The following is a 115,343-nucleotide window of genomic DNA, read 5'->3' as shown; positions in this document are numbered from 1 at the left end:
AGAATCCAGAATAATTGGAAAATCAAGTGTGCAATAACTTCTTAATTTTATTAAAATTATTAAGTTTGGGTACCAATGTTTTTTTAATTCTGACTTCTAAATTCTTCCAAAATGAGTAGTTTCTTTACAAGTTTTTGTCGTTTTACAACGAAACAATGAAAAATATTAAGATAAAGCCTTTCGTTATAATAATTGCAGATATTGCGCTACTAAACCCTTAGTGTAAGTCAATATTGATTAGTTTACCTTACCGATGAAATAAAAAATACTTAACTTTATCGGTTAACACAGTTGCAGGAAAACAAGACAACCATGCTTGATGCCATTATTATTTTCTCATTTATCCTAGCAGCGTCCGGAATAGGGTTCTACAGCATCGAACTACTACCCAATGGCACGCTAGATCAGGTAACAAATGTTGAAGCTTTACGCTTAGTTGTTGCCGTCTTTGCCGCTATTATTGGTGGTGCGATCGGGCTGAGTTTCCAGACGACATATCGTCGCCTAGAATCACAAATCAAAGAAATGCCTTTGGAAGTAATCTTAACTCGTGCCATTGGCTTAGTGATTGGGCTATTGCTAGCTAACCTGATGCTAGCCCCATTATTTTTGCTACCTATACCGGCAGATTTTGGATTTATTAAGCCATTGGTGGCAGTTGTCGGCAGTATTATCCTCTCTGTCACTGGTATGAATTTGGCAGATACCCACGGACGAGGCTTATTGCGGTTCATTAATCCCAACACTGTAGAATCAATGGTAGCGGAAGGGACGCTAAAACCCGCCAATACCAAAGTTTTAGACACCAGTTGCATTATCGATGGTCGCATTGAAGCCCTGCTAGAAACAGGGTTTCTGGAAGGGCAAATTATCGTGCCGCAGTTTGTTTTGCAAGAACTGCAACAAGTAGCCGATGCTAGCAAAGACCAAAAGCGCGTGCGGGGAAGGCGAGGACTAGAAATTCTCAACCGCATTAAGGAAACTTACCCCGATCGTATCTTGATCAATGCTCTTGATTACGAAGATATTGCCACAGTGGATGCCAAGTTAGTGCGCTTCGCCCAAGAAATTAGCGGCACACTACTAACCAACGACTACAACTTATCTAAAGTTGCCAGTGTTCAGAAAGTACCTGTTTTGAATGTGAATGATTTAGTGAATGCCGTGCGTCCCAGTTATTTACCTGGTGACAACCTGGATTTGAAAATTCTCAAGGAAGGCAAAGAACCCAGTCAAGGTATTGGCTATTTAGATGACGGCACAATGGTAGTCGTTGAAGAAGGTAGTAGTTATGTGGGTGGTGAACTGCGAGTAGTTGTTACCAGTGCTTTGCAAACCACAGCCGGAAGAATGATTTTTGCCAAACCCCAAGCTTCAGCATTGGCGTGAGGAAAATGTCAGGTGCAATTAGAGTTAAATTATGCCATCGGTGCAGTCAACCTGCACCGATTTTGTATAGGGTGAAATATCAAGACGGTAACAAGTGGATTTTTGTCTGTTTTAAATGTTGGACTTATGTCAGTGAAAACAACCCATTTTATGTTTACGGTGGGACGTGGAAAGCTCAGAAAAAGCGATAAGTACTCAATTTATATCGCATTTACGTAGAATTCAAACTTATTTTAGTCTCAGTCTTTTTTGTACCTTTCTCCACCAGTCAAGCTCTCGTAAAATTAAGAAATGTAAATAATACTTGCTAGCCGAGCAACTATCTAAATTTTAAAGTGTAAGAATTAGAAAAATCTTGTCTCAAGTAGAGGTAAATATGACTTTTATAAAAATTGCTGGGATTTTTCAAACGAGAGAACAAATTAACAAATTTTTACAAAGCTTGCCTAGTGAATTTTATGCTCCTTATATGTTCACAGTAAATCAAGATTTATTATTGGGATTAAAAAATAAAATGCTTGTATTTGATATTTACGAAAATGAACAGGTAATTGTAGTTGAAGTGATCGGAAATCAACTACTTAAAATTCAAGCTTTGCTGAAAAAAGCGAAAGGCCGATACGTTACACCAGAAACCCTAAATTATATTTGCCGATAGCAAATCTATAATTAACCTAAGAAATTGGGATTATGACTAAAATTAATCGAACGCAAATTGGTAACGTTGTAATTAAAACTAGTGAAAAATTAACCCAATTTAATATAAATATTTTTACAAAATACGGTCACAAAAAAGCAAATGAGTTTTTATTAACTCAAAGTAGAGATTTTAGAGCATTATTTGCAATGCTATGGGATCAATACCGAACTAATCCACAGAAATATTATCATTCTGATTGCCTGGAAACTTTAGAAGAATCAAAATCTTTTAAAAATTTTTCATTGCTTTTTATCTACAAAAGCTAATGTCTATGTTCAAGATTCCCTTCAATGAATTTTATGTTATAATCATCAAAGAATGTTACCAAAATTATCAAATTAATAGGGAGATAGGAGCTAGACGATTAGTACTAGGTAGTATCTACTATTTAGTTGCTACATATCCTGAACATGCAGGTTTTTTAAAAAAGCTAATTGATTCATTAGATATTACAGAAAATATAAATTCAGGTAGATTTATCTATGTAGATGAGTATCTTGCTTTAACATATAACCAAGATATAAAAAATAACAATTTAGGTGAGTTGCTGTTTGCATCCAGAAACAAGTCAGGTTTTATAGCTATAATAAAACTGATATTTTTGTGCCTATAAATTCGTTGCGCCATGCTAAAAAAGCTTTAATTAACTATCAAGGTAAACCTCGAAAAGGTGAATTAATAGGAAATGATTCTGTACGTTTTGGCAAGTTTTTAGGATTAGAAATTAGAGATGGATACGCTTATATGTCTAGCTATCAAGAATTGGAAGTTTCTAGAGGCAAAGGATTTAATAAATAGCTTTATTTAAATCCTAATAACATATTTTTTATCTTAAGCATAGAACAACTAGTGTTCGTTAGGTTAAGGCTCATAAATCTCTAACGGCAAATTATCAGGGTCTTTAAAGAAAGTAAATTTCTTACCTGTAATTTCATCAACTCTGATATTTTCTACCTTTACGTCTTTCGATTTTAAATAAAAAACAGTTTGCTCAACATCATCAACTTCAAAAGCAAGATGTCTTAAACCACAAGCCTCTGGTTTACTAGCACGTTCTGGAGGATTTGGAAAAGAGAATAACTCTATTTGAGCATTTTCTCCAACTCGTAAATCTAATTTATAAGAATTTCTCTGGGCACGAAAAGTCTCTTGAATAATTGAAAAGCCTAAAACTTCTACATAAAAATCTTTTGAGCGATCGTAGTCAGAACAAATAATAGCTACATGATGAATATCAGTGATTTTCATGTGTACTTCTCAAGCTACCAATCATTTACCTTTAGCACTTTTACCAGAACTTTACTAGTACACTGTGGCAGAAGTTTGCCTAGCTTCGCTGACCTTGAAACTAAAATTAACCTTGACAAATGACAGCATCAGATGAATAGTAATACGTTTAAGGATTTTATTTTTCTGAATTCATCAAACATCTGTGTTGCAGTCTGACATATAGAAATGATAGCGATCGCGTTGGCAAAGCCTCTCGAAGAGAAGAAAGAAATGCTTAACTGAACTGTATTGACATATAATCTGGTTATTTCAAATGCTCTTGCATAATTCCTCAATCAACCTCTGTTACATTTAACAGGGTTGACTTTTTTTCTTTGTGTAGGCGCAATACAAGGTTTAGTCAATCAACATCAAAAACTTCGCACTCACCTTGAGTCTCAAACTTTTAAATACTGTAAATAATTTGGCAACTATCTTAGTTTTTCAGGAATGAATATATGGGTACTCATTTACCAAACAAAACCAGTTCTTCACACGGCGGAGTTCGTGGAGCAGGCTTTAATCCTCGTTCTCCACAATTTGAGGGACGCTTTGGGCGAATTTTCCGCAGCTTACCCCCAGCCACTTGGTCTGAAGAGGCTTTACGGAAGTTAGCTGGCGATGGTCAAGAAGAAAATCGAATGTCAGCAGAGCCAGAAAAAAATGCTCAGAATTTACCCATAGCTCCTCGTGAAGATGTTGACGAACAAGGTAAACCCCGTGAAAGTCGTCTTCACGATGATGAAGAAAACAGCGGTATTGATGCAGGCTATACCTACTTCGGTCAGTTTATTGACCACGACATTACCTTTGATCCTGCCAGCAGCTTACAGCAACGTAACGATGTCAATGCCTTAGTAGATTTTAGAACCCCAGCCCTAGATTTAGATTCTGTTTATGGCAGTGGCCCTGACGATCAACCGTATATGTATACGGCAAACGGTCGCAAATTTCAGTTGGGACGCGATCTATTAGAAGGTTTAAAAGGCAAGGCTATTACCAAAGATTTACCACGTCATAGCTGGACTGATGATAATGGTGAACATCATCGTGCACTCATTGGAGACAAGCGCAATGACGAAAATGTGATTGTTTCTCAATTACACGGAGTATTTTTGCAATTCCACAACCGACTTGCAGACGAGCATTCAAATTGGAATTTTGCCGAAATTCAGCGTCAGGTACGCTGGCATTATCAGTATGTAGTACTCCACGATTTTCTACCGAGAATTACCTCTTCTGATGTATACAAGGATATCCTTCCCCATTTAAATAATAATGACTCGATTTTCGAGCATCCTCCACGTTTACACTTCTATAAACCGCGTAATGATGCTTTTATGCCCATTGAGTTTGCCGTTGCGGCTTATCGTTTTGGACATTCAATGGTGCGCCCCATCTATCGTCTCAATACTAAGCTTACAGGCGGCAACAATCCTGATACTACTCATCCTAATGAGCTGGCACGAGGCATTGACGGACGGCAATTCATCTTTGCTGGTCTAAAAGAACGTGGACTTAATGGCTTCGACAAATTTCCACAGGAATGGGGAATTGACTGGAATTTATTTTTTGACTTAACAGGAGATAAAGACTCTCGTAAAAACAAGAATCGCACTCAGCCTGCTTACAAAATCGATCCTTCTTTGGTCAATCCGTTGGCGTTCCTGCCAGAGTTTTCTCAGATAAATAAGCAACCTCCACTAGATGACATCAGTAAACTTCAGCCTCAGCCTCAAGCAGGACAATTTAACAATCTAGCCTTCCGTAACCTTCTGCGTGGAATGTCTATGGGTCTGCCATCAGGGCAAGATGTCGCAAGGGCAATGGGGTATCAGCCTCTTAGCGATGAACAACTAAAAGTAGGGAAAGCCACTAATGTTGATGAGTTTGATAAACTGCCAATTCTGGATTCTATCCATACAGACTTTATTGGCAAGGCTCCGCTCTGGTACTACATATTAGCTGAAGCTGCCCATGATTGGCGAAAAAAAGGTGGGAAGACTGAAACACCAGTTAGCCTTGGCAAAGTTGGTAGCCGGATAGTCCTGGAGACATTTGTCGGCTTGCTGTTACACGATAGTTACTCGTTCCTGCGTCAAGCACCTAGATGGACACCCGAAATCGGCAAAAAGCAGAAATTCGATATCCCTGACCTGATTAAATACGCACTGAAACTCTAGTCTGGCTCTTCTATATTTTGTCCGGTCGACTCATACTGTAAATGTTCTCAAATCCAACTCTTTTTGGTTGGATTTGAGCTTATTTTCAATTATTTTATCGAACAGAATTCAGGAGTCAGGAGTCAGAATACAGGAAAGGTATTCTGTACGACTGGTGGATGAATAATCGGGTTTAAGACACCCACAAAACAAGAAAATTTGGTGGTCAACTTTCGTAGTCGCGGGTCTGAATCCCCGACTGATAGCGTCACGCTTTCTCGTGTCCGCGTTCGCGCAGCGTCTCGCAGAGAGCGTCTTGATTCTGACGAATGTATTCTTCTTCAATTGTCTAAGTTTTCAACCATTCAAGGTTATCCTTCAATTTCTTGGTTAAGGTGGTTAATAGATTAACCACCTTAACCAAGGGATGTATTTTTATCCAAAATTTAAAAGCGTTCGACTGACCAAAAACAAAAAGGGTACAAGCCCCTCTCTTACAAAGTTCTGATGCCTGCGGCGGGCTGTGCCAACGGAGGAAACCTCCGCTCAGACTTTGCGCTAAATTTATTTATGGAGAACAGAAAAAATGTATTTCTCGCGCTCTGCGTCTCGAAATACTAAGTCATTATTACAAGCCCCTAAATTGATTTATGGGGATTATTAATTTTTAATTCCCCGTTCGCGTAGCGTCTCCAAGAGTTGGGGTTGACACTCTCCAGCCATCAAGGATTGTAGTATCACTGTGTTAAAACTGGTATCCTAGATGTGCCAAAGATTCAAGCGGTTAATACATTTGGGGCTAATCATCAGTCATTGAAGTTTCAGCTAGTAAAGATGATTTAGGAGGCAATACGCTTGGGTTAAGGCTAAAACTCTTTGTAAAAGTCTTTTTTTTTAACGAACCGCAAAGGGCGCAAAAAAGAGGCAGCGCGTTGCGGTGAATCCAGCGCTGTAGGCGGGTTTCCCGCCGTAGGCGACTGGTGAACCCGAAGGGGGGTTCCCACGCCACTCCCCCCAACGGAGGGAACCTCCGCAAGGGGGTGGCTAAGAGTTGTAGCGACTGCCGTCGCAAAGGAAGAGAAGGAAGAGAAGCAAGAAATGCTTAACTGAACTGTATTGGCTCATGGGGAGCCACTGCGTTGCGGGGTTCCGCCGACTTGAAGCACTGGCTCCCCTGTTCCCGCGCTGCTTCACCAAAATCTAAAATTGAATTGCCCAATGCCCAATGCCCAATGCCCAATGCCCAATGCCCAATGCCCAATGCCCAATAGACTTATCCACAAATAAACCTCAAAATAGCTGAAACCCTTGCATAGCTGGCTTTTTAGCTTATATAAAACAGGAACCTCTAAAACCCTCTCCAGAGCTAGGTTTCAGCCAAATAAAGTTCTCATTTCCGGATAAGTCTATTAGATATCTCCGAAAAAGAATGTAGAGACGCGAAATTTCGCGTCTCTACAAGGGTTCTAGATAACGCATATTTAATTTCTGGAGATGTCTAAGCTAAACCACATCTAGTTTACATATCTAAAATTTATATAACTCTTGTGGGGTGGGCATCTTGCTGCCCTAATTATGCAAGTTAAATGTGTAACAGCTTATGAAGCATTATGGTTACGGCAGTAAATTACGCCGAGGCATAGGTGGTACAGATGATGGATTCAAGGAGATAGGATTGGCTTTACTGCCCCGAACAACGCCAGCTGTTCGCTATTTCCTCTTTTGAGTACTGGCGCTAAAAGATAGCATAACTGGGGGTGTTAGAATGCAAAGTGGGTTTTGTCAAACAGCCTTTGTTGAACTCGCAATGGCTTTAATCAACTACGAGATTCAAATTTGGCAAAGACAATAACTAAATTTCTCCGACAAATATTGGCAGAGTAATTACCTTAAAACAATTGTGTCATTACATAAAAACTATGAGTTTTAATCTTCAAGCCTTACAACTTTCTACTCTCCAGAAACAGTCTGAGGGACTGACTGTAACTGCTTGGCAAAAATTTCTTTTAGATAATAAATTCCCGATTGCCGCCGTTGATGGTGATTTTGGTAATATTACAGATAAAGCAACCCGTGAATATCAAAGCCGTAATAGTTTAACGGTGACAGGAGTTGTGGATATTAGTACTTATAAAAAAGCACTAGAGCAAGGTTTTGCAATTTATTTTGCTATTTATACCAATGCCGTAAAAAAACTATTATCTTATCTTAACTTTGGCGAGAATGAGGTCAAAGACTTACAACAAAGTTTAACTGCGATCGCTCGATTGAACCCTCCCTTAACAGTTGATGGAGACTTTGGACTCAACAGTATAAGGGGACTAAGCGAAACTTATAAAAAAAGAGACATTAATTTTCGAGCCGAGTTAGCTCAACAGCTTTCTAATGCAACAAAAACCAAGCTAGGCACTGATTTGGATCTGGCTTTAGACAACATAACCGAATACGCAAAAAGATTAAGACAACGACTTAGTGGAAAGGACTGGGTTACATTTTTCCCAAACAGCGACTTAATCGATGATTTGGCTTCTCCCTTCCGTCAAAAAGTACAAGCTTTTGAGGGAGCCTTACAAAATGCCGGAGCTACTATCAGTATTGCTTCAGTATTACGTTCTCCAGAAAGAGCTTATTTAATGCACCATGCTTTCCGTATCAGTAATTATGAAATTACTGCTAAAGATGTTCCTTCCATGCCGAATGTAGATATTAATTGGGTGCATTATACGGAAGCTATCTCTGTCCTTGCTGCTAAAGAAATGGTGTCTGCTTATAATATTGCTTTTCGACCTGTTCTTACCTCTCGTCATACCCAAGGATTAGCAATTGATTGGGAAATTACTTGGTCAGGAACTTTAAATATCAAAAACGCTAGTGGAACTATTATCAGTATTAGTGAGCCACGAACGAGTTATGAAAATTCTACTTTATGGCAGGTAGGCCGTTCTTACGGTGTAATCAAATTATCTAGCGATCGTCCTCACTGGTCTAGTGATGGACATTGATGAAAAACTCCACCCACAAGGGGATAGAGTTTTTGGGCATGGGGAATGGGGCATAGGGCATGGGGAAGAAGTTACCTGTTTGGCCCATGCCCTATGCCCCAAGGGTTGGGGCGACTATCCCTCTCCACCCACGTTCGCGCAGCGTCCCGTAGGGAGGGGATGGAGTTTCCTGCCGCTTTCAATGAATAGTATTACTGATGCGTTTTCTTGGCATTGCCTCCAAGCAAAGGTAAAGATTTTACAGTGGCTTCTCTACAAGACGCCAAAAGCGAACGCTCCAATTAAAAATTAAAAAATGATACAAGCTCCTCTCTTACAAAGTTCTGATGCCTGCGGCGGGCTGTGCCAACGGATAGCGCAGCGTTAGCGAGTCCGCGAGCGTCGGAAACCTCCGCTCAGACTTTGCGCTGAATTCATTAGACTTATCCACAAATAAACCTCAAAATAGCTGAAACCCTTACATAGCTGGCTTTTTAGCTTATATAAAACAGGAACCTCTAAAACCCTCTCCAGAGCTAGGTTTCAGCCAAATAAAGTTCTCATTTCCGGATAAGTCTATTTATGGAAAAGAAGGAAAAATGTATTTCGAGACTCGCAGCACGTTCGCCCTTGGCATCTCGTAGAGAGAAATACGGCATCCTGACTTCAAGAAGAGTAAATTTATTTATGGGAATGTTAATTTTTAATTCCTCATTCGCGTAGCGTCCCGTAGGGAAGGGGTTGACTGGTGCAAACTTTAGTGGCAGATATAAATAGAAAAAACTTATTAGAGAATAATATGGCAGATATAAACGGTAATTGGTTAGGAACTTACTGGCAAGATGAAATGCCTAATCGATTTGAAGCAGCTTTTGTTCAGAGTGGGAATACTTTAAGTGGTTCTATTCTAGACGACAACTATTTAGGAGAAGCGACTGTTAGTGGCGAGGTAATTGGGCGTAGTATCAGCTTTACTAAGCGCTATTTAGTCACCTCACCTGCGTCAGTCACATATATAGGCATAGTTTCAGAAAATGAAGATTATATGCAAGGAAAGTGGAATATAGGTTTTCAATATTCTGGGTTATGGGAAGCTCGACGAAGTGGAGAGAATCTGATTGTAGATTTACAAACTCGGCTTGAACAGCAGACTTTACTAACAGTTTCAAGAAAGGGATAACTCTAAATATAGTAGAGCCTAGTTTTAGATATTTTTTTTAATTACCATGTCGAAATAAATAACTTGCTTTTCTTGAGCAATCGAATGCGACGTGCTTAGAATAGCACCTCGCAACCCATACTTAGAATGATCGCAGAGCCTTAATCACGGTTAAACAACCACAAAATTGTTTTTCCAGCGCCACCGTCGAGGGTGTTATTGCCAGAAGCGGCATAGTTTTCTCCCGCTTTTTCACTTACTAAAGTAATATAGCAATCCTATCTGATTTATGAAAATTCGCAGTTTCCAGATCCCGGACTTCTTTAAGAAGTCGGGGATCTAACTTTTCACGAATAATTTAGGATTGCTATAAAAGAGAGGCTAAATAAGTAAATGTGAATCATTGTAACTATATTAAGAAAATTAAATTGTCGGGTGCGTTAATTTATATTTGTTTACAAGTATGGAAATTTTCTTGCGGACTTACTTACATTAGTTTTTTGCTCTATGTTGATTGTGAGTTGTAATAACTCTGGCAAGAGTGCTTTTCAAAAGAATCAAGACTCTAATTTTCTTAAATTGACACCAATGGCATCTCGCCCACCCCACAAGTAGTAGTAATTTATTTGTTGGAAATCCCTAACAAATCTCTTCTTCTGTGTCCTCCGCGACTCTGCGGTTTTTTCTCCAAAAATGCTTAATCAAAACCAAACACCTTTATTAGATGCCTTAAAAGTTAATGCAGCAAGATCCCATGCGCCTTTTTACACCCCAGGACATAAACAAGGTGAGGGAATTTCTCAACCCTTGACTGATTTACTTGGCAAAGCTGTCTTTCGGGCTGATTTAACCGAATTAGCAGATTTAGATAATCTCTTTGCACCCCAAGGCGTTATTCAAAAAGCACAACAGCTAGCGGCTGAGGTATTTGGGGCTTCGCAAACATGGTTTCTTGTGAATGGTTCTACCTGTGGTGTTGAAGCAGCAATTCTTGCTACCTGTGGTACCGGCGATAAAATCATTTTGCCTCGGAATGTGCATTCTTCTGCGATCGCTGGTTTAATTTTCTCCGGTGCAATACCCATTTTTCTTAATCCTGAATATGATCCAGTTTTAGATATTGCCCACAGCATCACGCCCAATACTGTAGAATCTGCACTCCAACAGCATCCCGACGCGAAGGCCGTGTTCACAGTTTACCCCACATATTACGGTGTTTGTGGAAATTTGAATGCGATCGCCAACATTACCCATCAATATAATATCCCTCTACTCGTAGATGAAGCACACGGCGCACACTTTAGCTTTCATCCAGAATTCCCCACTCCAGCTTTAGCCGCAGATGCCGATTTAACTGTACAATCGATCCACAAAGTACTCGGTGCAATGACACAAGCATCGATGCTGCACATTCAAGGTAACAGGATAGATGGCGATCGCATCAGTAAAGCTTTGCAACTTTTACAGTCTACCAGTCCTAGTTATTTACTTTTAGCTTCTTTAGATGCAGCGCGTCAGCAAATGGCACTCCACGGCAAAATTCTGATGTCTCGCACTTTACAACTTGCTGACGAAGCTAGAACCAGAATCGGCCAAATTCCGGGATTATCAGTTTTGGAAATGCCTCGGTTGCAGGGATTTCCCGGCTTTGTGGCTTTAGATAAAACGCGGCTAACTGTCACTGTTTCTGGTTTAGGCTTAACCGGATTTGAAGCAGATGAAATTCTGGATGAGAAATTTGCTGTCACTGCTGAATTCGCCTCACTGCAACATCTCACCTTTATCATTAGTTTGGGCAACACCCCAGCCGATATTGAGCAATTAGTACAAGGTTTTACCACCCTTGCCAAAGAATATCGCCGAAGCAACTTTACTGTTAACAACAATATCTGGCAAAATTTTGTAAGTAAAGTGAGTCATCCTTTACATTTTTCCCCCCGTGAAGCCTTTTTTGCTGTTAGTGAAACATTGCCTGTAGCACAAACAAGCGAACGCATCTGTGCCGAAATCGTCTGTCCGTATCCCCCAGGAATTCCCGTGTTAATGCCGGGAGAAGTGATCACTAAACCCGTTCTTGACTATCTGCAACAAATCCAGGCGATGGGAGGATTGATCAGTGGTTGTGCTGATAGTAGTTTACGCACCCTAAAGGTAGTAAAAGAATGACTTCTATGGTAAATTTAAGGTTAATAATTTGAGTCCATTGCTTATAATGATTCCTCGTTTGTCAAACTTACCTAAATAATCTTCTATTAAAAATAAATTTAAATCAATGAAGATAAATTTTTTCTTCTTAGCAGCAATTGTACTTTCCTTAGTAACGAGCTTCAATAGAGCCGCTTTTGCTCAAAGTCCAACTAATACTATTGCACCAAGTAGTAACGCTCAAGAAATAGAAAAAACTAATAATATCAAGAAATTGTTTGAGATAACTGGTGTGAAAAATCTTTCTCGACAGATCATCACTCAATTATTAAATGATTTCAAGTCCAATTATCCTCAAGTACCTCAAAAGTTTTGGGATAATTTTGCTGTTGAAATCAAATCAGATGATATTGTAAATGAGATTATTCCTATTTATAATAAATATTTTAGTAATGAAGAAATTAAACAACTTTTGACATTTTATCAGACACCTGTAGGACAAAAAACAATTACTGTTCTTCCCCAACTTTATCAGGAATCTTATGATGTTGGGAAAAGATATGGAAGAGCAGCAGCCCAAAGAGCCTTAAAAAAATTGGAAGCCGAAGGATATATCCGCCCTAGTCAATGAACCAGTGTATGATGTTAAATTTAATTTAGGAATAGGTAATTTTTAGGTTCAGCTCAATTACCAATCCTGTCAATAAGCAGCAAAGGGGCAAAGGAGAAAGATTTTTTTGCTCTTCTGCTCATGCTGTACCTATTGTTGAATTGCTTGATAAAGCAACTTTAAACCCAGATCAACTTTGCTCTCCACCTTCTACAATAAAGATAGACTTTGTTGAGATTTGTATAGTAGGGGATAAGCTGTCATGGCTCCCGCCGTTTTAATTCAAAATCTGCAAAAACGCTATGGTACAGTGGTCGCCGTCCAAGATGTTTCCTTTCAGGTAGAATCAGGAGAAATCTTTGGTTTATTGGGCCCCAACGGTGCTGGGAAAACTACTACCTTGCGTGCCTTGTGTACACTTACCACACCGGATGCTGGCAAAATCGAAATATCTGGCATCTCTGTGTTAGATAATCCGAGAGTGGCAAGACAACGACTAGGCTATGTAGCTCAGGAAGTCGCTATCGATAAGGTGTTGACTGGAAAAGAACTACTGCAATTACAAGCAGCACTTTATCACCTCCCAGGCGCGATCGCCAAACAGCGCATTGAGACGGTATTAGATTTACTCGGTTTGCAAGAATACGCTAATAAAAAGACAGGAACCTACTCTGGCGGTTTACGCAAGCGCCTAGACTTAGCTGCTGGGTTGCTCCATGCACCGGATGTTTTGGTATTGGATGAACCAACTGTGGGACTTGACATAGAAACTCGTTTTGTGGTATGGGAATTCCTGCGAAAATTACGCGCCTCTGGGACGACGGTAGTAATTACCAGCCATTACTTAGAAGAGATTGACGCTCTAGCCGATCGCGTGGCAATTATTGATCGCGGCGTTGTGATTGCAAGTGGTACACCTTCACAGTTGAAAGATCAAGTCGGCGGCGATCGCATCACCTTGCGAATCCGCGAGTTTTCCCCGACTGAGGAAGCCGAAAAAGCTAAAAACCTCTTGCAACCGTTGCCGTTTGTGCAAGAAGTGATCATCAACAGCGCTCAAGGTAATTCGCTCAACTTGGTGGTGACACCTCAGAATGATGTTCTGATTAACATACAGCAAGCGCTGAATACTGCTGGCTTGCCAATTTTTGGTATCGCCCAATCTCGCCCCAGCCTCGATGACGTTTATCTCGCCGCTACAGGACGCACCTTATTAGATGCAGAACTCGCAGCCGTTGGCATCCGCGATCCTAAGGCTGAGAAAAAGCAGAATATGAGATAGGGGCATGGCGCATGGGGCAGAGGAGCAGAGGAGCAGAGGAGCAGAGGAGCAAAGGAAAATAATTAATGCCCAATGCCCAATACCCAATGCCCAATGCCCAATGCCCAATGCCCAATGCCCAATGCCCAATGCCCAATTAATCCAAAATTCCTATGAGTGTTACTCCTAAATCTGATCTAAATTGGCAGCCGGCAGTATTACCACAAGTTGACGCTAATACTGCACCTAACTTTTTCGGTGAATTGGTACAAGAGACGTTGGCTTTAACTCGTCGCTTGTTTATTCAGTTGCAACGCCGTCCCTCATCTTTGATTGCCGGAATTATTCAACCAGTGATGTGGTTAGTCCTATTTGGTGCTTTGTTCCAAAATGCTCCCAAAGGTATATTTGGCAATACAACAAATTACGGGCAATTTTTGGCTGCCGGTATAATCGTGTTTACAGCCTTTGCTGGGGCGCTGAATGCTGGTTTGCCCGTAATGTTTGACCGCGAGTTCGGCTTTTTGAATCGTTTACTCGTAGCACCCTTAGCATCGCGGTTTTCCATTGTTTTTGCTTCGGCAATCTTCATTATTAGCCAAAGTTTGCTGCAAGCAGCAGTAATTGTAGTAGCGGCGGCGTTCTTGGGTGCTGGGCTACCAGATGCAGCTGGGTTGGGTGCGATCGCTCTAATTGTTTTGCTATTAGCTTTGGGTGTAACAGCCATCTCCCTCGGTTTAGCTTTTACTCTACCCGGACACATTGAATTAATTGCAGTGATTTTCGTGACTAACCTGCCATTGTTGTTTGCTAGTACTGCTTTAGCTCCTCTATCCTTCATGCCTCAGTGGTTGCAGGTTGTGGCTACCCTGAATCCTCTCAGCTATGCGATCGAACCAATTCGCTATCTATATCTCCACAATAGTTGGGGATTAAGTAGTGTAGTGATGCAGGCTCCTTGGGGTAATGTTACCTTTGGGGGAGCCTTGCTGGTATTGTTTAGCTTTGCCCTTGTCGCCTTACTGAGTATTCAACCCCAACTGCGTCGAACTCTTGCTTAAGATAAAATAGAGTAATTTTAGGGTCAAAATACCATGAAAAAACCATTTTTACAAATTACTAGACTCTTTGTAACTACCGTAGCAGGAATTAGCTTTGCTTCCTTGCTGATGGCTCAACCGAGTTCGGCTCAAATCAGTAATCCATCAGATGCTTTTCCCAGTAATAGTACAACAGACCAAAATACCGATCCCTTCTCCCGTTCCAACTCAGACAATTTCAACATGTTTGACCTGATTCATCGGGCGAATTTCGGAACTCTCAACTGGAATTCTGACCAACAGAACCAAGAACTAGACTCAGCAGCAGCAGCCTTTAAAGCAAGGCAACAAAAACTAATTCCAGGTCAGCAACAAGCAACTCCTGGTTCGCCAGGGCTTACACTACCATCACTTACACCACGTACACCACAATCAATTACACCACCATTAGGTAACTGAATTCAAACAAAGAACCCCAAGCCTCTAGGCTTTGGGGTTCAGACTATTTAAAAAATCTTTAGTTATCAGGTAAAAAACTACAGCCCAAGTGAAGCTAAAAGATCGCTAGCATGGGTGGTAGTATTTACAGCACTGTCAACATGGGTAATTTTGCCCTTGGGGTCGATTACGTAGGTAACGCGCTTGGCATAACCGCCGCCATCCACATCAAAAGCTTTGATGAGAGATTTGTCGCTGTCAGCCAGTAGGGGAAAATTCAAATTATATTTTTGGGTGAATGCCTGATGGGAGACTTCATCATCTGCACTTACTCCCAAGATGACAATATCTTTACCTTGATATTGAGACTGAGCATCTCGAAAACTACACGCTTGTTTGGTGCAGCCTGGCGTGTCATCTTTGGGGTAAAAATACAAAACGAGCGTCTTACCGGCAAAATCAGATAACGAGACTGTGTTGCCGTTTGTATCTTTGGCGGTAAATGCAGGTGCATCCGTACCAACTGCTAGAGACATAATTAACCTTTCCTGTTTGAGATTGTTGATGCACTTGAAATTTTACATTATTACATTAATTTATTAATTTATGGTTCTAAAAATAAGTTGCACATCGCGTTAACTATACTTGAGATAACTAATTTTGGTTAAATCAGGTAACTGTTACAAGAAAAAATATATTCTGAAATTAATCTTTATAAGAAAAATTTCTCCCGATACACAATGGCTACTGTTGATTCCCAAAACCCAAATATTTTTGTCTATCCTCGGAGCACAGTAGAAAGAGCCGAGCGATCGCTAATGTGTTCGCCCTTTAATCTATCATTATTTGAAGTCATGGGACACCAGAGTGTCTCATTGAGTGCGATCGCTCTGGAAAATGGACTCAAGCAGGGCTATACTAAACGCCCTTTATCAGAATTAGCGTGTGACAACGCCTTGGGCTGGCTGATCCAAGTGGGTATATTACGCCGAGAAGTCGATGGTCAGGGAATTACAGATAGTTATCGCCTCACTCCCTTGGGACGGCAGTTGGTGGAACAATATCAGGGAAAAAATTGGCGGACTCCTTCATGGCGCGATCATTTATCCGATGCTGTGATTCGTTGGTTACGGATACCTTTTTAGAATAAAAAACTAAAGAGTTAGGATTAGGCAATCAAAGGGAACAATATATACGGAAACATCACATCTATTCATGAAGTCTTTACCATAACCATTTGACTGAAATTTGTGATGCTGAGTATTGGGCACTTGTACTGAGCTTTGTTGAAGTATTAGGCACTTGTACTGAGCTTTGTCGTTGGCGCAGCCTCTCGTAGAGAAGTATTGGGCATCGTGTATAGTTCATCTCCTTCATCTCCCTCATCTTCCCTTGCTCCCCTGTTATTTGCTCCTAAAAATTCACCCTGTATCTGGAAAAACTAACTAATAGCGACTATGAAATCAATTATGGTGGTGGGGACAACATCCCATGCAGGGAAATCACTTTTAACTACAGCTATTTGTCGCATTTTGTCGCGGCGTGGCTGGCGAGTGGCTCCCTTTAAAGGTCAAAACATGGCTTTAAATGCTTATGTCACTGCCAGTGGTGGAGAAATTGGCTATGCCCAAGCAGTGCAAGCTTGGGCTGCGGGAGTAGTACCTTGGGTAGAAATGAACCCAATTTTACTTAAACCCCAAGGGGATATGACTTCCCAAGTAATTATCAAAGGTAGGTCTGTAGGCAAAGTCAGTGCCTCAGATTACTACGAGCAATATTTTGAACTGGGGTGGCGGACAATTGAAGAATCCCTACAGCATTTAGCAACAGAATTTGACTTGGTAGTTTGTGAAGGTGCTGGTAGTCCAGCAGAGATTAACCTCAAACACCGCGACTTAACTAATATGCGGGTAGCAAAATATTTAAATGCACCAACGATGTTAGTAGTTGATATTGATCGAGGTGGTGCTTTTGCCCATGTCGTTGGAACTTTAGAGTTATTAGAACCAGATGAACGCGCCTTAATTAAGGGTGTAGTAATTAACAAGTTTCGAGGACAGCGATCGCTCCTAGATCCGGGAATAAAATGGTTAGAAGAACGTACAGGTATCCCCGTTATCGGTGTTATACCTTACTTACAAGATGTCTTTCCCGCAGAAGACTCCCTTGACCTGCTAGAACGTCAATCGTCGGCTAATAAACCCCAAACTGATCTCAACATTGCCGTCATCCGCTTACCCAGAATTGCCAACTTCACCGACTTTGACCCACTGGAATCAGAAAGCTCAGTTTCAGTGAGATACCTCAGCCCTAAGCAAGATTTGGGACATCCTGATGCCGTGATTATCCCTGGTACAAAGACCACAATTTCTGATTTGCTACTGCTGCAAAAAAGCGGTATGGCAGAAGCTATCCAACACTATGCTGCCTCCGGTGGCACAGTTTTAGGTATCTGCGGCGGCTATCAAATGCTCGGTCAAATCATCGCTGATCCAGAAGGGATAGAGGGACAAGCTGGCAGATTTCAGGGGTTAAATCTTTTACCAATTAGAACTGTAATTACAGGACAAAAAATTGCCCGCCAGCGCCAAGTTACCTCAAATTTTCCGCAACAGGGCTTGCCAGTCAATGGCTTTGAAATCCACCAAGGGCGATCGCGCATTGAACAGCAAGGCATAGATCCCCAATCCTACCATGCCCTATTTGACGATATTAATTTAGGGTTAGTAGATAGTTGCCAATCGGTGTGGGGAAGTTACCTGCACGGACTTTTTGACAATGGGCCTTGGCGACGGGCTTGGTTAAATCGCCTCCGTCAACAGCGAGGTTTAAAATCTTTGCCCACAGGTGTTGCTAACTACCGGGAACAGCGAGAGCAGATTTTAGACTCCCTAGCCACTGAAGTTGAAAGCCATTTAGACTTAACTCAGTTTTTGTCTTAAGCTAAAGTGCTTAAAAATCGCACATTTTTTCGTTCCAACTGTCATTTGTTATTAGTCATTTGCAAAGGACAACTGACAACTGACAAATGACAATATTAAATTAAATGCGTAATATTGATGATTGTTCGTGTCCGCTTTTTACCAGATGATGTCACAGTAGATGCTGAGGTGGGAGAAGCCCTGTTAGATGTAGCAGACCGGGCTGGGGTATTTATTCCCACAGGTTGTCTCATGGGGTCTTGTCACGCTTGCACCGTCGAATTAGAGGATGGAGAGATCATCCGCGCTTGTATCACCGCAGTACCGCCACGCGAAGAATTGACGATTAATTTGTTTAGTGACCCAACTTGGTAAAGTTACTGAGCCTCTTGTACTGAGCGCAGTCGAAGTATGCCGAAGTATTGATTCTGAATTCTGAATTCTGAATTCTGACTTCTGAATTCTGACTTCTGACTTCTGAATTCTGAATTCTGAATTCTGACTTCTTCTTCAAAAATCAAAGGTTGTGCGAATCACACCCACATACTGCGTATCATTTCTGCTGTCGTTTTCCGGGTTGAGAATCACCCAAAAACCAGGAGTCACTGAGATATTATCATTTAGTCGGTAGCGATAGAATGCTTCGATATGATAAGCGTTGTCTCGGTCTTGACGAACATCACTGTTAGAGACACGCGGCGGTATACCAAAGAGAATTCCCGGCAAGTTACCCCTACCCCCGACATCTGGAAACGACATCCCAATCGCCCCAAACCAGACATTGGCATTGTCACCACTGTTCACAAATACAGAATCTGTCCCACCTCTGCCATTGGAAATATCACTCAAACCAGAGTTCTTGGCATTTGCCCAGATATATCCACCCCAAGCGTGGATTTGGAAATTCGGGGAAAAGCGATAGAATCCCTGTGCGCCGACAATATCGTTGGAAGTAGCAATGTTGTTGCCAAAGGGAGCGTTTGACAGCGCACTACCCGTCCCAGCAGCGATATCGACTACTCCAGCAGGGCTATAGCCATGAGAGTAGGCCACACCAATGGCTCCTTGCTTACCATAATAAGCTAAGTGCGCCAGGGCGTTGTAACCGCCATCAAACAAGCCGTTGCTAGCCGATGGGACATTGGGACTGCTTGCTAAATAGCCCAAGGTGAGAATCAAGTCTTTGCTAATGTTCCAGTTAGCGGCTGCACCGCCGCCACCTCGCCGGAATAAGGGACTGTATGACCCAAAAAGTGAGAGAACCCCATTGCCGTCGTCAGCGATTGTGGCGGGAGTGACGGTGGTTGAAATATCGGTGTAACCAATGCCTGTGGGCCCAACAACGAAGTTAAGAGAATCACCGACTGGGAAGTAGTAACGGATGTGGGGAACAAAAAGTGTATCGTTGCTGTCATAATCGAAGTTCAGGCGTGTCATCCCTGTGCCTGTGGCTGCGGCAATTTGGCTTGAGCCATTGGAATTCGTAAAGTTGCCAAACTCCAGCCGGACTCGCAACAAATCTTTGCCGGTGAAGCTGCTCTCAAAGTTGAGACGACCGCGATTTGCAAAGTAGATACGGGATTCATCGCGATTTCCACCGACTCTATTACCAAAGGTATCACTAATGGCGGTAATAATTTGAGCATTCAGCCTGGTAGTGGTGGAAAATTGCTGCCCCTCCAGCGTTGCTGTATGTGCTTCCAGCGTATCCACCCGCCCACGCAGAGTTGTCAATTCTGCTGCAAACTCTGTTTGCAAATTTTGCAGCACTGCCAAATCTTCTTTCTTGACTAAATCATTAGTACCCGCAGCAATTAATTCATTAATCCGGTCTAAGCAGGCATTTAAACCAGCTGCAAACTCATAACGACTCAAAGCACGGTTGCCGCGATAGGTTGCATCAGGATAACCTGCAATACAGCCATAACGTTCCACTAGCGATTGCAGTGCTTGGAATGCCCAATCACTCGGTTTAATATCGGAAAACTGGGAAACAGAATTGACTTGTCCCTGCAAATTCCTATTAGCATCTGCTGCATTAGAATCATCTTCAGGAGGTGCTGCCCAAACTGCTGGAATTGCCAAAAAGAAGATGAAAAAACTATGAAAAATAATTTTTAGCATTGGCTTATTATTTGAAAATGGTTGAATTTTGACTTTGTAACTAAAGAGATTGCAGTCGAACAAAAGCTTCGAGATTATGAGCTAATACGCTTGAGTTAAGGCTTAATTCTTTGTCGAAGTTAATTTTTTAACGAACCGCTAAGGACGCAAAGAACGCAAAGGAAGAGAAGGAAGAAACCCTTAACTGAACTGTATTAGATTATCAGCTAATCAGCATTAAAGCAATTCGCAATTCGCAATTACGTTTTGTGACGGGGATTTGAATTAGGCGTTCAATTCCTGCTGCCTATAGAGGCAGGGGAATTAAACTGAACATACTTTGTTAAAATTACATATTTTGAGTTGAGGTTTAAGGTCACTTAAAGCAGCGCTATAACTTTTTGCTCATTGCTGCTTTTAGTAGCCGCTTCTATAATCCGCATTACATTAATTCCGTCTTCAGCAGTAACAGCAATTGGCTGATTATTAACAATGGATTTGTATACCGCATCGTAATAACCTAAATAACTGCCCTGTGAGCTTTTAACTTTTTCCCGAATTACTTTTGTGTCTTTTTCTGTATGAAGCAAGCCATATTCACTTTCCGGCTCTGTATACCAATCAAGTGTGTTAGGCTTTATACCCGCTACTAAATACTCTTCTTGTTTATCGGCCCTGCTTTTAAGAAAAGAACCCTTAGTGCCATGTATGATATAGGCAGGTGCAGGCTCACGCACAAGGAAACTTGCTTTTAATTTGACGCGCAGTTTGTCGTAGTATAGTATCAACTCAAAACAATCATCTACCTGCGATCGCAGCCTGGTTATGCGGATGTCTGCAAAAACAGCATCAGGCATTCCAAATAAATGCAAAGCCTGATCTATTAAGTGTGGGCCTAAATTGTTTAATGTTCCTGCCCCTGGACTTGGAACTTCTACATGTTGTTTATGGCTGAGAGTTGGTTTATATTTTTGAAGTTGAAATTCTGCTTCAACAATATCACCTAGCAAGCCTTCCTGTACAATTTTTTTAACTGTTTTAAAATCACTATCCCACCTGCGATTTTGATATACAGATAATTTCCTTCCTTGTTGTTGTGCCAAGTCTTTCAGCTTTTCGGCTTCTGCTACCGTTGTGGTGAATGCTTTTTCTACTACTACATGTTTATCTGCAAGCAAAGCCTGTTTAGTATAATCGTAATGCGTATAAGTGGGTGTATTTACCACCACCAATATTACTTGCTCATCTGCTAGTAATGCTTCCAAAGAAGGATAGCTTTTTACTCCAGGATAATGTTGCTGTATTAGCTTTTTGCTTCTTTCCCAAGAACCGGCTAATTTAAATCCGGGATGCAAATCAATAAACGGCGCATGAAATACCATTCCAGACAAACCAGAAGAACAAAGAGCCGTATTGATAGTTTCCATCTTTTTAGTGATTGACTGAAGCGAGAGTTTGTATTTAGTTCACCAAATTAATTTTGATAAGTTCGTAGTGGGTAGCTCTAACCCTTATCTAAGTACTAAAGTACTTACTACGAACTCCCTTAACCTGTGATAATACTTATGGCAAAATCAGGACTATGAATTACGAATTACATATCTTCTAACTCAATTCCTTTGGTTTCTTTAATAAAAAAGAGAATGAAAAAGAATGAGGTCGCTGCGGCAATTGTATAGAGTCCATAGGCAGAACCTAGACCGAAATATTGCAGTATGGGAGGAAATGTTGTGGAAATAACGAAGTTGGCAACCCATTGCATGGCAGCAGCAACTGAAAGTGCAGCAGCTCGAATTTTGTTATTAAACATTTCTCCTAACAGCACCCAAACCACTGGCCCCCAGGAGAAACCGAAGCAAAACACATAAAGGTTGGCTGCGATGAGAGCGACTGTACCTGCGCTTCCGGTGAGATTGGGGTTGCCAGCAGCATCGAGGGGAGCATTGCCAAAAAGATAAGCCATCGTCCCCAAGGTCAAGGTCATGCCAATCGACCCTAGTATGAGCAAGGGCTTGCGACCAAATTTATCCACGAAGGCGATCGCAATCAATGTTGTAATAATGTTGACGGCTCCTGTAATCACTGTGATTGTTAGGGAATCTTTTTCGGAAAACCCGACTGCCCGCCACAAAACGCTGCTGTAGTAGAAGATTACATTAATACCAACAAATTGCTGTAATACAGATAAGCCTATTCCTATCCAAACAATGGGCAGGAGTCCGCCACTTCTACCCAACATGTCAGAAAACTTAGGCTGGCGTTCACGAAGCACTGTCTGCCGAATTTCTTCGATTTTTGGCAGCACATCACCCCCCAAAATCTTGGTCAAAACGCTAGCAGCTTCTGGTTCTCGTCCTTTGGCAACTAAGTAACGGGGAGATTCAGGAATTGTAAAAGCCACCATCCCGTAGAATACTGCTGGTGGGACTGCTGTCCAAAACATCCAGCGCCAGGCTGCAACCCCAAACAAAAATGGCGAGTCTGCTGAACCTGCTGACACAGCGATAAAGTAGTCGCTTAATAAGGCGACAAAAATTCCGACTACGATCGCTAATTGTTGCAGAGATCCTAACCTTCCGCGCAAATGAGTGGGAGAACATTCCGCAATGTAAGCTGGGGCGATGACGCTAGCAACGCCAATTCCAATCCCACCTAATAGTCGCCAAAAAATAAAATCCCAGATACTGAAGGCAAGCCCAGAGCCAATGGCACTGATAGTAAATAACACCGAAGCGACCACCATTGCCTTGACTCGACCATAACGGTCTGCAATCTGTCCGGCAAAGAAAGCTCCTACCGCAGAACCCAGCAACGCTAGGGACACTGCTAGCCCTGTTACCCAACTACTGATGTTAAAAGCTTTTGCTATAGATAAAACCGCGCCGTTGATAACTGCGGTATCAAAACCGAACAGAAAGCCGCCGAGGGCAGCAGCACCAGCAATCAAAATGACATAAAACGTGTTGGATTTACGACGAACAGTAGTGGAAGACATAGTTTATATATTGGGCATTGGGGATGGGGCATTGGGCATTGGGAATTGGGCATGGGGCATTGGGCATTAGTTAGTTATTCTCGGCGCCCCAGTCCCTTTGATACTTCAACGTCTGGAACGTCTGCGGAGTCGGTCAATCATAACTGCCAAAATAATTACTAGTCCTTTGACGACTAATTGCCAGAAGTAAGAGAGGTTCAACAGAGTTAAACCATTGTTGAGAATAGCAATGATTAATGCACCTAAAAGTGTGCCGCCAATGGTACCAATACCGCCTGTGAAGCTGGTTCCACCAAGAATAACAGCTGCGATCGCATCTAATTCATAACCTTGACCTAATACGCCACTAGCACTATAAAGACGGCTAGCACTCATGATTCCGGCTAAACCTGCGAGTAATCCACTAATACCATAGACGAATAGCAATACACGATTAACTTTAATTCCAGTTAATCTCGCTGCCCGCTCGTTACCACCGACAGCATATATCTGCACTCCTAAAACAGTTTGTCGCAACACAAACCAGCTAGCGATTACGGTCAGTAGCGCAATGATTACTAGCCACGGCAGAGGGCCGACATAACTATTACCCACCCAAGCAAAATTGATGTCCCGGTTAATCAGCGTTGTCCCCTTGGCAACCAAAAAGGCTACACCCCGCAAGGCAGTCAGTGAACCCAAGGTAACAATAAAAGGTGGCACATCCAAGAAGGTGATGAGAGCGCCATTGACTAAGCCTAAAAGCAATCCTGCCAGCAAAGCAGCAGGTACGGCCGCCCAACTTAAAGCTGGCAGTAGCGATACCAGCAACGCAACTACGGCAGAAACAGCTAAGATTGACCCAACTGAAAGGTCAATACCTCCGGTGAGAATCACAAAGGTCATTCCTGTCGCCAGCACAATATTGATTGATGCCTGACGCAAGATATTAACGATGTTACCGCCAGTCAGGAAGTTGGGAGAAAGGAATGCAAATAAGATGCAGATAATTACTAGGATTGGCAGAATACCCGCAACTTGCAGGAAAGTGCTAATTGATTTCTGGTTGCAGGATACGGGGTTGTTGTCTAATTTATTGGTAGGCGGTCTGACTGTCTGACTCATGATGCTAATACCTCCGATGCTCCAGTTGCATAGTGCATAATCTTTTCTTGGGTGATTTCTTGACCAAGACTGCCATCCAGTTCGCCTACCAACTGTCCTTCTCGCATCACTAAGACGCGATCGCTCATGCCGACAATCTCCGATAGTTCGCTGGAAACCATTAAAATAGCAACACCTTGCGCTGCCAATTCGCTCATAATTCGGTAAATTTCGCTTTTGGCACCGATATCTACGCCGCGTGTCGGTTCATCTAACATCAATACTCTTGGCTTTATGGCTAACCAACGCGCTAGTAGTAGCTTCTGTTGATTACCACCAGAAAGATCGAGCGCTCTAATTTCCAAATTGGCCAGGCGGATATTAAAGTTTTCCACCGCGTCTGTTGATAGCCGATTAACTGAAGGCCAGTTAACAATTCCAGCCTTTGCATCCTGCTTGAGTGTGTTGATGGCAATATTCTTCCGGGCACTCATCTCCAGAAATAAACCTTGGTCTTTGCGGTCTTCCGGGACGTAGCCAATTCCCGCAGCAATAGCATCACTGGGCGTATTAATTTCCAGTTTTTTGCCATTCAAGAATACTTCACCACTGGCCTTGCGGTCAGCACCAAAAATCAGCCGGGATAGTTCTGTGCGTCCTGCACCAACCAGCCCTGCTAAACCAACAATTTCTCCAGCATGAACTTTAAAACTAGCTGGCTCAATCTTCTTACGCGCGTCGCTCATATTTCTGACTTCCAGCACGACTGGGCCAGGATTCATTTGCCGTTGATGTTCATAAAAGTCTTGCATGGAGCGACCGACCATCATCTGTACCAATCGCTGTGGAGAAATTTCACTGCGTGTGAGACTGCCAATATATTGACCATCACGCAACACGCTAATCCGGTCAGCTAAGGCATAGATTTCTTCCATACGATGGCTGATGTAAATAATCGCAATGCCATCATTCCGCAGTTTGCGAATTACCTCAAACAAATGCTCAGTCTCACGGTCAGATAGTGCTGCTGTTGGCTCATCCATCACCAAAACACGGCTTTTGTCTTTCAGTGCCCGCGCAATTTCTACTTGCTGCTGTTCGGCGATTGACAAAGTACCAACTATAGTCTGCGCTGTAAAATTGGCTCCAAGGCTTTCCAGCACTTCCTCTGCTTCCAGTAGCATCCCTTTGCGGTCTAAAAACTGACCTCGCTGTAACTCGCTACCCATAAACATATTTTCGGTAACGGTTAAATTAGGTGCAACATTCAGCTCTTGATAAATGAGATTAATACCCGACTTGCGTGCTGTCGCCGGATCGGTAATTTTTAAGGGTTGACCATTGATGCGAATTTCTCCTTCATCGGCAATGTAAGCCCCAGCCAGGATTTTCATCAATGTGCTTTTGCCTGCTCCGTTTTCACCCATGAGGGCGTGAACTTCTCCCGGATAAATCGTCAGATTAACATTTTGGAGCGCAGATACACCATGAAATCGTTTCGTAATCCCTTGCATTTCTAACACCGGGGTGCTACTTGGTGCATCAGGAAATGAGGTTTCAATAGTTGTTGTCATGAACATCTCCTGTAAAAACTATTTAAAATTCGCAATTGTGAGTTAGGAATTAATCAACTCATATTCTGATCACAAAGTCATGTTTTAAAAGCTGATTAGTAGTTTGAAAATAGGGAGTGGGGAAGAGATATTTTCATACTTCGTTGTTAACGTTAGTTGATAGAGACTGTCTCTGAAATTTCTGAGTGCTATAAATCGGCACTCAGACTTGACGCTGATGCAGATACATAACGGTTCTCGGTTGCAGTACATAGAGTTTTGACCTCACTTCCATTCCTCTCCCCTAAAAGGGGAGAGGCTTTGAATCTTACTCCCCTTCCCTTGTAGGGAAGGGGCTGGGGGTTAGGTTTTGTATTAATTTAAGTGAAAACCGCCGTACTTTATAGGTATGTGCAAAAACTTTACAAATGCACCAAAGGATTCACATCAGACATAATTTAAAATTGCAAATTCACAATTTTTATTACTTACCAGCCTTTTTCTGTGCTGACATTATCTTTTGTGACCAACTTAACTGGAATCAAAATGGTAGAACTAGTTGGTTTTTTCCCATTTAAGATGTCGTTACCAACCTGAACTGCTTTTTCGGCCATCCCTCGCGGATTTTGAGTAGCAGTTGCCGCATATAAACCATCTTTAGCAGCGATCGCAGTTATTGCTTCTGGCGCACCATCAACCCCGACAATAAAGAAATCTTTACGTTGTGCTTGATTAGCTGCTAGTTCTGCGCCGACTCCACTCGGATCATTGATGGCAAAAACAGCATCAATTTTCGGAAAGGTTGTGAGCAAATCAGTCATAACTCTGAGTCCTCCATCCCGACTACCTTCTGCATTCTGGTTTTTAGAAAGGATTTTGATATCGGGATATTTAGATAATACATTCTCGCAGCCACTAACTCGCTGAATCACTGAGTCCACTGGCGGCCCGTTAACTATTACTACATTGCCTTTCCCTTTGAGGCGGTCAGCAATATATTTGCAACTAACTTCTCCAGCTTGGACATTATTAGTAGTAATGGTGGCATCCACACCTCCTTCAGCACCAGTATCTACTGCAATGACAATTCTGCCTGCAAGTTTCGCTTTTTCAATTGCTGGCTTAATGCCACTTTTATCAGCAGCATTTACGATAATTATATCAGTATTGGCAGCAGTAAAGTTTTCAATTTGATTGGCTTGTTGGTTGAGGTCGTAGGCACTGGAAACTACGCTAACATTGACATCCTTACCGCCAATTTTCTTCGCCTCTGCCTCAGTTGCTTGTCCCATGAGCACGAAGAAAGGATTACTTAAATCACCAACAGTGAAGGCAACTGATCGTAATTTTGTATTCCCAGTGGCAGTCTTATTCTCTGCACTTATATTCGTAGCCGGTTTGGTATCAGTGTTAGTAGCAGTGTTGCGATCAGCAGAACCATTTGTACAGCCAACAAGACTACCACTAATAATACCTAGTAGGCTAGCTGCGATTACGCGAAGCGTAACACCAGAAGTGAACGTAATCTTTTTCACATTCATATATCTCCTAAAACTCATTCTTACTTACACCAAATTTTGAACCGAGTGTGTCCTAATTACGAATTAGTATTACCAACCTTTGTAGTTGCTCAGATTCTCTCTAGTAACCAAGTTGACTGGAATTAGAATGTTAGATGAGTCGGGTTTTTTCCCCTGAATGATATCGTTGCCAATCTGAACCGCTTTTTGGGCCATTCCTGCGGGATTTTGAGCAGCAGTTGCAGCAAATAGACCATCTTTATCTTCCATTGCTTTGGTTGCATCTGGTGAACCGTCAACCCCAACAATAAAAAATTCTTTACGTCTTGCTTGTCTAGCTGCTAAATCTGCGCCCACACCGCTTTGATCGTTAGTGGCAAAAACGGCATCAATTTTGGGAAAGGTTGTGAGTAAATCGCTCATGACTCTCAGTCCTCCATCCCTAGTCCCTTCAGCGTTTTGCTCTTTAGAGATGAGTTTAATATTCGGATATTTGGACAATGACTTCTCGCAGCCACTGACTCGCTGATTGATTGAGTCCATCGGAGTCCCGTTGAGAATGACTACACTACCTTGACCTTTGATGCGATCGGCTATATATTGGCAACCAATCTCTCCCGCTTGGGTATTGTTGGAGCTAATCATCGCATCCACATCTGCATCAACGGCTGAATCTACTGCAATGACAATTTTACCTGCAAGCCTTGCTTGGTCAATAACTGGTTTAACTCCTTTTTTGTCAACAGCGCTGAGGATAATTAGGTCAGTATTTGCAGCCGTAAAATTTTCGATTTGATTGGTTTGTTGGTTCAGGTCAAAAGCACTGGAAACCGCACTAACTCTGATATTATCCCCGATTTTCTTGGCTTCTGTCTCAGCCCCCTTCTGCACTGCATTATAAAAGGGATTGCCCAAGTCACCAAGAGCAACACCGATTGTTTGCAATTTTCTATTTGGAGTACTAACCTGACTCTTTGCACTTATATTAGTAGCGGTGTTAGTAGTATTAGTAGCAGTGTTGTCATTTTGAGCGCCATTTGTGCAACCAACAACCGCGAAACCTAATATCCCAACTATGAGCGCAATTCTCTTCATATTCATTTATTTCTAACAACGGATTTAAATTTGATTCAAAAAGGTCAGTAGAATATAAATTTGCCAATTTATCACAATATTAGCTAGGTCTGAAAACTTCAGATATAACCTAGCAGTACTGCTGCTTTTGGCAATTCCAACTCATCTCAAAGGTCTTATATTGTTACCTGATTGGAGTTAGCGCTATTAATTCCCCTAAATTTAAATGTTTTGTTTTTTAAAGCAAAACTATGAGCACTACACTACGTCAAAAACTCACATGTTTTTGTGAAATTAAATTTGGAAGTGCGTAGGCGAAAAACAGCTTTTAACTAAAATTAGTAGAGCCTGGTCTTAAATCTTGTCAAAGTTGTGAGTTTGTATTTGGTTTAGACATTAATTTTAGTTTAACCTGCATTATTCCAAATATGATCCCCGTTTATCGAACTTTACAAAGTCAAAGAAGTTATTTCATTGTTACAAAATATTCCGCTCGGTTTAGGCTTGCTGAAGAGTTGTAATTCATCATTAGAAAAAGTAACCCCAATCAGTTCTAATATCTGTAGGGTATTTTTTAAATTCTTTGCTTTTGCAAATGGTAGAGATTTATAATTTTAAGGTTCTGGGTAAGTATTTTGCCACTAAATCTTCATAGTAAGGCTTTAATTTTTGCCAATCTGGAGGATTAGGGTTCTTTGAATATAAATCGTAGGGATTGAATAATTTCACCCATTTAAACATTTCTTTATCGTGTTTATCCATCAAATATTCGTAAGCATTTTCGCGATGTTGAGGATAAAATGAGTGATAGCGGAGGATGTACAATGCAGATTCGGGCAAATAGTTTTTCATTATGTAATATACATACTCATCATGTCCCCATGACATGTGTACATTACTCAAACCACAATTCGGTTCGTAAATACCATATGTAGTGTTATATAGAGGGTTATTGTAATCAGGGTTTTCTTGGAAAAATTCTGAGAAAACAATTTTATCAGAAAATGCACAACCCACAGGATAGGTATCGCCTACTGTGGCCCATTGGGGTTCACCAAATAAGCAAAGTACCTTCCCCATATCGTGAAATAAGCCAGTAAGTACCATCCAGTCTGGGTGATTATCAGCGCGAATCGCTTCTGATGTTTGCAATAGATGCTGTAACTGATCTAAGTCTGTATCAGGATCGGAATCATCAACCAATTGATTCAAAAATTCTAATGCATCCCAAACAGACATTTCTTTCTTATCCAACTTCAGAAAGTGTTCTTTTTTCTCTAATACAAAATCATACGTTTGATTAATATGATTTAACCGATAGAACTCTTTCACCGTCTCTCTAGTAGGCGCTTCGTAATTCCTATACTCTTGGGTAGTTTTACCTTCTTTAACGATGCTGTCTGGGTCTGGATAGCGATTAAGTAAGTCTTTTTCCCATTCTTCTAGGGAATGTAAAGGATTGTTTTGAGCTTGAGCAATTGCATTATTTAGAGTTTGAGACATAACTTTTTACTTGTCGATATTGATTTGTTAAATGGGACTTTATTTTATGTACAGGTATGCAAAAACTGTATTGAACTTATCCTTGCACACCTGTGCATAAATGTGTGTTAAGTTTCATTTCGTCTTTGATGTTTTCATAGAAGCGTGATTAATCTTAATCTTACGGTTGTTACCAATAAGCTAAATTCCCAAAGCCGTTCTAATGTTTTGGACAATTACCTGTGGTGGTTGTGCAACATCCATAGATATGGTATCCAATGGTTCTTCAAGAGTATAAAACTGGCTGTTAAGCAGTTTTTCGCTCATGTAATGATTGCGACGCTCTTGCAACCGCATTTGAATCAACTCATAAGACCCTTTGAGGTAAACTAGCTTGATGCGAACGCTATCCAATAGCAAAAATTGCCGATAGCTGTTTTTTAAAGCCGAACACGCCAGCACCACATTTTGATTTTCTTCCAGCCAGTGTTTAATAGCTGTTTGCAAATCTTGCAACCAAGGCATCCTGTCAGCTTCACTCAGAGGGATACCGCGCTGCATTTTCTCAACATTCTCTGGCGAGTGGAAAGCATCAGCGTCGCTAAACTCCCATTCTAACGAGTCTGCTAGCAGTTTTCCGATGGTGGTTTTACCAGAACCGGAGACACCCATTACGATAATAATCATTGACTGCTTGCTCATATTTTTCTTAAGAAAAGTTAAGTTATTCAAACGGAGGCAGAATTCACGACTCATGACTCCTTTCCATTAAAAAGGGAGTTGTATTAAATCTCTTGACAAATAATGATTATTTTCTATAATACATATTAATGCACAGGTGTGCATTAATATAAAAACATTAAAATAAAAAATGAATAAACGAAGAATTTCAATTGAAGATATTGCTCAAAGAGCAGGTGTTTCTCATTCTACAGTTTCACGCGCTTTGCGAGATAACCCTCTAATTAGTCCGAAAGTGCGAGAAGAAATTAAACGACTGGCGCAGGAGATGAGCTATGTGCCGAACGCTATTGCTCAAAGCTTACAAAATAAACGTACTAATAGCATTGGTGTAGTGGTGACTTCTATCGCAGATCCCTTTTTCGCTGAGGTAGTAGAGGGAATTGAGAAGATAGCTAGACCGGCAGGTTTGAGTGTTTTGTTAAGTGCTTCCCACCGAAATTTTGAGGAAGAAATAGCAGCTATTGATACTTTTCATCGCCGCCGGGTGGACGGGATCTTAGTAGCGGACTCACGAATTAGTAAACAGCATACCAAACAACTAACGCAAATTGCTGTGCCAACAGTTTTGATTAATAGCCAGACTGAAGATCAATCAGAAATATTTCACTCAGTAGCAATAGACGATCGCTTAGGTGCTAAATTAGCCGTAGAGCATCTCATAAGTCTGGGACACACCGCTATTGGTTATCTGGGTGTGGGCGATCGCAGCAGGTCAAACCAGCAGCGCCTGGAAGGATATGGAATGGCTCTTGCTGAAGCTGGTCTACCACAAAATACTGATTGGGTTGCAATTAGTGATGAGGATGATACCAGAATCAGCGATGTTGCTACCGGACAAAATATGCTTTCTAAATTATTAACTGCTGAAGTTACAGGCATATTTTGTTACAACGATATGGTGGCGATTGGCGCTCTATTAGCCTGCCAAGAACTAGGTATTTTAGTACCGCGAAGTTTAAGCCTTGTCGGATTTGATGGTATTGCTTTGGGCTGTTATGTTACGCCAGCACTGACCACAGTCAGCCAGCCAATGTTAGAAATTGGTGGCTATGCCATGCAAATGTTACTCGATTTATTAGAAGAAAAAACTGTAGAAAACCGCGTTTTATCTCCTTTTCTAGTACAGCGTGGTAGTAGTGCAGCATTAGAGTAATTTTCAGGTATTTAGACCACGACTGAGATGGGGAGTGGGGAGTGGGAAGTAGTAATTTGAAAAAATTTTAATCAAACAAAAATTATGTTAACTAAAAAACCGAGTTTATCTCCCGATCGCTGCTTTTCTCCAGAACCAGTTCAAAGACGACTAGCCCATGAATTTTTCGATAGCATATCTGCGCTACCCTTAGTCTGCCCACACGGGCACGTAGATCCAGCCTTATTAGCTAATCCAGTAGCCCGTTTTGGTTCACCGACGGAATTACTGATTATTCCTGATCACTACCTTTTGCGTATGCTCTATAGTCGGGGTGTACCTCTGCAAGCTTTGGGCATACCTACCAGTGATGGTTCACCACCAGAAACTGACCACCGCAAAATCTGGCAATTGTTCGCCGAACATTTTTATCTATTCCAGGGTACTCCCTCTGGGTTGTGGTTGAAAGATGAACTAACAAACGTCTTTGGTGTCGATGAACCTTTAAACTCTGGCAATGCCGGACATATCTATGATTACCTGGAAGGTTTGTTAGCTTTGCCTCAGTTCTCCCCTCGTGCTTTATTCAAACGCTTTAACATCGAAGTGCTTTGTACTACCGATGCAGCCAGTGATAACCTAGAGAATCAGCGATCGCTCCACGAATCAGGTTTTACTCAAATCAGACCAACTTTCCGACCAGATGCAGTCGTTAACCTCGATGCTCCTGGTTGGCGCGAAAATCTGACCAAATTGGAAAGCACTGTCGGTAGAGAAATTAATACTTACGCTGCTTTTGTGCAAGCTTTAGAAGAACGTCGAGCTTTCTTTAAAAAAATGGGCGCGACAGCTACCGATCAAGGTGCAGCTACACCTTATACCACACGCCTTTCTGACCAAGAAGCAGAAGCTATCTTTGCTAGAGCATTAACCGGCAAGTTGAATCCAGGTGATGTAGAACATTTTACCGGTCATATGTTCATGGAAATGGCGCGGATGAGTGTGGAAGATGGCTTGGTGATGCAAATGCATTGTGGTGTTATGCGTAACCATAACCCGGCTTTATTTAAGCTGTTTGGATCTGATAAAGGTGCTGATATTCCGCTAAAAATAGAATGGACTCAAAATCTGCGCCCGTTGTTATCAGCTTACGGTAATGATCAGCGTTTCCACTTAATCATTTTTGGCATGGATGAAAGCACCCTAAGCCGGGAGATGGCTCCGTTAGCTGGTCATTATCCTACCATACTGCTCGGGCCACCTTGGTGGTTTCACGACAGCGTAAATGGCATGGAGCGCTATTTCAATCAGGTAATGGAAACTGCTGGACTTTATAATACTGCTGGGTTTAATGATGATACACGGGCTTTCGTTTCTATTCCGGCTCGTCACAATGTCTGGCGGCGAGTAGCTTGTAACTGGTTAGCTGGATTGGTAACGCGTGGATTGGTTGAGGAGGAGGAAGGGTATGATATGGCTCGCGCTTTGGCTTATGACCTTGCTAAGGTTGCTTACAAATTGGACTAAGGACTAGAAATTGAGGGGGGAATTTTAACGCAAAGGAGCGCAGAGGGAAGCGCAGAGGGGCGCGGAGGTACGGAGAGGTACGGAGAGAATAATGAAATAATGTTGTACTAAGTAGGGGAGTCGTTGATGCCAGACTGGATTTTAAATAAACTTTTTGGCTTGAAAGAGCAGGTAGCAGTAGTCACAGGCGGTTCTGGTGTGCTTGGTGCGGCTATGGCAAAGGGTTTGTCCCTTGCTGGTGCGCGAGTCGCCGTTTTGGGTCGCAATGAAGTACGGGCGGGTGCGGTAGTGGCTGAAATTACTGCTAATGGTGGAGAAAGTATGGCTGTGGTAGCAGATGTTAGCGATCGCTCTCAATTAGAAATAGCTAGGGCTGCTATTATACAGCGTTGGGGTAATATAGACATCTTAGTAAATATGGCTGGTGGTAATATTCCTGCTGCCACAATTACTGCTGATGCTACTATTTTTGATATGCCACACGCAGCTTTTGAGGAAGTAGTTAGCCTCAACTTACTCGGTACTTTACTGCCTAGCCAAGTTTTTGGTCAAGCAATGGTGGAAAGAAATCAGCCCCACGGTTGTATTGTGAATATTTCTTCCATGTCTGCCATTCGGGTGATTAGCCGCGTGGTTGGCTACTCAGCCGCTAAAGCGGGGATAGATAACTTTACTCGCTGGCTAGCGGTAGAACTCGCCCAAAAGTATGGTGATGGACTGCGAGTAAATGCGATCGCGCCAGGTTTTTTTATTGGAGAGCAAAATCGAGATTTACTCTTAAATCCAGATGGAAGCTTGACTATACGCGGACAAAAAATTATTGACCATACCCCCGCCGGACGTTTTGGAAAACCGGAGGAATTACTCAGTACTTTAATTTGGTTATGTAGTTCTGGTTCTAGTTTTGTCAACGGGGTAGTTGTGCCGGTAGACGGTGGATTTAGTATCTACAGTGGAGTTTAATAATGTATTCACTGGCTATAACTAACGGAACACTTTCAGATGAGCAAGTTTGTGATCTAGTTCATCAAGCTTTGGCAGACCCTAAGTTGGATGGACAGCGCATCTTAATATTAATTCCAGATGGCACCCGCACTGCTCCTATACCTCAAATGTTTCGATTGCTTCATCAGGAGTTGGGTAAAAGGGTTGCGGCTCTGGATTTTTTGATCGCTCTGGGTACACATAATCCCATGAGCCAAGAACAAATCAATCACTTGGTAGGAGTGACACCAGAGGAGCGAGAGACAACTTTTAAAAAAGTTCGCATCTTTAACCACCTTTGGAATCAGCAGGATACCTTTATTTCTTGTGGCGTAATTTCGGCAGATGAGATTGCAGACATCAGCCGGGGAATGCTACATCAAGCAGTTGAAGTGCGTGTTAACAAACTGGTAACAGAATACGATCTAATAATGATTTGCGGCCCGGTGTTTCCCCACGAAGTTGTCGGTTTTTCTGGTGGAAATAAATACTTTTTTCCCGGTATTGGTGGTCAAGAAGTAATTGATTTATCACACTGGTTGGGTGCTTTAATCACCTGTTACGAAATTATTGGTACACCGGGAATAACACCAGTTCGACGCTTGATTAACCGAGCCGCTAGCCTGATTTCTACCCCGAAGCTTTGCCTAGCGATGGTGGTTGCCCCAAAAACGAATCAGCTAGCTGGACTATATATAGATAAACCAGAGTCAGCCTGGGAAGGTGCTGCAAAATTATCAGCCAAACTGCATATTCAATATGTAGATCAGCCGTTTAAACAAGTGCTTTCGGTAATGCCCCAAATGTATGACGACATTTGGACAGCAGCTAAAGGAATGTACAAGCTAGAGCCAGTAGTGGCCGACAAAGGTGAAGTAATTATATATGCTCCTCATATTACCGAGTTTAGCTATACACACGGCGAAATCCTAGCCCAAATTGGCTATCATGTGCGAGATTACTTCCTCAAACAGTGGGATAAATTCCAAGCCTATCCCGGTGGAGTGCTGGCTCATAGTACTCACTTAAAAGGTATGGGTACTTTTGATCCGATACAAGGGGAACAAGCGCGGATTCGCGTCACTTTAGCTACTGGTATTTCTGCTGAACGCTGTGCTGCTCATAACTTGAACTATCGTGATCCGGCTACTATTCTACCCACTGAATGGGCTAACCGTGAGCATGAAAGTATCTTGCTTGTGCCCAAGGCTGGCGAAATACTGTACCGTGTCAAAGCCAGTTACCAACTAAAACATAAGGTGCCCAGTAACCAGGACGACTGTAATTAGGATAATCTTTTAACAACTTTACTTGGGCACGACGCAAAGCTTCAGCCTTTGTCACTTTAGTTTTAACTAACTCACGATAAAATTCACCAATTAAGATCGCAGTAGATTTATCGCTGATATGCCACAGTGAAGCCAAAGTACTACGGGCACCAGCTTTTACGGATGCTCCTGCTAGCCCTAACGTGGCGCGATTGTCACCAGCAGCAGTTTCGCAAGCACTCAAAACCAGCATTTCCAAGGCTTCTGAGCGAGTATCATCCCGACGGCGCAGCAAGCTATCAAATTGCGTGACGTTGATCGGCCCATCAGCAGCAAGTATAAAAGTATTCTCAGCACTGGAGCTAAATTGACCGTGGGTTGCCAGATGTAACACATTAAATGGCACGGTATTGACCTTACTCTCTAGGTTTTTGCTGTTAAAGTCCCGATCTAGTAACTTGGTGGTAGATGCGATCGCTTGAGAAATAGAGTTGAATTCTGATTTAATTTCTGGTAACGGTGGAAATTCCTGTTGAAAGTTTTGTGGTGGTTGCACTAACCCGGCAGCTAGGACATTGAGTTTTGTTTCTGTTAAAGGTTTGGGTGCAAGTAACTGGAGTCCCAAGCTGAGTCCTACAGCATATTTTTCTACCAGATATTGCTGACCGTCATACAGTATAGCCATTGGCACGTTTCGCAATATTCCATCCAGTACAAATACAAGGGTTTTGACTCCACTTTCTTTTAAATCTGACTCAATTTCTTTGATTAACCACCCATAGACTTCTTGTGAGAGCGCCTGTACTTCCTCAGTCCTATCAGGTTCTAAAAGATACTCTCTAAGTTGTCTTAGAGTACCTTCTACTTCCTTCTGTGACTTATTTACTGTATAATTACGCAGTGTATGTTTAGGAATTTTGACAATCACTTGCAGTTGAGAAGGCAGAATAATTGGATAAATGATTGCGGCTGTAGGATTATCTTTATCTACCACTGTGTCAAGCAAAACAGTTTTGGCATTAATGCAAGCTTCCCGGAAAAAGTCGTCTAATGCCGCCAGTTGCAGTGCTTCAATCCTCTGTCTAGCTTTGTCTAGGGTTGCTTCGCTCGGATCAGTTTGCTGAAACTGTAACAGTAATTCTACTGACTCTCGATATACAGGTTCTACACTTTCTTTAAAGGAAAACTGGACATCTCGATTCACAACAACTAAATCACTACGCAGAGTCTGCAATTCACTGACCGCAGTATCATAGGCGGCAATAGCGCCTTTAATCTCTCCCTGCTGTTTTAACAAGCGTCCCAATTGCCAATGCCAACGATAAGCGATATCTGGGGCGTTGATTGTTTGGGCTATGATCAGTGCCTGTTGGGTGAGGTTCTGGGCAATTGTCCATTGTTTAGTTTGCTCGTATACGCTGCCCAGAGTCCCAACGGCAAAGCTCTCGGCTCGCTGATCTGCCAAATTTTGAGCTTGTTTCAAGGCTGTGGCGCAGATTTGAGCGATCGCTTGAGGTGTAGTTCCAAATTTCATCAAGCTTTGAGCTAGATTAATCTGGGCATAGATAGTTGTCACAGATGGAGGTAGTTGTGCCAGTTGAGTTTGAATTTGCGGGAATAGTGTCTGCGCGGCTGGTGTTTGTCCCATGTTCACTAGCAAGCTCAACTGATTTATTTCAGCCTGAACTTTGCTAATCGGGTTAGGAGCGATCGCACCAGCTTGTTGATAGAATTCTATTGCCCCTTTAAAATCTTGCTGTACTTGTGCTGTATTGCCTAAACTGAACAAAGCAGCGCTCACATCCTGGGGAGAATCCAATTTTTGGGCAATTGACAAACTTTGCTGTAATACCTGACGCGATTGTTTCAAATCTCCGGCTAATTGTAGAGCATCGCCAAAAGACCGTAATTCTACTGCTTTTATGATAGAGTTAGGTTTTAATTGTGACTGCTGCTGCAATTGAGTTAAGATTGTCAAACCCCGACGGTAAAATCCTAAAACTTGCCATGCTTGTGCTTGATTGATGCGATCGCGGTTAATGCCATTTTGATCACCTAATTGCTTATAGCTTACTTCTGCACGTTGCCAGGTGTTAAGTGCCTGTTCAGCTTGTCCCAAGTCTAGCTGAATACTACCTTGAATATCCAGAATTGGAGCCAAAACCTGAAGATTTTGGGAATTAGAGGATTTTTCGAGCAACTTCAAGCTATCTGTAATTGCCTGTTGCGCTGGTGGCAAATTACCCATTTTTTGATATGCCAACGCCAAATTACTTAATGCTACAGCTTGCCGCAATTCATTGCCTTGGCTGCCATAACTTTTAACTGCTTGTTGCAAAACTTTAACTGCTTCTGCAAACTGTCCTGTCTCATATAGCACTTTACCCTGTTGCAACAAGTCTTGTGTTAGTGCAGTCGGATTTTGGATTGACACTCCAAGAGTTGCGATATGTTGTGGGGAGCATCTCAGTTTTGCAAACATACCAGATGAGAAACAAGATTCCTGCTCCCTCTCCTTACCAACGAAAGGGTTGGGGTGAGATTTTACAAGGCTTTTTACGAAAGTGAAATGCTCCCTATGTTGTGTCTGTACAGTTGCAGCAACAGGAAAAGTAATAACGCACAAAAAAGCTGTCGCTAGAACCAAGAGAATGAAAACAGGCAAGTCATGGATTTTAAAAGGACGAATGAACCATCTGTTACCCATGCGTTGCCACTGATTGTTTTTATGAATCTTCGGTTTCATGGGAATTCCTCCCCATACTCTTGGGGTAACGAATTATTGATTACAGGAAATCGCAGAGGGAATAAAAGAACTTTGCCCAGATTGAGCCACAAGGATAATATTACCGTTAGCATCGACAATCCATCCTTGAGCCTCCACAATCTTATTAGTAGATTTGGTCACAGATGTAGTAGGTTTTTTATCCGTGACTCTCTCTGTTGCTTGTGAGGGCAAATCTACCCAACCTGTAATCACTGCTCGTCCCCGCAGAGGCTCGTTGGGGCTAAGGGGTAATCCACCGCGTCCTGTGGCGATAAAATGACTGGCGTTTTTTCCTCTTCTGGAAGTGCAACCTTGGGTGATTTGTTGGGATGCCTCCACGACGTTAGAGGGTAGTTGAATTAAGCCGTGACTAGGGTCAGTACCCAGAGTTTTGATAGTTACCTCCCCACTCACTCCCAATTCCGAACTTGCTGTAATGTCGCTCTTTCCGGTTGGACTTTTTTGGGGCACAATACCGAAAAGCCCGTCTGTTGTAATGTAAACTCTACCACCTATACCAGTGAAGGCGTTAGCGCTGATATCGCTGTTTTCGTTGGGGACGGCGATAATGAAGGGGGTATTGATGGTGATGTTACCGCCATCGCCACCGAATTCGTGATTCCCGGCAGTAGTGGAAATTTGACTGTTGCGGCGTAGTAGCAGCATATCCTGCACCGTTAGCGCAATATTACCACCTTGACCGCTGTTTGCTATTGCCGAGAGGAAAGCCTTATTGTCCAGGGTGAGAAAGCCTGCTTGTACCTGTAGGCTGCCACCATTGCCGGTTCCTTGGCTATTTACGGCGACACCCGCTCCATCTGCGATCGCTAACCGCATAGGGTCAATGAAGATACTGCCGCCATTTCCACTAGAGCCAGTCGCGGTGTTGGCAAATAACCCGGCTTGTGGGCCAACAGGATCAATTGTAGCCAAGGCTTCCTCCTCACCAAAAACTTTAGCAACAGAGTTAAAGCGATCGCTGAAAGTGGAATCACTGCCTGAAATAGTGCTGCGATCTTTTACTTTGACGGTGATGTTACCTGCATCGCCGCTGTTGAAAGCAGTGGTAAGAAATTGCCCACCACCTATTACTTCAAGGACATTAGCATTAACAGTGATATTACCACCCTTGAAGCCGCTTTGGCTGCGGGCGCTCAAAACCGCCCCATCTGATACATGTAAGATACCAGTAGTGACCTCCAGTTCACCACCTTGTCCACTGGCTCCTTTGTCGGTGGACGTAAACAACCCACTAGAGAATCCGCCTGCACGACCATCTTCAAGGACTGGGAACGAAGCAACTCCGGAGAGTTCAACAGAATCTGTTGCATCGACCAGAATATTTCCTGCATTTCCCTGTCCTTGAGTGCTAGCAGCTAGTTCAGCGCCACCCGTTACAGAAAAAGACCGGGATGAGATGTTGATGTCACCACCCTTGCCTACTGCTCCAGGGTTTACAGTACTGAGGATGCGACTACTACTGCCTGCCATAGAAACCGAATCTTTCGCTTGGACAAATACGCTACCAGCATTCCCTTGTCCACCAGTACTAGTTTCCAGTTGAGCACCATTGCTCAAAAAGAGCGAGTCAGCACTAATATGGATCTCGCCACCCTTGCCTACTGCTCCAGGGTTTACAGTACTGAGGATACTAGTGCCACTGCCTGCCAGAGAAACCGAATTTTTCGCTTGGACAAATACGCTACCAGCATTCCCTTGTCCATCAGTACTAGTTTCCAGTTGAGCACCATTAGTTAAAAAGAGTGAGCCAGCAGTAATATTGATATTGCCACCCCTACCATTACCCAGAATTCCTTGATCTGGTATCACTCCCAAAAATCCGAAAGCCTCGGCCTGGCTAGCTGATAACGCTCCCACCCCGCTGTAAACGCTGCTTGGTACAGGGATACCACTTATTTCCCACGCACCGTCCAATAAAACTGCACCATCAGCTTTAATAGTTACGTTTCCTGCATTCCCCTGTCCACCAGTGAAAGTACTCAATTGAGCGCCATTGGTTAGAGAAAATGAACCTGCGGTGATATTGATGTCGCCACCATTGCCAATGCCCACACTTCCTGGAGTTGCTACTGCTATCACCCCACTGTAAGCCCCGCTAAGTATAGGAAAGCCATCTATTACCCGCACACCGTCAAAGGAAACTGCACCATCAGCTTTAATCGTCACATTTCCTGCATTCCCCTGTCCATAAGTTGCAGTAACTAGATCAGCGCCATCAGTTAGGGAAAGCGAGTCGGCGGTGATATTGATGTCGCCCCCCCTTCCTACTCCGAAAACATTGCTATAGATGAAGCTGCCACTTGCAAGGGAGACTCTACCCGATGCCTGTACAAATACGCTGCCTGCATTCCCTTTTCCAAGGATGTTGGTAAGTAGACCAGCTCCATCAGTTAAGGAAAATGTCTTAGCTTTAATATTAATATCGCCACTATTGCCGGCTGCTCCACTATCTACACTGTTGAGCATACTGCTATTTGTGAGAGAAACCGAGTCCGACGCTTGCACAAAAATGTTGCCACCATTCCCCTGTCCAGAGGTACTGGCATTCAGAAAAGCACCATTAGTTAAGGAGAGTGACCCAGCTGTGATATTGATATCACCACCATTGCTGCCGACTACTTGTTTTGTTACATTGCTGCCAATAAAGCTATTGTTTGCCAGAGAGACTCTACCCAAAGCTTGCACAAATACGTTACCGGCATTCCCCCGTCCATATGTGCTGACAAACAAAGAAGCGCTATCACTTAGAGAAAGCGCCCCAGTAGTAATATTAATCTCACCACCATTGCCGACCCCTTCATTTTCTACACTGCTGGCAATGAAGCTATTGATCAGAGAAACCGAGTCAGAGGCTTGCACAAATATGCTACCTGCTTTTCCTCGTCCTAAGGTGCTAGCAATTAGTTGGCCATCAGTTAAGGAAAGTGTCTTAGCTTTAATATTGATATCGCCACCATTGCCGGCTGCTCCACTATCTACACTGCTGAGGATGTTGCTATTTGTGAGTGAAACCGAGTCAGACGCCTGCACAAATACGCTGCCGGCATTCCCCTGTCCATGTATGCTGCTATTCAGTTGAGCGCCATCAGCAAGTGACAGGGAAGTAGCATTGATATCGATATTGCCACCCTTACCCACGCCTCCTGCTTCCACTGTGCTGAAGATGACAGTTGATTGACCTGCAAGGGAAATAGCATTTTTTGCATTCACTGTCACATTCCCCGCATTTCCTTGTCCATAAGTTGAGGCAAGAAGTTTAGCGCCATCAGTAAGTGACAGGGAAGTAGCATTGATATCGATATTGCCACCATTACCCACGCCTCCTGCTTGCACTGTGGTGAAGATGTCAGCATCTGCAAGGGAAACAGCATTTTTTGCATTCACTGTCACATTCCCCGCATTTCCTTGGCCATAAGTTAATGCTTGCAGTTGAGCGCCATCAGTAAGTGACAGGGAAGTAGCATTAATATCGATATTGCCAGCCTTACCCACGCCTCCTGCTTGCACTCTGCTAAAGATGTCAGCATCTGCAAGGGAAACAGCATTTTTTGCATTCACTGTCACATTCCCCGCATTCCCCTGTCCATAAGTTAATGCTTGCAGTTGAGCGCTATCTTGTAATGAGAAGTCACCAGAATCGATAGTTATGTTACCTCCATTGCCTTTTGATCCCAAGCCCACTAAATTGCGAATTCTGCTCCCAGAACCAGCAACTTTGATTTCTCCAGTCCCATTAACCGTAATATCCCCAGCAACAGTTTCAGGTGTACCCAACCCTTGCCCAATACCAGCAGAAAGGATACTTCCACCTAATATGTCTACATTTCGGGCATTGATTGCAATATTACCGCCGCCACTAGCACCAGTGACAAATACACCTGCTTGATTGGTAAGCGATATATCTGAACGAGTCACATTAAGAGGAAATTTCAAGCTGAGATTATCTCCATTAAAAAGAAGATTGACATTTCCAGGTGCTGCTAACCCCCCTAATTCAACTCTCCCACCATAAGCATTTAACTTGCCGCCATCCATGCTGACATTACCGCCCACTAGCAACAAACTTTTTCCATCAGGTACTCCTAAACCAATTACTGGAAAACCTGATGGGTCTATTCCTGCTGGTGCAATTGACCTGTTTTGAATGCTACCAGCCTGAAGTTGGTTAAAAAACAACGCCGAAGGATTAACTGTTAGTAATGCAGAAGGAATCTGAGGATTAGTTGCACTAAATTCCAATCCATCACCAAACACAAATGAGTTCGCCGTAGTCGCTATAAAGGAACCGCTCACATCCAAACGCGCATTCTGTCCAAAAATGATGCCATTGGGATTGAGAAAAAACAAATTTGCACTACCATCTACCCCCAAAGTGCCGAGAATATTCGAGACGTTACTTCCCGTCACCCGTGTGAGGATATTGGAGATTCCCGTGGGATTGGCAAAATAAACACGCTGCAACTCCCCCACATTGAATTCCTGGAAACTCTGGAACAGGTTTGCACCGCGAATTGCTCCGCCATCAATCCGGTCAGCAGCACTACCTTTAATATTGACATTGGGAGTAATTTTTGGAGAGTTATTACCCAATGTTTTATCAGGGGTAATCTGGGCTAAAGCGTGATTTTCACAACAAAATATGACATGAGCAAGCACTCCAGTAATCCTAAAAACTCCTAATAAACCTGAGAGCCAATTCCTATTTCCACAAATTGCCATATCATAACCAGCCTCGCCTGCTCATTTCTTATCTGTGAATATGCAATCAATTTATTGATAAATTTTTCTACAATTAATTTCAGCAGATATTTGAACTATAGCAGTCCTAAATCATTTGTGAAATTTATATATCTCTTTTTTTTTCTTCCCTTTGCGTTCTTCTCTACAAAACTCTGCGCGAACGCGGTTCGTTTCCTTCTCTATATTTTTCACAACTCGTTTAGGATTGCTATAGATGAGAGTAAAGTTCTTAAAACTTAAAATACTGAGTAACATATGTTTTGTTAGTTCCATCAGCGACTTTTCGGCAAGTTCTAAGGCTCCCTGAGTCAGATTAGTTTATTTATTACAAAAATCTGGAATGGCTTTATGTAAATTCTTGGAGTTTGTCCGAATTCAATTAACAACTGCCCAAATTCAATTAACGACTGCCCAAATTCAATTAACGACTGCCCGAATTCAATTAACGACCGCCCAAATTCAATTAACGACTGCCCGAATTCAATCAACGACTGCCCGAATTCAATCAACGACCGCCCGAATTCAATATAGTCTTTTTGGTTTGCAGACGGGAGTCGTCGATAATTGCGATCGCATCTCCTTTTTTGATAACTTGATTTTTTTAACATAAATGTGCATTACCTGACCTTCAATCGCCGCTTGCACAATTCGCAATTCACCCGCCGGACGCACAACCGCCTGTCCTTGAACGGTAACTTTATATTAGACTTATCCGGAAATGAGAACTTTATTTGGCTGAAACCTAGCTCTGGAGAGGGTTTTAGAGGTTCCTGTTTTATATAAGCTAAAAAGCCAGCTATGTAAGGGTTTCAGCTATTTTGAGGTTTATTTGTGGATAAGTCTATTTAGTAACAGCAGCAACTGGAACAGCTAGTCCTAGAACGCAGAGAATAAACATTCCGCCAAAGGTCTTGGAAACCGCGAAATGTTTCCACCAAAAAGCCTTGATTTTCTGTACCAGAAACAATCATATTGCGGATTTTCTGGCGCATTGCGGGTAAGAAAAGCAAGTTAACAGCCGTGACAAGAATAAATGCAACTATGCAAGCTAGAGTTAGTTCCCAACTGTAAAAGGGCATAATGCCCAAGGAAATTATAGCGATAAAAAATTGACTTGGTAATCCGAGGACGATTTGGGAAACTAAGTTATTGATGGCCTTGACATCAGCATGCTGCTGACAACTTCCCCACTGCGTCGTCCTTCAAAGTAGGAGAGAGGTAAATGTAAAAGTTTGCGTCCGTATTTGAGGATTAGTCCTAATTGCAATCTTTGACCAAAGTGACTGATGAGGTGAGATTGTACTAAACTAATGGCGCTTCTAATAAAGTTCATAGCAATAACGCCAATTGCCACAGTAGTTAGTAGTTGGGTATCACCTCGTACTAACACATCATCGGTGAGCAGTTGCATCATGAAAGGAGATGCCAAAGAAAGCAGTCCAATCGCGATGTTAATAGCGATCGCGATAGGGCCAAACCCGTTGCATATAACGCCCAAGACCGCCAATTTTATCTGACTCCTAATAAAAGCGGCTTTCATCAGGAGTCAGCAGTTACATCACGCCATTACCCAACCTGCAACTAACTCCTGGCGAGTCAGGTAATGGATACCAACCCCAGGGTCAGCGATGACATATTTCTTACCTTTTTGCCCGTATAAAACTACCCAGTGGTAGCCCTTCCAGTGAATAATAATGACTGGTAGGGATATTTGGTATAATTGATCGATTAGTTGGGGAGTGGCTTTAACTTGGCGAGCATTGAATCCTAGTACTTCCGCTCCTCGCATCAATCCCAGCAAGGAACGGCAAATATTCTATCCAACCCCGACAGGGCATTGTTAAAATCTTTTCTACCTTTGTACAATTTGAGGGTAAAGGTGCGTCCGTGGTGTTTGGCAATGGTTGCTAGGAACGCTGCATCACAGTCTTCTTTACTGTGTTGTAGAACTATTTGGTATTTCATTTTCAAGACTAATGGTAAGAGAAAAAAAGAAGTCGGGGAGAAAACCCCGACTAGAGATGATATTTAGTTTGTTAAACCTAGACTTGTGAGTACTGGGCTATTTCTGGAAAGTTCTACCAATTTGAAAAATATGGATCGCCCAAAAACTTATTCATTTGCGTAAGTGCTGAAAAACAGCTATAGCAATCGCAATTGAAACGTGAGAAAATACGTAGCTAGAAAGTACGTATATATAAGTATTTCAGCGATTTTATTTCTCACGAATGATTTAGGATTGCTATATATCAAACAATAGCAATTACCGCTCCAGCCAAGCCTACTGCCTTAGTTGCTCCATCAAATATACTCGTTAAATCGAGATTTGCCCCAGCATCCCAAGACCAATTGTAGTTACTCGATATTCCACCCCAAGCAGCAGCTAGCGCTGGATTAGTACCGGATACACCCCAATCATCATTTCTAGAACCAGCCTCAAAAGTGCCATGAGTTCGCCCCGTATGCGAGAACGTAAAAACTGAACCATCTAAGTCATCTTTAAGTGCAAAAACAAGTGATGTATCATAGCTAGTAGCGCCACTATCATGGAAATGACCTGTAAAGCTATAACTTCCATCTGGAAACAAACTCAGGTGAGCATAGCCTCCTACTGGAACTCCATTATTAAAACTGATAGTACCTGTATCGATCTGTATGTTTGGTAGTAAAGGATCCATCTTTTTTGTGATACTTACTAAATGAACTTCTCTGCATATCACTCTTTACGATTACTTTTAGTTTTTATGCACTGAGAATAGAAAATTTGGTAAAAATCTGTAAAATCCTTATGCAGTAAGGAATTAGCTTTTGCCTCTATGGTTGTATAATTGAAATCAGCTATGGTTCAAACAACGGCAAATATTCCATGCAACCCCGACAGGGCATTGTTGAAATCTTTTCTACATTTGTGCAATTTGAGGCAGACCAATTTAGTGGTTGGGCAACAGATGCCAAACTGCGACGCAGTATGAAAGTTTGCCTGGAGGGGTCGTCAACTAAGAAATCAGATGCCTTTTGGGCACTTTATTGGTATAGGGTTTGGCAGACTCAATCTAGTGCTGTAGCACTTGCACATATTTCTGCTTATTTACAAGAGGTGTGCTATTGGAGTGCTAGGAAATTTACCCTCAACTTTTCCACACAGTCGTCTGTAGCAGATTGTTTTCAGATGGCGATCGCTCATATTAACAAAATACTCAAAACTTTCAATCCTCAATACAGTTCGCATTTAAAAAGCTATGCAGAATTAGCTTTTGAATCGATTATCAAAGATGTACTGCGCTTACATCGGGAAGTAGACATTTGTTCAGACTGGGCATTATTGCACAAACTCAGCCGCAAACGACTAGTGCAGTCATTACAAAATGCCGGATTTAACGCTCAAAGCATTGAAAGTTATGTTTTAGCATGGGAATGCTTTAAAGAACTCTACACAGGTGACAACACAAAAATTCGCCAGTTGACCAAACCAGATGCTTTAACTTCGGAAGCTATTACTAATCTTTATAATGTAGAACGTTTAAGCCGATTGAGTTCACCTACTCCCGCAGTCAACCAGCAAACCATAGAAAGCTGGCTATTATCTTCTGCTAAAGCTGCCCGTAATTTCTTTTATCCTAAGTTTGTTTCCACAGACGCTCCCCTGAAAGAAGATGATGGTAATTTATTAGATATATTGCCTGTAGATTTGCAAACATCTTTACTCACAGAAATTATTGAAGAGGAAGAAGCCGCGAATATGCGATCGCAGCAAACTCAGTTAAACCAAGTTTTGTCCCAAGCGATCGCTGCACTCGATGCTGAGTCCCAAAAAGTGCTACAAGCTTACTACGTTCAACAACTGACTCAACAAGAAATTGCTGCACAGTTAGAAATTAAGCAATATACTGTTTCCCGTCGCCTTAGCAGCATTAAAAAGTCATTGCTCCTGACTCTCACGCAATGGAGTCAAAATACTTTGCATATTTCCCCTAAATCCGACGTAGTAGATGCCATAAACACAAGTTTAGAGGAATGGCTGAAAGTCCAATATAGCCATACCCAAATTCAATCAGTAGACAAGAAATAATTTTGTCTCTCCCCTCTCCCTAATATCGTCTTTATATGAAGCCATTCTAAGATTATTTATGTTGAACCCACCTCCCCCATTCACCATTGACTCACAGCATTTATACTTGGAAATTACCCAATCTCCAGAGGAGCAAGAACAACCATACTCAACAGCTGGTGCTTGTCAACGTGGATGGATAAATCAAAAATGCTTGCAAGCTTTTTTGCCTTGGTTCAAGGAGGAAATTGCTGCCACCGCCAGGGTTTACCCTAACAGTGCCGCATTGCCGAGTTTTTGGGAAGTAGTCAATGGCACAGCTATTACTTTTGATTGCGATCGCCTTGTATTAATACCTACCCTCGCTATAGATGACGATGAGTTGCGCGTACCGCAAGAATGGGTAGATATACCAGAGTGGGTTGCTGACTACTACATAGCAGTACAGCTTAACCCCGATGATGGCTGGATGAAGATTTTTGGCTACACAACCCATCAAATTCTAAAAACAAAAGGGGTTTATGATCCTGGCGATCGTACTTACAGCTTGGAAAGTGAAGATTTAATTTCAGATATCAATGTGCTGTGGGTTACACGCCAACTTAATGAGCCACAAGCCTTACGCGCCGAGATTACATCTTTAGTTCCTATTCTTAAAACCCAAGCAGAAAACCTTTTAGAAAGGTTGGGTAATCCCAATGTGAAATTCCCGCGTTTAGCGGTTCCATTTTCACTGTGGGGTGCGTTCTTGGCACATAGCGGTTGGCGAAAAAAATTATATGAACTGCGTCAGGGTTTACTGATGCAGTGGTCAATTCCGCAATGGTTGCAGACAGGAGTAGCCAATTTAGCTCAACAGTGGGGATGGGAAAAAAGAGAATTTGTCGTAGTCCCTGCGGGAATGCGGAGTGCAGCACCAGTTATGGGTTTGTCTCGCAAAATAATAGTTGCAGAGCATACATACGAGTTACGTATTTTCTCTAAAAGCGCTTCTGAAGACTATGTTTGGCGCTTTGAATTGCGAAGTGCAACTCCTGGTGGTCAAATTCCTGCTGGGTTTAAGCTGCGCCTACTAACGGAAGACTTACAAACTTTTGAGAATAATGAAGATACGGCAACAACTTTTGTAGATATGTTGTACTTGGAAGTCATTTTGGAACTAGGAGAAGGATTGGTTTGGGAAATAGAACCCGCACCTGAAGATTATGACCGAGAGATTTTGCGGTTTTAAGTGTTTAGTAACCCAGATAATAGATATAACTCATCATCTGTGGAGAACTAGCTATGGGCAAGTTAGTCATCTTAAAGTTAGGGGAGGGAAACTTTGAACAAGGGTTTCCGGTGACGCTACAGATTGGCGATGAAAATGTCCGCCCTAGTGTGGAAATTACGGGTGCGCTTCCCCCCAACCCAGAAATTCTCCGCGATTATTACCGTTGGCAATCTATTTATCGTAATTTAAGGTTGCCATCTCGTCCTATTGGTTTACCTAAGGAACTTAATCAAGCCGCCAGCCTAGAAGACTGCCAGCAGGTGACTGAGGAATTTAAAGTACGTTTTAATACTTGGCTTGCTGCCGATTCCTTTCGTCCTATCCGCGAGAAATGGTTGGAAAAACTGATGCTTGCGGATAATATCCGTGTGCTTTTACAAACTAAAGACCTCGGTTTACAAAAACTTCCCTGGCATCTTTGGGATTTGGTGGAACGCTATCCCCAAGCTGAAATAGCTCTCAGCGCTCCCGCCTACGAACAAGTCAACCGAATCACAACCACATCCGACAAAGTAAAAATCTTAGCGATTTTGGGTAACAGCCAAGGAATTGATACCAAAGCAGACCAGGCGCTGCTTAATTTGTTACCTAATACAGACATCACTTTTTTAGTTGAGCCACAATGCCAAGACCTGACTGACCAACTATGGGAGCAGCATTGGCAGATTCTATTTTTCGCCGGACACAGTTCTACTCAGGAAACGAATGAAACAGGAAAAATCTACATTAATCAAACTGAAAGTCTCACAATTAGCCAGTTAAAGTATGCCTTGAAAAAGGCAGTGGAACGGGGTCTAAAACTGGCGATTTTTAATTCCTGTGATGGCTTGGGATTGGCACGGGAGTTTGCAGATTTGTATATTCCCGAAATCATCGTGATGCGAGAGCCTGTACCTGATCGGGTGGCGCAGCAGTTTTTAAAGTATTTTTTGTCAGCCTTCGCGCAGGGAGACTCGTTGTATTTAGCTGTGAGGGAGGCACGAGAAAGGTTACAGGGGCTAGAAAATCAATTTCCCTGTGCGACATGGTTGCCTGTCATCTGTCAAAATCCCGCAGAGATGCCATTGAATTGGGGGGAATTATTTACAAATACAGCCAATCTTCCCACATCTTTGTCTAAAACCACGGCTGTTAAAAGAATCACAAATCGGCTTGGCTTCTCATTGATCCTACTGACGAGCATGGTAATGACTGGAATATTAACAGGGGTAAGGTATTTAGGTGTGATGCAACCATTAGAATTAAGTGCGTTTGACCAACTGTTACGCTTGCGTCCTTCTGAGAAACCAGACTCACGCCTACTGGTTGTGACTGTGACTGAAGAAGATGTGCAGGCGCAAAAACAGGAAAAACCTCAAGGTTCCTTGTCTGACAAATCACTTGCCCAACTGTTAGAAAAATTAGAGACATATCAACCACAAGTTATTGGTTTGGATATATACCGAGATTATCCAGTGGGTAAGGATTATCCAGCATTGGCAGAACGAATGCGAAAAAGCGATCGCTTTGTGGGGGTGTGTCAACTTAGCGATTCTCAAGCCGGAAAACCAGGTGTGAAACCACCAGCAGAAATTTCTCCACAAGGTCTAGGTTTTAGCGATATTGTCATAGATTCAGATCATGTGGTGCGTCGCCATCTGTTAGCGTTAACTCCCTCACCCTCATCTCCTTGTAGTGCGCCCTATGCCCTGAGTGTTCAACTTGCATTGCGTTACTTGTACACCAAGGGAATTCAGTTGCAATTTACCCCTGATGGCGCGTGGCAATTAGGGAAGGTGACATTTAAACCAATAGAAGCTCATGGCGGTGGTTATCAAGGGATTGACGCTTTTGGACACCAAATTTTGTTAAATTATCGTTCCTCTGGTTCCCCAGATGCGATACCTTCGGCAGGCTTCGCCAACGCACCACATATTACTTTGGGACAAGTGCTAACGGGTAAGCTAAATGCCAATGCAGTCAAAGACAGGATCGTTATTATTGGCACAACAGCAGAAACTTTTGGTGATTACTGGTTAACTCCCTACACCACTCCTCAAGGGAAATTACAGGCAATACCAGGCGTATTTTTACAAGCTCAAATGGTCAGTCAACTGCTCAGTGCCGCTTTGGACGGACAACCTCTGTTGTGGACTTGGCCACTTTGGGGTGAAGTAATTTGGGTTTGGGGCTGGTCTTTTTTAGGCGGTTTGCTTACTGCTTATCTGCACCGATTCACTTACTTAAGCTTGGCAGCAGGGATAGCTATTACAAGTTTATATGGTAGCTGTTTTATATTTTTCATTGCATATAGTTGTTGGGTTCCCCTCATTCCTGCTATGTTGGCTTTAGGAAGTAATATTTTAATAGTCAGAACTTACTTAAACATAAAAATTAAAATATAAATTTTGAAAAGTATTGCTGTATAAGTTTTGTATAATCCAGAATCCCAAATTATGTAACTCCTAATTTTCTATGAAAAACTATAGCACAAAAATACAATTATTCGCTACATTCGGGATAGCTTGGTTGGGAATTATCGGCTATTCTCCAATGATTTGCATGACACCAGTTGCTGCCGCTCCTCTGACATTTTCGCCTCCTCCACCTCCTCCAGACAGGGGTGCAACAGGCGATCGCGGAGGAGCTGCAAGTCGTGGTTGTGGTGTTAGTAATCAGTCTGTCATTGCACTTGTACCTGTATACAAAGAGACACTCAAGCAAGCACAAACAGAAGCAGTTTCTGTTACTAAAGTTTGGGGCTTGACGACTGAGGAATATCCAACTTTTTGGTTTTTTGTCCCTTATCAAAAATCTGTAATTAATTCCATTGAGTTTGTTCTCAAAGATGAGTCAAGTAAACTAAGTCAAACTCTTTACCGAACAACAGTAATAAAACCAGAAGAACCAGGAATTATTAGTATTCGCTTAAGCGCAACTACTCCCCCATTGCAAGTAGACAAGATGTATCACTGGTTTTTTAAGATGAAAATCATTTGCAATCCACAACAACCTCCAGAACCGGAGTATGTGGAAGGATGGGTGCAACGGGTGAATCTAAATCCTAAATTAGTAAATAGCCCGAAGCAAGCAACTCCTCAGCAACGGGTAAACCTCTATGCTAAGAATGGTATTTGGAACGATGCCTTGACTACTCTGGCCCAATTGCGTCTTGCCAAACCTGAAGATCCAACTCTAGCGGTGGAGTGGATGAATTTGCTTAAGTCCGTAGATTTAGAGAATTTAGCTAAACAACCACTTATAAAATGTTGTCAAGCTAGTGCAAAGTAGCACTACAAGTGATTATTATAACTAGGAGTGACTTGATTTAATGCCCCCTTAGCATCGAATTAATGTGTTTGATTTATACTTATTAGTACCCTAAGTTACTGAAAAATGGGATGTAAAGATGTCTAAATCAAAATGGCGTCGTAAGTTACTTACAATATTAAATGGACTTAGTACTCTTTTTAAGCGTCAAACAAGGCGAAAACAACGAGCGATCGCAAATAGAATTAGCAGAATTAAACTAAAACTCAAGAAAAATCGCATACTATAGACTGCCCTTCCGTTTGCTTTGGTTGTCCTGGTTGTCCTCCTGGCTTTTTACCAAATCCACCTCCTCCAGGAGTTTCTATCACAAAAATATCCCCAGATTTCATCTCTACTGTTGCTGTGCTGTCTAAATTCTCTTCAATTCCATTCTGACGTTGTATCCAGTTGCGTCCGACAATTCCGGCTTCTCCACCATTTAATCCAAAGGTAGGGACAACCCGATGACCAGAGAGAATATTAGCTGTCATCGGTTCTAGAAAGCGGATGCGGCGGACAACTCCATTACCACCGGAATATTTTCCTTTACCACCGCTATCGGGACGAAGACTAAAGCTTTCTAAAAGTACAGGATAACGGGTTTCTAAAACTTCTGGATCGGTTAAGCGGGAGTTAGTCATGTGAGAATGAACACCATCAGTTCCATCAAAATCAATTCCTGCCCCAGAGCCGCCGCAGATAGTTTCATAATATTGATATTGCTCATTACCAAAAGTAAAATTATTCATCGTTCCTTGAGAAGCAGCCATCACACCCAAGGCACCATATAAAGCATCAACAATGGTTTGAGAAGTTTCGACATTACCCGCTACTACTGCTGCTGGATAAACTGGATTCAGCATACAGCCGACAGGTATAATAATTTTTAGAGGGTTAAGACACCCGGCATTCACAGGAATATGATCATTAACCAAAGTCCGAAAGACATATAAGACTGCTGCTTGAGTTACCGCTTTCGGAGCATTAAAATTACTATTTAGTTGCCGAGAAGTTCCAGTAAAATCAATGGTAGCACTGCGACTTTCTTGGTGAATTGTCACTTTAACTTGAATTATTGCCCCATTATCCATTTCATAAATAAATGAGCCATCCTTGAGAAGATTGATCACCTTTCTCACTGACTCTTCAGCATTAGCTTGCACAAATTTCATATAATCTTGGACAGTCTTAAGTCCGTATTGTGAAGCCATTTTACGGAGTTCAAGAACTCCCCGTTCATTTGCAGCAATTTGTGCTTTTAAATCAGCGATATTTTGCTCAGGGTTACGGGCAGGATAAGTATGATTTGAGAGGTGCTGTCTGACTGCGGTTTCTCGAAAATTTCCCTCTTCAACTAAGAGAAAATTATCAAAAATAATTCCTTCTTCTTTTACTGTGGTACTGTGGGGAGGCATTGAACCAGGAGTAATTCCACCGATATCGGCTTGATGTCCACGAGAAGCAACGTAGAAAATGGGAGTAGGCGGTGTACTATTTCCCTCACTTTTCAGAAATACAGGGGTAATTGCAGTGACATCAGGAAGGTGGGTTCCGCCATTATAGGGGTTATTAGATAAATAGACATTTCCTGGTTTTAGAGTATCGCCTTGATCATTAATTAAGCTGCGGACACTTTCACTCATTGAGCCTAAATGTACAGGAATGTGGGGAGCATTAGCGACTAATAATCCCGATGAGTCAAAAATAGCACAGGAAAAATCTAGCCTCTCTTTGATATTCACTGATGTCGCCGTGTTTTGCAACACAATTCCCATTTGTTCGGCGATAAATTGATAGAGATTTTTGAATATTTCCAAGCGGACGGGATCAGGTTGAGTTGTTGTGTACATTTTGGATTCCTGTTTGTTTAACTATTTTGCACCCTCGTCCCCACCCCATCGGTGAGAGGTTAAAATAGTTTATTTACTTGATTTACCAGCGCTATTCAGATAATTTTTTGAGTACATTTTGAACCTCATCTGCCTTTTCTGTATTAAGTTCAATGTACCTTTCAGCCGCTATTTTAAGATATTTTTTGAATATTTCCTGAGAAACTATTATTTCATCTTTATCAAGAAAGCTAAAGCGGACTCCATCAAAGATACCATCTGCATCTTCGCTAGGAAATTCACACATGGCATATTCACTACCATAACTAGTATCTTCAAGAAGATAATTTAATGCTGTAGGAAAAGAGATACCTTCTATTGCATTAAAGTATGATTTAACTATCCACAGTGGATCAATTCTATAGTCTACATTGTCAAATAATTGTTCGCGCATAAAAATAAGTATGTCTTATAGGTATTTGCAGGTATTGTCATACATCTTGTGATTTTAGCATCTCTACCTTGCTCTCTATACCTGTAAACTCCAGTTATGTACGCAAAAACCCATGATTTTTTGTTCGGGATTATCTTCTAAAGATTCTTCTGCACCATAGAAGGCAATACCTTTAACATGAGACGATTCAGAAGGATAATGCATGTCATCCCCGCTATCATATTCAAGCTCAACATACTCGCTTAAATCCGAAACCTTAGAGCCGATTTCAAATTTATCAAAAAACTTTCCTTGGTAGCCCTCAAACACAAAAATCACGAAGAGAATATCATTCGCATTAAAATGTAGTAATATAACCCTATCTTTATAATAAAAAACTGTATGTCCATCTAATTTCTCAGAATCTGAGGAGATTTTTTGACAGATCCAGCCATCCGACTTAGATAAAGCTTCGTTGATATTAATTGATTTCAATCCTTTTTCTCTCTTCTCTCTTTCTTCTTGGAGATTGACAACCAGATTAGGCTCGCTAAGATCAGGTATTGATGAAAGATGTTGTCCAATACTAAATCCTGCTGCGGAAACTCCAGGGATAATTTGGGGTTAAGCCGGGATACGCGCATTCAGGGGACATGTTGTAAATAAATGTTACACAACCTACTTTCTTGCTTTACCAACTTGCCCCTATTTGGCATGAGATGCGACAAGAGAGTTAAGCTTGAAAATGACAAGCAAGAGTAAGAATCATGGCAGATTCGGTCAAAATATTTAATGAGTATTCAAATCGAGACTTAGAGCAACGGAAGGTTTGGTACACGCCAGTTGTGGAAGCTTATGATCGAGGCAGACCCCGCTATCCTGAAGCACTAATACAGCGAGCGATTGAAGCCGCTCACCTTTCCCCTGACTCAACCATTCTCGAAGTCGGATGCGGATCAGGAATTGCGACGATTAACTTTGCTCAGTTGGGATGTGCAATCGATGCGGTAGAACCGAATCTAGATTTCTGCCAAGTTGCAACACGTCGTCTTGCAGCATTTCCGAAGGTTCAACTCTTTCAGGAATCCTTCGAGGAGTGGCAAGTTCAACCACAAGCGTATGAAATTGTACTAGCAGCAAATGCTTGGCACTGGATATCATCCGGCATCAAATATGTGAAAGCATCACAGACGTTACGAGAGGATGGTTCTCTCGTTTTACTTTGGAACCTGACGCTTGAGCCAAGTCATGAAGTTCATCAAGTCTTGAATCAGGTTTATCAAGCTTACGCACCCGCGATCGCACCTGAGTACGAAGGTCGAGAGAAACAAGCTGAAATTGCCGCAGGCTTGGGAAAACCTGTCGGGGATTCAGGATTGTTTGAGCCTCCCTCCACAGAAATCTTCCCTTGCGAACAAACCTATAGCGTTGATCGGTATCTCGATTATTTGAGTAGCGGTTCACAATACGTTGCCTTAGAGTCGCAAGTGAGAGTAAATCTATTTTCGGGATTGAGAACTGCGATCAAACAGCAATTTAAGGGCGAAATTCATCTGTTTAACTTAGCTGCATTTCAAATTGCGCGGAAGATCTAAATATTATACCGCAGACATTAGATGAGATTGGGGCTTTTATTTTAACTTAACCGACTCCAGCATCCAATGAAAGAGCCAAAACACGCCTAATAATCGTTGTTTGAGTTCTTTCGGTGATTGCATTTGGACTCCGATGACGATCGCACGCCTCTGATATGTCTGAGGTTTTTCAGCCAAAACTGTCTTAGAATTATCAGTTTGATTTTTCCTTAATATCACATCATAAAATTTAAAGCAACTTTTTTAACATACATAACTTTGCATTGTGTCCCATTTTGCACGTATCCCGGCTAGACCCCATTTCAGCCCACAAATCAAGTCTGTCCATTAATTCAATTTCCGCAGGAAGTTAAGCATAGCTGAAACCACAGCATCAGGCGACTCAATTAAGAAGCCATGACCACCACGGTCGAGGACTAAAAGTTCAGCGTTGGGAATGCGTTGAGCAAGTTGTTGAGAAAACTTTAGCGGAGTGAGAATATCTTGTTTACCAACTAGAACTAGGGTAGGACAATGAATTTGTTGAAGGCGGTCTGTTGTGTCCAATTCAAGCATGGCTCGGCTGTGATGATAGAGTGAATGAGTCGCAGGCAAGAAAGGATATCTGATTGCAAATTCGATCAGACCTTCGATCATTCCAGGAATCGAGTAGAACGTATCTGTAAATATCCACGGTAATACTACTTTTTCATAAAGTTTTAGGTCTACATTAGTACAGAGATCGCCCCAAGTCTCAATAATGCTGTTGAATAATGCATCACCCTTTGCCAGGGATGAAAGTAGCATCAGACTTTGTACCTTTTGAGGATGTGCTAACACTAGCTCTTGGGCTATCTGACCACCCATTGAATGACCTGCTAGATGCACCTTATCGATCGCAATGTGATCAAGCAATGCTGCAACGTCACTAGCCATCTGTTTGAGACTATAGGGACTTTCGGGAGCAGAACTTCGCCCCATACCTCGGTTGTCCAAGCGAATAACTTGATAGTGCGAAGTCAGCGATGGCATAATCAGCGACCAATAGGCATGATCACAAAGGAAGCCAGCTATTAATAGCAATGGCTCACCGGTTCCTTTAATGTCGTAGAACAAATCAATTCCGTTAATCTGAACCTTGGGCATAGTCAATGATTCTGCTAAACCTTATTTTTAAGCAGGGATAGACCAAGCTCATGTGTGTCAATTTAACGTTAAAAGGGCGGTTATAGCCGCCCTTTTAACCAAATTTTTTGAAATTACCCTGACTTTTCAAATAATTGTTCAGTACTTCTATTTATATTCCTGCAAAGCCCCTAACTTCCGAATTCCTGGCCAAATCATCGCCGTAGCAATCACTACTACAATTGTGCCAATTCCACCACCCACAACCGAAATCACTGGGCCAAACAAGGCAGCAGTCAAGCCTGACTCAAAGCCCCCTAATTCATTCGAGGCACTAATAAACACGCTATTAATAGCAGCAACCCGACCACGCAAATGATCCGGTGTTCTAATTTGAACTAATGTATGGCGAATCACAACGCTAATACTATCTAGTGCGCCACCCAGGATCAGCATTAACATAGACAGCCAAAAGGAACGAGAAAGTCCAAAGATAATTGTGACAACCCCAAAGCCAACCACTGACCACAATAAGGCTGGGCCTGCTTTGCGTAACGGTGGTAAATACACCAGGGTAATGCCCATACTCAAAGCACCGATGGAGTGGGCTGCCTGTAGATATCCTAACTCCACTGGCCCCACATGTAAAATATCTTTGGCAAAAATGGGAAGGAGCGCGATCGCACCACCCAACAATACAGCAAACATATCCAATGTAATCGCTGCTAAAATTAAGTGATTCTGCCAAACAAATTTAGCACCAGCTGCAAGTGCTTTGAGTGAGATTGGCTCAGTTGTGCGAATACCTTTTTGCTCTTTGATCGCCAGCGTTGAAATAAAACACAGCAACGCGGTGATCGCTGCTAGTACATATACTCCTGTAGCACTTCCCAGCAAAGCGATGCCGAATCCCCCCAAGGTAGGCCCAATCACAGCAGCCAACTGAAAGCTACTACTATTCCAAGTTGCTGCATTGGTAAACGCACTCACAGGTATCAACTGCCACATCAGAGCATCACTGGCTGGTCTAAGGAATGCCCTAGCGACACCTGTTAATACCAAGCAGGTGTAAATTAGAAAAATTGTCCCTTGAGTATATGAAAGCACTGCCAAAGCCAGCGAGCAGAGAGCTAGCAACATCACTGACAGTAAGATGATGAGTTTGCGATCGCGGCGATCGGCCACATGTCCGGTAATCAAGGTGAGAGCAATCATCGGTAAGACTTGTGCCAGTCCCACACCACCAAGAACTATCGCTGAGTTAGTCCGCTCATAGAGTTCCCAGCCGATAGCTACAGTTTGCATTTGCGACCCCACGGATATCAGCAGCCGTCCAATGGTAAATAGCCGATAGTCTCGAAACTTCAAGGCTGCAAAGGGATCGTGCTGTGCAACTTCAGAGTTATGGGGATTTGAGTTCTGTTTGCTCGAAGACATTTTTTAGTAGGGTTAAGCCTTCTTCAATGTTGGAAATTTGCTCTTCTGTAAGACCTTTCAGCAGATCAGTAATATGAGCACGAGTTTGATCTTGGGATTGCTTGAGATGATGCCTTCCCTCTTGAGTTAGATTCAGCAGCACCCGTCGCCGCTCTTGAGGATGATCACAGCGTTTTACGAAATCGCGTTGGACTAACCGTTCTATGGTTGCTGATGCCGTGGCCGAGGTGACACCTAAATGCTCTGCTAGGTCAGATAATGAAGCCCCAGGATTGCGGTTGAGAAATGCTAGCGATCGCAACTGAGGTATAGATAAAAAAGCAGCACTGTGAGCACGCATATCGGCTCGGATAAACCGCATCACTAATGGAACTGTGTCCATTACCCTAGCGGCACATTCTTCGGAAGTTGCACCTTTGGTAGGTTTATCCAAGGTCATGGGCTTGTTGTTCTCCTGATTACATTGCCATCTGTGGATAAAGTCGTCCAGCGATGATGGTTAAGATTATTAACCTTAATAAGAGAATTGTACAATCCAGACCAAAGCCATAGATGCTAGTTTCATTGTGGATTACATTGCTACCCGTGGATAAAGTCGTCCACCGATGATCGCCAAGACTATTACTGTTAATAAGAGAATTGCCAAATCCCAACCAAAGCCATAGACGCTGATTCCATCCACTAGCATTGTGCTGCGTAAGGCGTCAACCTCATAAGTTAAGGGATTTAAGTGGGAAATATACTTTAACCAGTCGGGCATCATTGAAATTGGATAAATAGCATTGCTGGCAAAAAATAACGGCATAGTTAACATTTGGCCAATTCCGGTCATCCGCTCTCTGGTTTTTGCCAAACAGCCAATAATTAATGAAAAAAGACAAAAGCAAGCCGCCCCCAGCATGACTATCAGTAGCACTTGCCCAAAAGCTAGAGGATGGAGATTTAATTTTACACGTAAGACAAAAGACAATACATAAATTACTGCTACCTGAGATAAGCACCTTACGCCACATGCTAGAGCTTTGCCCAAGACCATTGCTATACGGGGTGTAGGACTAGCAAGAAATTTATGTACAATCCCTAAATCTCGCTCCCAAATTAGTGTCATTCCACCGGTGAAAATGGCCACATTCAACACACTTTGAGCGAGAATGCCAGCAGCCATGAAGTCTAAATATGGTAAGTTCCCTGTCGGAACTTCCCGAAGTTTGGAGAACACTTGCCCAAAAATCAGCAACCATAATGACGGTTGCACTGATCTGACTACTAAATCAGTGGGATCGTGGCGGAGTTTACGCACTTCCAATTCTGCGATCGCCAGAGTTTTCGTAACTAGCTCTTTAATTGCAGAGAGCAGATTGGCTCGGCGAGTAGGTGGTGATTTAACCCAACCGTTGAGCAGTACGTCTGGTTCTTGCTGTGTCACGGTAGTTGACTCCTGATATTAGCTGGTCGCCTGTATAGTAAATAAAGACATCATCCAAAGTTGGATTTGGTTTATCTAAAGAAGCTTTTAAGTGACTCGGTGTGCCTGTAATTACGACTTCACCTTGTCGCATAATTGCCACTCGGTTACATAAGCTATCTGCTTCTTCTAAAAAATGAGTTGTTAAAAATATAGTTGTGCCGTAATCAGCACAGAGTTGCTGTACAAGTTGCCATACTTGAGTCCGGGCGATAGGATCTAGTCCGACAGTCGGCTCATCAAGAAATAAAATTTGGGGTTGATGTAGCACTGATACGCCGATTTCCAGCTTGCGGATCATCCCACCAGAGTAGTTTCGTACCAAGCGCTTCGCCGCATCTTGCAAACCCATGTATTCTAGAATTTCATAGATGCGGCGATCGCGTCCTTTGGCAGGTATTCCATACAGCTTGGCGAAGATTAAAAGATTTTCGTAACCCGTGAGGCTACCATCAGCAGAGAGCGCCTGGGGAACATAGCCGATAGCTCGTCTCACAGGATTAGCTTGACGAGTCACATCATAGCCACCCAAAGTTGCTTTCCCAGCACTGGGAGGCAGTAAAGTTGTCAACATTTTAATAACTGTACTTTTCCCTGCCCCATTCGGCCCAAGCAGCCCAAATACTTCACCCTGTTCCACAGATATGCTCAGGTTATTAACTGCGGTTAACTTGCCAAAACGGCGTGTGAGTCCCTGAGTTTCCAAAATCAGCGCTCTTGGCTCACTAGCAGGTTCTGACCGATTTATTTTTCCCGTCAGTATAGTCACAAGTTTGATGCACTTCCATTAATTAGTAAAACTAACTATTAGTTTGTCAACATATCGGTTGGAAGTCAATAGACTTGTTACAAAAATCTGAATGAGAGTAAAAGGAAACTCAGTAGAGTGACGGCGAAGTTATTCATAGCTAATTTGTGAGTAAAATTAACAGCTTTCAGTATTTACTGTCTTGGTTGATGGCTATAAAGGCTAATTAGGCTGTATTATTTTGGGTTTTGAGGCTGACAGATGCGTTTTGTACAAAGCCATCTTGCATCTATTTCACCAGCTTTGTTCGACGTTTTCCTAGAGAAGGATACCTAGAATCTCTCGGCAAAATATCCTCTTCTGAAATGTTATACAAAATTTTTCTGGATATCACTAAAGTATATACGGAAAAAGGTTTAGTCTTCTTTAAAAGAAAGGTTAAGCAAAAAGACACAAGTAAAGATAACTATATAAAGAAAGATAAAAAAGGCTCAAAGCCTCTTGCCTGCTGCCTTATCTCAACGAAAAATATTTTTGCCACTCTACTTCTATACGTAAGCATAACGTATAATAACTAGTTATACCAACGAGGGTATCTGGTGAGATAGGATTTTGAGGTTATTTGTTAATGTTAAGCGACTGTGAGGTTATTGGTGAGTTAGTCTCTTGAGAGTGGTGCAACAATTCAAAAGCTTCTTTATATTAAGTCTTAAGCAAATCAAAATTTTAAAGAAAGTATGCGAACATTTCTATCAGCTTACACAATTAGAATTGAAAAAAAGATAAATAAAAAGTCTAATGATAATCATCCGCCTAATTACCGTCAGCTAAATTGTTTTAATGGTCATGATGATTTACTTACTGTTATGTCAATTTTTATTCAAAAATTAACAATTAATCGTAAAAATGATACTTATAATATTTATATGAAAGCTTCCAATATTCAAGAGGAAGGAAGAAGTATTAGTGGACTTATTGAAAGTGGTATATACGGGATTTCCAGCAATCTTCGAGACGTAGATACAGATTCGATAACTTATAAAAAAAAGAAGAGTGATGCCGAGGTTTTACCTTTTTATTTCTTGATTTACATTCCAAAAGATACAAATGAAGGAATTCTACTTTTACAACGTACAGGTAAATATGGTATTCGCACACACTTTGGTATTTTTCTAGACAAGTATTTTTCTGATAAATTTCCAGGCTTTGCTGTTGAGATAAATACTTTAGTACAAGAAGAAATAATTAAGAGGATTCTATACGGAGGTACTATTAAAAAGGTTCGATGTGTTAAGTATCAAGCTCCGATTGATCGAGTTGATGGACTTGATGAAGGTCATCAAGAAATTCCCTATAACATGGAAATAGTATTATCTGCGAATAAAATTCCTTTCATGGGTAAAATTCAGAACTTTTTTAACTCAACAAGTAGTGTTAAAAGTCTCATAGAACTTCGGGATTTTAACTTTGATTACGACACCGTAAAGGTTGACGTTGATCTTGATGGAAGTCTTAGAACCTTTGATTTAGGTTGTCTCCAGAGAGCTAGAGCTTACTATGATATCTCTGATCAAGTAGTTATAGATTCTGATGATTATCCAACTTTGCAAAGTATACAAACAATTACGAAAATTTACCTCAAAGAAGTTATTAATCAAATGTACCCCTAGTAAATATAATGTTAACCAAAATTTCTATTGTTAGTATAATTAAAGACCATATTGCGACACTTAAGAGTAGCAGAACAGGGAAGATATACTATCCAGATATTATCTTATTCTTTATAATACCAGCTATCACTTCTGGTGTAATGATTTCTCTGGGAGTTCTTCTAAATGATGGTTTGGTTAATGCTCTAATTACTTCTTTCTCAATATTTTCAGCTTTATTATTCAACTTACTTCTATTAGTTTATGATATTTCAGAAAAAAATCAAGAGCAGAAACAAACAACGGATCAAGTTGAAATAAGAAAAAATATTCAACGGCGTGAGTTACTTCGGGAAATTTATGTCAATGTATCTTTCTCAATATTAACTTCCACCATAACTGTAGTTATATTATTAACTTACTTCCTAAAGCCTATTAGCTGTACTTTATGGATAATAAATTTATGCTCATTGCAGTGGCTACTAGCATCAGTATGCTACTACTTTTCTGTTCAATTTCTTTTAACTCTCTTTATGGTTTTGAAACGAATATACAGACTTCTAGCGAAAGCCTTTGATTAAAGCAATTACCTATGGTTATTTACGCCTAGGCACGATTGATATAGAGAAGAGAGCAATCGCTTATTGTATATTGTAATTTTGAGAGCGATGCCAAGATAGATAGAAAGTAGAGAGCGAAATAATGCTAAAAACATACAGAGCTTAGTTGAAAGGAAGTTGTTTACAGTGGATTAATGATGTACCTACATTGGGAGAGTAACAAATCCCAGTTCATGTTACATTGCTGGAAAATGAATCAGTCATAGATAAACAAGCACGGGGACGAAGAATGGCTGAAATATTAGAAAAACTTGCTGTGAGTCAAGCTTTGACTGATGTAAATTCAGTCATTTGGCAGCAAGAAACTCGTCAAGACCTATTCTGAAATAAAATCATATCTATAAACCTTCTACAAAATATCCGATTATGGCGATAATTCCTGTCTTCTCTAGGAGACACCCAAGGGACGTAGCGGGGTATAGCCCATTAAGAATTACCAATTATTTAAATCTTTGTTCCATGTGCATAGATAAAATAGTTATCTGTCACCTTCACATCAGCCTGAAAACCTGTTTTATTTAGCTGCTCTTGAAGTTCATCAGGCTGATAAAAAATTTTGACAATCTGAAATTCTTGACCATCATTTAACTTACGGGTTTGATATATGTTTCCGTTATCTTTAAGGATATGATCGTTAGCCGTAGATGTGGGTTCAAAGGAAGAGTCAATGATAAATACTTGTCCACCAACGCGAACAGATTGATAGACTTTTGTCAAAAATGAATCGAGTAATTTTGGCGGCACATGAGAGAGCCAAAAAGCAAAAAACACTAAATCATATTCAGTGTCAGGTTGCCATGTAAATAAATCCGTTAGGTGATATTCAACACTCAGTGAATTTAACTTCGAGCGATTAATTGTAATCACTTCTTGGGAGGCATCGATCGCAGTAATTTTTTTCCCGATACTTAAAAGCTCCTGTGTCCAGATACCTGTTCCACAGGCTAACTCTAAAATATCATCCACCACGCCAATTTGGTGTAATGTATTTTTGATCACAGCTACTTCATTAAACCAGCGCTGGTTATTTTCGGTACCGCGATCGTAGCGTCCTTTCCTATAGAACCACTGATCATATTCGTTGGCTCTAGCGCGATAGTACTCAATCTGTTGTTCAAGAATATTATCTGTCATCGTGTGCTTTCTGATCTAATTAAGTTGAGATTTGACGTTGCTATGACTTTTAGGGAGAATTTTTCTTTAGCGAATCAACTTGCATTTGAGCTTGAATTATGTGATATTTTTATGATCCCATAATAATACGGTAAATCAATAAACTTGCCGGAGTTATACCGGAGGTTTGCTGAAGTCTGATATTAATTTATCCCTGAAAGCAGAGTAAAGATGTTGACTAAGTTCTCACCAAGTCGATTTTTGGGCATTGCGATCGCCTTCCTCCAAAGGTTCCTACAACGAAGAATCCGCACTTTTTCGCTACTGTTTGCAGTGGGACTTAGCTTAACTTTGGCTGTGTCTGCTTGTTCTCCAAGCGCAAGCGACAACTCTGGCACACCGCAGACAACCCAAGCCGCCAGTCCAGCAGTTAGCAGTACTAAAGTTCGTATAGGCTACCAAAAAGCGTCAACTATCCTCTATGCGCTGAAGGGGAAAGGGGAATTAGAGAAAGCCTTTGCAACTTCAGGATCTTCGGTAACTTGGTCAGAATTTCCTGCTGGGCCACCACTCCTAGAGGCATTGAATGCAGGCAGTATTGATTTTGGCTATACCGGAGAATCACCACCTATATTTGCTCAATCTGGGGGTATTCCTTTGGTTTATGTTGCCTACGATCCTTGGAGTCCCAAGGCTGAAGCCATCCTGGTGCCGAAGGATTCACCGATTAAAAGTGTGGTTGAACTCAAGGGCAAAAAAGTTGCTTTTGCCAAAGGTTCTAATGCTAACTACCTATTGGTGAAAGCACTGGAAAAGGCAGGGGTACAGTACAGTGACATCCAACAAGTAACTCTCACTCCCGCCGATGCTCGTGCTGTCTTTGAGGGAAAAAAAGTTGATGCTTGGGCAATTTGGGATCCTTATTTAGCCGCAGCAGAAGCAGCAACAGGCGCACGTACTTTAACAGACGCGACGGGATTAGCTCCCAATCGTGGTTATTATCTGGCTGCAAAATCTTTTGTTGATGCCAAGCCGGATGCATTGAAAATAGTTATAGATCAGGTGAAGAAAGTTAGTGACTGGGCAAAAAATAATCCTAGTGAAGTTGCTAAATTTCTTTCTCCTGCTTTGGGTATAGATGCTCCTGTGTTGGAAATAGCAGAAAAGCGGCGTGAGTATGATGTACTTCCGCTCACAGATGAAGTGATTACTAAACAACAAGAGGTTGCAGATACCTTTTACAAAATTAAATTGATTCCGAAACAAATCAAAGTTAAGGAAATTGTTTGGCAAGGCAAGTGAATTTTAGAATATGACCAATCTCAGCGTTAACCTTAACAAAGTCGCTTTACTCAGGAATGCTCGAAATTTTGGTAGACCGAGTGTGATTGAAGCGGCTTTTACCTGCATTAAAGCTGGCGCACAGGGAATCACAGTTCACCCACGCCCAGACCAACGACATATCAAGCCCGAAGATGTCGATGCACTGGCGCAGATATTGACTGTTGAATTCAACATAGAAGGTAATCCGTCACCTCAATTTTTAGAGATAGTCCGAAAAATCAAACCAACGCAGTGTACCTTAGTTCCCGATGCACCAGATGCTTTCACCTCAGATCACGGATGGGATCTGGCTACGGATGGCTCTTGGCTCAGACCAATCATTCGAGAGCTAAAAGACCTCGGAGTTCGAGTCAGCTTATTTATGGATACCGACTTAACTCAAATTAAACGTGCTAAAGAGATTGGAGCCGATCGCATTGAGCTATATACAGAACCTTATGCGACAGCTTTTCGTAATGGCAATGTAGAATCTGTATTTCAACACTACCAAAAAGCAACACAAAAGGCTCAAAAAATTGGTTTAGGAGTAAACGCCGGTCATGATTTAAATCTGCAAAATTTAGAAAAGTTCTGTTCAATTTTTGGCATACTTGAAGTGTCTATTGGTCATGCTCTGATTGGGGACGCTTTGGAGGTGGGACTATTTAGTGCTGTGCAAGATTATTTAAAAATCCTAAGTTTTAACTAGATTTAAAAACTTTTTACAAAATGTGAACAGATCATATATTTTCTCGTTTTAATGCTCCGGTAAAGTATTCTATTTAATCAAAAAATAAGTAACTATTTTATGGATGGAACGAGTAACTTCCAAGATTCAGAAGTCAGACAGTTAAAGATGTATAAGTTTGCCCCGGCTTGGGAGAAGGAGCAAATAGTCTTTGGTGCTGCGCGACCTGGATATACTAACAAGCAGCTTCAAGATTGGATAGAATTCATGAAGCGCCAAGATATCAAGCGAGTTTGCTGCCTTCTTCCTGATCAACACCTAGCTTCTTACTCTAATCTTCTAGGCAGATACAAACAGGAATTTGGTAATCAACTAGTTTGTTGGGCACCAATTGTAGATTTCCATCTATGTGATTTAGAAACCCTCACACAGAAAATACTTCCTTTCTTAATAGAAGCAGATAAACAAAATGAGAAAGTAGTTGTACACTGCTCTGGTGGAATTGGACGTACTGGACATGTGTTAGCAGCATGGCTAGTTAGTGCCAGAGGATTATCAAATCAAGCTGCAATAAATGCTGTCAAGAGAACAGGTAGAAATCCTTATGAAGCTGCGATCGCTGCTGTGTTTAGAGCTAGAAATCCCTTGAAAGTTGTAAAAGAACTTGACGTGCTTTTGAATGATTGCCGTCTAGCAATACATAAAATATTTTGAGTTTCAGGACTTACGCAAACAATAACTGAAAAGAATGATTTTCTTCTTAGGGGCAATTCATGAATTGCCCCAGAGGGCGTGTAGTTTTGCGTAAGTGCTAAGTTTGTATAATTCATTTTTAGTTTAAAAAGGATCTGCGGTGAAGCCTACAATCAGACTAGCTAATGAAAGTGATGCTTTAAAAATGCTGGCAATCTATGGGCCGATTGTCCGGGAAACTTCAATTTCCTTTGAGATAGAGCCTCCTAGCAAAACGGAATTTGAGGGGCGCATCCAGAATTATCAACAACAGATGCCTTGGCTAGTGTGTGAAGTTAACAGTGAGCTTCTAGGCTATGCCTATGCTACTCCCTACCGGACTCGTGCCGCTTACCAATGGTCTGTAGAATCATCCGTGTACATTAATGTTGAGTATCGCAGAAAAGGAGTTGCCAAAGCTTTGTACACTTCCCTTTTTGCGTTACTGCAACTCCAAGGATATTACAACGTTTTTGCTGCGATCGCTTTACCAAATCCAGCAAGTGTCGCTGTCCATGAGGCTGTCGGTTTTTCCCCTGTAGGTGTATTTCGCAAAGTTGGATATAAATTTAGGAAGTGGCATGATGTCGGCTGGTGGCAACTATCTCTGCAACAAGAGCTACCCCTACCTGTAAATTCACCTCTTTCTTTTCTAGAAGTTCAAAAATCGCCTCTCTGGAATGAAGCTTTAAGAAGTGGACTCTTGCTACTTCGCGTTTAACTTGGTGTTGCCATTAACTACTTAACATTTGTATATAATTTTCCATAAATTTATTTATCTGCAATAGAACCTTCTGATACCAGCCATAGACAGAAAACTTGTCTCATAAACGTGGCTGTATTTGCTACTTGATTCTTAAAGAAGTCTATGATATTATCCGTGCAATTAGCATAATACTGTAACTTGACCAATTTACCGTAGATTAAAATCTGGTCAAGATTATGTGTCATTTGCAAAGTTGCTTAATTAAATTTCTTAGCTACAACTTTCATTTCACTTTCCAGCTAATTGCCAGTAAGGCAAAGGGCACACATCCAATATTTAAGAAACGAAAACATTAAAGAATTACTACTGCATTATGGTAGAAATATCGAGCAAATCTAACTTCAAGCTATTCAATTACTTTCTACTATTCTTAGTAGGTGGAGTATTCACTTTATCCCCGACTTTAGTCAGTTGTAAAGCACCAAGTACACCAGAGCAAGCCGCTAACGCCTCTAATAGCACCAAGACAAAGGTCTTACACATGGGCTATATGACAGCTGGAGACTTACTCAAGATTAAAGGACTGTTAGAAAAACGTTTAACTCCACTGGGTATTTCTGTAGAGTGGTCAAAATTTGCTGCTGGGCCGCAACTTCTGGAAGCGATGAATGTGGGAAGTGTAGATTTCGGCCTTGTTGGTGAAACTCCGCCCATCTTTGCTCAAGCATCTGGCGTTCCTTTTGTTTATGTTGCTAGTAGCAAACCGGGGACTGGTGAGGAAACTGCTGTTGTAGTCGAGAAAGACTCTCCAATCAAGACAATAGCTGACCTCAAAGGCAAAGGACTCGCCTTTCAAAGAGCTACTGCACAGCAGTATTTCGTTCTGAAGGTTCTGGAAGAGGCAGGACTAAAACTTAGCGATATTAAACATATTAACCTCACGCCATTAGAAACTCGTGCAGCATTTGAACGTAAGAGTGTTGATGCGGCTGTAATTGGCGACCCCCACCTTGCTCTATTTCAGAAAACTGGCAGTATTCGGATTATCCGAAATGGTAAGGGGATTAGTACCCAAGGAGCCTACTGGTTAGGCTCGCGCAATTTCGTCAAAAATAATCCTGACATAGTGAAAATCATTTTGGAAGAGGTCAACAACGTCGGCAAATGGGCTGAAGCTAACCCACGTCAAGTAGCTGAATTGATTTCGCCGGAAGCAAAAATTGATGTTCCAACACTAGAACTAGTATCAAAGCGCAGGCATTACACATTAAGACCTCTTAGTGAACAAGTTTTGTCAGGACAGCAGAAGATTGCTGACTTATTCTATGAGCAGAAATTTATCACTAAGAAAATTCATGTAAAAGAAGCGACACTTTCCTCTGAACAATATGCTGCTTTCACCCCTTTAGAAGTTAAGCCTTGAACATTTGCAGTAAACCTTAAACATCAGAAAATTGTTAGCACATTATGGTAGCTAAAAAACGTAACTTTCTAATCTTATTAATGGCTGGAGCATTTACCCTATCCACGACTCTAGTTAGTTGCAAGACACCGAATACACCTGAGAAAGTTGCCATCGCCGCTTCTAGTGGCATCAAGACGAAAGTGTTACGAATAGGGTATTTTACTGCTGCGGATATAACCAGAAATAGACAAGTTTTAGAGAAACGCTTGAATCCACTAGGTATTAATGTACAGTGGGCAAAATTTACCGCCGGGCCGCAACTTCTAGAAGCGATGAATGTGGGTAGTTTGGATGTCGGTGCTGTCGGTGAAACTCCACCCATCTTTGCCCAAGCAACTGGGATTCCTTTTGTTTTTATTGCTAGCACCAAACCAGCTACTGGTGAAGGAACTGCGATCGTAGTACATAAAGACTCCCCAATCAAGACTGTAGCTGATTTAAAAGGTAAGACTCTCGCTTTTCAAAGAGCTACTGCTAATCAATATTTTGTCGTGAAGGCTTTGGAGGAAGTAGGGTTGAAATTGACTGATGTCAAATATCTAAATCTCATATCACCAGAAACTCGTGCAGCGTTTATTCGTAATAGTATTGATGCGGGTGTAATTAGTGATCCCCAACTTGCCGAGTTTCAGAGAACTGTGGGAGTTCGGATTCTCCGCGATGGTAAGGGGCTTACGACCCAAGGAGGTTACTGGTTAGCTGCACGCAGCTTCGTGAAAGAGAACCCGGAACTAGTGAAAATTCTTCTCGAAGAAGTCAACAACGTAGGCAAATGGGCTGAGGCAAATCCACGAGACGTTGCCGAAATAATCGCGCGTGATGCCAAGCTAGATATTCCAACGTTGGAAAAAGTAGTCAAGCGGCGGCATTATACCTTAAGACCTATTAGTGATGAAATTCTGTCAGGACAGCAGAAGATTTCTGACTTGTTCTATGAGCAGAAATTCATCACCAAGAAGATCAATGTTAAGGATGTAGCACTTTCCCCTAAAGAATATACTGCCTTGACCCCACCAGAAATCAAGCCTTAACTTTGGTTATGACGGATGAGAGCATTAAGTTAAAAACTACTTTTAATCAGGTAGCGCTGCTTTATGACCAGGTACGACCACGATATCCAGAGGTGCTTTTTGATGATGTGGTGTCTCTGTCGGGAATACCTCCAGGAGCAAGGATACTAGAGATTGGTTGTGGTACTGGACAGGCAACTGTACCGTTCGCCCGTCGCGGTTATCGCATTCTGTGCGTTGAGCTTGGTGAAAACCTCGCTACAATTGCCCAACAGAACTTGACGGCGTATCCGCAGGTAGAACTGCATATTGGTGCTTTTGAGGACTGGGTAACAGAGAAGAATACATTTAATTTGGTGATTTCAGCAACCGCCTTTCATTGGCTCGACCCAACAATTGCTTATTATAAGACTGCTCAAGCGCTCAACTCTGGGGGAGCGATCGCCCTATTTTGGAATGAACACGTACACAGTGACGCCAGTCAAGGCTTCTTTGAGGTGGTACAGGAGCTATATCGGCACTTAGTTCCTGAGCTAGTTAAGGATGACAAGCCTCTTCCTCGTGAAAACGAGGTGCCAAATAAAACGAGCGAGATTGAGCAAACAAATCTATTCGGCGAAGTGACATATCGCTCTTATCAATGGGATGCAGTATACGATACTACAACCTATATCAACCTCTTAAACACTTACTCTGGTCATAGAAATTTAGATAGCATCACCAGAGAACGTTTTTTTCATAGGATTGCTGAGTTAATTGATACTAAATTTAATGGTCAGATTACTAAAGGTTATTTAACTACCTTATACTTGGCCCATCTATTGTAGTCGTCTTAGGAGTCGTGATGCATAAAGCCCCCGTCATTCATGCGAGGCTTAAGCAATAGCTCCCTTTTGACCCAAGAATCCCCCGTTTTATAAACGGGCGAGTGTCAAACTGGCTGTGATTTGAGTAAATCTGTTTTGGTAACAAATTCACTAAATGTACTTGCAACTTGCTGCGGTAATGCGATGCCTGCGGCGGGCGTTGCCAACGCTGGTGTTTGTACTGGTAACAGAGGAAACAGTAATTCCGCGACTCGATAGGCTTCTTCGAGATGGGGATAACCTGAGAAAACGAAGGTATCAATTCCTAAATCGGCATATTCCAGCATTCGCGCTGCAACTGTCTCTGGATCTCCGACTAAGGCAGTACCAGCACCTCCACGCACTAAGCCAACACCTGCCCATAAGTTAGGGCTAATTTCTAGGTTTTTGCGTTCGCGTAGCGTGCCGGAGGCAACCTTACCATTGTGCAGTTGGGCCATGCGGCGTTGTCCTTCTGATTCCGATTCAGCAAACCGCTGATGTGTAGCAGCGATCGCTTCATCATCCACATACTGAATCAGTTCGTTGGCTGCATCCCAAGCTTTTTGCGTAGTTTCACGCACTATAACGTGCATCCGAATCCCAAAACGCACCGTTCTACCTTGTTCTGCTGCTAATCGGCGTACCTTTGCAATCTTTTGGGCAACTTGATCTGGTGGTTCACCCCAGGTTAAATAGACATCAATGTGTTTGGCAGCAACTTGGAGAGCAGCATCTGAAGAACCACCAAAATATAGAGTGGGATAAGGCTTTTGTACAGGAGGAAATTCGAGTTTTGCGCCCTTAACTTGCAAGTGATGACCATTAAAGGTTACTTCTTCACCTTGCATGAGCGATCGCCAAATTGTCAAAAACTCATCAGTGAGTTCATAACGCTGATCATGATCTAAGAAAATTCCATCTTTAGCAAGTTCTTTTGTGTCGCTACCTGTTACCACGTTCAGAATAATTCGACCGTTAGAAATCTGGTCAAAAGTAGCAGCCATCCTGACTGCCAAGGAAGGCGACATAATTGCCGGACGAAAGGCTACAAGAAACCGCAAGCGTTCCGTAACTGAAATTAACGAAGTCGCTACAATCCAAGTATCCTGTTTTTGTCCAGTACCAATCAACATTCCGCCGTAGCCCAATTTATCAACAGCTTGGGCGATTTGCTGCATATAAGGATAAGTAGCTGGTCGCCTGCCAATTGTAGTACCTAAATAACGCTCGTCTCCCTGTGTAGGCAAATACCAAAAAACTTCCATATTCCTATCTCCTGCCGCTATTTATGACTGATGGTTTCCGGTGTGATGGCTGCATATTGTTCGCTAGTCAGCATCGCTTCCTTAATATTAATGGGTTTAGGAATCACTTTTTCTTTGGCAAACAAATCTGCAATCTTCTGTTGATTTTCCATAATTTGTGGCGTAATTGGTCTTAAGCCGAAAGTTCGCCTTTCAACCATTGTTGTTAAAATATCTTGATCAATTTTGAGCTGAGGAATAAGAAGTTTTACAACTTCTGATCGGTTTTTCTCAGCCCATTGACCTGTGTTATCTATTTCCTCGAGAATTAATCGTACTAATTTCGGATTTTCTGTGGTAAACTTTCGCGCAGCCATGTAATATCCGCCCTGAGTAGCAATGCCACTACCATCTCTCAAAACACGAGCATTTGCCTTTTTTTGAGCTACTGCTAAATAAGGGTCCCAAGTTACCCAGGTATCAATTTTTCTCTGAAGAAATGCATCACGGGCTTCTGAAGGAGGGAGGCTAAGGGCTTGAATATCACTATATCTCAAACCACCCTCTTCTAAGGCTTTTATTAATAAGTAATGGGAAGCAGAACCCTTTTGAAAAACTACTTTTTTACCTTTGAGGTCAGCTAAAGTCCGAATTGGTGAATTATTTTGAACTATAATTGCACTTCCTTTACCAGTGGTGGGTTTATTACTAGCAGCATAGACTAAAGATGTGCCAGCCGCTTGGGCAAAGATCGGGGGAGTTTCGCCTACGGAACCAATATCAACCCTACCGACATTCATCGCTTCCATTAGTTGTGGGCCTGCCGCAAATTGCGCCCATTCGACAGAAACACCTAAAGGCTGTAGACGTTTTTCTATCAATCCTTTAAGTTTGACAATATCCCCAGAACTTTGATATCCCATACGCACAACTTTGGTATTAAAACCAGTGGTTTTATTGTCTGAATTTTGGGTTTCGACTGAACAACTGATTAAGGTTGTTGAGATTGTTAATAATCCAGGTAATAGGAATAATGAAAAACGTTGGAAAATGTTAACTCGTGGCTGTTTGAAGGGAGTAATCATTGATGTGATACTTTATTTTTGATTATTTGGCTAATATTTGATGAAGATGCCTACTGTTCAGTAGAGGCGCACAGATGTGCGCCTCCAACCCCTCGCCTTGGTGTCAGCCTGCCGTTAGGCAAGCAAAGAAGGGGAGGGGACTGGGGGGTTAAGTCTTTGATTACTGAATCGATGCTCTAGTGGTGTATTGCTTCTAACCCCAAGATTTAGACTTTTTGAAGCTGAAGGTTCTTCTGGAACAGTTCTTGAACGTTTTTCCAAGCATCGGCTGATGCTTCGGCATTGTAGCTGGCGCGATGGTTGCAGAAAAAGCCATGTCCGGCTCCAGAATAGCGGAAGATAGCATGGGGAATCTGATTTTTCTTCAATTCAGCCTCAATCTGTTCTGTTTGCTCCAAGGAGATTCCCTGATCATCAAGACCAAAGAAGGCGTAAATAGGGCCTTTAATATCGGGAGTGCGGGTGATGGTTGGTTGTCCACCGCCGGGAGTTGAGTTGGGAATACCGCCACCATAGAAGGAAGCTGTAACTTTAATATCTGGTAAAGTCGCAGCTAAATAAACGACGTGACCACCAAAGCAGAAACCAATAGAGCCGATCGCATCTCTTTGCACATTTGGTAAGGTTTTTAAATAAGCGATCGCAGCCTTAATATCACTTAATATTTCATCTGCTGTTGTCTGCTCCTTATACCCTCTTCCTTGCTGTATATATTCAGGAGTGTATCCACCCTCAAAACCAGGGGCGGTGCGTTGAAATAAAGTTGGAGCGATCGCCACATACCCGTCTTTGGCGAACTTCTCAGTAACTTCCCGAATGTGAATGTTGACACCAAAAATTTCCTGAATCACAATAACGGCTGGGAATGTTCCTTCTTTTGCTGGTTCAGCTAAATAAGCATCAATTTGCAAATCTCCGTTAGGGACTTTAACTTGAGCGGTGCGAATTTCTGTGTTTGTCATCTTGGGGATTAACCTGCAATTGCTTTCAGAACGCGATGTTTTATGGTAAGTTTTGTACAATACTACTTAAACTATACCGATTTACCGTAGTTTAAAGAGTAGTATTTCACAAAGAATCGGCAAAGGCAAGTCCTTTGATTTAGAGATGTAGATGAATATAAGACCATACCAAGAATCTGATGCTGAATCAGTCAGTGCTTTGTGGGATGAGGTGTTTCCAAATAACCCGTCGCACAGCAGCCCCAAATTGGTAATCAGTCAGAAGCTTGCTGTACAACCTGAGTTGTTTTTTATTACTGAGATTAACTCTGTAATTATAGGCACTATAATGGCGGGATATGACGGGCATCGCGGTTGGCTATACACAGTTGCGGTCAGTCCTCAGTATCAACGACAGGGTATTGGTAGCAAACTAGTCCAACACGCAGAGAAGGTATTGATCGCGATGGGATGCCTCAAAATCAATCTCCAAGTTCGTGTCTCCAACGCCGAAGTAGTTGAGTTTTATAGAAAACTTGGGTATCTCGTCGAAGAACGCATCAGTATGGGAAAGCTTGTCGGATAAGTTTTTGGTGAGTTGAAACAGAAAAACTTTATAAATATGCCAGTATTACTGCAAAAGGTCATTGTACTTTTGCTAAATTTAACCCAAACTAGGAGAAAAATTTATGAAGCTTGATGCAGTTCATCATATTCAAGTAACCTATGCTTTTCAAGTAGAGGAAGCAATGCTGTTTTTCTACAGTAAAGTTTTGGGACTGACAGAAATTCCCAGACCTGAAGTGAGCAAAAACGATTCAGGAGCGTGGTACAAGTTGGGAAACATTGAATTGCACATTAGTACAGAGAAAAACACCAATAACCAAGCATCTAGACGACATTATTGCTTCCAAGTCGATAACTTGAACGCCTTTGAAGAACACCTAAGAAAGCATGGGGTAGAAATTATTCCTGATCAGCGACCAATCCCAGGATGTGTGCGGTTTTTCCTCCGCGATCCCGGTGGGAATCGAATAGAGATCGCAGAATTCGTCAAGAGTAATTTTGCCCAGCTACAAACAGAGGAGTTGCTATTACAAAGACATTCAGGAACGGTGTCTTAAGCACCAAGATGACTAGAAGTCGCACGCCCGTTGGTACTCTATTTTAAACCTTCTGGCGAGCGTATACAAAAGCTTAATTTTCTGCTAGTAGTCTGCGTACTCAAACTAATTAATTATGTGGATTGAATGTGCAACATCTGAACATCAGAATGCCTTTAATGACTGGGGTAAATTTGACCGCCTGGAAACAAAAACATGCCGTCCTATTATTGACGGTCAAAGAATTACCATAAGTGATAAAGTGATAATTTTTGCTTTCCTCATCGATGGATTAGAAGAACCTATAGGGAGATTTAGATATTTTGATATTAACCCACGGAATCGCTCGGCAGAATTTGGATATACCATCAACCCAAAATGGCGAAACCAGGGTATAGGAACAAAAATGTTGATTACTGCTATTGATTACCTATTAACAACAACAGAACTTAACAAATTATATTGTCAGACTGCTGCTTTCAACATTGCCTCAGTTAAACTACTTGAGAAGCTAGGTTTTCATAGAGATGGAATTTTGCGAGAACATCACGAATTAGACGGTAAACTATGGGATGATTACATTTACAGTATCTTACGGACTGAGTGCGAAACTAGCAAATTATTTAAGAAACATAGGAGTGAAAATGACGTAGGTGTAATTCATGAATCTTGCCTACCAAGGATTTTGCGTAACGCATAATTAATCTCTGGAAATATCTAATAATTAACTAAGTTAAATTATCAAATCTAAAATTCAAATAACTAGTTAAACTTAAAAAGGGTTAAATGTAGGGTGCGTTAAACTACGTTAAGGCACTCTACGCAAATCTTATATAGCAATCCGATTTGATTTATGAAAAAATCTAAGTATATGTAGGGTGTGTTATCGCGTAGCGTAACGCACCTGGAATCAGAGGTGGTGCGTTAGCCTTTGGCGTAACGCACCCTATGTATATTTCAAAAATCAAATATCAGTTCTATATTTAATTAAGTTGACTTACTGATAATATTCGCAAGTGTCACAGTAAAGGTAGAAATGTTTTCTGAAGCGGCGTACACATCTGTGCCCTCACCAATGGTCAGATTGATTTAGAGGAAAATAACTTATGTCTGATTTAATTAACAAACAAATCATCCTCAAAAGTCGCCCAGTCGGCGAACCAAAAGAGAGTGATTTTGCTCTCGTAGAAACACCAACTCCCGAACCAGGTGAAGGCGAAATTCTTAGCCGCACCATTTATCTATCTCTCGATCCTTATGTGCGTGGTCGTATTAGTGTGGGTAAGTCTTATGCTGCACCAGTAGAATTGAGTTCAGTTATTGTCGGTGGTACAGTTAGCCAAGTAATTAAATCAAATCATCCTCAATTTCAAGTAGGAGATTTTATTCTTAGCAGTAACGGTTGGCAAACTTATGCTGTATCTAAGGGTGAGACACTGCGTAAACTTGATCCCACTCAGGCACCTTTATCCTATAGTCTAGGTGTACTGGGTATGCCTGGTCTGACTGCTTATGCTGCTCTGCTTGATGTTGGTCAACCAAAAGAAGGTGAAACTGTTGTGGTTTCAGCCGGTTCTGGTGCTGTTGGTGCAGTAGCAGGTCAAATTGCCAAAATTAAAGGTGCGCGAGTAGTGGGAATTGTCGGGAGTGACGATAAGCGGGACTATATAGTTAAAGAATTAGGTTTTGATGTTGGCATTAACCGCAAAACTCAAGAACTTGATTCAGCGCTCAAAGCAGCTGCTCCTAATGGCATTGATGTTTACTATGACAATACAGCAGGTGTGATTTTAGAAGCTGTGTTGCAGCATATCAACCTTGGGGCAAGAATTCCACTAGTAGGTTTGATTTCGGAGTATAACGCCACATCTACTCCACCAGGGCCTAATTTAAGACCACTGCTAGTCAAGCGGGCTTTGATTAAAGGTTTTCTAGTTAGTGATTACCAACATCGGTTTAATGATTTTTTGCATGATGTTTCTGGATGGTTGCAGTCTGGTAAACTCAAGTATAAAGAAGATGTAGTTGATGGTTTAGAAAACGCTCCTAGTGCATTCATTGGTTTACTTCGAGGTGACAACTTTGGCAAGCTGATTGTTAAGGTCAATGATGATCCAACAGCAGCTTAATCGGTTAGTAAGCTGGGTATCTGCTACATTGACACAAATCATCAGTCCGAAAATTGCCAGGTTATTAACTAGAAACTAGAGAATTTATCTATTACTTTTTTACTTTTTACTTCTGGTTGAAATCACTAAAACGATGCCTTCTCTGTGGCATCTCGCCCGCCCGTAGCCAAAGGCGGGCAGGACTTCGGCGTGGGCGCTACTTCTCTACGAGAGGCTGCGCCAACGACAAGGCTCAGTACAACTCAGTCGAACGCTGCCCACCCCACAATAAGTAGGGTACGGCAAGGCTTCTCTACGAGAGGCTACGCCAACGCGGTTAAATAAAATAGCCCTCCAAATGGGCAATAATCTTAGCACATTACTGGATAGAAGGGAGCAAATTGTTGAAAGTCAGCGTCAGGAGTAAATAATTTAACTAAAGTTTGAGGTGTAACTAGATGCACAATGCTTTTAGGAGTAAGCTGCCACTACTGCTGACATTCTGCTTATTTACTAGCTTTTTCCCTGCCTCTGGTTCAGTTTTATGTCCAGCCGTTGCCTCTGACGAATACTATAAAATAGCCAGAAATTATGGCAGAAATGGACGCACAGGAACCGATGGGCGTGAGGGTAGAGATGGTGGCAGTGGTGAAAACCAAAATATTTTTGTCAATGGTTCACCCGTTAATCTTGACTTGTCCGGTAAAGATGGTGAAGACGGGGAAGACGGGCGAGATGGCGATAAACCTGACTGTGGTTCCCAACGTGATAACGTCAACCATGACATAAATGCACCAAATGGTGGTAACGGTGGGAAAGGAGGAAATGGGGGAAATGCTGGTTCCCCGATAGTGTATTACAGCAATTTGGCAGACTTACGGAACATTTCCGTGCGGGCAACTGCTGGGGAAGGTGGGCGCGGCGGTAGAGGTGGCAACGGTACGGAGGGTTGTAACTGTCAAAGACGGAGTTGGGAAGTGAAAACCTGTAAGGGAACTCCTGGTAGCCCGGATTATAAGTGTACTGACAAGGTTTATAGATGTAGCGATGGCAGCGATGGGACAGATGGCAGCGATGGAAAGGATGGTAGCCAAGGGCGCTTAGGAACTTTGAGTATTGTGAATAGCAAGGAACCTTTGGCAGCTGATACTCCAACTGTGAAACTAGCAATTTCGGAACTGACAAACAAACAGTTCAACCTCTCGAAGAATAAGTGGAATCTTCGTAAAGGGGCAACTTCTCTACTTGCACCTGGTTCTGCAATCGCTGATGATTATCGAGAGTTTGAACAGCGTCTAGAAGAGGCTTTTCAAATAGTTTGGCAAGAAAGACAACCCATTACCAGCTTTGGCAATCAAGTTGTAACACTAAATTTAAATGATAACAAACAAGTAGAAGCTACTTTTGCTGAAGACTTATGGGTTGAGGGTAACACCCAAAGTCAGACTAACTTGACAACATTTACCGTTAACCATGCCATTCCTAAAAAAGATGTCACCCGGTTAGCTGTCGCAGAGTTTGCTGATGCCGGACAAAACCTCAACTTAAAAATAGTTGATTTAGCAGCAAAGTCAGATACTCTTAATACTCAGTTTCGCGTTAAATTCCGCGCCCAGGATAGCTTGCGCGGTTTTTCGGACTACAAAACTGAATATGAAGGAGATATTCCCAACGAACTTGTGACTCGTGACTACAACCGTTTTACTCTCGCTTTGGGTAAGCTCAAAATTCCTGATGAAGCTTTACATCCTGGTGTCAACGTTGATATTGAAGTCGTAGCAACTCGTTCTTTGGGAATACGTTCTGCAAAGCAAACTATTAGCTGGCAGGGTGCAATCCGCAAGCCGAGATAAAATTTAGGAGGATTTTTTCCCATCTGAAACCATTTGCGAGAGAATATAGGCTGCGAAATCTAGTAACTGATCTAGCAAAAAGCCAATGATACCAATGTAGAGGATCACCTGGATTATGTAATCGGTATTGCCAGCTTTATAAGCATCCCAGAGGGTAAACCCAAGTCCTTTTGGCCCTGTTAACATTTCTGTGGCAATAACTATAAACCAGGCTACCCAAATACTAACTTTCAAGGCATGAAATATATGAAATATAGCTACTCGAAAGTTATTGTTCTGTCTCTGAAAATGTCGCATACCTATTGCCGTATTAATGATCATCGTCCAGAGAGTTCCTAGAAAAACGACTACAATAGCAGCCGATTGACTCTCTTGAAATGCGATTAGGGCAATAGGTAGCAAAGCGATAGGAGGGATACTATGTGGTATCTGAAATATCAGCCTAAATAGCTGATAAATCATGCTATTCATGCCAATTAAATATCCGATGAAACTACCCAATACAGCGGCTGGAATGTAACCAACAAATAACCGTTGTAGGCTAGCTAAAATGTCTAAAAACATATTGTTTTCTCTGCCTCAGTTCTCATGTAAAATATCTGGGAAATACTGCGGCAACAACACCAAAGAGGAAATAGAAAAGTGAATTTAATTCCACATCGTCTTTGATTACTATAAAATTTATTATATCTTCTCCTCCTTAACGGTTAATCAAAAAAACTTAGGTATTATTACGATGTGTTAGTACTAGTACAAAGAAGAGGTAAAACTTGGCTTTACTAAACTTTATCAGATAAATAAATCCTAATTAGCAAATTAAATACAATTTCCATAATTTAGTTGATTGATGATTGTATTGATACCAATTCTTTATGAAGCTGCACAAAATCAAGCTTGGTCAGACTTGGGGCTTCAGCAAATTGCTCTGGAGCAACTTCATAGGTAATCGGTATAAATAAAAATATTTAAAATTTTTAATATTCAATAAATAGGAAAATTTGTTCTTAGCAATACAAAATATTTTTAAAATAGGAAGTATCACAGGAATTTGTTAAGCAAAAATAAAATTACTTTAGGGTAGCCAGTGCGTTGCCCGAATTCTAAGCTGAACGCTAGAGCGTCCACGATTCACACCCTTGATGACACTAATTTGACACAGTGATAAATAAAAAATCACTTGACAAAAACAGTGCAAAGGAACTTATAGGAAGCAGGGCAACTATTTAGCTGAACACCGACCAGGGAGTGATGGTAAACTAGGCGATCGCTGTATAAAACAGGTATCAACTGTTTTACTGACATTCGTTTAAGCGCCCAAAATTACCTGAGATAATCGGCGTACTCCTTCCTCAATTTGCTGCTCATTTAATTCAGCGTAACCCAAAACAAATTCACTACCAGGGCTATTATCTAAGTAATAGGGATAGGCTGCGCTAATACCTAACCCAATCTGTGCAGCATCCTGGACTATTACTTCATCACTCATATCTGTATCTATTTTAACCATCAGATGCATTCCAGCGTTATCTCCCAAAATCTGGACTCTATCGCCGAACTGGGAAATTAGAGACTGCACCAAAATTTGCCGTCTTTGTTCGTAAAGCGATCGCATTTGTCGGATATGACGTTCTAGATGTCCTTCGCTAATAAAATCTGTAAGGGCGTGTTGTTCTAATAAACTACACTGACGATCTGTTAACCATTTAGCACGGGTAAATATATGCACTAAATTATCTGGCAATACTAAATAACCTAGACGCAAAGCTGGAAAGAGTACCTTGGAAAATGTGCCGATATAAATAACTGAATTGCCCTGATCTAATCCTTGTAAGGCTGGGATAGGTTGACCACTATAACGGTATTCGCTATCATAGTCATCTTCAATAATTATCGCTCCTGATTGCTGCGCCCAATTTAATAATTTTAACCTGCGCTTTAAAGATAGCACCGCCCCTGTAGGAAATTGATGAGAGGGAGTGACGTAAATAAGTTTAATGTTCGAGGTTGTTGTCAGGTTAGTAACCTCTAAACCTGATTTATCTACAGATATAGGAAATAAACAAGCTCCTTGGGACAAAAAAGCTCGTTGCGCTCCTAAATAACCTGGTTCTTCCACAGCAATCAAGTCACCTATGTCAATTAGCAGGCGTGCGATTAAGTCAAGTCCTTGCTGGGAACCACCAATAATGATGATTTGCTCAGGAGTACATTTTACTGCTCTGGAACGAGAAAGATAAGAAGCGATCGCCTGCCGTAGTGGTTGATATCCCATTGAGTCATTAGCATAATCAAGCACACTTGGGTGACAACGGCAATGGCGAGATAGCAGTTTGCGCCACAAGTCTATGGGGAACTTATCAAATGCTGGCCGTCCGTAGGTAAAGTTGATCTGCAATTCTAATTCTGGTAAGCGTAAGAATGCTTTATTATTCAAATTCTTGCCATAGGCTGATAGTGTTATTGATGAATTAGTGCCTGAAGAAGTTGACTCAATCGGTGCAGTATTAAGCAGATCGTCAGGAAGTTGATCACAAACGAAAGTACCCGATCCCAGAGTTGTTTCTAAATAGCCTTCACTCACCAGCTGCTCATAACTTTGGCTAACAGTGGCGCGGGAAATACCGAGGGATTGAGCAAGCGCTCGTGTTGAAGGTAACTTTTGTCCTGGTGTTAATCTCCCTGAAAGAATCTGAAGTCGTATTTCCTGATAAACTTGGCGATGCAGTGGTATATCTGCTTGTGAGTTGATAGGGATCACAAAGTCCATAGGTAAAAGTGGACTGGTAGTTTAGTAAAAAAGTGGCACTTGTATTATGCCACTTTCAGAATTACTCTGGCGATGTAGAGTTAAAATTCCAATCATGAGTCAACAAGAGTCTCCTAGCCAAAGAACAACTATCAAACGCATACCTCAAAGAGGAAGCTATGAGTCTGATATTATCTATCAAATTTTGGATGAAGGATTAGTTTGTCATGTGGGTTTTGTCGCTGACGGACAGCCTTTTGTGATCCCCACAGCTTATGGACGAATTGACGATACCTTATATATTCATGGCTCACCTGCTAGTCGGATGCTACGCTTCCTCCAGCAAGGTATTGATGTCTGCGTGAGTGTGACTTTAATTGATGGTTTGGTACTGGCGCGATCGGCTTTTCATCATTCAATGAATTACCGCTCGGTGGTAGTATTTGGTACGGCTACGCTTGTACAGGATTCAAAGCAAAAATTAGCTGCTCTGAAAGCATTTACAGAATATGTTATTCCTGGACGTTGGCAACAAGTGCGATCTCCTAGTCGCAGTGAATTAGCTGGAACGCTAGTGCTATCTCTACCTCTAGTTGAAGCTTCAGCTAAAGTTCGCACGGGTGGGCCTAATGATGATATATCTGATTATGAACTACCAGTATGGGCTGGAGAAATTCCCTTGCAATTGAATGTGGCAAAACCCATTGCTGATTCAGGTTTGCATCCCCAAATTGACGTACCTGCATATATCAGCAACTATATTAGACCAAAAGCCACACTATAGTCTCAAACAACACAAGGAAAAGCTTGGTGGTATTTATGTTGTCCGCTTTTGGGCCGCCTGATAATATCCCCAAGCGGAGGAAATTCAACCAACAAGCCAGATAGTATCAACAATAATTGAGTCTCCGCAGGCATCGCAATAAACGGTATCATTGATCTATCTGCTTTCTGGGCAATCGTCAGGATTTTTATTCATACTTTTTATTTCTAACGGTACAAGACAAAAAACTAGAAATAGTGCAATTTAAGAGTAGTGTAAATATCAGAAATTATGGACGCTGCCAAACGCCTTGCTACTCTAAATCGCATCCGCAAACTCAGCCGTTTGATGGATACATCTATACGCATCCCTCTAACAGGTTTTCACATTGGAATAGACCCAATCATTGGTTTAGTTCCAGGTGCTGGTGATTTAATCAGTACAGCGTTTTCAGCTTACATCATATTTTTAGCTACCCGCTTCGGCATCCCCCGCCAAGATTTAGCCAAAATGATTTTTAATGTTGGTTTAGAAACAGTCGTGGGTACTGTGCCTTTTGTAGGTGATTTGTTTGATGCTTTCTATAAGTCCAATATTCGGAATTTGGCAATTTTAGAGCAACATTTGACAGTGGTTGAACCAGAACTCAAAAAAGTTTCTGATCAACTTTACTCTCCTAAGTTTAGCCAAGTTTAAGTATTGGACTATGGACAAAAAGGAGTGATCCTGTTCCAAGTCAGGTCAGCGAATCAGCCACTAGTTCACCGGAATCCAAACGTAACCATTGGCCTTCGACCTCATTCGTAATTGGTAGATTCAGCCAGAGTCCTCCATTTTGCCGTCTCTTGCTCTACGTAAGCGTTCTTCTCAGCAATCCCTTGGAGCGTGTCTGTACCCAGAGGCAACCGCAAGGGCGGTTCGTCGGTGTTGACCAGATGTAGGATGGCTTGGGCAAGCTTAACCGGGTCTCTTGGTTGCTGATGATTACGTCCTGTGGCAACATCGCGTATTTTGCCGACGGTCTGGGCATAATCAGAGATTTGCGTTAGGGTCTGGCGAAGCGAACTGCTATCTAAAAAGTCGGTGCGGAAGTATCCTGGCTCGACCACCGTTACGTGAATGCCCAACGGTGTGAACTCGCCATAAAGAGCTTCGCTAATGCCTTCGACTGCAAATTTAGTCGAGCAGTAAATTTTTCAGCAAGCCCTAATTAACCACTCCCAATTTTTCCTCTAAAAATTTTTTAAGGTGAGGCGTAGGTGCAGCCCATCGTAGACATCGCTCTAGAAGTGCAACTTTTCCTTTCAGAATATCGAAACGGCATTACTGACCGAGGAGTAATTTAGCCTAGTTTGTGCCTATTCCTCTTGCCATTAGGGACTTCCAGAAAATAAATTATCCAATTTACTCAGAATAATATTTTTCTTTCTCCCCCTGCGCCCTGCCCGCTGCCTACACACCGATAGAATATTTTTTTAGTTGGAAGTCCCTTATTGCTGCCAATAACGGAATCAAGCCAAAAAGTGACCAATAATTCAGATTTCCATTGACTACAAACCCACAATGATTAGCAGGGGTTGCTACTGCATTCCCTGGTGTATTCCAGCTTTGACTCGGAAGAATTGGCTGGCATTGGCTTTATTGTGACTTTTGTTTTAAAGTTTGATGGTTACAGATGAACATAGGAATAATCGAGTCTTATAATAGCGGATTTTTAGACGTTGTACCAGAGGGTGAAGACAGCGACTATTGGCAGATTGCAGCTATACATATCAATGGCCAAGCCTACTGCCCTACCCCTCGGCTTTATCGTTCAGAAAAAGTGGCATTAGCAAAAGCTGCACAAATTTATGATTGGCTAGCTGCTCACCAAGGAGAAATTATTAATCAAGTTTGCAACTGCTCTGAATTGAAACTCATCCTATGGCAACAACCAAAAGTATCTTAGTTGAGCTGCGTAGGTACTTGCTTTCGGCAATACATAGTACTTTTGTATTGATGAGTGAGAGTAAGCTTATAGTCCCTGCCTCAAGTGCTACGGCGTACACACAAGCTGAACGCCAACGCTTGGAAAGCAGATACTCAATGCGATCGCACTGAAATTTACTCAACTTCTAGGATTCTGGTACTTAACAGGTTTGGGCTTAGGAATTGGCTTAGAAATTGGGGTAGTGTTTGTAGTCAGTGTCAAGTCTTCAACTGCTTGGGCAATTGCCTGTACTTGCATTGGTGTTAAACAATCAGGAGAAGTATTTATCATCTGTAGCAGTGCAGGGATACCTTGCAAAACCGGAACTGAGCAATCATTCGCTCCTATCCATTTAGCAATTGGGAAAACTACTGGAGCCGCAACAAACCCATTCGGAAGGTTAGGTATTAATGAAGTAATCCAATGACTAAACATTTTTTGATGGTAAATACTTTGAGAAGTCGGACTATTCTCAACTGCTACCCAGTTGTTACCTTCACGCCGTTTCCATTTATCTTTGTAAGCGCTAAATGAACCTTTCCAGGTTTTGACCTCTACTAAAAAAACACCACCCTCACCGATAATTAGATGGTCAATTTCCGTTAGAGAGCCTGAGTTAGTAGGGATTAAGGCATTATTAAATATTACCCACGTATCAGGGAAAGATTGCAAAAGTAATGATACTCCCCATTCCCCCATATTACCTTTGAATTTATTTGTGGCTTGGTTAACTTCAAACATCAATGAACCTAGCCCACCCAAAAAGCCATCACCTAATGTTTGATGAATTTCTTGATGTTTAGTAGATTTTTTGGTGTCGATTTTTTGTTGGAATACTGCCCTAAGTGAGGGTGATTGTTGAAGAGTTCTCATAAAATTTTGGTAACATTTCTCAGTAACCGCCATTTTTAGGGTTCCCAGAATTGGAGGGCAATCACTCTCTCCAATGGCGATCAAGACCCCCAAGCCAAGCAGTTATTTACCAAATTCCTTGATGTCAAGCATTTTTGGGTAGTAGTAGCCGACACATTATAACCAAGGGCGTAGGCATAGCCCGCCGCAGGCATCGCTTCCTCGGTCTAATCTTTAACAAAGTATGTTGAGTTTAATTCCCCTGCCTCTTGTGGCAGCAGGAATTGAACGCCTAATTAAAATCCCCGTCACAAAACGTAATTGCGAATTGGTTTAACTCACTTGAATTTTATAGTTACTTTCTGCCTCGTTCTTGCATTTCTTGCCGGCGCATGGGCATGGCGTCAATTTGCTCAAAAATTGCTGTCGCTTGGACTGGTGCAGTGTCACTCCGTTTAACACCACCATCTTTGCCCACCAAAATGATCCGAAAATTTTCTTTGTCAACTCCAAAGCGATCGCGCAACTTGGCAGCAGAAGACTCATCTATTAACTGTCCGTTGGCATAGCTTTTATTTGTTGCCAAAACTTGAACGAGAACTAAATCCCGGTCTGCAAAACCGCTTTTTTGCTGCAATAGCTGCATCTGTTGCTGATAATTATGGTTATCAACAGACGGTGCAAAGACTAGTAGCACGCGATTTTTCCATTTTTGGGAACTGAGATTAAATGAAGACATTTTGATGGCATGGGTTGAACCTTGGACAGTACCAGCAATGCTGACTGGCGATAGAACTATAGACGCGGTGAGGGTCAGGGCGATTAATACTGAGTTATTCACTTTGAGGGTTGTTAGCAACATTCCATGATCTCAAACTATCATTAATTTTCCCTGTCTGACTCTATCGGGTGATGGTGATTGAATAAGTGTGATACCTACCCTATAGAGTAATGGCACTAATAGCGCTAATATAGCGCTTTTCACTTAAGTGCAATACAGACCTAACCTCCAACCCCTTACGCCAGGTGCTTCAAGTCGGCAAAGCCGACGGCAGTTGCTTCTCCCAAGGGGAGACGCTACGCGAACAAGCCGGGAAACCCGTCCAACGCACTGCCTCCCCAACGCACTGGCTCCCCTACAAGGGAAGGGGAGTAAGATTCAAAGCCTCTCTCCTTTTAGGAGAGAGGTTTGGAGAGAGGTCAAACTGTGTTGCATCCAAGCAAAAACCGCTATATATGCCTGCGGCGGTTCCCGCCGCTCTGACTTTTCGCAGCAACGGGCTACGCCAACGCCTAAACTTTAATCAATAAGCATAGCTTAATGCGATTAGCTTCGACTTTATTGAGAATAAGATTTTCCAACTGGCTTTTACCCGTGCCTTTGCGATTATTTCCCTAGATTCCGCTTCATTTGTTCTAACTCATCCTGAGTTTCCCAGTTATGGAACTTCTCTTCTAAGTCATCAAACCCATCAGAATAACTCCTAGTTTTATTTGACCAGCCATTGGTTTCTAAATGCTGCTGAGTTTGCGCTTTAGCACGGGCTGTCTGTGCTTCGGCTGCTTTGGCTTGCACCTCCTGTCGGCGCTGCTGAATTTTTCGCAGTAGTTCCTGAGATTGGTTAATGCGTTCTTTCAGCCCTTGCATCTGTCCCCAGCGCTGATTTCCTTCGCGCAACAGGGCTGCTTCTCGCTCACTTGCAGGAGTCGCTAAATCCTCTCTGCCAGCGTTTTTGGCTTTTTGAACACGGATATGCCAACGCTGAATTTCTTGAGCAATGGAGAGAATTTCTTCTTGCGATCGCTTCTCTTGTAATTGTAAATCTGCGATCAGCTTTAATGTATCTTCTTCTTGCTCACGCAGCTGTTCTAGCAGCGCCTCTAACTCCAAATGTGGATTGTTACGCAAGAATTCTTCTAAACGATTTTCTAGAAACCGACTCAAATCATCAAATAAGCCCACTGCTAGAACTCCAGAGATCGGGTGCGTGACTATTTTATTGTAATAATTATCATCGTGGGCAGAAATCTAAATTTTAGCAAAACAGAATAAAGGCGCCAGAATTCAGAATTAAATTCTGTTGACAATCCTTCATGAGTCGGATTTTTACATCCAGTGAAAAGTCAGGTGAACTTCTGGATGTTAGTTAGATTTCAAAGTTGGGAAGAATGTATTTGGTGGAATTACGCAAGCAATACTGACTTACAAGATGAGGCTTTAAGAAAGCATGAGTTCTGATTTTCAACCGCCGCCTAAGAGCTTGTCCATACTAGCTTCTGTAGGAGGAATAATTACAGCTGTGATTGCGATCGCAATTTTAAATGTTTGGTCTAAGCAACTTTCCAAAATTTCTCTAAAAAAACCGGAAATATCAACATCCGAAACTGCTTCACGGCAGTTGCTACAACCAAAGAAACCCCAAGGCCCTATCTCTGGTGCTAAAAAAGCTGAAATAGTTGCCAGCCTTGATGCGAAATCTGTAGTTTTGCCAGGTCAATCCATTCCTAAGAACCAACTAATAGTAGCGATAACTCCATACATTGCTCCTGGAGTTGGAAAACTGACCCCAGAGGAAACCATAACTGCCAATCAGGCTTGGTCATACTTCCAGCGCAACTGGAACGATGAAACTGGCTTAGTCAATTCCGTTGATGGCTTTGCCTCCGTAAGTATGTGGGATCAGACAGCAGCGATCGCAGCTTTGGTCAGTGCTAGAGAACTCAATATCGTGCCTGCGGCTGAATTTGAAGCCAAAATGAGCAAAATGTTGAAAACACTGGCATCTATGCCTTTATACAAAGGTGAATTACCCAACAAGGTCTACAATGCAAAAACTCTCATACCTGTTAATTATGGTCAACTAGCAAAACGCGAAGAAATTGGTTGGTCAGCCATCGATTTGGGAAGGATGGCAATCTGGCTAAAAATTGTCGGGACAAAGTATCCACAAATGCGACTAGAAACAGCAGCAGTTTGGAAACATTGGCAAGTCAAGCGTCTGACTAAAAATGGCCAAATGTACGGTACTGCCGTTATCAAAGGTAAAGAACAGTATAACCAAGAAGGTCGCTTGGGTTATGAGAATTATGCTGCCTATGGTCTGAAGCTTTGGGGCTTGGATGTTAAGCAAGCCTTGGATTATCAGTCCGATACTGCCTTTGTTGATCTTTACGGAGAGGGAGTTCCTTACGATCGCCGCGACTATAAAAACTCTGGAGCTAATAACTACGTTCTTAGCGAACCCTATATTTTAGATGGCATCGAAACTGGGTTTCAAGCTTTGCCTAAAGCCTATGCTGATCGGATTTTAGCTGCTCAAGTAGCGCGTTATCAAGCTACAAAACAATTAACCGCCGTTACCGAAGATAACTTAGATCGCCCTCCATACTTTGTTTACAGCAGCTTGTTTGTCAACGGAGAACCTTGGGCAACCATCACAGATACCCAACAACAGCACAACGATTTACGATTCCTCAGTGCCAAAGCTGCGATCGGCTGGCATGTACTTTATAACACTGCTTATACCCGCCAGTTATTTGATTTTGTCCAAGGCAACCTCAAGTCAAAAGATGGCTGGTACAACGGTTTTTATGAATCCCTGCGTCAACCAAATAAAACTCTCACCGCCAATAATAATGGCGTGATTTTAGAAAGCTTGCTGTATAAGCAAGTTGGACAGCCGCTCACCATTTGGGCAGGAGTCGGGAGCCAGAAATCAACCCAGAGGGCTATCAGAACACCGCAAGTTATAGCTAAGATTCTCAGGCAATGAAAAAACTGGTTTTGCATAATTGAAGCATGAATTCGAGCGATGCCTTCTTTAGGTTCGCGCAGCGTGTCGCAGACAGACCAAGGCGTAGCTTCATTACTCGATCTATAAAAACCACGCGGGAGCATCTCAATGAGTGTAAAAAGCCTTGTAAAACCTCACCCCAACCCTCTTTTTAGCAAGGAGAAGGAGCAAGAATCTGGTTTCTCATCTGGTATATTTGCAAAACTCAGATGCTCCCGACCACGCTTTATTCTCTTGCGACTAAATGTATGCTTCACGTCTTTTTTGTAAACAAGTATTTTATCTAGATTCAAAAAACTTGCTTTAGACGTGTAACGCTCTTCAGTAATAATTACCTTTCTTCCAACAAGTTCCGCTTTATTGTATCTAAGAAGCTGGGAATATTGTTGTTCACGAATGATTTAAATAGAGTTAACCTATTGCTCCTGTATCTGGAGGGCAATTGTGTCCAATATCAATCCCAAATTTCATCGAGTTGATTTCCTTTTTATCGCTTGAGAGATAAGTGTTGTCTAATTACATCGTATTAATTGTTAGCCCAAATGCGTAAGTATAGTCCGTAGTAGACATCGCTCTGTCGGTGAGAAAAAGTGAGTATTTACGGTAAATAAAGCTAAATTTTGGACAATTATCTTATAAATCGTGAAATACCACGAATTCTAACCAATATAAGCATAAAATCAAGTGGATGGTAAAGAATTAGAAGCCATTAATGAATTTTCATACCTAAAGAGGGTTCACATAAATAAATTTTAATGTTAATGTTACAATTTATGTTGATTATAGTTGCACGAAAGTCGCTATCTGGAAACCTACATCTTGTACATATCTGGCTTAAGCAAGATAACTTTAGATAAAAAACAAAAGTTAATTTGCTAATTGATGTAATCCTCAAGCCTTACCAATATGAAACGACCTAACTATTTTCAAAATAATTCCAAAAACTCTTTAATAGAAAAGTATCACCTTTACAAAGGCGAAAAGTTGAACTGGCTTCAAGTAACTCTTCGGCTTGAAAGGTCAATTATTTCTCTGATTTTTCCTTGGGTACTTTTTTGTACTGCCTATGGAGTTTTAATATCATTTTTATATCATTTGGGATTCCCAATAGCATTTTCAAATCCCAGTAGTATTGTTACTAATGCTGTTTTAAGTTTTAATATTGGTTTTACATTACTATTAGTTTTTCGGACGAATACAGCCCATGATAGATTTTGGGAAGGTCGTCAACTCTGGGGATCGTTAGTTAATACATCTCGGAACTTAACTAGGGGAATTTGGATCATAATTAAAGAGAAGACACCGCAAGATAGACTACAAAAAGAGGCAATAGTTCGGTTAGTAACTGCTTTTGCATTTGCAATGAAGTTACATCTAAGATCAGCACCTTTAGACACTCAGTTAGCATCCTTAATGTCTGAAGAACAATATTTACAACTCCAAAATACTAATCATCCTGCGCTACAAATTGCTTACTGGATAGGAGATTATTTGCAGGATCAGCATGACCATAATTGTCTAAATGTCTATCAACTGACGACTCTACATAACTGCGTAGATGATTTAGTAGATATTTTAGGTGGTTGCGAACGCATTTTAAAAACGCCACTGCCTTTGATATATACTATAAAACTTAGACAACTGTTATTAATTTTTTGTCTGATATTACCTTTGGAAATTGTGAGCTTTTTGCATTGGTGGACTGGTATAGTAATGGCTTTTGTAAGTTTTACATTATTAAGTATTGAACAAATTGGCTCAGAAATCGAAGAACCTTTTGGATTTGATCCCAATGACTTACCTTTAAATGCGATTTGCAATACAATCTCAAACAATGTTGAAGAATTAATCAGACTTGCTTCTAACGGTGTTCGTTCTTCCTAAATCTGTAAACAAGTTTTACCAGAACTTCTCACTCATGCAAACCGATCCAAAACCAGGAACACTTTACGTTGTCGGCACACCAATTGGCAACCTGGAAGATATGACCTTTCGGGCGGTGCGAATTTTGCAGACTGTTGATATCATTGCGGCAGAAGACACGCGTCACACAGGGAAACTGCTACAGCATTTTCAAGTTAAGACACCCCAGGTGAGTTACCACGAACATAATCGTACTAGCCGCATCCCAGAATTATTAGAGCATTTAGTTAACGATAAAGCGATCGCTCTGGTGAGCGATGCTGGAATGCCAGGAATTTCCGATCCTGGATATGAACTGGTGAAAGCTTGTATTGAAGCGGGAATTACCGTAGTTCCCATTCCTGGCGCAAGTGCAGCAATTACTGCATTGAGTGCAGCCGGACTACCAACGGATCGGTTTGTCTTTGAAGGCTTTCTCCCATCTAAAAGTCAACAGAGACAACAACATTTAGAATCTCTGCAAACAGAATCTCGCACATTGATTTTCTATGAATCGCCCCACCGCTTGCGAGATACTTTGCAAGATTTAGCAGAAGTTTGGGGAAGCGATCGCCAAATTGTGCTAGCACGAGAGTTAACTAAATTGTATGAGGAATTTTGGCGGGGGACAATTGCCGAGGCGATCGCTCACTACAGTCAACGAGAACCCCAAGGTGAATATACATTAGTAGTGGCGGGAATTGCACCCAGTCAGCCCCAACTCACAGAAGAGGAATTGAAAGCTGAATTAAAACAGTTAATTACTCAGGGGATATCGCGATCGCAAGCTAGCCGTCAGTTAGCAAAATTTACTTTCCTTCCCCGTCGCCAACTCTATCAACTAGCTCTTTCTATAGTCCTCACTCCTGAGTCTTGAACCACTACTACCTACCGAAGCAGAATTTTCAGCATCTGGAATTTCTCTTGTGGTATATTTCCAATCTTTCTGCCAAGCAAGGCATAACTGACGAAAACGATCGCCCCGCACCTCAAAATTCGGGTACTGGTCGAAACTCGCACAAGCCGGAGATAGTAACACCACAGGCGCTTGATACTGCTTGGCTAATTCTGCCGATTTGGGGACTGCCCTTTCCATCGTTTCCACAATATGGTAAGAATAATACCCCACCTCTTGGAGACGTTTGGCAAATGCGGGTGCAGCAGAGCCAATCAATAACACAGCAGCAGCTTGGGAGTGAATTTTTGCTAGCCAACCAGTATCATCGCCTGCTTTGGCTTCTCCACCAGCAATTAAAATCGCTGGACTTTTTACAGATGCTAAACCAACTTCGGCAGCATCATAATTGGTAGCTTTGCTGTCGTTAATGAAATCAATACCTTCCCAAGTGCAGATATGCTCCAAACGATGAGCAACACCGGGGAATTCAAGAATAGCACGCGCGATCGCATCACGATTAATTCCCGCTAATCGTGCCGTTGCTACTGCCATCAACAGATTTTGTTGGTTATGTTCTCCCACCATCCGCAAAGTAGATACTTTCACAATCGGTTCTGGTGCAGAGGTTGCAGTCAATTTTTCCACAACCCAGTCGTCTTCGATGTAAAAGCCTTTTTCACTAATCAGGAAATCTTTTCCTTTCACACTTGTCCAATAAGCATCAGGCCAAGCACTTAAACCTAGCTTGCTCAAGTAGGCATCATCGCCATTGAATACTTGCAATTCCGACTGACGTAATAACTTGGCTTTAATGTTGTAATAGTTCTCTAAAGTCTGATGGCGACTGAGATGATCCGGCGTGAAAGTCGTCCAAACACCGATACGTGGTGCAAGAGAACTCGAAGATTCTACTTGATAGCTGCTAACTTCGGCAATCACCCAATCAATACAATTTTGGATTTTAGATCGCACCTTTGGTGCGCTTCCAGCGCAACTTGGATTTTGGATTAGAGTTTCTGTCCCTCTTCCCTGAGATAAAGCAACATCACAAGCGGCGTAGCCAATATTACCGCAGGCGGGTGCATTTAATTCTGCTGCTTGGAAAATGGCAGCAATTAAAGCTGTGGTAGTAGTTTTGCCGTTAGTGCCAGTAATTCCTACCCAAGGTAGCGAACGCAAATTTCGCCAAGCGAGTTCCATTTCCCCAATGGTTTCAATACCTAATTGGCGTGCCTCAACTAATACCGGAATATCCCAAGGCACGCCAGGACTAACAACTATTAATTGGGGTAAATTAGCACCATTCAATTCTAGGGATTGGCCTAGTTTTACGGTTATTTGTTCAGCAGCGAGTTCTTGTTGTTGTTGTAGGAGGGTTTCGGAGGTGTTGCCATCACTCAGCTCTACCTCCCAACCTTCCCGTTTCAACAATCTCGCCGCAGCAACACCGGACTTTCCTAATCCAATAACAGAAGCTCTAGGCATAGATTGCAGCAGAGTGTCCCTGGTTAAGCACTCCCTATAGTAGCGTTTATTGGCAAAAATTACACAGGTTTTTGTTAACCTACGCTACAGATTTTTGACGATCGCCCCAAAATCAGCTAAAACACGGGCATGATTGCGAACTAGTCCAAGTAAGTGTAAGCGATTACGCTTGACTTCTGGATCGGAGTCCATAACTAAAACGCTATCTGGGCCATCAAAGAAGTTACTAACTGTCGGAGCAATTTTTGCTAGTGCTGCTATTAACAGTTGATAATTTCGTGTCTGCTGTGCTGCTTGAGTTTGGGGTACTGATTCGATTAGCGCATTATACAAAGCAACCTCAGAGGGCTTTTGGAATAATTCTTGACGAACTACGCTTGTCGGTTCTAGCTGTTTTGTATCCAAATCACCTTGGGCCGCTAATCGTGTGGAACGGTTAACGGTTTCGTAGATATTATCTAAGGTACTATCGTTGCGGATTTGTTGTAAGTATAAGGCGCGATCGCGTACATCTAATAAATCTTTTAACGTCCGTTCTGTGTATTCTGGATCATTTTCTCCCAAAACTGCATTTACTAAGTCGTAATCAATCTGCTTTTCTTCTTGCAGTAAAGTTCGGATGCGTTGCAAGAAAAACTCTTGCAATGCTGCGGTTAATGATACTTTATCTTTATGATATGTTGCTGCAAAATCTGTCGCTATTTGTGCTATTAAATCATCTAGATTTATCGGTAAATTACCAAACCAAACAATTTTAATTACAGCATTAGCAGCACGTCGCAAGGCAAAAGGATCAGAGGAACCAGAAGGAATTAAACCTAAACCGAAGATACTCACCAAGGTATCTAATCTATCTGCCAAACCGACAATTTGACCTGTGAGTGTTTCCGGTAAAATATCACCGGCTCCCGTTGGCAAATAATGTTGAAAAATTGCTTTTGCTACTTCGGTATCTTCATCACTGGCTAAGGCATATTTTTCTCCCATAATTCCTTGTAATTCCGGGAATTCATACACCATTTGAGTTACTAAATCTGCTTTACATAATAAAGCAGCGCGTTGGATTTTTTGGCTTTGATTTTCCTCTAATTCTAATTGATTGCTAATTTGCTCGGCAATTTTAACTACTCTATCTACCTTGGCACGCACCGAACCCAATTCTTCTTGGAAAGTGACTTTTTCTAACTGGGGTAAAAAGCTTTCTAAAGGCTTAGTTAAATCAGCTTCATAGAAAAATCTGCCATCAGCTAATCTGGCACGAATTACCCTTTCATTCCCGACGGCAACAATATCTGATTTATTGGGATCAGCGTTAGAAATCGTGATGAAATTGGGCAATAATTCTTGCTGAAAACTATCTGGTTTAAATACAGGGAAATAACGCTGATGAGTAACCATGACTTCAGTAATTACCTCAGTTGGTAATTCCAAAAATTCTGCTTCAAATTTACCGACAACCGTGGAAGGGTATTCTACAAGGTTGGTTACTTCTGCTAACAAATCGGGGTAAATTACTGTATATCCGCCTAAATTCTTTGCTACTGCATTTACTTGCTCTTTGATCAGATTTGCCCGTTCTTCTGGATCAACGGTGACATAAGCGGACTTTAGGGCGGTAACATAATCAGTAGCTTGGGCAATTGTCACAGGATCAGGATGCAAGACCCGATGACCTTGAGAAATGCGATCGCTGTTAATCGTTTTAGAACCATTCACTAATTCTAGAGGTAGCACCGTTTGATCTAACAAAGCTACTAGCCAGCGAATTGGTCGCGAAAACCTCGCATCTCCATTTCCCCAACGCATCAAACGCTTACCTTCTAAACCCCAAATCCACTGAGGAATAAGTTCTGTCAAAATTTCCGCCACAGGACGACCGGGAATTTTTTTGAGAACAAACACAAATTCCCCTTTGTCAGTGGGGCGGAGAAACAGCGCCTCCAGTTCCACGCCTTGCTTTTTGGCAAAGCCTGCTGCTGCTGGTGTCGGCTGACCATCTTTAAAGGCGGCTTGGGCTGGGGGCCCTTTAATTTCTTCTTCTCGGTCTGGTTGCTGAGATGGTAGACCTTTAATCACTACCGCCAGCCGCCGGGGAGTACCGTACACCTGGACACTTTCGCCCTTGAGGCTGTTTGCTTCCAGGCTTTGGGGAATGCGTTGCTGCCATTGCACTAAAGCATCACTGAGAAAACTTGCAGGTAGTTCTTCTGTACCAACTTCTAATAGAAACCCAGGCATAGGATACTGTTTTCAACTTTGCGTAGCTCAACTTTATCAGTTATTATCTGGCGATCGCTCGTGATTTTTAGTCAGCCTTGCCAGATACATCTTTATCGATAAAGTCGATCTGAGGCTCTGAGATAGATTTGATATTTTATCCAAAACTTCACAAAAAAGTGTTTCTCTTCATTGATTTTTTACACTTACTACCGTAATTTCATGCAGTATTTACTTATACATCTTTATATCATAAAGTTAGTCTTGTTTATAGATTGATATCTGCATGATTTCAATCAACTCTGGAGTGATCACAATGAAAAACATTTTTGCCAAAATTGCGACGATCGCAGCAACCAGTACTGCTTTTAGTGTAGCGATCGCTGCTGGTGCTAACAACCCAGCGCAAGCTGTTGATTTCAACTTTAACTGGAAAGGTGATGCTGGTTATTCAGCAGTAGGTTCATTTAGCTACGACGAGGCTACAGCACCGACAATTATTTCCGAAAGTGGTAGTGGAGCGACTAACTTTTTACAATCCTTCAATGTCTCCTTCTTAGACCCATCTAAAAATCTTCTGAAAACTTCTAACACCGTGAATGGTGGGGTGTCACAATCTAAGTTCTTCGCTTTCAACTTTGATACTTCCACTCAGACATTGTTTGGTCGTCTGGATATAGGAGGAGGAACGGGTGTAATAGGAGAATATTTCTTCGATGGAACGGTTGGCGACTCTTTGCAATTACGTCAGGATGTTAATCAAAAAGGAACGTCAACACTAGTAGATCAAAATTCTGGTTTCATTCAGGTATCCAAAGTCCCTGAACCCGCTTCTATCCTGGGTTTACTAGCATTTGGGATGCTGAGTGTAGGTTCAACTCTCAAGAAAAAGCAAGCCTCTTGCTAGAAAGTAGGGCTTCCTAGTCAGAGGTAGCCAAATTTAGTTTAATGAATCTCTATTCTAGCTTCAATAGTTCACTGAACTGGTGAGTTGATCATTCAACCTTATCGGTTGGCGACCGCTCGAATGCTTTTTAACATAAGTATTCGAGCGATTACAACGATATGACTTAAGCACTGTACAAATTAATCATGGTATGCATTTTTTACCAAAATACTTGCTTCAGGGTTTTATTGATCATTTTTTGATGGTAACCATATCTGTGGTCGGGGCAATTTATAAATTGCCCCGACCACAGATATGGTTTTTTAAATCATCCATATTTAGTATTTTCTGTCAATGCGTAAGTCCCAAATGAAAAAGATTTTCGCCAAAATCGCCCTGACCACAGCATAGGCTAGCAAAAACCGCAGGCATCGCTGCTGGTGGTAATAGCCCAGATCAAGCTATTGATTTCAAGTTGAAGTGCAAGGTAATAGCTTCAAATACCAAGCTACGCAGGACGCTAGTGTTGAAAAGTTGATGCTTTTGAACTACTCAAAAAAGCAGGATGCTCACCATTGAATCCAATACTGATGACTTGGTTAAAAACACTTGATGTGCCACTTTACAAGCTGGAATGTGGGTTTCATGCACAGGATTAAATATGATGCTACAATCACCTAAGTGTAAATTTAAATATTAGATTTCCCTTTCAATTAGTGAAAACTTATCATGCGTATGATAAGAAACTTAATCAATTACCAATGAGGAGTGTTTACTCCTCATTGGTAATTGGTTATAGATAACTAATAATTAATAATTCACAACTAATAACTATTAAAATCCACCGAGAAAAGTCCTAAACAGTCTTAGTTGCATTTGTAATTTCAAAAAATCATCACCTGCTCACAACCTAAATTAAATAATAAAAGTAGAGCGCCTACTGAAATTAGCAATAAGTCCGCTCATCTCAGGCTGTCTTCACAAAAAAAATTATAATTATAAATAGCTCATGCACATTCTTATCTATTCCTACAACTATCATCCAGAGCCGATTGGAATCGCTCCCTTAATGACTGAATTGGCAGAAGGACTAGTAAAGCGAGGTCATCAAGTGCGGGTGATTACCGGAATGCCCAACTATCCTCAGCGTGAGATTTACGATGGGTATCGGGGTAAATGGTACGTTACTGAACAAAAAAATGGCGTCACCATTCAACGAAGTTACCTGCGGATTAAGTCTAAACCCAACCTCGTGGATCGGCTTTTATTAGAGTTGAGCTTTGTTTTCACGAGCTTACCCCAAATCTTTAAAGGCAAACGCCCAGATGTGATTATCTTAACAATTCCGCCTCTATTAGGTACGTTACCAGCAACAATATTTGGTTGGTTATACAACTGCCCAGTAGTTCTGAATGTGCAAGATATTCTACCAGAAGCTGCCGTGAAGATTGGGCTATTGAAAAATAAGTGGATGATCCGAACTCTTGCAGCCCTAGAGAAATTTGCATATCGGACTGCACACACTATTAGTGTGATCACTGATAGCTTTCGTGAGAATTTAGTGAATAAGGGAGTACCTGTTAATAAAATCGTTTGTATTCCCAATTGGGTGAATGTAAATTTCATCCGCCCTTTACCGAAAGAGAACAACTCCTGGATATTTAGCCATCAACTGGATGGGAAATTTGTAGTACTTTATTCGGGTAACATTGCTCTAACTCAAGGTTTAGAGACAGTAATAGACGCAGCAGTTTGCTTACGTCATATTAGGGAAATTGTCTTTGTGATCGTTGGCGAATCAATAGCATTGCACAGGTTGCAGCAATATTGCCTATTAAATGGAGCAGATAATGTTTTGCTGCTACCGTTGCAGCCGCGAGAAAAAATACCCGAAATGCTAGCAGCATCTGATGTCGGGCTAATTGTGCAAAAGCGCAATGTGATTTCGTTCAATATGCCTTCAAAAATACCACTGCTGTTAGCAAGTGGTCGCCCGATTGTGGGTTCAGTTCCCGCCACTGGTACTGCTGCTAAAGCAATCGAACTTAGTGGTGGTGGAATAATTGTTGAGCCAGAATCACCCGATGCAATGGCTGCTGCGGTGTATGATTTATATGCTAATCCTGCTTTAGGGGCGAGGCTAGGTAAAACAGGAAGACAGTTTGCCGAAGAAAACTATTCCTTGGAGCAAGCACTTGATCGGTATGAGTGGCTCTTTTCTGATATTGTTGCTAACCGAAAATCAATTCTGAGTATTTTACCAAAATTAGATTCTAAAAAATCAGTTGTCGATGGTTGAAGGGCATGGGGCATAAAACAAAACCCTAATTAAGATAAATTCAATCACCCATTTGGGTGAGTTAAAAATCAACCGATTGGGTGAACTAAGTGTAGGAAGTTAAAACTGCTTAAAAATAGGACTCTAGAGAACAGTGATTGATGATTGCACGTCGTTTTTGGTGAGGATAACTTGATGAAACTCGCAACCTTGATTAATAAAGCAGTTCTCATACCCTGCCTTAAGCCGCTCCGCGTCTATGGATGCAACACATGGCACAGCAATGCTATGCTTCTACGAGTGGTACGCCAGTTCGCCCAAGTCGGAAGACCCGCCCATGCGATTGGCTGTTGTATTCCATGCAATTGAAAACCGCTTAGAGCTGAATTAATCAGCGTAGGCGTAGACCACCGTACCCCTATTAGACAAGCAATCTACGCTTTGGTCTGTCTGCGAGATGCTGTTTGCGTTTGTAGAGAAGGCATCGCTCCATAGGCTTTTCTTCCCTAAGATTAGTATTCACTACTCAAGAGCGATAAACTCATCTGTAACTTATATGAATATTTTCTTCTATGTGGTTATAATGCAAGCAAGCACTTGCAAACGCTCATAGAAAACTTACCATCAAGGACGGCACAAACTTGTCTTTGCTTGATAAAGTCAGGAACTAAGGTGTTTCCAACGTAGGAGGTAGCAGGTTCATGATTCGCCTGCAACAACAAGATGAACCGTGCTTTCTCTCGGAGCTAAGGCACTGGGTTTATACTGATTAGGAAGGTTTTATAAATTACAATTTCAAACATTGACAGGAGTTAAGTAATGTACAAATTAACCATAAGGTAATATAGGAGATTTGTGCGTTTTAGGTACTAGACATTGTGAGCGATCGCCCAAATACCCAAACATATTTGTCACCAACATAGAGAAAAAAGCTAAAAAACTATTCAAACAATGCTTTTTAGTGAAAAGTAGATTGCCCAAGTTTAAATCCACAAAACGAGAAAATGATGTCCCATTCTGAGTTCCCTGACTCTCGCGTTCCTGTTGAAATAGAACAGCCTGCTGTTACTAATTCTAGTCAAGAGTCGCAACCATTGCCAGAGCGATCGCCTAAGCCACGTAAAAAGCGGCGTTGGCCTCTAATCTTAGGAATCATCCTGTTAATTACAGGTATTGGTTTTGGTTGGCGCTGGTGGCAAACTAGCAATGCACCATCGCGTACTGAAGGACCGCCTGCTCAACCGCCAGTTGCCGTGAAGCTAGCAACTGTGAAAACTCAAACTGTGCAGGATAGTTCGGTGTTTATTGGCGACTTAGAAGCACCACTGTCTGTACCAATCAAGCCACAGGTTGGAGGGCGAATTACCCAGATTTATATCAAAGAGGGCACTCCTGTTCAACAAGGGCAAGTAATTCTTAGCCTCCAAATTGATGATGCCCTAGCCCTGCTACGACAAAAACAAGCAGGACTAGAACAAGCACAGGCAAATCTTGCCGAACTCAAAGCCGGGACTCGAAGAGAAGTAGTTTTCCAAGCCAAAGCCCAGCTAGATCAGGCCCAAGCAAAATATCAAGATGCCGTATCTGGATCGTTACCACAGCAAATCCAGCAGGTTGAAGCTCAAGTTAATTCAGCCAAATCCGATCTAGTACTAGCACAAGCACGAGCAACGCGATACCAACAATTAACAAAAGAAGGGGCAACTTCCCAAGATACCTTCGATGAATACCTTAAAAACAGAGATAGTGCTGAAGCGGCACTGGTTGCAGCCCAGAAAAACTTAGAGCAACTCCGCAAAAGCAGAGATGCTAATATCCAGCAGCTAGGTGCTGCCTTAGAACAACAGAAACAATACTATCGGCAGCAGGTGAACGGCAACCGCCCAGAAGATATTGCCCAAGGGCGATCGCAAGTAAGCCAAGCAGCGGCTCAAGTCCAGTCGGCTCAAGTCCAACTGCAATACACAAAAGTTCTAGCTCCTTTCACAGGTATTGTTGGTGATATCCCAGTTAAGGTAGGACAGTATGTGGCACAAGGGGATCAGCTGACCACATTGACCAAAAACGACTCTTTAGAGCTGAATATATTTATTCCGCTAAATCAAGCCAGAAAGTTGCGCTTGGGATTACCTGTGCAAATGCTGGATGCCCAAGGCCAAACCACAGCAAGGGGTAAGATCAGTTTTATCTCCCCAAATGCCAGTTCAGATTCGCAGACAGTTTTGGTAAAAGCCAACTTTGGCAATTTGAGAAATCGACTGCTTAATCTTCAGTCAGTGCAAACGAAAGTAATCTGGAATGAACGTCCAGGAATCTTGATTCCAGTTACAGCAGTAAGTCGCTTGGGTGGGGAGACTTTTGTGTTTGTAGCTGAAGCACCGCCGAAAAAGCCTCAAGCTGAAACACCGCAGGAAAAACCTCAAGCTGAAGCGCCGCAGGAAAAACCTCAAGCTGGAGCGCCATCTTTAGTAGCTCAACAAAAGCCCGTGAAATTGGGAGTAATTGAGGGGAATAATTATCAAGTTATCCAAGGAATAAAACCTGGGGAAAAAATTGTTGTTTCCGGTATTCTCAGCCTCACCAATGGCGCTCCTATCACTCTTGCACCTGATGAAGTGCGTAGTGGGAAGTTTTAAGGATCGTAATTTCTATCTACCCATTTAACTTATGATGTTTGCTTTCAAGAGGCAGAAGGAATCATCATAAATAAATTTACTTTCCGGCTTACGCAAAACTACACGCCCTTAGGGGCAATTCATGTAGACGCATACTCCTATGGAGAAGCAAGCTATGCGGCGCGTCTCGTAGAGAAGCGGCTGACCGCAGGGTATTGCCCCTAAGAAGAAAATCAGGATTTCGGGTATTGTTTGCCTAAGTCCTGTACTTGTTCTGAAACCCTTTTCGCAGGGGGAATAATTATTTTCTAAAACTTCCTACCTCCAGCAAGAACTGCCCTCTGCTTTTCTTCGGTTAAATTCATCTAGTAATATTAATTTATTTGGTTAGTAATAATGCTATGTTGCTGGACTCAGTGTTAGAGACATCGCCGTTTTCATCCTGTCGGAATATAGAATATATGTCTACTTTTCTGATAAGGTAATTTGGTCAAAAAAACCAATGCAGTAACCAAATATTTACATGAATAGTTGTCCAAAAATTTTAGCTTCTATAGTTGGTACTTTCCTAAGTTTACTAACGATAGACGTTAACTCAGCACAAGCTGGCAACTTTACCTTTACATCAATCGCTAACAATAGTGATAATAAGGATTTCTTCGATGTCGGTGGTGGCCCCATCAACGATAATGGCACAGTAGCTTTTGTTGGTGTGACATCTTCAGGTGAAGGTATCTTTACTAGCAACGGCGGCGGAGCCTTTACCACTGCCCTCAAACCGTACCCATTATTCTCATATGCTATCAATGGTATTGCAATTAACAATAGTGATACTGTAGCCTTCGGAAATACTAGTACTTTACCTCCAGAAGGACTCTTTATAAGTAAGGGTGGTAATGTTACCAAAGTTGCTACACTAAGGAATTATCAGTTTGATTTTAATAACAATGACACATTGGTTTTCACCACTTTAGACAACTTACTTAACGGGAAGATTGTTACTGCCAATGATGGATCTTTGACAACTGTGGTGGACACTAGCGGACTATTTTTGTCTTTCGACCAACCCCCTGCAATTAACGACGCTAATGTAGTGGCTTTTGAAGCTAGCTTAAAAAATGGAGGACAAGGTATTTTCACGATCAAAAATGGGAAAATTACAACGATCGCTGATAATACTAGTCCGATCTCTAGTGGATATGCCCAGGTTGGGATTAATAATAGAGGAACAGTGATATTTGATGGTTCACTACGGGGCGGGAAAACAGGGATATTTACAGGCAACGGTAAAACAATTACCACTGTTGCCGACACTAGTGGCCCCTTTAGTAGCTTCGGTGGTCACGCAATTAATGACAACAACCAAGTAGCTTTCGGTGCAATATTACCTAATGGGGCAGTAAATGTTTATGAGGACGGTATTTTTACAGGATCAGACCCCATTGCAGATAAAGTGATTGCCATCGGGGACTCCCTTTTAGGAGGCACTGTTACCAATCTTTTGTTCGAGGATCTAAATAATTCTGGTCAAATCTCGTTCTTGGCAGACCTCATAGATGACGGTGGTAAGACTATTAGGGGTGTTTTCCGTGCCGATCCAGTTTCTAAATCAATTCCTGAATCCACTTCTATATTCGGTCTACTAGCTTTTGGCGCTTTAGGCACCGGTTTAACTATCAAAGGAAAACTAAAACAGAATTAACAATTAAAAATTCACGCATTAAAGAGAGTTTCAGACTCTTATTTAAAAGAATTCTAATTCGTAATGGCTAGAAGCGATCGCTAAAGATATCAGAACTCCATTAATGAGTCTTTGATGCTGATTAATGCGGCTTGGTTAAGCGAAAAGGTGAAAGGGAAAAGGGTAAATTCAAACCTTTCCCCTTTTCCCAGACCACAGTTTTAGCTAAATAGTGCTTATCCGAACCCTATTGGTGTCTCTACCGCCAAGTAGAATCAATGCTCAGTTCACCTGGAACCAAGCTTAAATAAATAAAAAACTCCACCCACTCTTGGGTTGGAGTTTTTGGGCATGGGGAATGGGGCATGGGGCATGGGGAAGAAGTTACCTGTTTGCCCAATGCCCAATGCCCCAAGCGACGGGGCGACTATCCCTCTCCACCCACAAGGGGATGGAGTTTCCCGTCACTTTCAATGAAGGCGGAGGGATTAGCCACGACCCCAGTCGCGCTCGCGTTGATAACGAAGGTTATTGTCACGAATGTTGCGAAGGTTTTGATCGCGCTCATAGCGGCGGTTTTGATCGCGCTCATAGCGGCGGTTTTGATCGCGCTCATAGCGGCGATTATGATCGCGCTCATAGCGGCGATTATGATCGCGCTCATAGCGGCGGTTTTGATTGCGCTCATAGCGGCGGTCATTGTCACCAATGTTGCGAATGTTATTATCGCGGTCATATTCACCATCTCTGTGGTGACGACTCTCACGTTCGTAGTTACCATCATCGTTGCGATGATAATCATAGTTGTAGTTATCTGACTCAGCAAGATAAGACACCGGTGCTTTCGCATCAGCTTTTGGAGAAATAGCCAAAGCTGAAGCAGATGCTATCAAGCCGGCCAGAAAAATTGAGGTAAAGCGGTTCATGATGTGAGGCGAAAGTTGTTGATAGTAAATTATCCAAGTCTAGTCTGTTTAGGAAGAGGAGATTCCACAAGTCTTTGAATCAATCCTATCAGTTTTGAATAACTCGAAAAGTTTTCTTCGATGGGGTGATTGAGAAAAGTTTTGTCGTCTGTGATACTTTCTGACTTTCCACATCCGGTTAGACAATTTTGAATTTTGGATTTTAGATTTTAGATCACTGGCTCACCGCAACGGAGTCGCTTGACTTGAGCAAACTTTCCAAGACGGATGAAAGAATCTTCTCTTCTTAGGCTCTGCCAACAATTCCATTTTCCAAAATTTAAAAGCGTTCGCGTAACGTTCCGCAGGAAAGTCTAAAATTCGGTGAGTGCTTTATTTCAGCAATCTTAAACCACTGAGGGTAACTAACACTGTGGAACCTTCATGCCCAATGACGCCAATGGGTAGGTTAATATTTCCCAGAAAGTTGCCTACCAAAAGCAACACAATAAAACCCAACGCTACGACTATATTCTGTTTGACTATGACTTGCGATCGCCTACCCAAATGCATCGCTACGGCAATTTTTTCTAACCTGTCTGCCATCAAAACTATATCTGCGGTTTCCAATGCCACATCACTCCCAGATATTCCCATCGCTATACCTACAGACGCTTGCGCTAGGGCTGGTGCGTCATTGATCCCATCCCCTACCATTGCCACAGTTTGATATTCTTGCTGTAGACGGCGGATCACATCCAGCTTATCTTCTGGTAGAAGTTGAGCATATACCCGATCAATTCCGACTGCTTTGGCAACACTGTGAGCAGTTTCCTGATTATCCCCAGTTAACATGACAATTTGCTCAATTCCCAGTTTTTTTAACCGGGTAATAGTTGCAGCTGCTTGCGATCTTACTTCATCTGCGATCGCAATTACACCCATCACCTCGGCTCTTTTCTCGAAGAGCGGGGAGGAGTTGGCGGTGGGGTTCTTCGCTACCCAAACCACAGTTTTACCTTCTTGCTCCAAAGATTGAGCCATTTCTCGCAATTCTTCAGGTAAATTTGTGACATACTGTTGCACAAAAACGGCATTCCCGACAATTATCTGTTGTTCTTGGGCGATTCCCACAATTCCCTGTCCAGGTATAGCTTGCACTTGAATTGCACCAATCCAATCTAAATCACCCTTCGGGTTCAACAGTTTCGACTCGACGGGAACCGCCTTTCCTTCGGAACGCTTCGCGAACGCGGAGCGTCTCGCAGAGAAGACTCGAACTGTTTCACCAGCCGCCTGCACAATTGCCTTACCAATGGGATGTTCTGAAGAGGATTCCACACTAGCTGCGGCTTTTAATACATCTGTTTGAGTGTATTCACTAGCTGAAATTACCTTGTATACCTGCACCTGTCCTGTTGTTAGAGTACCAGTTTTATCAAATGCGATCGCCCGGACTTTGCCAATCTTCTCTAACTGCGCCCCATTTTTAAACAAAATCCCCTGTCTTGCACCATTGGCGATTCCTGAAAGCAGGGTGGGCATAATTGCAGCCATCAGCGCACACGGAGAAGCTACCACCAGGAAGGTAAGGGCGCGATAAATCGTCGTTTCCCAATCCCAACCCCAAAGAAATGGCGGTAAAGTTGCTAGTAATATCCCGGCTACTACAATGACTTTGGCATATCCTCGTTCAAAGCGATCAATAAACTCTTGCGAAGGAGGTGCTTGAGTCTTTGCTTGTTCTACTAAACGAATCACACGCACAATCAGACTGCTTTGGGCTGGTTTGTGTACCTTAATTTGCAATGCACCATAGCCGTTAAGTGTGCCAGCAAATACTTCTTCGCCCACTGTTTTCTCTACAGGTAAAGACTCGCCTGTAATTGCAGCTTGATTGAGGGTGCTGTAACCAGATAAAATGATTCCATCTGTAGGAATTAGCTCTCCGGGTTTGACGACAATCTGATCACCCACTTTTAGCTGAGTGATAGGAATTTCCTCTTCCCTTCCCTGATGCAAAACCCTTGCTGTATCTGGTGTCAAACTCATCAAACTCCGAATACTCCGCTCAGTTCGCTGCATTGCATAGCCTTCTAATGCGCCACTGATGGCAAAGATGAGAATCAAAATTGCCCCATCAATAATTAGATGATATTCTCGTCGCCATAAGCCGAGACTAGCAGCACCAATAGCCGCCACAATCATCAGCAAATCTACATCGAGTTCCTTTTCTTTGAAGAGAGTAGTCAATCCCTCCCGCGCACTTTCATAACCACCAATCACGTAAGCAGCCGGTAGCAGCAGCAATGCTAATCCCAAAGCGCCGAGATGTAAGGCGAACCATCCAAGAAATAGTAGCAACCCACATAAAAGGGCTGCTACGGTATCTGCGTGTTCTCTAGTGAATTGGCCCAAACGTTGGAGATAGAGCATGGGAGGTGAATTGACAGGGACTCTCTCAGGCTAAACCTTGACATTAATGTTAATGTCAAGGTTTAGCGTGAAAATGCTCCAAAAATGTAATGTGTAGGTTCGCAGAGTTATTCTTTATAGTAGTGTGTGTTTTATTCTAGGTATGGTACGGTAATTTGTAAACCTTCAAATTTATTATCAAAGGATGAAAGCGATTGCCTCTGGTAAGCTTTGCCATCGCAAAAAATGCTAAATCTTGTTGCTACCAGTGTGAAAGTTCAAGATATAAATAACTAATAAATATCTGGAATAGTCGGAGTTATCTTGCTCTTAGAGACTAAAAACCAACCAAATTTAATTCTTTATGTAACCAAGATTGATGACAATCCCCATCATTTTAATAAGTTATTTAAACTCAGGGATGAAATTGAGCAGTTACCCCAAGATTGGTTAAATATCAAAGTAGATTTTCAGGCCAAAACAGCGCCAACGCTTGATGTGCGGATGCTTGATCCATTTGCATCAGTGCCATATGATCACCTAGTTCTTGGGATAGGGCATTAAGGAATTTCTGAAAGTTCTCACTGTCCAGATGAGGATATTCCTGACAAAAATGCCATCCTGCCAATGGTTCAACTATCCCATACAGCCAGAATGCTTATCGTGTAAAGTTTTGTGATATATATGCTGCTAATAAACGCCTATCAAAAATAATGTTAGTTGATTACAAAATCAACGCAGTAATTTTTCACTATCAACTATGAAGACTATAAATAAGGTAATTGCTTGTACTACAGCTTTAACATTAGGTATTGCACCTAAATGCCTTGCTAGTACTTTCACTCCAGTTAATTGGACAATATCTGGGCCAGGAACAACTAATACCCAACAAGTCAATCTAGATGAATATAATTTAAGTTATAATCTACCTGGGACAGAAGGTTTTTATACAAACACTTGGACAATTTCGACAGTAGCAAAAGCTGATGGTAATTATAATTTTGACTGGAACTATACAGGTTTCCATTCTTACTTCGAGGTAACAGCCTTCCTCAATACTTTTAATCCAAACACAACTTTATACAGCGCGGGGCCGACTGACTGCTGTACTTCCCCATCTGCTGGATTTAATGAATCTGGTAGTTATACTTTTAGCAATATTTCTGCTGGTCAGACATTTGGCTTTACAGTGGGTGGTAGTCATTTTGATTCTGCACTTAGACTTGAAGGAAATTTAAATTTAAAACAAATTGCCGGTCCAGTTTCTGTTCCCGAAAATAATTCTATCGTTCCTCTCATTACTCTGGGATTATTTGGAGCTTATAGCACTTTAAGAAAAAAAGAACTACAAACTAAATTAACTAGAATTCAAAGCCTTAAAACATCAGCTAAAAGCCAAGTCAAACTAACTTCCACACCCCCCAAAAACCGCCCAAGACCCATCTAACCAACCTATTCCCCCACACCCCCAACAACACCCCGTAGCGCGTTATGTAGCACGGGGTTTGTTTATGGTGATTGGATGCGATCGCAAAGTGGGCGTTCGAGCCTGGAAATAGCACTAAGCAAGACAGTATCTCCCGTGGCCCAGGCTTAAATTTATTGCAGGACTTCATCGTAAAAAATCATGGAAACCTTACAATCTTTAGTAATGACGGATATGTCAATATAGGCGATAATATTATATATGAGAACGAATGTACTAATTTTAGAGGAACCCTGATTAATATTGCAATTCGGTGTGATGAATCTTGCTACTGCCTAGCAACTGAAGCTCATCAACTTAAGAAGCGGTTATTTTAAAGAGGGAGATAGAGGAATGGCATACAAAATTTTTGATGTTGTCGGAAAATACGCCATCAGCGCTGAGAGTGGACAGAAGGTATATGACCAGATTCATCCAGTTCTGCTTTCTGGCAACCCTGTAGAATTGGATTTTACAGGAGTTCAGGTCTTTGCATCTCCTTTTTTCAACTTGGCGATCGGTCATCTCTTGAAGGATATTCCAGCAGATAACCTTAATCGACTGGTTGAGTTCACTGCTATAAGTTCTGAGGGGTGGAATGTTCTTGAGCGTGTGATTGCCAATGCGAAGCATTACTATTCCGATGAGCAATTTCGTAATGCGGTTGATGCAGCGATGGCAGAGCAGGCTGCAACTTTTTAAAGCATGGTGGTCAACCTTAAGATCCAAGCTGATATCATCGATATCAAAACTGATAATCCCCAGCAAGATGATATTTTCCTTGTAGATACCAACGTCTGGTTTTGGCAGACTTATACTAATGCTGGGTTTGGTACTAAAGTCTCCAAATTCAGCAATTATCTCAAATATATTAATCAAGCTCTTTTGAATGGAGCCACACTGACATATTCGGGGCTAATTTTAGCTGAACTTGCTCATATCATTGAAAAAACTGAATATGAGATTTATAAAAAATTGCATGGGTTTTTGCCACTTAAAGAATACCGTCATAATTACCCAAATGAACGGATGAATGTTGTTGCCGAAGTTCAGTCAGTTTGGAGTCAGGTTAAGGCGCTTGCTGTTCCTGTTGATCTCACAGTAGATGATGCAACAACCGATGCAGCACTAAACAGATTCCTTTCTTCAGCTGTTGATGGCTATGACTTACTACTTCTCGAAGCTATTAGTAGAGCAGGAGCAGGGAAAATTAAAATCATTACACATGACATGGATTATGCTGTTGTTCCAGATATTCAGGTATTTACGAGCAACAACAACGTCATTCAAGAAGCTAATATACAGAAAAAATTATTGGCTACCAGATAGTTTAACTAAGCTAAGTTAAAAGCGATCGCCTTTTCTAAACGCCCCCTCGACAACAATTAACCTCTTTAATACCCTAATTTGTGGAAATCAAAAGTAGCGAGCTAACAATTAAGCAGTTAACGCACTTGGTGGGCGGCGGTTTAACTCCGCGCATGGTGCGACATTATCATCAATTGGGACTGCTACCGCAACCAGTGCGATCGCCTAGCAATTATCGTCTCTACACCAAAAAAGATGTCCTTCGGTTGCAACGGATTGTTGCACTTAAGCAGCAAGGGTTTCAGCTAAACCACATCCGTCAAATTTTGCAGGTAGAACCAGAAGCTGACACAACTGTTAACCTCATGGGACAACTTCAGCAGCAATATCGGGCGGTAATGCAACAAATTTCCCAACTGCGGCAAACTGCATCAGCGCTAGAAGGATTATTGGGGCGCGATCGCCATTGTCAAATTATCCAGGCGGAAGTTTTGGCACAACTCAAGTTACTCGATGTCGAAACCCAAGCGGGATTGGGGGGACTGGAAAACCTGTGGAGTGGCTTGGATGCCGAAATTCATACGCATTCGGAGGCTTTCACAGAATCACTACAACGCTTACTACCTGATTTGTCTAACCGTTCGGAAATTGAACAACACTTAATTTCTCAGTTGGTTTTGGCTTGTGGCGATGTCAGTTTGGTGTCCTTTATTAAGTTGAGTCGAGGTGCGATCGCCGCTAGTCGAGAAGCCCTATCTTCAAGCTGTCAAATTGTAGTCGATACCCAAACGGTTGCGGCTGCTTTGGATCAAACCCGATTACTTCACTTGGGATGCCAGATCGAAACTTTGATTGATAATCCCCATATTACTACTGCCACAGAGGCGGAACTTGCCTTTTGCCAACATCGAGAATGGCAAGAAAAATTGCAGCAAGTAAGTCAGGGTTGTGTGCTGGTAGTTGGTTATGCTCCTTCAGTACTTCTGGAAGCATCAATTGCGATCGCTAACCAAAAAATTCAGCCTGCATTGGTAATTGGAATGCCCATTGGCTTTAGCCATGCTCCCGCAGCCAAGCGACAACTGATGCAACAAGGGATACCTTATATTACAGTTGAAGGGACTTTGGGAGGTGGCGCTTTAGCTGCAACTGCCCTAAATGCCTTGGTGGAGTCATTAATTGATAAGCCAGATTGTCATTGTTATCATTTCATGTAGACCAATATATAATCTAATTGCAGACAAATTCTAGCGCAAGCCATGAAAGCAAGGTATGAATACAGGTTTTATCCCACAGACCAACAGCTTCATAGTTTAGCTCAGTTGTTCGGGTTGTCTGGAATGATGCTTTGCCAGAGTATAAACAATCTCAAAAACTACCCGGATATAATAAGCTTTCATCAATGCTCACTCTGTCGAAAAAGACAGATGAGCGACAATGGTTAAAAGATATCTCATCTGTACCTTTGTAGCCACGATTCTAAACAGGCGCAGAGGAATTGTAAGACTATTTCGGTAGCAGAATTCGTTGAAGCACCAAGAATCACCACTCATGCTGGATGGTGAATATTTCAAAGTAAACAGACTTTGGCAATTTCGAGTATAAATTATCATGCTATACGAGCGATGGCATAGTATAAATAAACATAAGTGCGTTGAAAGAATTAGAAGTAAAGATAACTCAGATGTATAATTAGCGCGTCTCCTCCATAATTTCTAAAAAGATCGCGATTTAGGATTGGCAGGCTTTCTATTTTTTACTTTAATAAAGGGCATATGTGGCAACAAGAAAAAAAAGATACTTCAATAGTCAGGCTGGTATTATGGGTTGCCTTAGCTACGACCCCGATGGCAGCAACTCTGGTGGTATCTGCACCCATGCTGGCACAATCTAAACCTGAAGCTTCGTCTTTTTCACTACCGCAAACAGTGCAGAATGGGACGACAGTGCGGATTGACGGTTCAAGTAGCTTGGCTCAAATCAACCAAAGTCTGAAAGAAAGTTTTGAAAAACAGTTTTCCGGCACAAAGGTTGAAATTGCTGCTAACGGTACTGGTACGGCATTGAAAGATTTACTAAATGGTAAAATCGACATAGTAGCAATGGGGCGTGGGTTAACACCAGCAGAAAAAGCCCAAGGACTAGAGCAAGTTCGCTTGCTCCGTGAGAAGATTGCGATCGTGGTTGGTGCAGATAATCCTTTCAAAGGAAGCTTGACCAGTAAACAATTCGCCCGGATTTTCCGGGGACAAATTACAAATTGGTCACAACTGGGAGCGTCTTCAGGGAAGATTCGGTTCATCGATCACCCTAAGACAAGTGAAACTCGCAATACTTTTCGTACTTATCCAGCCTTCAAAACTGCTGACTTTGCTACAGGGCCCAATGCTACCCAACTAACTGAGGATAATACCGCAGAAATCATCAAACAACTGGGCAAAGACGGTATCAGCTATGTGTTAGCTAATCAGGTGTCCAAGTTGAAAGGTGTGCGAGTTCTGCAATTACATCAAGCTTTGCCAGATGATGCTAAATATCCCTTCTCGCAACCTTTAGTTTACGTTTACAAAAAAAATCCCAGCTTAAGCACAGTAGATTTTCTCGGCTTTACCCTGGCACAGCCAGGACAAAAAGCTATAGAACAAGCTCAAACTACTGAAGCAGAGGCGATCGCAGCCAGCGTATCACAACCTGCTGTCACCCCTTCCCCCAGTGCCCAGACGACACCTGCTGCTACGCCTTCCCCCAGTGCCACTACCTCTGTATTTGGCAAAGAGCCGTTTGTGGCTGCTCCTCCACAAAAGAGTCCAATTGTAGACAAGCAAACACCATTGTGGTTGCTGCTACCTTTCTTTTTTATTAGTCTAGCTGGAGGGTTACTATGGTGGGTTCTGGGAAAACGCCCATTGCCCACTGAGAAAACAGACGACTTACCAGAATCAAATCCCCGTCCACCCAGCACAGAAGATAGAGAAACGGCGGTGCTCAATGCCAGCACAGATCCTTCCCTTAACGGAGGGATGCTTGAGGAGCAGCCAGTGCCGCACTACCTAGAGCAAGAAACGCGCGATCGCACTCCTTTCAACATTTATGCTCAAACACAATCTGACCTGAGCCAGAACGCTACTCAGGGGAGATCAAATTTAGCACAAGAGGCAACTAATGGCACCTCTAACCTCTATGAAGGCACAACATCAGGCGTAGCTAATGGAGGATCAGAAAATAACAACTTGGGAGCCGCAGCTTTAAGCGGTGGTGCGGCTCTAGCAACGGGTATCGGCGCAACTACCTGGTCTACCTTTAACAACAAAGAAACAGAATTAGACCCGATTGATGATACAGTCGAGCTAAATAATTATACTGAGTTAGACCCTCCTGAGTCTGAGCAAGTTGTATGGGATATAGAAGCCCCGGCGGCCGTAGTAAATACTTCATATCCTCAGCTGGGTAATATTCCAGAAGAGACATCTGATGGGGAACTGCCTTCATTTGAGGCGACAGACCCACTCCCGGAATTACCAGATGTGCCAGAACTAACATCTGATTTTGAATATTGGGACACGGAAGTTAGTGAAGATCAGATAGATGACCAACTTCAGGCAGAATTGAACTGGCTAGAAAGTATCACCTCAACTGAAGATACAGCCTCAGTAGATGAATTGCCTTTATCACAGTCTGGCGAACTGGTAGCCGATGTGGAACCATCTACGGCACAAACAGCCTCACTGCTCGATTTGCCAGAATTACCAGAAGATGAATTGAATGTGGTCGCGGACAAGGCCGAACCCACTGTCAATTTGCTAAAGGAAGAATCGCCAGCAGAGCCTACTGTTAGGGAAGGTGTTGCTGAAGACTCCACAGATTTTGCTGCTGCTGCGGCTTTAGCAGCAGGCGCAGGGATTGGAGCCTGGGCTACCACTTTGGCATCAGATGCCCAAGGACAAACTGATACTACAGTTGACAATGTGCCGATTGCAGCCGAAACAGCTATTGGCTCGGTAGATACAGATGAAGACAGCAGTATTTTACTCACACCGCATACTGATACATCGGCTCATGTCTCTTGGGAGATTTCCGAAACCAAGAAAGCATCGCTGCACCAACAAGGCGGCTCTCAATTGGTAGTGCGGCTCTACGATGTGACTGGGATAGATTTGAGTTATCAAAGTCCCCAGATTGTCCAGGAGTATGAATCTGAAGAGACAGCACACGATCGCTTTGTGGAAATTCCTGTTAGTGATCGCGATTACATAGCTGAAATTGGCTATGTCGCTTATGGTGAGCACTGGTTATTCATCGCTCGTTCTGCGATCGTTCGTGTCTTCAGTCCTGTCCATCCAGATTCCATAGTTGATGATCTGCCTGGGGATGAAACAGCTATTGGCTTGGTAGATGCAAATGAGGAGAGCAGTATTGTGCTCACACCGCATACTGATAAATCGGTTCATGTCTCTTGGGAGATTTCCGAAACCAAGAAAGCATCGCTGCACCAACAAGGCGGCTCTCAATTGGTAGTGCGGCTCTACGATGTGACTGGGATAGATTTGAGTTATCAAAGTCCCCAGATTGTCCAGGAGTATGAATCTGAAGAGACAGCACACGATCGCTTTGTGGAAATTCCTGTTAGTGATCGCGATTACATAGCTGAAATTGGCTATGTCGCTTATGGTGAGCACTGGTTATTCATCGCCCGTTCTGCGATCGTTCGTGTCTTCAGTCCTGTCCATCTAGATTCCATAGTTGATGATCTGCCGATTGCAGCCGAAACAGCTATTGGCTCGGTAGATGCAGATGAAGAGAGCAGTATTGTGCTCACACTGCATACTGATACATCGGTTCATGTCTCTTGGGAGATTTCCGAAACCAAGAAAGCAGCGCTGCGTCAACAAGGCGGCTCTCAATTGGTAGTGCGGCTCTACGATGTGACTGGGATAGACTTGAGTTATCAAAGTCCCCAGATTGTCCAGGAGTATGAATCTGAGGAGACAGCACACGATCGCTTTGTGGAAATTCCCATCAGCGATCGCGATTACATAGCTGAAATTGGCTATGTCGCTGATGGCGAGCGCTGGTTATTCATCGCCCGTTCCGCGATCGTTCGTGTCTTCAATCCTGTTCATCCAGATCCCACAGTTGAAGAAGAGAGCAGTATTGTGCTAACATCCCGCACTCCCCAGTGGGCTGATATCTCTTGGGAGATTTCTGAAACCAAGAAAGCAGCACTGCGCCAACAAGGCGGCTCTCAATTGGTAGTGCGGCTCTACGATGTTACTGGCATTGACTTGAGTTATCAAAGTCCTCAGTTTGTCCAGCAGTATGAATGTGAAGAGACAGCAGATGATCGCTTTGTGGCTATTCCCGTCAGCGATCGCGATTACATGGTTGAAATTGGCTATGTTGCTGATGGCGATGGCTGGTTATTCATCGCCCGTTCCGGGATCGTTCGTGTCTTCAATCCTGTCCATCCAGATCCCACAACAAATCCCACAGTTGAAAATGTAGCGTTAACAAGCGAAACAGCTATTGGCTTGGTAGATGCCCAAGAAAAGATCAGTGAAGAAGAGAGCAGTATTGTGCTCACACCCCGCACTCCTAAGTGGGCTTATGTCTCTTGGTACATTTCCAAGACTCAGAACGAAACGCTGCAACAACAGGGCGGCTGCCAATTGGTAGTGCGGCTCTACGATGTGACTGGCATTGACTTGAGTTATCAAAGTCCCCAGCTTGTACAGCAGTATGAATGCGAAGAGGTAGCACACGATCGCTTTGTGGCTATTCCCGTCAGCGATCGCGACTACATGATTGAAATTGGCTATGTGGCTGATGGCGATCGTTGGTTACTGATTGCCCGTTCACCTAATGTTCGGGTTTTCAGTCATGCTCAGGGAGATTTTTGGTTTGTGGCAGATGCTGAGTTGATTATTCACGGAGCAACCCAAGCAAACACAACTGTAAACATTGGTGGTCATAACATCAAAATCAAACCCGATGGTACTTTCCACTTACGTCTCCCCTTTTCAGATGGTTTAATGGACTATCTGATAACGGTAGCTGCTGATGGAGAATCCACTAGAACTATCCATAAGAAGTTCTCTCAAGAAACTTCCGAAAGCTAGCAATTACCATGAGTTATCCCCTCTAACACCAGAGCTGTTTCATTTCCTAAAACAGTTGAAGAAGAATTCAGAAGTCAGAATTCAGGAGTCAGAATCAAGACGCTCTCTACGAGACGCTAAAAGCGAACGCGGACTCGCTACCGCTACGCTATCAGTCGGGGATTCAGACCCGCGACTACGAAAGTTGACCACCAAATTTTCTTGTTTTGTGGGTGTCTTAAACCCGATTATTCATCCACCAGTCGTACAGAATTCATTCTGAATTCTGA

Annotated in this window: 100 protein-coding genes and 1 pseudogene; 57 read left to right on the top strand and 44 right to left on the bottom strand. The window is 42.1% G+C overall.

Annotated features, from left to right (window positions below; translation table 11 throughout):
* Positions 1-312: 312 nt before the first annotated feature.
* The 5 genes from PUQ00_RS02490 (at position 313) to PUQ00_RS02470 (ending at position 2,887) form a co-directional block, all read left to right on the top strand.
* Complete coding sequence (locus PUQ00_RS02490) at positions 313-1,389, top strand: PIN/TRAM domain-containing protein (protein WP_300412821.1); 1,077 nt, start codon at positions 313-315, stop codon at positions 1,387-1,389.
* A gap of 355 nt (positions 1,390-1,744) precedes the next feature.
* Entirely contained in the window at positions 1,745-2,047 is a 303-nt protein-coding gene (locus PUQ00_RS02485; protein ID WP_300412819.1) for a hypothetical protein, read from the top strand.
* Between the two features lie 32 nt (positions 2,048-2,079).
* The gene (locus PUQ00_RS02480) at positions 2,080-2,355 is read left to right on the top strand and encodes a hypothetical protein (RefSeq protein ID WP_300412817.1); all 276 of its coding nucleotides are present in this window, start codon (positions 2,080-2,082) and stop codon (positions 2,353-2,355) included.
* A gap of 5 nt (positions 2,356-2,360) precedes the next feature.
* A complete protein-coding gene (locus tag PUQ00_RS02475; protein ID WP_300412815.1) occupies positions 2,361-2,702 on the top strand; it encodes a hypothetical protein in 342 nt (113 codons plus the stop codon).
* Positions 2,693-2,887: a hypothetical protein gene (locus PUQ00_RS02470; RefSeq protein WP_300412814.1), complete on the top strand. Its 195-nt coding sequence runs from the start codon at positions 2,693-2,695 to the stop codon at positions 2,885-2,887. Before PUQ00_RS02475 ends, PUQ00_RS02470 begins: the two co-directional genes overlap by 10 nt.
* 63 nt (positions 2,888-2,950) lie before the next feature.
* On the opposite strand, the gene PUQ00_RS02465 is transcribed toward PUQ00_RS02470, so the two are convergent.
* Positions 2,951-3,337 carry a VOC family protein gene (locus tag PUQ00_RS02465; RefSeq protein ID WP_300412812.1) on the bottom strand — a complete coding sequence of 129 codons (387 nt, stop codon included), beginning with the start codon at positions 3,335-3,337 and terminating at the stop codon, positions 2,951-2,953.
* Between the two features lie 479 nt (positions 3,338-3,816).
* On the opposite strand from PUQ00_RS02465, the gene PUQ00_RS02460 reads away from it, so the two are divergent.
* From PUQ00_RS02460 to PUQ00_RS02420, 9 genes are all read left to right on the top strand, one after another.
* On the top strand, positions 3,817-5,541 hold the full coding sequence (locus PUQ00_RS02460; protein WP_300412810.1) for a heme peroxidase family protein: 1,725 nt from the start codon (positions 3,817-3,819) through the stop codon (positions 5,539-5,541).
* A 1,898-nt stretch (positions 5,542-7,439) separates the two neighbouring features.
* Positions 7,440-8,522 carry a peptidoglycan-binding domain-containing protein gene (locus PUQ00_RS02455; RefSeq protein WP_300412808.1) on the top strand — a complete coding sequence of 361 codons (1,083 nt, stop codon included), beginning with the start codon at positions 7,440-7,442 and terminating at the stop codon, positions 8,520-8,522.
* Positions 8,523-9,300: 778 nt separating this feature from the next.
* A complete protein-coding gene (locus PUQ00_RS02450) occupies positions 9,301-9,681 on the top strand; it encodes a hypothetical protein (RefSeq protein WP_300412806.1) in 381 nt (126 codons plus the stop codon).
* A 672-nt stretch (positions 9,682-10,353) separates the two neighbouring features.
* Complete coding sequence (locus tag PUQ00_RS02445; RefSeq protein WP_300412804.1) at positions 10,354-11,826, top strand: aminotransferase class I/II-fold pyridoxal phosphate-dependent enzyme; 1,473 nt, start codon at positions 10,354-10,356, stop codon at positions 11,824-11,826.
* A gap of 106 nt (positions 11,827-11,932) precedes the next feature.
* Positions 11,933-12,436 carry a DUF2059 domain-containing protein gene (locus tag PUQ00_RS02440; protein WP_300412802.1) on the top strand — a complete coding sequence of 168 codons (504 nt, stop codon included), beginning with the start codon at positions 11,933-11,935 and terminating at the stop codon, positions 12,434-12,436.
* Positions 12,437-12,677: 241 nt separating this feature from the next.
* Entirely contained in the window at positions 12,678-13,697 is a 1,020-nt protein-coding gene (locus PUQ00_RS02435; RefSeq protein ID WP_300412800.1) for an ABC transporter ATP-binding protein, read from the top strand.
* Positions 13,698-13,701: 4 nt separating this feature from the next.
* Positions 13,702-13,866, top strand: a complete 165-nt coding sequence (locus PUQ00_RS02430) for a histidine kinase (protein WP_300412798.1) — start codon at positions 13,702-13,704, stop codon at positions 13,864-13,866.
* Positions 13,850-14,737, top strand: a complete 888-nt coding sequence (locus PUQ00_RS02425) for an ABC transporter permease (RefSeq protein ID WP_300412796.1) — start codon at positions 13,850-13,852, stop codon at positions 14,735-14,737. Before PUQ00_RS02430 ends, PUQ00_RS02425 begins: the two co-directional genes overlap by 17 nt.
* A gap of 33 nt (positions 14,738-14,770) precedes the next feature.
* Positions 14,771-15,175 carry a hypothetical protein gene (locus tag PUQ00_RS02420; RefSeq protein ID WP_300412795.1) on the top strand — a complete coding sequence of 135 codons (405 nt, stop codon included), beginning with the start codon at positions 14,771-14,773 and terminating at the stop codon, positions 15,173-15,175.
* Positions 15,176-15,252: 77 nt separating this feature from the next.
* Here the strand turns inward: PUQ00_RS02420 and PUQ00_RS02415 are convergent, their stop codons facing one another.
* Positions 15,253-15,690 carry a peroxiredoxin gene (locus PUQ00_RS02415; protein ID WP_300412793.1) on the bottom strand — a complete coding sequence of 146 codons (438 nt, stop codon included), beginning with the start codon at positions 15,688-15,690 and terminating at the stop codon, positions 15,253-15,255.
* A gap of 204 nt (positions 15,691-15,894) precedes the next feature.
* On the opposite strand from PUQ00_RS02415, the gene PUQ00_RS02410 reads away from it, so the two are divergent.
* On the top strand, positions 15,895-16,299 hold the full coding sequence (locus tag PUQ00_RS02410; RefSeq protein WP_300412791.1) for an Npun_F0494 family protein: 405 nt from the start codon (positions 15,895-15,897) through the stop codon (positions 16,297-16,299).
* A gap of 79 nt (positions 16,300-16,378) precedes the next feature.
* Here PUQ00_RS02410 and PUQ00_RS02405 read toward each other — a convergent pair whose 3' ends face one another.
* Entirely contained in the window at positions 16,379-16,522 is a 144-nt protein-coding gene (locus PUQ00_RS02405) for a hypothetical protein (RefSeq protein WP_300412789.1), read from the bottom strand.
* A gap of 89 nt (positions 16,523-16,611) precedes the next feature.
* Here PUQ00_RS02405 and cobQ point away from each other — a divergent pair, with 89 nt between their 5' ends.
* Together cobQ and PUQ00_RS02395 are read left to right on the top strand one after the other, a co-directional pair.
* Complete coding sequence (cobQ, locus tag PUQ00_RS02400) at positions 16,612-18,096, top strand: cobyric acid synthase CobQ (protein ID WP_300412787.1); 1,485 nt, start codon at positions 16,612-16,614, stop codon at positions 18,094-18,096.
* 117 nt (positions 18,097-18,213) lie between these two features.
* On the top strand, positions 18,214-18,450 hold the full coding sequence (locus PUQ00_RS02395) for a 2Fe-2S iron-sulfur cluster-binding protein (protein WP_069073076.1): 237 nt from the start codon (positions 18,214-18,216) through the stop codon (positions 18,448-18,450).
* Between the two features lie 135 nt (positions 18,451-18,585).
* On the opposite strand, the gene PUQ00_RS02390 is transcribed toward PUQ00_RS02395, so the two are convergent.
* The 9 genes from PUQ00_RS02390 to PUQ00_RS02350 form a co-directional block, all read right to left on the bottom strand.
* Entirely contained in the window at positions 18,586-20,199 is a 1,614-nt protein-coding gene (locus PUQ00_RS02390; protein ID WP_300412783.1) for an iron uptake porin, read from the bottom strand.
* Between the two features lie 359 nt (positions 20,200-20,558).
* Positions 20,559-21,605, bottom strand: coding sequence for a Gfo/Idh/MocA family oxidoreductase (locus PUQ00_RS02385; RefSeq protein WP_300412781.1), 1,047 nt, complete (start codon positions 21,603-21,605; stop codon positions 20,559-20,561).
* A gap of 167 nt (positions 21,606-21,772) precedes the next feature.
* The gene (locus PUQ00_RS02380) at positions 21,773-23,173 is read right to left on the bottom strand and encodes a sugar porter family MFS transporter (protein ID WP_300412779.1); all 1,401 of its coding nucleotides are present in this window, start codon (positions 23,171-23,173) and stop codon (positions 21,773-21,775) included.
* 105 nt (positions 23,174-23,278) lie between these two features.
* Complete coding sequence (locus tag PUQ00_RS02375) at positions 23,279-24,277, bottom strand: ribose ABC transporter permease (RefSeq protein WP_300412777.1); 999 nt, start codon at positions 24,275-24,277, stop codon at positions 23,279-23,281.
* Positions 24,274-25,830, bottom strand: coding sequence for a sugar ABC transporter ATP-binding protein (locus tag PUQ00_RS02370; RefSeq protein ID WP_300412775.1), 1,557 nt, complete (start codon positions 25,828-25,830; stop codon positions 24,274-24,276). The genes PUQ00_RS02375 and PUQ00_RS02370 overlap by 4 nt, the downstream gene beginning before the upstream one ends.
* 467 nt (positions 25,831-26,297) lie before the next feature.
* Positions 26,298-27,350 carry an ABC transporter substrate-binding protein gene (locus PUQ00_RS02365; protein ID WP_300412773.1) on the bottom strand — a complete coding sequence of 351 codons (1,053 nt, stop codon included), beginning with the start codon at positions 27,348-27,350 and terminating at the stop codon, positions 26,298-26,300.
* A 69-nt stretch (positions 27,351-27,419) separates the two neighbouring features.
* On the bottom strand, positions 27,420-28,424 hold the full coding sequence (locus PUQ00_RS02360) for a substrate-binding domain-containing protein (protein ID WP_300412771.1): 1,005 nt from the start codon (positions 28,422-28,424) through the stop codon (positions 27,420-27,422).
* Positions 28,425-29,009: 585 nt separating this feature from the next.
* A complete protein-coding gene (locus tag PUQ00_RS02355) occupies positions 29,010-29,906 on the bottom strand; it encodes an inositol oxygenase family protein (RefSeq protein ID WP_300412769.1) in 897 nt (298 codons plus the stop codon).
* 180 nt (positions 29,907-30,086) lie between these two features.
* On the bottom strand, positions 30,087-30,572 hold the full coding sequence (locus PUQ00_RS02350; RefSeq protein ID WP_300412767.1) for a gluconokinase: 486 nt from the start codon (positions 30,570-30,572) through the stop codon (positions 30,087-30,089).
* 184 nt (positions 30,573-30,756) lie between these two features.
* Between PUQ00_RS02350 and PUQ00_RS02345 the strand changes: the two genes are divergently transcribed.
* The 4 genes from PUQ00_RS02345 (at position 30,757) to PUQ00_RS02330 (ending at position 35,561) form a co-directional block, all read left to right on the top strand.
* Positions 30,757-31,782, top strand: a complete 1,026-nt coding sequence (locus PUQ00_RS02345) for a LacI family DNA-binding transcriptional regulator (protein WP_300412765.1) — start codon at positions 30,757-30,759, stop codon at positions 31,780-31,782.
* Between the two features lie 84 nt (positions 31,783-31,866).
* Complete coding sequence (gene uxaC, locus PUQ00_RS02340) at positions 31,867-33,288, top strand: glucuronate isomerase (RefSeq protein WP_300412763.1); 1,422 nt, start codon at positions 31,867-31,869, stop codon at positions 33,286-33,288.
* Between the two features lie 126 nt (positions 33,289-33,414).
* Positions 33,415-34,251, top strand: coding sequence for an SDR family oxidoreductase (locus PUQ00_RS02335; RefSeq protein WP_300412761.1), 837 nt, complete (start codon positions 33,415-33,417; stop codon positions 34,249-34,251).
* 2 nt (positions 34,252-34,253) lie between these two features.
* Positions 34,254-35,561: a lactate racemase domain-containing protein gene (locus tag PUQ00_RS02330; RefSeq protein WP_300412759.1), complete on the top strand. Its 1,308-nt coding sequence runs from the start codon at positions 34,254-34,256 to the stop codon at positions 35,559-35,561.
* On the opposite strand, the gene PUQ00_RS02325 is transcribed toward PUQ00_RS02330, so the two are convergent.
* The 8 genes and pseudogenes from PUQ00_RS02325 to PUQ00_RS02290 form a co-directional block, all read right to left on the bottom strand.
* Positions 35,503-38,286 carry a CHAT domain-containing protein gene (locus PUQ00_RS02325; RefSeq protein ID WP_300412757.1) on the bottom strand — a complete coding sequence of 928 codons (2,784 nt, stop codon included), beginning with the start codon at positions 38,284-38,286 and terminating at the stop codon, positions 35,503-35,505. The genes PUQ00_RS02330 and PUQ00_RS02325 overlap by 59 nt on opposite strands.
* Before the next feature lie 33 nt (positions 38,287-38,319).
* The gene (locus PUQ00_RS02320; RefSeq protein ID WP_300412755.1) at positions 38,320-43,047 is read right to left on the bottom strand and encodes a filamentous hemagglutinin N-terminal domain-containing protein; all 4,728 of its coding nucleotides are present in this window, start codon (positions 43,045-43,047) and stop codon (positions 38,320-38,322) included.
* Between the two features lie 538 nt (positions 43,048-43,585).
* Positions 43,586-43,770 (bottom strand): annotated as a pseudogene (locus PUQ00_RS02315) (biotin/lipoyl-binding protein); the annotation flags it as partial.
* 143 nt (positions 43,771-43,913) lie between these two features.
* A complete protein-coding gene (locus tag PUQ00_RS02310) occupies positions 43,914-44,201 on the bottom strand; it encodes a hypothetical protein (protein ID WP_300412870.1) in 288 nt (95 codons plus the stop codon).
* Between the two features lie 8 nt (positions 44,202-44,209).
* Positions 44,210-44,608 (bottom strand): ABC transporter transmembrane domain-containing protein, encoded by a 399-nt coding sequence (locus PUQ00_RS02305; RefSeq protein ID WP_300412753.1) that lies wholly within the window; start codon positions 44,606-44,608, stop codon positions 44,210-44,212.
* An 18-nt stretch (positions 44,609-44,626) separates the two neighbouring features.
* Entirely contained in the window at positions 44,627-44,857 is a 231-nt protein-coding gene (locus PUQ00_RS02300; protein WP_300412751.1) for a cysteine peptidase family C39 domain-containing protein, read from the bottom strand.
* Complete coding sequence (locus PUQ00_RS02295; protein WP_300412749.1) at positions 44,857-45,033, bottom strand: cysteine peptidase family C39 domain-containing protein; 177 nt, start codon at positions 45,031-45,033, stop codon at positions 44,857-44,859. Before PUQ00_RS02295 ends, PUQ00_RS02300 begins: the two co-directional genes overlap by 1 nt.
* Positions 45,034-45,317: 284 nt before the next feature.
* Positions 45,318-45,746 (bottom strand): hypothetical protein, encoded by a 429-nt coding sequence (locus PUQ00_RS02290; RefSeq protein ID WP_300412747.1) that lies wholly within the window; start codon positions 45,744-45,746, stop codon positions 45,318-45,320.
* 188 nt (positions 45,747-45,934) lie between these two features.
* On the opposite strand from PUQ00_RS02290, the gene PUQ00_RS02285 reads away from it, so the two are divergent.
* From PUQ00_RS02285 to PUQ00_RS02270, 4 genes are all read left to right on the top strand, one after another.
* Complete coding sequence (locus tag PUQ00_RS02285) at positions 45,935-47,137, top strand: sigma-70 family RNA polymerase sigma factor (RefSeq protein WP_300412745.1); 1,203 nt, start codon at positions 45,935-45,937, stop codon at positions 47,135-47,137.
* 58 nt (positions 47,138-47,195) lie between these two features.
* Entirely contained in the window at positions 47,196-48,347 is a 1,152-nt protein-coding gene (locus PUQ00_RS02280) for a DUF1822 family protein (protein ID WP_300412743.1), read from the top strand.
* A gap of 53 nt (positions 48,348-48,400) precedes the next feature.
* Positions 48,401-50,773: a CHASE2 domain-containing protein gene (locus PUQ00_RS02275; protein WP_300412741.1), complete on the top strand. Its 2,373-nt coding sequence runs from the start codon at positions 48,401-48,403 to the stop codon at positions 50,771-50,773.
* Positions 50,774-50,843: 70 nt separating this feature from the next.
* The gene (locus PUQ00_RS02270) at positions 50,844-51,659 is read left to right on the top strand and encodes a DUF928 domain-containing protein (protein ID WP_300412739.1); all 816 of its coding nucleotides are present in this window, start codon (positions 50,844-50,846) and stop codon (positions 51,657-51,659) included.
* Positions 51,660-51,904: 245 nt separating this feature from the next.
* Here PUQ00_RS02270 and PUQ00_RS02265 read toward each other — a convergent pair whose 3' ends face one another.
* The 3 genes from PUQ00_RS02265 to PUQ00_RS02255 form a co-directional block, all read right to left on the bottom strand.
* Positions 51,905-53,530, bottom strand: coding sequence for a hydantoinase B/oxoprolinase family protein (locus PUQ00_RS02265; protein WP_300412737.1), 1,626 nt, complete (start codon positions 53,528-53,530; stop codon positions 51,905-51,907).
* A 91-nt stretch (positions 53,531-53,621) separates the two neighbouring features.
* Complete coding sequence (gene cdiI / locus PUQ00_RS02260) at positions 53,622-53,963, bottom strand: ribonuclease toxin immunity protein CdiI (protein WP_300412735.1); 342 nt, start codon at positions 53,961-53,963, stop codon at positions 53,622-53,624.
* 75 nt (positions 53,964-54,038) lie between these two features.
* Positions 54,039-54,437 carry a hypothetical protein gene (locus tag PUQ00_RS02255; protein ID WP_300412733.1) on the bottom strand — a complete coding sequence of 133 codons (399 nt, stop codon included), beginning with the start codon at positions 54,435-54,437 and terminating at the stop codon, positions 54,039-54,041.
* A gap of 272 nt (positions 54,438-54,709) precedes the next feature.
* Between PUQ00_RS02255 and PUQ00_RS02250 the strand changes: the two genes are divergently transcribed.
* Complete coding sequence (locus tag PUQ00_RS02250; protein WP_300412732.1) at positions 54,710-55,537, top strand: class I SAM-dependent methyltransferase; 828 nt, start codon at positions 54,710-54,712, stop codon at positions 55,535-55,537.
* Positions 55,538-55,573: 36 nt separating this feature from the next.
* Here PUQ00_RS02250 and PUQ00_RS02245 read toward each other — a convergent pair whose 3' ends face one another.
* The 6 genes from PUQ00_RS02245 to PUQ00_RS02220 all read right to left on the bottom strand — a co-directional run bounded on the left by PUQ00_RS02245 (position 55,574) and on the right by PUQ00_RS02220 (position 60,312).
* A complete protein-coding gene (locus PUQ00_RS02245) occupies positions 55,574-55,714 on the bottom strand; it encodes a hypothetical protein (protein WP_300412731.1) in 141 nt (46 codons plus the stop codon).
* Positions 55,715-55,864: 150 nt separating this feature from the next.
* Positions 55,865-56,662 (bottom strand): alpha/beta hydrolase, encoded by a 798-nt coding sequence (locus tag PUQ00_RS02240; protein ID WP_300412730.1) that lies wholly within the window; start codon positions 56,660-56,662, stop codon positions 55,865-55,867.
* 147 nt (positions 56,663-56,809) lie between these two features.
* Entirely contained in the window at positions 56,810-58,078 is a 1,269-nt protein-coding gene (locus PUQ00_RS02235) for an MFS transporter (RefSeq protein WP_300412729.1), read from the bottom strand.
* Complete coding sequence (locus PUQ00_RS02230) at positions 58,044-58,517, bottom strand: MarR family transcriptional regulator (protein ID WP_300412728.1); 474 nt, start codon at positions 58,515-58,517, stop codon at positions 58,044-58,046. Before PUQ00_RS02230 ends, PUQ00_RS02235 begins: the two co-directional genes overlap by 35 nt.
* 132 nt (positions 58,518-58,649) lie before the next feature.
* Positions 58,650-59,504, bottom strand: a complete 855-nt coding sequence (locus PUQ00_RS02225; RefSeq protein WP_300412726.1) for an ABC transporter permease — start codon at positions 59,502-59,504, stop codon at positions 58,650-58,652.
* Positions 59,461-60,312 (bottom strand): ATP-binding cassette domain-containing protein, encoded by an 852-nt coding sequence (locus PUQ00_RS02220; protein WP_300412724.1) that lies wholly within the window; start codon positions 60,310-60,312, stop codon positions 59,461-59,463. The genes PUQ00_RS02225 and PUQ00_RS02220 overlap by 44 nt, the downstream gene beginning before the upstream one ends.
* A 716-nt stretch (positions 60,313-61,028) precedes the next feature.
* Here PUQ00_RS02220 and PUQ00_RS02215 point away from each other — a divergent pair.
* Positions 61,029-61,961 carry a hypothetical protein gene (locus PUQ00_RS02215; RefSeq protein WP_300412722.1) on the top strand — a complete coding sequence of 311 codons (933 nt, stop codon included), beginning with the start codon at positions 61,029-61,031 and terminating at the stop codon, positions 61,959-61,961.
* Between the two features lie 8 nt (positions 61,962-61,969).
* Positions 61,970-62,521: a hypothetical protein gene (locus PUQ00_RS02210; protein WP_300412721.1), complete on the top strand. Its 552-nt coding sequence runs from the start codon at positions 61,970-61,972 to the stop codon at positions 62,519-62,521.
* 483 nt (positions 62,522-63,004) lie between these two features.
* Here the strand turns inward: PUQ00_RS02210 and PUQ00_RS02205 are convergent, their stop codons facing one another.
* Complete coding sequence (locus tag PUQ00_RS02205; RefSeq protein WP_300412719.1) at positions 63,005-63,694, bottom strand: class I SAM-dependent methyltransferase; 690 nt, start codon at positions 63,692-63,694, stop codon at positions 63,005-63,007.
* 210 nt (positions 63,695-63,904) lie between these two features.
* Here PUQ00_RS02205 and PUQ00_RS02200 point away from each other — a divergent pair, with 210 nt between their 5' ends.
* The 7 genes from PUQ00_RS02200 (at position 63,905) to PUQ00_RS02170 (ending at position 70,424) form a co-directional block, all read left to right on the top strand.
* Positions 63,905-64,975, top strand: coding sequence for a sulfonate ABC transporter substrate-binding protein (locus PUQ00_RS02200; protein WP_300412717.1), 1,071 nt, complete (start codon positions 63,905-63,907; stop codon positions 64,973-64,975).
* Positions 64,976-64,985: 10 nt separating this feature from the next.
* Positions 64,986-65,705 (top strand): pyridoxine 5'-phosphate synthase, encoded by a 720-nt coding sequence (locus PUQ00_RS02195; RefSeq protein WP_300412715.1) that lies wholly within the window; start codon positions 64,986-64,988, stop codon positions 65,703-65,705.
* A 147-nt stretch (positions 65,706-65,852) separates the two neighbouring features.
* Positions 65,853-66,398 (top strand): dual specificity protein phosphatase family protein, encoded by a 546-nt coding sequence (locus tag PUQ00_RS02190; protein ID WP_300412868.1) that lies wholly within the window; start codon positions 65,853-65,855, stop codon positions 66,396-66,398.
* Positions 66,399-66,537: 139 nt separating this feature from the next.
* A complete protein-coding gene (locus tag PUQ00_RS02185) occupies positions 66,538-67,137 on the top strand; it encodes an arsinothricin resistance N-acetyltransferase ArsN1 family B (RefSeq protein WP_300412713.1) in 600 nt (199 codons plus the stop codon).
* Positions 67,138-67,495: 358 nt separating this feature from the next.
* On the top strand, positions 67,496-68,545 hold the full coding sequence (locus PUQ00_RS02180; RefSeq protein WP_300412711.1) for an aliphatic sulfonate ABC transporter substrate-binding protein: 1,050 nt from the start codon (positions 67,496-67,498) through the stop codon (positions 68,543-68,545).
* Positions 68,546-68,589: 44 nt separating this feature from the next.
* The gene (locus PUQ00_RS02175) at positions 68,590-69,618 is read left to right on the top strand and encodes an aliphatic sulfonate ABC transporter substrate-binding protein (protein ID WP_300412709.1); all 1,029 of its coding nucleotides are present in this window, start codon (positions 68,590-68,592) and stop codon (positions 69,616-69,618) included.
* An 8-nt stretch (positions 69,619-69,626) separates the two neighbouring features.
* Positions 69,627-70,424, top strand: coding sequence for a class I SAM-dependent methyltransferase (locus PUQ00_RS02170; protein WP_300412707.1), 798 nt, complete (start codon positions 69,627-69,629; stop codon positions 70,422-70,424).
* A 104-nt stretch (positions 70,425-70,528) separates the two neighbouring features.
* Here the strand turns inward: PUQ00_RS02170 and ssuD are convergent, their stop codons facing one another.
* The 3 genes from ssuD to PUQ00_RS02155 all read right to left on the bottom strand — a co-directional run bounded on the left by ssuD (position 70,529) and on the right by PUQ00_RS02155 (position 73,736).
* Positions 70,529-71,710, bottom strand: coding sequence for an FMNH2-dependent alkanesulfonate monooxygenase (ssuD, locus tag PUQ00_RS02165; protein WP_300412705.1), 1,182 nt, complete (start codon positions 71,708-71,710; stop codon positions 70,529-70,531).
* A 17-nt stretch (positions 71,711-71,727) separates the two neighbouring features.
* Positions 71,728-72,774 carry a sulfonate ABC transporter substrate-binding protein gene (locus PUQ00_RS02160; protein WP_300412703.1) on the bottom strand — a complete coding sequence of 349 codons (1,047 nt, stop codon included), beginning with the start codon at positions 72,772-72,774 and terminating at the stop codon, positions 71,728-71,730.
* A 206-nt stretch (positions 72,775-72,980) separates the two neighbouring features.
* Positions 72,981-73,736 (bottom strand): dienelactone hydrolase family protein, encoded by a 756-nt coding sequence (locus tag PUQ00_RS02155; RefSeq protein ID WP_300412701.1) that lies wholly within the window; start codon positions 73,734-73,736, stop codon positions 72,981-72,983.
* A gap of 151 nt (positions 73,737-73,887) precedes the next feature.
* Between PUQ00_RS02155 and PUQ00_RS02150 the strand changes: the two genes are divergently transcribed.
* The 5 genes from PUQ00_RS02150 to PUQ00_RS02130 all read left to right on the top strand — a co-directional run bounded on the left by PUQ00_RS02150 (position 73,888) and on the right by PUQ00_RS02130 (position 78,779).
* The gene (locus tag PUQ00_RS02150) at positions 73,888-74,301 is read left to right on the top strand and encodes a GNAT family acetyltransferase (RefSeq protein ID WP_300412699.1); all 414 of its coding nucleotides are present in this window, start codon (positions 73,888-73,890) and stop codon (positions 74,299-74,301) included.
* A gap of 103 nt (positions 74,302-74,404) precedes the next feature.
* The gene (locus tag PUQ00_RS02145) at positions 74,405-74,839 is read left to right on the top strand and encodes a VOC family protein (RefSeq protein WP_300412697.1); all 435 of its coding nucleotides are present in this window, start codon (positions 74,405-74,407) and stop codon (positions 74,837-74,839) included.
* 115 nt (positions 74,840-74,954) lie between these two features.
* Positions 74,955-75,518, top strand: coding sequence for a GNAT family protein (locus tag PUQ00_RS02140; protein WP_300412695.1), 564 nt, complete (start codon positions 74,955-74,957; stop codon positions 75,516-75,518).
* Between the two features lie 406 nt (positions 75,519-75,924).
* The gene (locus PUQ00_RS02135) at positions 75,925-76,947 is read left to right on the top strand and encodes an NADP-dependent oxidoreductase (protein ID WP_300412693.1); all 1,023 of its coding nucleotides are present in this window, start codon (positions 75,925-75,927) and stop codon (positions 76,945-76,947) included.
* A gap of 437 nt (positions 76,948-77,384) precedes the next feature.
* Positions 77,385-78,779 carry a collagen-like protein gene (locus PUQ00_RS02130; protein ID WP_300412691.1) on the top strand — a complete coding sequence of 465 codons (1,395 nt, stop codon included), beginning with the start codon at positions 77,385-77,387 and terminating at the stop codon, positions 78,777-78,779.
* 3 nt (positions 78,780-78,782) lie between these two features.
* On the opposite strand, the gene PUQ00_RS02125 is transcribed toward PUQ00_RS02130, so the two are convergent.
* Positions 78,783-79,343: a nitrate transporter gene (locus tag PUQ00_RS02125; RefSeq protein ID WP_300412689.1), complete on the bottom strand. Its 561-nt coding sequence runs from the start codon at positions 79,341-79,343 to the stop codon at positions 78,783-78,785.
* A gap of 742 nt (positions 79,344-80,085) precedes the next feature.
* Complete coding sequence (locus tag PUQ00_RS02120; RefSeq protein WP_300412687.1) at positions 80,086-81,546, bottom strand: PLP-dependent aminotransferase family protein; 1,461 nt, start codon at positions 81,544-81,546, stop codon at positions 80,086-80,088.
* Between the two features lie 94 nt (positions 81,547-81,640).
* Here PUQ00_RS02120 and PUQ00_RS02115 point away from each other — a divergent pair, with 94 nt between their 5' ends.
* The gene (locus tag PUQ00_RS02115) at positions 81,641-82,309 is read left to right on the top strand and encodes a pyridoxamine 5'-phosphate oxidase family protein (RefSeq protein ID WP_300412685.1); all 669 of its coding nucleotides are present in this window, start codon (positions 81,641-81,643) and stop codon (positions 82,307-82,309) included.
* A gap of 270 nt (positions 82,310-82,579) precedes the next feature.
* The gene (locus PUQ00_RS02110; protein WP_300412683.1) at positions 82,580-82,984 is read left to right on the top strand and encodes a DUF4112 domain-containing protein; all 405 of its coding nucleotides are present in this window, start codon (positions 82,580-82,582) and stop codon (positions 82,982-82,984) included.
* 101 nt (positions 82,985-83,085) lie between these two features.
* Here the strand turns inward: PUQ00_RS02110 and PUQ00_RS02105 are convergent, their stop codons facing one another.
* The gene (locus tag PUQ00_RS02105) at positions 83,086-83,481 is read right to left on the bottom strand and encodes an SDR family NAD(P)-dependent oxidoreductase (RefSeq protein ID WP_300412866.1); all 396 of its coding nucleotides are present in this window, start codon (positions 83,479-83,481) and stop codon (positions 83,086-83,088) included.
* Between the two features lie 482 nt (positions 83,482-83,963).
* Here PUQ00_RS02105 and PUQ00_RS02100 point away from each other — a divergent pair, with 482 nt between their 5' ends.
* A complete protein-coding gene (locus PUQ00_RS02100) occupies positions 83,964-84,236 on the top strand; it encodes a hypothetical protein (protein WP_300412681.1) in 273 nt (90 codons plus the stop codon).
* A gap of 159 nt (positions 84,237-84,395) precedes the next feature.
* On the opposite strand, the gene PUQ00_RS02095 is transcribed toward PUQ00_RS02100, so the two are convergent.
* The 3 genes from PUQ00_RS02095 to PUQ00_RS02085 all read right to left on the bottom strand — a co-directional run bounded on the left by PUQ00_RS02095 (position 84,396) and on the right by PUQ00_RS02085 (position 87,072).
* Complete coding sequence (locus tag PUQ00_RS02095; protein ID WP_300412679.1) at positions 84,396-85,130, bottom strand: nuclease-related domain-containing protein; 735 nt, start codon at positions 85,128-85,130, stop codon at positions 84,396-84,398.
* 334 nt (positions 85,131-85,464) lie between these two features.
* Positions 85,465-85,971 (bottom strand): DUF4174 domain-containing protein, encoded by a 507-nt coding sequence (locus tag PUQ00_RS02090; RefSeq protein ID WP_300412677.1) that lies wholly within the window; start codon positions 85,969-85,971, stop codon positions 85,465-85,467.
* 525 nt (positions 85,972-86,496) lie between these two features.
* On the bottom strand, positions 86,497-87,072 hold the full coding sequence (locus tag PUQ00_RS02085) for a TIGR04376 family protein (RefSeq protein WP_300412675.1): 576 nt from the start codon (positions 87,070-87,072) through the stop codon (positions 86,497-86,499).
* Between the two features lie 265 nt (positions 87,073-87,337).
* Here PUQ00_RS02085 and PUQ00_RS02080 point away from each other — a divergent pair, with 265 nt between their 5' ends.
* The 3 genes from PUQ00_RS02080 to rsmI all read left to right on the top strand — a co-directional run bounded on the left by PUQ00_RS02080 (position 87,338) and on the right by rsmI (position 91,682).
* Positions 87,338-88,882: a DUF3131 domain-containing protein gene (locus PUQ00_RS02080; RefSeq protein WP_300412673.1), complete on the top strand. Its 1,545-nt coding sequence runs from the start codon at positions 87,338-87,340 to the stop codon at positions 88,880-88,882.
* Positions 88,883-89,809: 927 nt separating this feature from the next.
* Positions 89,810-90,787: a bestrophin family ion channel gene (locus tag PUQ00_RS02075; protein ID WP_300412671.1), complete on the top strand. Its 978-nt coding sequence runs from the start codon at positions 89,810-89,812 to the stop codon at positions 90,785-90,787.
* 34 nt (positions 90,788-90,821) lie between these two features.
* Positions 90,822-91,682, top strand: coding sequence for a 16S rRNA (cytidine(1402)-2'-O)-methyltransferase (gene rsmI, locus PUQ00_RS02070; RefSeq protein ID WP_300412669.1), 861 nt, complete (start codon positions 90,822-90,824; stop codon positions 91,680-91,682).
* Here the strand turns inward: rsmI and murD are convergent.
* Positions 91,647-93,188 (bottom strand): UDP-N-acetylmuramoyl-L-alanine--D-glutamate ligase, encoded by a 1,542-nt coding sequence (gene murD, locus PUQ00_RS02065; protein WP_300412667.1) that lies wholly within the window; start codon positions 93,186-93,188, stop codon positions 91,647-91,649. The two genes, rsmI and murD, sit on opposite strands and share 36 nt — an antisense overlap.
* An 84-nt stretch (positions 93,189-93,272) precedes the next feature.
* A complete protein-coding gene (glyS, locus tag PUQ00_RS02060; RefSeq protein ID WP_300412665.1) occupies positions 93,273-95,426 on the bottom strand; it encodes a glycine--tRNA ligase subunit beta in 2,154 nt (717 codons plus the stop codon).
* Positions 95,427-95,721: 295 nt separating this feature from the next.
* Here glyS and PUQ00_RS02055 point away from each other — a divergent pair, with 295 nt between their 5' ends.
* The 4 genes from PUQ00_RS02055 (at position 95,722) to PUQ00_RS02040 (ending at position 102,886) form a co-directional block, all read left to right on the top strand.
* Positions 95,722-96,312: a PEP-CTERM sorting domain-containing protein gene (locus PUQ00_RS02055; RefSeq protein WP_300412663.1), complete on the top strand. Its 591-nt coding sequence runs from the start codon at positions 95,722-95,724 to the stop codon at positions 96,310-96,312.
* A 988-nt stretch (positions 96,313-97,300) separates the two neighbouring features.
* On the top strand, positions 97,301-98,590 hold the full coding sequence (locus PUQ00_RS02050; RefSeq protein WP_300412661.1) for a glycosyltransferase family 4 protein: 1,290 nt from the start codon (positions 97,301-97,303) through the stop codon (positions 98,588-98,590).
* A 983-nt stretch (positions 98,591-99,573) separates the two neighbouring features.
* Positions 99,574-101,205, top strand: coding sequence for an efflux RND transporter periplasmic adaptor subunit (locus tag PUQ00_RS02045; protein WP_335030479.1), 1,632 nt, complete (start codon positions 99,574-99,576; stop codon positions 101,203-101,205).
* 502 nt (positions 101,206-101,707) lie between these two features.
* A complete protein-coding gene (locus PUQ00_RS02040; protein ID WP_300412659.1) occupies positions 101,708-102,886 on the top strand; it encodes a choice-of-anchor tandem repeat NxxGxxAF-containing protein in 1,179 nt (392 codons plus the stop codon).
* Positions 102,887-103,124: 238 nt separating this feature from the next.
* On the opposite strand, the gene PUQ00_RS02035 is transcribed toward PUQ00_RS02040, so the two are convergent.
* The 3 genes from PUQ00_RS02035 to PUQ00_RS02025 form a co-directional block, all read right to left on the bottom strand.
* Entirely contained in the window at positions 103,125-103,280 is a 156-nt protein-coding gene (locus tag PUQ00_RS02035) for a hypothetical protein (RefSeq protein ID WP_300412657.1), read from the bottom strand.
* A 73-nt stretch (positions 103,281-103,353) separates the two neighbouring features.
* Positions 103,354-103,758 (bottom strand): hypothetical protein, encoded by a 405-nt coding sequence (locus tag PUQ00_RS02030; RefSeq protein WP_300412655.1) that lies wholly within the window; start codon positions 103,756-103,758, stop codon positions 103,354-103,356.
* A 405-nt stretch (positions 103,759-104,163) separates the two neighbouring features.
* A complete protein-coding gene (locus PUQ00_RS02025) occupies positions 104,164-106,206 on the bottom strand; it encodes a heavy metal translocating P-type ATPase (RefSeq protein WP_300412653.1) in 2,043 nt (680 codons plus the stop codon).
* A 303-nt stretch (positions 106,207-106,509) separates the two neighbouring features.
* Between PUQ00_RS02025 and PUQ00_RS02020 the strand changes: the two genes are divergently transcribed.
* The 7 genes from PUQ00_RS02020 to PUQ00_RS01990 all read left to right on the top strand — a co-directional run bounded on the left by PUQ00_RS02020 (position 106,510) and on the right by PUQ00_RS01990 (position 115,074).
* Entirely contained in the window at positions 106,510-106,749 is a 240-nt protein-coding gene (locus tag PUQ00_RS02020) for a hypothetical protein (protein ID WP_300412651.1), read from the top strand.
* A 196-nt stretch (positions 106,750-106,945) separates the two neighbouring features.
* Positions 106,946-107,632, top strand: coding sequence for a hypothetical protein (locus tag PUQ00_RS02015; RefSeq protein WP_300412649.1), 687 nt, complete (start codon positions 106,946-106,948; stop codon positions 107,630-107,632).
* Between the two features lie 372 nt (positions 107,633-108,004).
* Positions 108,005-108,352, top strand: coding sequence for an STAS-like domain-containing protein (locus tag PUQ00_RS02010; RefSeq protein ID WP_300412647.1), 348 nt, complete (start codon positions 108,005-108,007; stop codon positions 108,350-108,352).
* A 3-nt stretch (positions 108,353-108,355) separates the two neighbouring features.
* Positions 108,356-108,979, top strand: a complete 624-nt coding sequence (locus PUQ00_RS02005; RefSeq protein ID WP_300412645.1) for a hypothetical protein — start codon at positions 108,356-108,358, stop codon at positions 108,977-108,979.
* Between the two features lie 86 nt (positions 108,980-109,065).
* The gene (locus PUQ00_RS02000) at positions 109,066-110,175 is read left to right on the top strand and encodes a precorrin-8X methylmutase (RefSeq protein WP_300412862.1); all 1,110 of its coding nucleotides are present in this window, start codon (positions 109,066-109,068) and stop codon (positions 110,173-110,175) included.
* 42 nt (positions 110,176-110,217) lie between these two features.
* A complete protein-coding gene (locus tag PUQ00_RS01995; RefSeq protein ID WP_300412643.1) occupies positions 110,218-110,403 on the top strand; it encodes a helix-turn-helix domain-containing protein in 186 nt (61 codons plus the stop codon).
* Positions 110,404-110,733: 330 nt separating this feature from the next.
* Positions 110,734-115,074 carry a DUF4912 domain-containing protein gene (locus tag PUQ00_RS01990; protein ID WP_300412641.1) on the top strand — a complete coding sequence of 1,447 codons (4,341 nt, stop codon included), beginning with the start codon at positions 110,734-110,736 and terminating at the stop codon, positions 115,072-115,074.
* Positions 115,075-115,343 lie beyond the last annotated feature (269 nt).

The organism is Nostoc sp. S13, assembly GCF_029379315.1.
In the GTDB taxonomy this organism is placed as follows: domain Bacteria; phylum Cyanobacteriota; class Cyanobacteriia; order Cyanobacteriales; family Nostocaceae; genus Nostoc.
Note: the sequence above shows the minus strand (reverse complement) of the source record. Positions and strands in the feature narration are given on the sequence as shown.

Coding starts and splice junctions, on each gene's coding strand:
- PUQ00_RS02480 (WP_300412817.1), top strand. CDS start 2,080: ATGACTAAAATTAATCGAACGCAAATTGGTAACGTTGTAATTAAAACT.
- PUQ00_RS02195 (WP_300412715.1), top strand. CDS start 64,986: ATGACCAATCTCAGCGTTAACCTTAACAAAGTCGCTTTACTCAGGAAT.
- ssuD (WP_300412705.1), bottom strand. CDS start 71,710: ATGGAAGTTTTTTGGTATTTGCCTACACAGGGAGACGAGCGTTATTTA.
- PUQ00_RS02440 (WP_300412802.1), top strand. CDS start 11,933: ATGAAGATAAATTTTTTCTTCTTAGCAGCAATTGTACTTTCCTTAGTA.
- PUQ00_RS02040 (WP_300412659.1), top strand. CDS start 101,708: ATGAATAGTTGTCCAAAAATTTTAGCTTCTATAGTTGGTACTTTCCTA.
- PUQ00_RS02420 (WP_300412795.1), top strand. CDS start 14,771: ATGAAAAAACCATTTTTACAAATTACTAGACTCTTTGTAACTACCGTA.
- PUQ00_RS02265 (WP_300412737.1), bottom strand. CDS start 53,530: ATGTACACAACAACTCAACCTGATCCCGTCCGCTTGGAAATATTCAAA.
- PUQ00_RS02290 (WP_300412747.1), bottom strand. CDS start 45,746: ATGGATCCTTTACTACCAAACATACAGATCGATACAGGTACTATCAGT.
- PUQ00_RS02375 (WP_300412777.1), bottom strand. CDS start 24,277: ATGAGTCAGACAGTCAGACCGCCTACCAATAAATTAGACAACAACCCC.
- PUQ00_RS02015 (WP_300412649.1), top strand. CDS start 106,946: ATGAAGACTATAAATAAGGTAATTGCTTGTACTACAGCTTTAACATTA.
- PUQ00_RS02350 (WP_300412767.1), bottom strand. CDS start 30,572: ATGATTATTATCGTAATGGGTGTCTCCGGTTCTGGTAAAACCACCATC.
- cdiI (WP_300412735.1), bottom strand. CDS start 53,963: ATGCGCGAACAATTATTTGACAATGTAGACTATAGAATTGATCCACTG.
- PUQ00_RS02405 (WP_300412789.1), bottom strand. CDS start 16,522: ATGAACTATACACGATGCCCAATACTTCTCTACGAGAGGCTGCGCCAA.
- PUQ00_RS02215 (WP_300412722.1), top strand. CDS start 61,029: ATGCGAACATTTCTATCAGCTTACACAATTAGAATTGAAAAAAAGATA.
- PUQ00_RS02425 (WP_300412796.1), top strand. CDS start 13,850: ATGAGTGTTACTCCTAAATCTGATCTAAATTGGCAGCCGGCAGTATTA.
- PUQ00_RS02445 (WP_300412804.1), top strand. CDS start 10,354: ATGCTTAATCAAAACCAAACACCTTTATTAGATGCCTTAAAAGTTAAT.
- PUQ00_RS02155 (WP_300412701.1), bottom strand. CDS start 73,736: ATGACAAACACAGAAATTCGCACCGCTCAAGTTAAAGTCCCTAACGGA.
- PUQ00_RS02365 (WP_300412773.1), bottom strand. CDS start 27,350: ATGAATGTGAAAAAGATTACGTTCACTTCTGGTGTTACGCTTCGCGTA.
- PUQ00_RS02330 (WP_300412759.1), top strand. CDS start 34,254: ATGTATTCACTGGCTATAACTAACGGAACACTTTCAGATGAGCAAGTT.
- PUQ00_RS02170 (WP_300412707.1), top strand. CDS start 69,627: ATGACGGATGAGAGCATTAAGTTAAAAACTACTTTTAATCAGGTAGCG.
- PUQ00_RS02385 (WP_300412781.1), bottom strand. CDS start 21,605: ATGGAAACTATCAATACGGCTCTTTGTTCTTCTGGTTTGTCTGGAATG.
- cobQ (WP_300412787.1), top strand. CDS start 16,612: ATGAAATCAATTATGGTGGTGGGGACAACATCCCATGCAGGGAAATCA.
- PUQ00_RS02355 (WP_300412769.1), bottom strand. CDS start 29,906: ATGTCTCAAACTCTAAATAATGCAATTGCTCAAGCTCAAAACAATCCT.
- PUQ00_RS02200 (WP_300412717.1), top strand. CDS start 63,905: ATGTTGACTAAGTTCTCACCAAGTCGATTTTTGGGCATTGCGATCGCC.
- PUQ00_RS02160 (WP_300412703.1), bottom strand. CDS start 72,774: ATGATTACTCCCTTCAAACAGCCACGAGTTAACATTTTCCAACGTTTT.
- PUQ00_RS02235 (WP_300412729.1), bottom strand. CDS start 58,078: ATGTCTTCGAGCAAACAGAACTCAAATCCCCATAACTCTGAAGTTGCA.
- rsmI (WP_300412669.1), top strand. CDS start 90,822: ATGCAAACCGATCCAAAACCAGGAACACTTTACGTTGTCGGCACACCA.
- PUQ00_RS02140 (WP_300412695.1), top strand. CDS start 74,955: ATGTGGATTGAATGTGCAACATCTGAACATCAGAATGCCTTTAATGAC.
- PUQ00_RS02335 (WP_300412761.1), top strand. CDS start 33,415: ATGCCAGACTGGATTTTAAATAAACTTTTTGGCTTGAAAGAGCAGGTA.
- PUQ00_RS02280 (WP_300412743.1), top strand. CDS start 47,196: ATGTTGAACCCACCTCCCCCATTCACCATTGACTCACAGCATTTATAC.
- PUQ00_RS02025 (WP_300412653.1), bottom strand. CDS start 106,206: ATGCTCTATCTCCAACGTTTGGGCCAATTCACTAGAGAACACGCAGAT.
- PUQ00_RS02190 (WP_300412868.1), top strand. CDS start 65,853: ATGTATAAGTTTGCCCCGGCTTGGGAGAAGGAGCAAATAGTCTTTGGT.
- PUQ00_RS02120 (WP_300412687.1), bottom strand. CDS start 81,546: ATGGACTTTGTGATCCCTATCAACTCACAAGCAGATATACCACTGCAT.
- PUQ00_RS02090 (WP_300412677.1), bottom strand. CDS start 85,971: ATGTTGCTAACAACCCTCAAAGTGAATAACTCAGTATTAATCGCCCTG.
- PUQ00_RS02210 (WP_300412721.1), top strand. CDS start 61,970: ATGTTAACCAAAATTTCTATTGTTAGTATAATTAAAGACCATATTGCG.
- glyS (WP_300412665.1), bottom strand. CDS start 95,426: ATGCCTGGGTTTCTATTAGAAGTTGGTACAGAAGAACTACCTGCAAGT.
- PUQ00_RS02345 (WP_300412765.1), top strand. CDS start 30,757: ATGAATAAACGAAGAATTTCAATTGAAGATATTGCTCAAAGAGCAGGT.
- PUQ00_RS02450 (WP_300412806.1), top strand. CDS start 9,301: ATGGCAGATATAAACGGTAATTGGTTAGGAACTTACTGGCAAGATGAA.
- PUQ00_RS02125 (WP_300412689.1), bottom strand. CDS start 79,343: ATGTTTTTAGACATTTTAGCTAGCCTACAACGGTTATTTGTTGGTTAC.
- PUQ00_RS02360 (WP_300412771.1), bottom strand. CDS start 28,424: ATGAAGAGAATTGCGCTCATAGTTGGGATATTAGGTTTCGCGGTTGTT.
- PUQ00_RS02075 (WP_300412671.1), top strand. CDS start 89,810: ATGAAACGACCTAACTATTTTCAAAATAATTCCAAAAACTCTTTAATA.
- PUQ00_RS02010 (WP_300412647.1), top strand. CDS start 108,005: ATGGCATACAAAATTTTTGATGTTGTCGGAAAATACGCCATCAGCGCT.
- PUQ00_RS02395 (WP_069073076.1), top strand. CDS start 18,214: ATGATTGTTCGTGTCCGCTTTTTACCAGATGATGTCACAGTAGATGCT.
- PUQ00_RS02295 (WP_300412749.1), bottom strand. CDS start 45,033: ATGAAATACCAAATAGTTCTACAACACAGTAAAGAAGACTGTGATGCA.
- PUQ00_RS01990 (WP_300412641.1), top strand. CDS start 110,734: ATGTGGCAACAAGAAAAAAAAGATACTTCAATAGTCAGGCTGGTATTA.
- PUQ00_RS02455 (WP_300412808.1), top strand. CDS start 7,440: ATGAGTTTTAATCTTCAAGCCTTACAACTTTCTACTCTCCAGAAACAG.
- PUQ00_RS02130 (WP_300412691.1), top strand. CDS start 77,385: ATGCACAATGCTTTTAGGAGTAAGCTGCCACTACTGCTGACATTCTGC.
- PUQ00_RS02270 (WP_300412739.1), top strand. CDS start 50,844: ATGAAAAACTATAGCACAAAAATACAATTATTCGCTACATTCGGGATA.
- PUQ00_RS02380 (WP_300412779.1), bottom strand. CDS start 23,173: ATGTCTTCCACTACTGTTCGTCGTAAATCCAACACGTTTTATGTCATT.
- PUQ00_RS02205 (WP_300412719.1), bottom strand. CDS start 63,694: ATGACAGATAATATTCTTGAACAACAGATTGAGTACTATCGCGCTAGA.
- PUQ00_RS02095 (WP_300412679.1), bottom strand. CDS start 85,130: ATGAGAACTCTTCAACAATCACCCTCACTTAGGGCAGTATTCCAACAA.
- PUQ00_RS02175 (WP_300412709.1), top strand. CDS start 68,590: ATGGTAGCTAAAAAACGTAACTTTCTAATCTTATTAATGGCTGGAGCA.
- PUQ00_RS02390 (WP_300412783.1), bottom strand. CDS start 20,199: ATGCTAAAAATTATTTTTCATAGTTTTTTCATCTTCTTTTTGGCAATT.
- PUQ00_RS02145 (WP_300412697.1), top strand. CDS start 74,405: ATGAAGCTTGATGCAGTTCATCATATTCAAGTAACCTATGCTTTTCAA.
- PUQ00_RS01995 (WP_300412643.1), top strand. CDS start 110,218: ATGAAAGCAAGGTATGAATACAGGTTTTATCCCACAGACCAACAGCTT.
- PUQ00_RS02465 (WP_300412812.1), bottom strand. CDS start 3,337: ATGAAAATCACTGATATTCATCATGTAGCTATTATTTGTTCTGACTAC.
- PUQ00_RS02475 (WP_300412815.1), top strand. CDS start 2,361: ATGTTCAAGATTCCCTTCAATGAATTTTATGTTATAATCATCAAAGAA.
- PUQ00_RS02150 (WP_300412699.1), top strand. CDS start 73,888: ATGAATATAAGACCATACCAAGAATCTGATGCTGAATCAGTCAGTGCT.
- PUQ00_RS02410 (WP_300412791.1), top strand. CDS start 15,895: ATGGCTACTGTTGATTCCCAAAACCCAAATATTTTTGTCTATCCTCGG.
- PUQ00_RS02250 (WP_300412732.1), top strand. CDS start 54,710: ATGGCAGATTCGGTCAAAATATTTAATGAGTATTCAAATCGAGACTTA.
- PUQ00_RS02300 (WP_300412751.1), bottom strand. CDS start 44,857: ATGCGAGGAGCGGAAGTACTAGGATTCAATGCTCGCCAAGTTAAAGCC.
- PUQ00_RS02110 (WP_300412683.1), top strand. CDS start 82,580: ATGGACGCTGCCAAACGCCTTGCTACTCTAAATCGCATCCGCAAACTC.
- PUQ00_RS02460 (WP_300412810.1), top strand. CDS start 3,817: ATGGGTACTCATTTACCAAACAAAACCAGTTCTTCACACGGCGGAGTT.
- PUQ00_RS02180 (WP_300412711.1), top strand. CDS start 67,496: ATGGTAGAAATATCGAGCAAATCTAACTTCAAGCTATTCAATTACTTT.
- PUQ00_RS02305 (WP_300412753.1), bottom strand. CDS start 44,608: ATGAAAGCCGCTTTTATTAGGAGTCAGATAAAATTGGCGGTCTTGGGC.
- PUQ00_RS02435 (WP_300412800.1), top strand. CDS start 12,678: ATGGCTCCCGCCGTTTTAATTCAAAATCTGCAAAAACGCTATGGTACA.
- PUQ00_RS02080 (WP_300412673.1), top strand. CDS start 87,338: ATGAGTTCTGATTTTCAACCGCCGCCTAAGAGCTTGTCCATACTAGCT.
- PUQ00_RS02325 (WP_300412757.1), bottom strand. CDS start 38,286: ATGAAACCGAAGATTCATAAAAACAATCAGTGGCAACGCATGGGTAAC.
- PUQ00_RS02135 (WP_300412693.1), top strand. CDS start 75,925: ATGTCTGATTTAATTAACAAACAAATCATCCTCAAAAGTCGCCCAGTC.
- PUQ00_RS02320 (WP_300412755.1), bottom strand. CDS start 43,047: ATGGCAATTTGTGGAAATAGGAATTGGCTCTCAGGTTTATTAGGAGTT.
- murD (WP_300412667.1), bottom strand. CDS start 93,188: ATGCCTAGAGCTTCTGTTATTGGATTAGGAAAGTCCGGTGTTGCTGCG.
- PUQ00_RS02100 (WP_300412681.1), top strand. CDS start 83,964: ATGAACATAGGAATAATCGAGTCTTATAATAGCGGATTTTTAGACGTT.
- PUQ00_RS02430 (WP_300412798.1), top strand. CDS start 13,702: ATGGCGCATGGGGCAGAGGAGCAGAGGAGCAGAGGAGCAGAGGAGCAA.
- PUQ00_RS02370 (WP_300412775.1), bottom strand. CDS start 25,830: ATGACAACAACTATTGAAACCTCATTTCCTGATGCACCAAGTAGCACC.
- PUQ00_RS02045 (WP_335030479.1), top strand. CDS start 99,574: ATGATGTCCCATTCTGAGTTCCCTGACTCTCGCGTTCCTGTTGAAATA.
- PUQ00_RS02285 (WP_300412745.1), top strand. CDS start 45,935: ATGCAACCCCGACAGGGCATTGTTGAAATCTTTTCTACATTTGTGCAA.
- PUQ00_RS02050 (WP_300412661.1), top strand. CDS start 97,301: ATGCACATTCTTATCTATTCCTACAACTATCATCCAGAGCCGATTGGA.
- PUQ00_RS02275 (WP_300412741.1), top strand. CDS start 48,401: ATGGGCAAGTTAGTCATCTTAAAGTTAGGGGAGGGAAACTTTGAACAA.
- PUQ00_RS02230 (WP_300412728.1), bottom strand. CDS start 58,517: ATGACCTTGGATAAACCTACCAAAGGTGCAACTTCCGAAGAATGTGCC.
- PUQ00_RS02240 (WP_300412730.1), bottom strand. CDS start 56,662: ATGCCCAAGGTTCAGATTAACGGAATTGATTTGTTCTACGACATTAAA.
- PUQ00_RS02415 (WP_300412793.1), bottom strand. CDS start 15,690: ATGTCTCTAGCAGTTGGTACGGATGCACCTGCATTTACCGCCAAAGAT.
- PUQ00_RS02005 (WP_300412645.1), top strand. CDS start 108,356: ATGGTGGTCAACCTTAAGATCCAAGCTGATATCATCGATATCAAAACT.
- PUQ00_RS02490 (WP_300412821.1), top strand. CDS start 313: ATGCTTGATGCCATTATTATTTTCTCATTTATCCTAGCAGCGTCCGGA.
- uxaC (WP_300412763.1), top strand. CDS start 31,867: ATGTTAACTAAAAAACCGAGTTTATCTCCCGATCGCTGCTTTTCTCCA.
- PUQ00_RS02115 (WP_300412685.1), top strand. CDS start 81,641: ATGAGTCAACAAGAGTCTCCTAGCCAAAGAACAACTATCAAACGCATA.
- PUQ00_RS02055 (WP_300412663.1), top strand. CDS start 95,722: ATGAAAAACATTTTTGCCAAAATTGCGACGATCGCAGCAACCAGTACT.